Below are 112,914 nucleotides of genomic sequence, written 5' to 3'. Positions count from 1 at the left end.
ATTGGCCTATCTGAGCTCTTCCTGCCAGCCACCTTGGTTGCCGGCGCGGAGTCCGATGTCCTAAGGCTTATTATCGCCATGGTGTCAGTCTCCCAGGTATTCTTCTTCTCCTCTATGGTGCCTTCCGTGCTGGCCACGGACATTCCACTGAGCATTAAGAACATCATCATAATCTGGTTCGAGCGCGTCATATTGTCCACCGTCATCGCCGCACCGTTTGCCTACGGCATCGCTGCGCTGATGTAATTCCCCGCCTAACATCGATAACCATGAACACCGAAAAAGCTGAACTTTTCACCCCCGCCCCCGAATGGTCCGGTCGCTCCGATGGCCCGGGCCCAGAGCATGCCCGCTGGCATAGCGTTATCAATCAGTCCACCGACTCCCCCGCCCCGATAACCCTGGTGGGCTTTGCCTCCGATGAGGGCGTGCTGCGCAACGGCGGCCGCCAGGGTGCAGCCGCAGGCCCGGCCGCGCTGCGTTCCGCACTGGGTTCCTTGGCGGTGCACCATACGCATGCGCTTGCCGACGCCGGCACGATCACCACCCAAGCCGACGACCTCGACGGCGCCCACGATGCGCTCTCCGATAAGGTCCAGGAACTCGTCGAAGCCGGCACCCTCCCCATCATTCTGGGCGGCGGTCACGAGACCGCCTTTGGCTCCCACCGCGGCCTCTACCGTGCGGTAGGCGCCACTAAGATCATCAACTTGGACGCCCACTTCGATCTGCGCCGCGCCGATCAAGCCACCTCCGGCACCCCGTTCAAGCAGATTTCGGAGCTCACCGATGACTTCGACTACACCGTGCTGGGTATCTCCCGCCCCAATAACACGGCGGTGCTTTTCGACGAAGCCGAGTCCCTCGGCGTGGCCATCACCCTGGACGAAGAGCTGGTCAACCTCTCGCCGGCCGAGTGCGGCGAGCTTGCCGCCCGAGCCACCGAGGGAAAGGACAAGGTCCACCTGTCCATCGACCTCGACGTTTTGCCAGCCTCCACCGCGCCGGGCGTATCCGCACCGGCGTCCCTGGGCGTCAGTTATGAGCGCATCCGCGCCATGGCCGTGGCTATTGCGCGAACGGGCAAGCTGGCCCTGGTGGACGTCGTTGAGCTCAATCCCACCTTTGACATAGATAACCGCACCGCCAAGGCAGCGGCGCGGCTTATCGACGACATCGTAACGGCCCACCTCACTAGCTAAACCCCAACGGCGTTTGGTTTTACCTGGGCCGTGCAGTTTAACGGGTAGCTTTCTTACTCATCCAACGTTGGACTCCCCACCACATAGCGGGAGTAAAGGCGACGGCGATGAGCCAGTAGACAAGCCAGAAGCTACCCGCTAAGCCAGTCACCACATTTCCTATTAACAGCAAAAGCGCTGCGCCAACACTTGCGAGGACACACTGTGTGAAACTGCGCTGGTCATCTTTAGGCCCTGTGCGAGGGTTGGCGCCAGAAACTTTCTGGTCGACGAACCCAATAATGTCTTTGCCAAAGACAACTGAAAAGGCAATATAAAAAGCCGCGAAACCGTGCATAAACTGCGCCGTACCACCTTGGCTCAGGCTCACATAGAAAAATACTAAGAGCAGCAGGTCGATAATTGGGGTCGCGGCCATAAGTATCAAGCCGAGTTTGCGCAGATTAAACACATAGCGCAAGAGGCAGCCAGCCACTAAGCACAGCCAAAAAGCTACCTCAGCTGCGATAGTGGCTATAAGCATCATTTCCCTCCAGCGATATCGATCCTCTTACCCGTCTTGGGTTCAACTTATCAAAACAGCAGGTGTGCAATCGGGGTGGCGATAAGAATGGTCAGCGCCACGCGCTCAAACCAGATGATGACCAGATGGGTCAGCTTCACCGGGATCTTGGTGGCCAGAATGCACGGCACCAGCGCGGAGAAGAAAATGATGGCGGAGACTGCTACTACGCCGATGACGAACTTGAGCACCATGCTGTCGCTGCCTGCCACTGCGGTGGCGGGCAGGAACATCTCCGCAATACCCATGGCCGCGCCCTTGCCGGCCTGGACCGGCTCCGGCAGCTGCACTACCCACGCGAACGGGTAAAACAGGTAGCCGATCCACTCAAAGAGGGGCGTAAAGCGCGCCAGCAGCAGGCCAATAAGGCCCACCGACATAATGGACGGCACGATGGCCGCTGCCATGCGCACACCATCACGCAGGTTCTCCCAAATTGCTGCGGGCAGGGATGGCGCGCGCTGCAGAGCCAGCATCGCTTCGCGCCACGCGTTCTTGATGCGCGAGCCCTCTATCGACTTCTCTGGGTCAGGCTTTACACCCTCGCAATACTCATCAGGAATGGTGCGCAGCGGCGGAATACGCACCGTAATAGCCGTCACCAAGAAGGTCACTATCAGCGTGACCGCAAAGTAGGTACCCCAAATGTTCATCAGGTCTAGCTGCTTGGCGACGATCACCATAAAGGCCGCAGAGACCGTCGAAAACCCGGTGGCAATAATCGCTGCTTCCCTACCGGTATAGCCACCTTTTTGATAAACGCGGTCCGTGACCAAAATACCCAGCGAATACGAGCCCACGAACGAGGCCACCGCGTCAATGGCGGAGCGCCCCGGTGTCTTCCACACCGGCTGCATGATTGGCTGCATGAGCACACCGACAAATTCCAGCAGGCCAAAGCCAATCAAAAATGCCAAGAAAGCACCGCCAATCGGCACGATGAGGCCCACCGGAATCGCAATGGAGTTCCAGAGGAACGGCACCAGGTCTTCATCGCCCAGGACCCACGGCAGCGCATCGATGACCATAAGGAAGGAGACCACCGCACCCACAATGTTGAGCAACGCAAAGACCGCTTGCAGCGCGCTTTCCTTAAACGCCCCGGTGGTAAAGCTGCGCACCGTGCCGTAGACAGCAAGAGCAAAGATAATCCACGGCACCAGCGCCGGAATTCCTTCGCGCACCATGGTGACCATGTGATCCAAAGGAATGGAGCGCTTATCCTGGTACGTCACCGGCAGGAAGAATACGAACGCGCCGATGGCGCTATATAAAAAGAGTTTCCACCGTCCCCCAGGCTGCGGGATTTCCCCGTCATGGCTCTGGTGCGAGGTGTAGACAGATTCGGTAGAAGTCACAGTAAAACCGTCTCCTCAAGCTTGCATACAAAAATCAAGCCCGCGTGACAGCCTTACGCGAACATTGGGGATATGTTATCTAAGTAACAGCTCACTGTCTAGATGTTTTCGAGATCCAAGGCACAATGGAGTCATGTCTAACCCCATTCGCGTCGTTGGCGCCGTCTTCCACGACGGCGAGCGGTTCCTCGCCTGCCGCAAGAAACCAGGCAAGCCCCTGGAAGGCCATTGGGAATTTCCTGGTGGAAAGATCGAGCCTGGCGAATCTCCTGAGCAAGCTCTAGCGCGAGAAATTCGCGAGGAGCTCAACCTCATTGCCGAGGTCGGCCAGAAAGTGACGACAACAACCTACGAGTACGATTTTGCGACCATTGAGCTAACCACTTTCTACTGCACGCTTGTCGACGGCGACCTACGCCTGACCGATCACGACGCTACAAAATGGGTTACCTCCACAGAGGCCGCACACCTGGCGTGGGCTCCCGCAGATATCCCGGCAGTAGAAGCTATTGCTTCTAGTCACAGCTGAGAAAAGAAAGATTCTTCCTTTCGTATTTTCCTTCTGCCAGCATGCGGCGGATATCCTCCGCCAAACGCACTACCAATTGCGGATCGGATTCCGCCAACGCTGCGATTTCCTGCGTTGCCTTGCCTCCGTTTGTCGTTTGCCCTTCATAGGAGGGTCGCGCCGAGTAGAGATCAAAGTATTTTCGGCTCACGCCGTTGACATTCCTAAATTTAGGACCTGGCTGGAACTCGTCTCCATACATGACTCCCCTAGCCAGTAGTTTGGAAACCCGAGATATTTCCTCCTTAGGTCCTGTAGCTGGCCATCCTAAACGGATTCCGATTTCGGCGACCAACAGAATCTCATCTCGTAGCCATTTTGGACTTCTCAATCCAGTCTCCAATCAACAGGGATAAAAATTTAGACTGCGGGGATTGCTCTTCTTAATTGAGACCAAAGAACTCTAGTGAATGCCATGCCTCAAAATCACTGAAGGGCAACACCGCCTGGAGAAAAATTACTTCGCCAATCCTTGAATCAGCCAATTTGCATTTCGTAGCATTTAGAATTTGGTCATTATGAGTACTAACCCTGACTCTTCCCTACCTTTCGGCGTTTACGAGACCCCTATTACGGCCCGAATCCGTGAACGCATGAACGAAACGTTAAACCAACATCCTGCTGCAGGATTCGGTATTGGAAGAAGCTCCGATGAAGAAGCTCATGGCCGCTATACCTCGGCGGTTTCACAACACATTGGTTCACTTCTAGAGCGACGGCTATACGGTTTAAAGTCACCCGAAGACCGGGTTGCCCTAATCAACAACATCGCGCTTCTACTGGGTGAAGATGAAGAGATTGATTCCGAAGAACTCCTCTACGCCGTATACAACTCCGGATTGGCGGACCCTCCCCTGCTTCCGGATGTTTCACTCACCAAGAGTGCACTATTCACTAACGCCCAAGGAGAATCTAGTTTAACCAGCGAAATCGAGAGAGAAATCAAAACTGCTGATTCGGTTGATCTGCTCTGTGCGTTCATCAAGAACTCCGGCATCAGCGTTCTTGATAGACAACTCGAGTACCTTCGCGATAACGAGATCCCTTTCCGGCTACTCACTTCTACCTACTGCGGTGCATCCGACGCAGCAGCGCTCAAGCGATTGGTTGAGAAATATCAGGCCGAAGTAAAGATTTGCTATGAGCACAAATCCACTCGCCTTCATGCCAAAGCTTGGCTGTTCCGCCGAAAATCCGGGTTCGATACTGCCTTTATCGGCAGTTCCAACCTTTCCCGATCTGCTCTCGTCGATGGTTGGGAGTGGAATGTCCGCGGGTCCAATACCGCGACTCCTGAAGTAATCGATAAGTTCATCAAGACTTTCGATAGCTACTGGCACGACAGTCATTTCAAGACCTTCGACCCTAATCGCGACATGGAGAGACTCGAGCGGTCTCTTCGCGTCGCCAAGGGTGGCGAAAACTCCGGGGCGCTTCGCCAACTGGAGTTATCTGGCCTTGAGGTAACTCCTTACCCCTACCAAGAAGAGATGCTCGAGGCGCTACGCTCAGAGCGTGAGGTAAAAGATCGACATAGGAACCTCCTGGTTGCTGCTACAGGAACAGGAAAGACGGTAGTTGCCGCATTGGATTACCGGAACCTATGCGAACAATGGAAGCGACGCCCTCGGCTGCTTTTCGTTGCACACCGGAAAGAAATTCTTCAACAAGCCCGCCGGACATTCCAGGAAGTGCTTAAAGATGCGGACTTTGGCGAGCTGCTAGTCGACGGCGCTCAGCCTCGCCGCTGGGACTATGTGTTCGCCAGCGTGCAATCTCTCAGCGCTTCCCGTTTACAAAACCTAAGTAGCAACCATTTTGATGTCGTAATAATCGACGAGTTTCATCACGCACAAGCCCCCACTTATAAAGCACTTTTGGACCACCTCCAGCCACAAGAGCTCCTGGGTTTAACGGCAACACCAGAACGTGGTGATGGAGAAAACGTCCAGAAATACTTTGACTATCGCGTAGCTCATGAACTTCGTTTGTGGGATGCATTGCGTCTACAGCTTTTAGTCCCCATGCATTACTACGGGATTGCCGACGGAACGGACCTTTCCTCATTGACATGGAGCCGAGGCAAAAAGGACTACAACACCGAAGAGCTCTCCGAGTTCTACATCAAAGCGGGAGAAAAGCGCACCCGCTTCATTGTTAACGAGCTAAACCGACGCATCTTCGATCTCTCAGAGATGAAAGCTATCGGCTTTTGCGTCACGATTGCCCACGCAGAATATATGGCGCGGCAATTCCAGCAATTTGGAATCCCAGCGCGAGCTGTCACAAGCGATCTCACCGCCACCGAGCGTGCTCGGGCCATCAAAGATCTGGAGACTGGCGACGTCAAAGTCCTGTTCTCTGTAGATATATTTAATGAGGGCGTTGATATTCCTTCTGTTAACACCCTTCTTTTGCTCCGCCCGACACAAAGCCCTGTGGTCTTTCTACAACAACTGGGTCGTGGTCTTCGTCTATCTCCAGGCAAGGACTCCTGCGTCATTCTCGATTTCATTGGACAGCAGCACGTCGATTTTGATTTTGAGCGAAAATTCCATGCCTTAACCCGGAAGCGGGGCAAGCGCTTAGCTGAAGAAATTGAGCAGGGCTTCCCCACCACCCCACCGGGTTCGCATATCCAGTTCGACCAATCGACGACCGAGCAGGTTCTCCGAAACGTTAAGAAGGTCTCACGAAATTCCTTACGGAAAGTGCGTGCATTGCTCTCTGAAATTCGAACCACGAATCTCAAAGAGTTCCTTGAGGATTCTAACCTGCAACTAGAGGATATCTACCGCCCGTCGAAATATTCGTGGACACGGCTTCTTCGAGAAGAAGGCCTACTAGAGCAAAAGGCCGATGAGACCGAATCATTTCTACTTAACAGAATTCGAGTCTTCCTTCACGTCAACGATCCACACCGAATCGATGCCTATCTGCGCATCCTTTGCACCCCAAGTCTTCACTACGCCGACATGGAGCCGTCCGACCAGGCCTTCACCCGAATGCTCGTACTCGGATTCTGGGCAAACTCAAATTCTCCGCACCCTGGATCCTATGACGCGGCCTTGACGATTTTGCGCCAGCATCCACAAGTTGCTTGGGAATTGGAGCAGGTTATGCGACTGAGCAGTGACTCCTCACGCATCGTTCCACAACATAGCGATAGTTCAGTTTTGGAGACGCATGCGGATTACTCGTTGGCCGAGCTTATTGGTGCTTTAGAGTCGGGAAGCCTTCACCAGCTTGTAAACCTGCCACGCGAAGGTGTGAAATATTTTCCCGATATCAACACTGATCTTTTCTTGGTGACGTTTCAAAAGGACGAGCAAGTCAGTGCCTCCACGAATTACCGAGACTATCCAATAGCACCCGATCTGTTGCACTGGGAATCTCAATCGACAACGACTTTGAAATCAAAGGCGGCTAGGCGATATATCGGCCATCAGGAGCGAGATGGAAAAACTCTCATTGCCTCGCGCTTTACCAAGAAAAACAAAGTAGGGACAGCGAGCGCATATACCTACCTCGGTGCAGTGGATTATGTTTCCCACCATGGAGAAAAGCCAATTCAATTTGAGTGGAAGCTCCAGAGGTCAATGCCCAAGGCTCTCTATGCTGCGGGAAGAACGGTGGCTTAAATCTCCGCTCGAGGAATTGAATTCCTCGTTTTCCTGATACTAGACAGCACTCTCCCTATAGTGATTAGAAACACAATCAATCGAGAGGGTGCTATGAGCCAGACCAGCGAATCGAATTCCGCCCGGCCTGCAGGGGGCAAGCACGACACAGAATCAACCGACCAGACAAGAGTGAAATGGACCCTGGTCGGTCCGGGGCTAGTTGCGGCCGCAACAGGCGTCGGCGCAGCCGACCTAGTTGCCACCATGATTGCCGGTCAACGCTATGGCTACGCACTCCTTTGGGCGGTCATTATCGGAACAATTATGAAAATTGTGCTGGTCGAAGGCGTCGGTCGGTATAGCCTTGCTACCGGAAACACGATGTTCCATGGCTGGCGCGAGTTGGGACGGTGGACTTCCTGGTATTTTGCCCCTTATATCGTTATTTGGGGTCTTGTCTACGGTGCTGCATCGATGTCCGGCGCTGGTCTCGCTCTTAGCGCTCTTTTCCCAGGTACCAGCCTAGAAATGTGGGCAATTATTGCCGGAATATCCTGCTTTACTCTAACTTGGCTTGGGCGGTATCAGCTTTTCGAGAAGCTATCAGCCATCTTGGTCGGAATCATGTTTGTCACCGTGGTGGGTATCGCAGCCATTACGGCCCCGAACCTTCCCGAAGTTATCGGCGGTTTGGTACCGCAGATTCCGGATGGCTCCTTCGTCTACGTGTTGTCCATCGCCGGCGGAGTGGGCGGCACAATCACGCTTGCCGCTTATGGCTACTGGCTGCGAGAAAAGGAATGGTACACACCGAAATGGATGCAGGTCATGCGCATGGACAATGCGGTGGCATACGCAGTTACCGGAATTTTTGTGTTAGCCACACTCGCGCTGGGTGCTGAACTCCTCTACAGCGCCAACGTCGCGGTCTCCGATAATGATCAGGGTCTCGTTGATATGGCGGACGTACTAGAGGAACGCTACGGGACTTTCATGTCCAAATTGTTCATCGTCGGGTTCTTCTCCGCCGCGTTCTCTTCCTGCCTTGGTGTTTGGAACGGTGTATCCCTGATGTTTGCCGACTACATCGGTCACCTCAAAAAGATCCCGCAAGGCGATCCCCGGACCAGTACTGGTGGAAAGTATTACCGCGCTTACCTCATCTGGCTAACTTTCCCACCAATGCTGCTTTTGCTCCTTGGAAAGCCAACCGGACTCATCATCGCCTACGGCGTCCTGGGCGCATTGTTTATGCCGTTCTTAGGCCTTACCCTCTTGGTCCTGCTGAATACCAAACACACCCCGAAACAATGGAGAAACGGCTGGATCGTCAACACCTTGATGGCGGTAATCTCCGTTGCCTTCGTTTACCTTTGCGTTTCCCAATTGGCTGAAATTCTCTAGCCGAGAATAAGTGCCTACTTCTCCTGCGGAACTCGCTTCGGCTTGTTCCCCACCCCGGCGTGCGGGTCGCGGCTGAATGCCCAGGCAATGATGCCGATGAAGGCGATGGCACCGCAGACGGTGAAGGCGAGGGGGAAGCCGGAGGCGTCGGCAAGCAGGCCAATGAGCATGGGGCCCAAGATTTGGCCGAAGTCTCCGGCCATCTGGAAGGTGGATAGCACCTTGCCGCCGGAGCGGTCATTGCCCACGATGTCGCCCACCGCGGCCTGCTGGGAGGGGTTGATAAGCCCGGAAGAAGCGCCGGCGAAGGCAGAGACGAGCAGGAGGAACCACACGCTGGTGGCCATGCCCATGAGCACCATGAAGATGGCGGAGCCGACGAGGCCGATGAGGATAAGTGGTTTGCGGCCGTGGATATCGGACCACTTGCCGGAGAACTGCAACACGATGGCGTTGCCGGCTGCAAAGACTGCGAGCGCCAGGCCGGAGGCGGCCGCGCCATTGTGGAAGATGGAGGCGGCAAAAAGCGGCAGGACGGATACGCGCACTCCCATGTTGATCCAGCTATGGGCAAAGTTGGAGGTCAGCACCGCGCGGTAGGCGGTATCGCCCCAGGCCTCCTGCAGGCGCATGGGCGGCAGCTTATCCTGGCTGGCCTGCTTGTGGTTGACGCGAGGCATTTGCCACCAGACGACGAACGCGGCCAGTGCCACGCCCACGCCGTAGATGAAAAATGGCCATCGGAAACCCAGGAAGGACAGGCTGGCACCAAGAACCGGGCCGGCGACGTTACCGAGCAGGAAGGCCGTGGCGTAGGTGGCAGAGCACTTGCCGCGAATCGTCGGCGGAGACATGCGCACGATAAGCCCCATGGCGGAGACGGTGAACATGGTCGAGCCAATCCCGGCCAGGGCGCGCAGGGCCACGATGTGCCAGTAGCTTTGTGCAATGGAGACTAGACCCGTGGTCACCGCGACGGTCATGAGCCCGATAAGATAGACGCGGCGCGAGCCGACGCGATCCACAAGCGATCCGGACATGGGCGCGAAGATAAGGCGCGAGGCGGCGAAGATGGAGACCACTAGGCCCGCGGCAGCCATGGAGACATCGAAGCTCACCACGAACTGCGGAAGCAGCGGGGCGATAAGGCCATAGCCCAAAGCGATAATAAAGGCGGCCGTGACCATGACCCAGATTTCGCGCGGAATCTTGGGCGCTTCCTCGTGTTCTACTTCCCCACTGCGTGTATTCATCATATCGGCTGCAACTCTAATCCTTGGCGTCAGGGAAAGCCATTTGCGACTTATGTTCGAACATATGTTTGTTTTTGGTGGGGTTGTGTCCGCGTTGGGTTCTAGTGTGATGGCCATGCACAACGTACAAAAGAAGTTTCCCCAGCCCACCGCGATGAACCTGCCTCAGTCCGCTTCCGAGATTGCGGCGGACTTGCTCTACCACGAATATGACACCATCAATTCCATCGCCGCCATCATGCACCACCCGCGCTCCCTGGCGCGCCCTACTCCCACCTGGCGCCCACCGATAAAGCAACTGCCGACGCCCGCCGGTGGACCGGGCGGAGAGTATTGCATGAGCATTACCCGCCACCGCGTGGGTGCGCGCGTGAAGGCCCGCGTGCGTGGCTTTGGGCAAGACCGCATTCCGGCGTATCTGATTACCATCCGCATTACCGAGAACTTTGGTCAGCCGGTAGATCCAGCTGTGGCCGAGGGCTGGATACGCACGCTCGTGCCGGCAGAGATGGTGGGTGCAGTCCACGAGGTCTCCCGTGGCCCGAATGCCACTTATGTGTGGCTCGTGGATAGCTCCTATCAGCCGGTCCACTCCCCCGAGTCGCTCTTCGCCGGCTTCAGCCAAGCCGCCTAGGCGGTCGCTCGCTGTTGTGTTGACTGCGCAGATGCGTCTGACTCTGCATGCGGGTCAGGCGCGTGGAGCACCTTCTTCATCACCTCGTGGTTGAAGGTCACCGTATAGTGGCGGGCGATTGCCTTTGGCATAAAGCGCAGGACCAAGCAGGCGATGAGGACGGTAAAGACCTTATCCAGAATGTCCGAGGTAAGGCCCTGCAAGATGATGGCCAGGCGCTCGTCTTGGACGATCATCTCGTAGAACTTGGTGAGGTTTTGTGGCCCCTTGCGTGGGTGACCACTGAAGGAAAAGATGAGTACGTACACGCTCATCACGCCGGAGCCGATGCCTATTCCGAGGCCGGAGAAAATGATCCAGGACAGCTTGTTGAATACCCCGCGGCGAGCCAGCAGGCCTACTGCGGCACCGATAAAGATACCTACGGGCGCAAAGGCGAGATTATAGGCAAAGTACGCTCCGCCCAATACGGTGGTGGTAAGCCCCGTGGCCATGCCGAGCACGGGACCGGCGATGATGGCGACGATGGCGGTGCCGACAGCATCGAAGAACATCGGCACCTGCGTGCGCACCGTCAACGAGCCCAACAGCAGGTTGATGGAGGCGCCGAAGATCGGATACAGGAGGATGCAGTTAGGCACCAGCCCATGCTGCGAGGTATATAGCAGCACCGCGGCCGCTAGGAGGAGGACCCAGACGCTGGCGGTCAGGTAGGACTCGAAAGTCATATTTACCGTGGAGTACACCCCAAAGACGGTGCATAACCACGCGGCAAGCGAGAGTGCCACGGCTACTACAACAAAGACGTAGCGCCACGTGGTATCGCGGGTCATCGCCATGGTCTTCTCCTCCTCACAAGGCTAGGTTTAGGGCGGATTTCCAGCTGCAGGCTGGGGATGCCCTAAAGCCTAATTGGCGGCGCGCGAAAGTAGCAACACAAAAGGGCCCCTAAAACGGGAAAGGCCCAGCCTGGCCGCGGAAGGCGGCGGGGCTGGGCTATGGGGAGGCGGGGGCTATTTTTCGTCGGCTGCGGGGGCGGCGGATTCGTCGTCCAGGTCGGCATCGTCGCCGTCCAAGTAATACTCATCTTCGTCCTCGTCGTCTTCGCCGAAGATGTCGTAGACATCGGGCTCTTCGTAGTCTTCGTCATCGAAGGAAACGAGCTGTGCTTCCCAGTCCAGGGCCTGCTCGGAGACGAGGCCTAGGACATCAAAGAGGCGATCGAAGTCGGTGTAGGTGCCAAGCTCAAGGGCCTCGGCGGGAACCTCCACGATGGGAACGTCATCAAACTCGGCGTTATCAAAGAGAGCAAGGCGGTCAGCCTCGTCGAGGTCCTCATCCTCTTCGTCCACTTCCCAGGCGAGGGCGACTGCCTCATCCTCCATGTCATCGAGATCGTCTTCGTCGAAGTCAAAGGCGAGGAAGCGGACGATGGCGGACGGGACGCCGTCGATGGTTTCCACGAGCACGCGCAGCTCCGAGTCATTGGCCACTTCAGCCACGACGAGGTGCGGGTTGAGCTCATCTTGGGCAAATTCTAGTTCCGCGATGCGCTCATCGGTGCCCTCCAGCAGGTCACGCAGGACGGTGACCACCTGGTCGGTGGCGATGTGGCGGGACACCGCCTCCACGGCATCATCTACAGAGAAGGCGACGGAGACAAGGACTGCCTCAAATTCTTCATCGTCTTCATCAACATCCGCCGCGGCAATGTAGACGTTCGCGGCGGGGAGAAGCGGATCGATTTCAATAAATTGGATTTCCAGATCAGAGGTGATTGGAACGAACATGACGTCGTCGTTGACGCGGGACTCGATGCCCTCGGCATCCAATGCAGAAGCAATATCTTCGAAAAAGCTCATGGTGGTTTAAAATCCATCCTTCGGAAGCAGAGGTTCCCACGGTAGGCAAGCCGCCGCCCGCGGTCACTGTGGAGTCTACCGTTATTCCCACCCGGATGGTTGGAAGCCCAAAGATCTCACCAGCTCCGGGCGCCCACTTCCCCACTCCAACATGTGGTATCCCTCCCAGGCTTGTCGCTTGAGCTCATGCGGCGCATGCTCAATATAGGCCTCGGCATCGAAGATCATGGTGGCGCGCTGAGTGGACCCGTAGCGTGGCCAGCTCATCTCCGGGCGGCCGCCATGGATGAAGGCAGACCAGTGTTGCTGCATGGTGGCGGTAAGTTCTTCCATCTCCGCACGCGAGCCCCAATTGGTAAGGAAAGACGCGCGCGAGGAGTAAGGGTCACCGAAGACATTGCCCAGCTCCATCGAATGCATGGCTCCTAGGCCCAGCCACTTGAGCACGGCAGAGGCGAAGTCGAAGCGATACATCCACGTTGGTGCCGCCTGCGCATGCGCGGTGGCGATGCGGGTGGAGGGTGCCCAAAAGAGGGCGTCGGCAAGCAGGTGCGCAAAGTCCTCCCGGGCCACCGCGCCGTCATAGGCGGCCACGACCTCGGGGGCGTGCTGGGGATCGAAGGAAGCCAGAAGGCGCAAGGCGGCGCGCTCGCGGGAGCTTTGGCGCTGGAAGAGGAATTTGCCAAAACTAGCCTCGTCCGAGTTCGTGCCGATGAGCAGCGGAATCTGGTGCTGATGCCCGTTTTCAAAGGCGGCGATGGGGTGTTCCGGAATGAGCTCATCATCCACCGTGGGCGCGTAGCAGGAATTGAGGTGAATGAGCTCGCCGGCCCGCCACATCATGGATTGACCCGAGCGCACCAGATCGGCAAAGTTCTCCTGGCGCAGGTCCTCCACCGAGGTGCGCCGGGGCAAGGCCATGCGGTGGACCAGCTCGCGCGCCCACAAGGTGGACTGGGCGCGGGAATGGATCATCGCAATCGGCGGGGACTGGGCAATGGCGCGGTGGAATAGGCCCTTCGCGGGCGGGCTCGTCATAAGGGTGAGAACCGCCGCGCCGCCGGCCGATTCGCCCATGAGGGTGACGGAATCAGGATCGCCGCCAAAGGCCGCGATATTGTCGCGCACCCACTGCAGCGCCAGAATCTGATCGGCCACCGCCGGGTTAGCGCTGCAGTCGCCGCCCAGGCTGCGCAAATCCAAATAGCCCAGGGAGTTGAGGCGGAAGTTAATGGATACGTAGACCACGTCCATGCGAGTGGCGAGCTCAAAGCCGCGGAGCATGAGCATATGGGACGAGCCCATAATGAAGCTGCCTCCGTGCAGGTAGACCACCACGGGAAGCTTCTCTTCGGTGCGCGGGCGCACGATGTCGAGGTGCAGGCAGTTCTCGGAGCCGATAATACGGTCGGTCCAGGAATACGTGGGCTGCGGGGCCGGTGGTCCGAACTGGCTGCAATCACGCACGCCATCCCAAGCCGGTGCGGGCTGCGGGGCGCGGAAGCGGTTGTCCCCGGCGGTGGTATCGCCGAAGGGGATGCCGCGCCAAGTGAGCACCGGACCGGCGCTAATGGGGCGATCGGTGCGCAGGTCCTCCTCTATAACGCCGCGCACCCACCCGGAGGTAGTGCGGACGGTGAGCTCATCGGCCAGGGCGTTTTGGGCCTCTTCGTGCGCGCGGCGGGCGCGTTCGTGGGCCTGCTCCGCTTTCAGGCGCGCCGCCGCGGAAGACTCTTCCAGAGGGAAACCCCCGGAATCGCGGTTGTTCTCGTGCGGCGTAACCATACTCACTAGCTTAGGTTGCTTGCACGCCCTCGGCGATCTCAAAGCGGCGCGGCGGCGCATAAATAGAGCCTTTACTATGCTGGGCGCAGATAAGTTTTAGCAAAAGAGAAGGACACATGGGTTTCTTTACTAAAGACAAAAAGGACAACTCCGCCGAGGTCGACACCATCGATACCTATGACATCGATCCGGAAGATACCAACCGTTTTACCTCCGCGCTCCTCAATTCCTTGGACCGCGCAGTGGCCGTGCAGTCCGGCGTCATTATCAAGTACGTCGAGAACTTAAAGAAGCGCAATAAAGACGCGAGCCCGCAGCAGCTGCAGGAGCTCATTGACAAGCACTTCCTCAATATCACCTCCGGCACCGGTGCGGCCGCCGGTGCTTCCGCTGCCATCCCTGGTGTCGGTTTGGTAACCGGCACAGCTACCATCGCCGGCGAATCCGTGGTCTTCTTGGAGGCGGCCGCGTGGTACATCTTGGCTTCGGCCTACCTGCGTGGCGATGACATCAAGTCCCCCGAGCGCCGCCGCGCCCTTGTACTTGTGGTGCTGACCGGTTCGAAGGGCTCCGCTTTGGTGGATACCTTTGTGGGCGATCTCAATAGCGTGGCGGGCATGCGCTCGGCCGCTAGCCTCTCCCGCTTCTCCGGCCCGACGCTGTCTGGCATCAACGGCCGCTTGACCAAGCTTTTTACCAAGCAAATCACCAAGCGCCTGAAGTGGGCGTGGATCAGCAAGCTCATGCCCATGGGCATCGGCGCCGTGCTGGGCACCACCGCCAACCGCAAGTTGGCCAAGCAGGTCATCGAGCATGCCGGCGAGCAGCTTTCTCCCCTCACCCAAGCCTAGGGGTAGCCGGGAACCGTTAAGTGGGGCTATTGATACCCCTAACATAGTGAGTTTAGGGGTATGACCCGTATCATGTAGGCAGACTCTTTGGCGAGCGGCCTATGCGCTTGTCCAAAGGCCGCACTAAAGTCGAATAAACGACCATTTTAAAGCAGAGAAATGAGGCGAATACCTGCCGTGAGCACATCGAATATCTTCGGCCCCAACGCGTGGCTGATAGACGAGCAGTTCCAGCAGTACTCCAAGGACCCTAGCTCCGTAGATAAGGAGTGGCGCGACTACTTCGAGGCAAACGGCGCGCCTAAGTCTAAGGCCCCAGCCAAGGAGGCCGCGAAGAAGCCGTCTAAGCCTGCCGCAAAGAAGACTGAGGGTACTACTACCGCCCGCAAGCAGGAGGCCCGCGAGACTAACGTAGAAAAGTCCGTGACCAAGGCGCAGGAAAAGACCGCCAAGGCAAAGCAATCCGTAAAGAAGCCCGAGTCCCCGCTCGACCGCATTGCGGACTATAAGGGCGGCGAGGAGCGCCAGCTCAAGGGCATGTTCAAGGCCATTGCGAAGAACATGGAAGAATCCCTGGAGATTCCTACCGCTACCACCGTGCGCGATATGCCGGTCAAGCTCATGTGGGAAAACCGCTCCATGATCAATGACCACCTCAAGCGCACCCGCGGTGGCAAGATCTCCTTTACCCACATCATCGGCTACGCCATGGTTAAGGCCGTACAGCTGCACCCAGACATGAACGTGCGCTACGAGGAAAAGGATGGCAAGCCTTTTGTCATCCAGCCGGAGCACATTAACCTGGGCTTGGCAATTGACCTGCCGCAGAAGGATGGCTCCCGCGCGTTGGTCGTCGCCGCCATCAAGGAGTGCGAGACCAAGTCTTTCTCCGAGTTCGTTGAGGCCTACGAGGACATCGTTACCCGTTCTCGTAAGAACAAGCTCACCATGGATGACTTCTCTGGTGTGACCATTAACCTCACCAACCCAGGCGGCATCGGCACCCGCCACTCCATCGCCCGCCTGACTAAGGGCGCCGGCTCCATTATCGGCGTGGGCTCCATGGATTACCCGGCCGAGTTCGCCGGCGCTTCCGCGGACCGCTTGGCAGACTTGGGCGTCGGCCGCCTGGTTACCCTGACCTCCACCTATGACCACCGCGTCATCCAGGGTGCAGAGTCCGGCGAGTTCTTGCGCACCATTGGCCAGCTGCTTGTCGACGGCGCCTTTTGGGACGACCTCTTCTCCTCCATGGGCGTGCCTTATGAGCCGTTCCGTTGGGCACAGGACGTGCCGAACTCCGGCGTGGACAAGAACACCCGCGTCATGCAGCTCATCGAGTCCTACCGCTCCCGCGGCCACCTGCTGGCCGATACCAACCCGCTGGGCTGGATCCAGCCGGGCCTGCCTAACCCGGACCACCGCGACCTCGACATCGCAACCCACGGTCTGACCATCTGGGATCTGGACCGCACCTTCAATGTCGGTGGCTTTGGCGGCAAGGAGCAGATGACCCTGCGCGAGGTGCTCTCTCGCCTGCGCGCCGCCTACACCTTGAAGGTCGGCTCCGAATACACCCACATCCTCGACCGCGATGAGCGCGGCTGGCTGCAGGACCGCCTGGAGGCGGGCATGCCAAAGCCGACCAACGCGGAGCAGAAGTACATCCTGCAGAAGGTCAATGCCGCCGAAGCATTCGAGAACTTCCTGCAGACCAAGTACGTGGGCCAGAAGCGCTTCTCCCTCGAGGGCGCCGAGACCCTCATCCCGCTGCTGGATTCCATCATTGATACCGCCGCCGGCCAGGATCTGGATGAGGTCGTCATCGGCATGCCACACCGCGGCCGCCTAAACGTCCTGTTCAATATCGTGGGCAAGCCACTGGCCGATATCTTTGGCGAGTTTGACGGCAACTACAAGGGCGGCCAGCTCGGCGGCTCCGGTGACGTGAAGTACCACTTGGGCTCCGAGGGCCACCACCTGCAGATGTTTGGCGATGGCGAAATCAAGGTCACCCTTGCCGCCAACCCATCCCACCTCGAGGCCGTCGATCCGGTCATGGAGGGCATCGCCCGCGCTAAGCAGGACATCTTGGACAAGGGCCCAGAGGGCCACACCGTTGTTCCAGTCATGCTCCACGGCGATGCTTCCTTCACCGGCCTGGGCATTGTCCAAGAGACCATCAACCTGTCTCAGCTGCGCGGTTACACTAACGGCGGCACCGTCCACATCGTGGTTAACAACCAGGTGGGCTTCACCACCACCCCGGACTCCGGCCGCTCCACCCACTACGCCACCGACCTGGCCAAGGGCTTCGACTGCCCGGTCTTCCACGTCAACGGCGATGACCCAGAAGCAGTTGTCTGGGTTGGTCAGATGGCAGCCGAGTACCGCCGCCAGTTTGGCAAGGACGTCTTCATTGATCTCATGGTCTACCGCTTGCGCGGTCACAACGAGGCCGATGATCCGTCCATGACCCAGCCGGAGCTCTACTCGGTCATCGACGAGCACCAGGCAGTGCGCGAACACTACACCAACGACCTCATCGGCCGTGGTGACCTTTCCGCCGAGGACGCCGAGGCAGCCGCTCGCGACTTCCACGACCAGATGGAATCCGTCTTTGCTGAGCATAAGGAAGCCGGCAAGGCTCGCCCGAAGGAGCAGACCGGTATCACCTCCTCCCAGGAGCTCACCCGCGGCCTGGATACCTCGATTACCGCCGAGGAACTGGCTGAGCTGGGTGCCGCCTATGGCAACCCACCAGAGGACTTCGAGTACCACAAGCGCGTGGGCAAGGTAGCCAAGGAGCGCGAGAAGTCCTCCCGTAAGGGCGGCATCGACTGGGGCTGGGGCGAGCTCATCGCCTTCGGTTCCCTGGCTGGTGAGGGCAAGGTTGTCCGCCTGGCTGGTGAGGATTCCCGTCGCGGTACCTTCACCCAGCGCCACGCAGTCACCTTCGATCCACGCAACGGCAACGAGTACAACCCGTTGCACGCCGTCGCTACCTCCAAGGGCAACGGCGGCAAGTTCATGGTTTATAACTCCGCTCTGACCGAGTTCGCCGGCATGGGCTTCGAGTACGGCTACACCGTGGGCAACCCAGACGCTCTCGTGGCCTGGGAAGCACAGTTCGGTGACTTTGCCAACGGCGCCCAGACCATCATCGACGAATACATCTCCTCCGGTGAGGCGAAGTGGGGCCAGCTGTCCAGCCTGGTACTCCTCCTGCCACACGGCTACGAGGGACAAGGCCCGGACCACTCCTCCGCCCGCATCGAGCGCTACCTGCAGCTGTGCGCTGAGGGTTCCATGACCGTGGCTCAGCCTTCCACCCCGGCTAACCACTTCCACCTGCTGCGCCGCCAGGCACTCGGTGAGATGAAGCGCCCGCTGGTCGTCTTCACCCCGAAGTCCATGCTGCGCAACAAGGCAGCTACCTCCGCCGTGGAAGACTTCACCGAAGTCAAGCGCTTCCAGTCCGTTATCAATGACCCGAACTACGTCGACATCGACGGCAATAAGGTCGGCGATACCGACAAGGTCAAGACCATCATGCTGGTCTCCGGCAAGCTGTACTGGGATCTGGAAAAGAAGCGCGAGGCCGATGGCCGCGATGACATCGCCATCGTCCGCGTGGAAATGCTTCACCCGATTCCTTTCAACCGCCTGCGCGAGGCATTCGAGGCTTACCCGAACGCCACCCAGGTCCGCTTCGTTCAGGACGAGCCGGCCAACCAGGGCCCATGGCCGTTCTACAACGAGCACCTGCGCACCCTGATTCCGGATATGCCGGAGCTGGTACGCGTTTCCCGCCGTGCTCAGTCCTCGACTGCCACCGGTAACGCCAAGGTGCACCAGATTGAGCAGAAGAACCTGCTGGAAGAGGCCTTCGATATCTAGTCGCCTCTACCCCGTTTAAACCCCAGTGAGAACCTCCTCACTGGGGTTTATTCATGCCGACACCAGCATTAGTAAAGCTTCTGTTCTTGCTTCTGCCGGAGCACTCCCTCGGCGTTCTTGCCCTCTCACGTCTTTTCTCATCTCCGATTCCTTCGCGCTCACCAGCGGAACACTATTGTCTTGGCGGTCGCTTTCCCATGAGCGCCAAGGGAGCGGGTTAAGAATTAGCGCGCTTACTCGATATGTCCAATCGTGTCGCGGATGCTTGTCACTCAAACCCGGGAGCAATGAAAAGCACTAGCGTCGGAATTCACAAGCCCAGAATGGTTCCATATCGAGTCACACGTGTCCTTGATCCTGTGGAGGTGTTGGTCTGCCGGTTGCTAACCAGCGGGAGCTCCAAGTTGCCAACAAGCCCGGGAAACTCACACAAACCTGCCAATGGTCAAATATTAAGAACCAGTGAGATTCGACCCGCCGGAAGAATCGGAGTCGCCTTCTTCATGGGCAATGTCGACGCCGGAGGAATTCATCCAGGAGCGCACGACCTTCTCCGCGCTGGAGTCGTCGTTTTCTACCTCTTCGGCCATGTCAGAGAGATCTTTTTGGGTAAGGAACTTAGTCAGCGAGGCCACGGCCTGGCGCTCTTCGCGGTCGAAGAGATCGTCCTGATAGAGCACCACGAAATTCTCTGGCAACTCGGGCTCAGCCTCCTCGCAGCCGCTGGCACCGGAAGGCTCGACCGTGGTGGTATCCGTGGGCAAGCTCGACATGAGCGCAATGTGGGTCCGCGCCAGGTAGTCCTCCCCGCCGGGCTCAGAAGCTTTCTGTGCCTTCTTGTAATCCTTAGAAATCGCCCGCGCCTCACCGGGATTGAGGATATTAAGGAACGCGCCGGTGCAGCCCACATAGAAATTGCCGCCCGGGTTCATGGAACGCCCGCCCTTGGTCTCTTGGAAGATGTCTTCCTTCACAATGGACGCCTCGCGGCCCTGACCCATCAGCTCCTGGCGGTAGATCTCTGCAAGGACCAGCTGGTCGGTCTCATTGGTATCCACCAAGATGCCGATGGGCTCGCTCTGGGAGCTCTTAGCAAAGGGGTTGGTATCGAACTGGGAAGAGCAGCCGGTAAGCAGCGTTGCGGACAGCACCACACCGGCAATGGCGCGGGCGGGGCGGGCAAAGCTGCGCATAGCGATACTCTTCTCCTTTTAGTTAGCGGCACGTGAGCGTCTAGCTGATTCTACACCGAGGGTGTGTTTACCTCCTGTTGCGGCGTGACTAAGATGGCAAGGGTTATGTCTAGCGTTATTACTGAATCCGCCGTACGCGAGGCACTCTCCCGCGTCGAAGACCCCGAAATCGGCCGCCCCATCACCGAGCTCAACATGGTGAAGTCCGTTACCGTCACCGGTAATGACGTGGCCGTGGAAATTTACCTCACCATCGCTGGCTGCCCCATGAAGTCCACCATCGAGTCCAATACCCGCGCTGCGGTAGAGGATATCAAGGGCGTTGGAAACGTCACGGTGACGATGGAAGCCATGAGCGATGAGCAGCGTCGCGAGCTCAAGAAGAAGCTCCGCGGCGGCCAGGCCGAGCCGGAAATCCCATTTGCAAAGCCGGATTCCACCACTCGCGTTTTCGCGGTGGCCTCCGGTAAGGGCGGCGTGGGCAAGTCCTCCATGACCGTAAACCTTGCCGCAGCGCTGGTCCAGAAGGGCCTCAAGGTTGGCATTGTGGACGCCGATATTTACGGCCACTCCGTGCCTAACCTCTTGGGATGCACCGACGGTCCGACGGTGCTCGATGATGAGATGCTGCTGCCGCCGATTTCTCATGGCATTAAGCACATTTCCATCGGGCAGTTTGTGGAGGGCAATGCCCCAGTGGTCTGGCGCGGGCCCATGCTCCACCGCGCTCTGCAGCAATTCCTGGCTGACGTTTTTTGGGGCGACCTCGACGTCCTACTCTTGGATCTGCCACCGGGCACCGGCGACGTCGCCCTCTCCGTAGCCCAGCTCATTCCCAATGCAGAGCTACTCATTGTCACCACCCCGCAGGCCGCTGCGGCAGAGGTGGCAGAGCGCGCCGGATCCATCTCCCAGCAGACCCGCCAGCGCGTGGCCGGCGTAATTGAAAACATGGGAGCCATGGTGATGCCGGATGGCTCCACCATGGATGTCTTTGGTTCCGGCGGCGGACAGATTGTGGCCGATCGCCTAGGCGTCATCTTGGGCCACGAGGTGCCGCTGCTGGCATCCGTGCCGCTGGATCCCACTTTGCGCAGCGGTGGCGATGCCGGCACGCCGATTGTTCTCGATTCCCCCGAGTCCCCCGCCGCCCAACAGATTCAGGCGGTGGCCGATAAGCTGGCCATCCGCTCCGATTCCCTGGTGGGCAAAAACCTCAACCTAGGCGTGAACTAACCCCCCTAGGTTACATCGCCCCACAAGCCGCCGCCGGTGGATTCTTCCCCACTGCGTGGCGGCTTTTTCTCGGGCGCGGGCTGCTCCGTCGACTGGGAATCTTGGGGGCGTTGCTGGGGCTCTGGCTGCGGCTGCTCGGCATAGATCTGGGAGTAGTCGAAGCTCGGGCGCTGCTGCTGCGGTTGGGACTGCGGCTGTTGCTCCGGCTCCTGTGGCGCGGTAGCGGTCTTGACGTTTTCTGCCATTTTCTTGGGGTTGAAATCGTCCCAGGCGGAATCGTCGCCGTCGAAAAGCGCCTTAGTAATTGCACCCTTAGGGCCTAGGCGCGTCCACTGGGCAGCTTGGGTGAGCGGGCCGCGGATGTCATCGAATTCCGAGGTAATCGAGCCCATCTCGCCGTTGAGTTCCGCCTTGGCGTTATTGATAGCCTTGCGCGCCGCGTAGATGGCCGCGCGCACATCCTTAATCACCTCGGGCATGCGCTCCGGGCCGATGACGATGATGCCCAAGAGTACGATGACGAAAATCTCGGGCCAACCAATGGAAGAAAACACGGTTAAATACTAGTCCCTCACTCTTAGCCGCGCTGATTGTGCTTGATTGCGCGAACCACCATCTCCACCTTGTCCAAGAAATCCTGCTGCGGCCGGTACACAGGCGTTGCAGCATCCGGCCCGGGAGCAACCTCTTCGGTGGCAATGCCCGCGAGCTTTGCCAGCAGGGATTGCGGTGCCTTGACCTTCGCGGAATCCGCGCAGTGGCGAACCCACTCTGAGGCATGGCGCTGCTGGTGCACATCCGCGCGGCACTCGGCGCAGTGCACCAAATGGATGCGCACACGGTGCATGAATTTCGGTTCCATCTCCCCATCTACGAAGGCAACGACAGCCTCAGGGCCAAGGTGCCCGATGGTATCGCTGCGCCGAGCCTTGGCTTTCGCCTTATCGCGAGCCTTGGCCTGGGCAGTATCGAATCCGCCGCGCACGCCCAGCATGGACACGGGCCGGCGTCCTCGCAGCGAGTCCATCGACACCCTCCTCCACTAGTTGCTTGGCCTTCAGTGACACGGAAAGTCCCCGCCGGCAGCGGGGACTATGCAGTTTCTTTAAAGTTTAGCGCGCGGTGATTAAACGCGTGCGCAGCAGCATGCGGGTTTCCGCATTGGTTTGTGCTTCCTTTTCGAGTGCCGCACGCAGCTGCGAGCGACCACGGTGGATGCGAGAGCGCACCGTACCCATCTTGACGCCTAGGGTTTCTGCAATTTCGTCATAGCTCATGCCAACCACATCACACAGCACCACGGCCACGCGGAAATCGGGAGCCAGACCATCGAGCGCAGACTGCAGCGCCGGGTCCAAGTTGGCCACAGTATAGGCCTGCTCCGGGGTCATATCCGTGCCGGGCACGCGCTCATAATCCTCCGGCAGGGCCTCCATGCGGATCTTGGAGCGGTGGCGAACCATATCCAAGAAGAGGTTGGTGGTAATGCGGTGCAGCCAGCCTTCAAACGTACCGGCCTGGTATTTATCCAGGGAGCGGAAGACGCGCATGAAGGTTTCCTGGGTGAGATCCTCTGCATCGTGCTGATTACCAGAGAGTCGGTACGCCAAGCGATAAACGCCATCGGCGTGTTCGGCCACGAGATCACCCCAAGCGGGCATGTCGGCTTCGCCGGCATCGAACGCCGCGGTACCGGTCAACGCCGCCTCAGGGGTGGCGGGCTGAAGGGATTCGGCATCGCGCTTCGTTGTTGTCATGCATGTCATCTTTCTATACTTCAAAGTGAAACTCCAGCCACAGTGCTGATAATTTCCTGTGAGTCCGTCACATTATCCCCACCTACCACAACCTTGCTGGCTAGGCGCGTTTTTACCACATTTGCGAACACTTTTCCCTAAGGTTTATTACGTGACTACTACCGCATATGAAGCACTGCGTTCTTATATCGAGACCACCAGCGAGCCCTCCGCGGCCCTGCGTGGCGCGCGCGACCACGCCGATGAGTACGGTCTGCCCGTTCCAGATGAATCAACGGGCCAGCTGCTCACCACGCTGACGGCCGCCTCGTCCGGTTCTACCGAACGCCCCCAGTCCGTGGCGATCACCCCGGCCGCTAATGTAGTAGGCCTCTACCTGCTTGCCGGCATGCCCGATAATGGCATTTTGACCTGCATCGACCCCGAGGCTGAGCACCAGCGCAGCGCCAAGACCGCCTTCCGCGAGGCGGGCTATGCATCTTCACGCGGCCGCTTCCTGCCGTCTCGCCCACTCGAGGTCATGGGCCGCCTGGCTAATGATGCCTACCAGGTCATCTACGCCGACGTCGCCGCGCTCGAGCTCCCCGCCATCATCAAGGCCGCGTGGCCACTGCTGCACCAAGGCGGCACCCTGGTCTTGGCCAATTCTTTGCTCGATGGCACGCTTGCCGACGTCTCCCGGACCGACCGCGACACCGCCGCCGCGCGCGAAGCAGACGAGTACCTGCGCGAGCTCGAGGGCGCGAACGTCACCCGCTTGCCGTTGGGGTCCGGACTCACCCTCGTAACGAAGCTCTAGACCTTCTGGTTTTTGCCGACGACAACCACGCCGCCGTCAGAAACCTTGAAGCGCTCCTCATCGCGCTCGCGGTCCACGCCGATAATTGCGCCATCGCTGACGACGACGTTCTTATCGAGGATCGCGCGGCGCACCACCGCACCACGGCCGATGCGCACGCCCGGCAGGATGACCGATCCTTCGACCGTGGCGCCATCGGCCACGTGGACATCAGACGCCAGCACGGAATTGCGCACCGTGCCGCCAGAGACGATGCAGCCCGGCGCCACCATCGAAGACTGCGCGATGCCATTTTGCACGAACTTCGCCGGAGGGAAATTGGAGTCATCCGTGGAGTGAATCGGCCAATTCCGGTTATAGAGGTTAAAGATCGGATGCACCGAAATCATGTCCATGTGCGCTTCATAGAAAGAATCAATGGTTCCCACGTCGCGCCAGTAGCCGTGATCGCGCTCGGTAGACCCCGGCACCTCATTGGCCATGAAGTCATAAACATGCGCCTGCCCACGCTCCACAAAGTACGGGATAATATCGCCGCCCATATCGTGGGCCGAGTCCTCGTTCTTTTCGTCCTCCAAGAGGGCGTCAATAAGCGCCTGCGCCGTAAAGACATAGTTGCCCATCGAGGCATAGCTCATATTCGGATCATCCGGCGTAGCCGGTGGGTCCGCAGGCTTTTCCACGAACTCCGTGATGGTTCCCATGCCATCGGCCTGGATGCATCCGAACGCCGTTGCCTCCGAGCGCGGCACGCGAATGCCGGCCACCGAGCAATCCAGCCCCGTGGCAATGTGCTCTTCTACCATCTGCGCCGGATCCATGCGATAGACATGGTCTGCGCCGAAGACGATGACGTAGTCCGGATTCTCGTCATAGATGAGGTTAAGCGACTGCACAATGGCATCCGCGGAGCCGTTGTACCACCGCTTGCCGCGGCGCTGCTGGGCAGGCACCGAGGCAATGTACTGCGGCGTCGGCCCTGCTAAGTTCCACGCCTGGGAAATGTGGCGGTCCAGGGAGTGGGACTTGTACTGGGTCAGCACCGCAATCTTGAGGAAACCGGCGTTGACCAGATTGGACAGGACAAAGTCAATGAGGCGGTAGGAACCGCCAAAAGGCACGGCGGGTTTAGCGCGGTCTTCGGTCAGGGGAAAAAGACGCTTTCCCTCGCCGCCGGCGAGGACGATGGCTAGGACATTTGGCAGGCTTCTCACGTTTCCAAACCTAACCGCAAATCCCACATTTCGCAGCAGATATATGCACATTTCTACCCCCATCCCGTATTTCTGCACGCGGCACCAGAGATACGTATTCTGGGTGGGCATGAGAGCCGGAATCTTTTCCAAAGAATACCCGCCGGAAATCTACGGCGGGGCCGGAGTTCACGTAGCTGAACTCACCCGTTTTATGCGCGATATCATCGATGTCTCCGTGCACTGCATGGGCTCCCCGCGCGAAGAAGAAGACGTATTTGTCCACGGCGTGGACCCCGCACTTGAGGGTGCTAATGGCGCGCTTAAGACTTTGTCCACTGGGCTTCGCATGGCCGATGCCGCCTCCGATATCGACATCGCCCATTCCCACACGTGGTACACGGGTCTTGCCGGCCACCTCTCCGCCCAGCTCTACGATATTCCGCATGTGGTCACCGCCCACTCGCTGGAGCCGCACCGCCCGTGGAAGCGCGAGCAGCTCGGCGGCGGCTATGACGTTTCCTCGTGGTCCGAGAAGAACGCCATGGAATATGCCGACGCCGTCATCGCCGTCTCCGCCGGCATGAAGGACTCCATCCTTGATGCTTACCCACGGATCGACGCCTCCAAGGTCCACGTTGTCCTCAACGGCATCGACACCGAGCTGTGGCAGCCACGAGAGGGAGATGTGTTGGACAAGCTGGGCGTCGATAAGCAACGCCCCATCGTTGCCTTCGTCGGCCGCATTACCCGGCAAAAAGGCGTGAAGCACCTGTTGCAGGCGGCGCAGAAATTCGATCCGGATATCCAGCTGGTGCTGTGTGCCGGCGCGCCCGATACGCCCGAAATCGCGGCGGAGACCGAGGCGCTGGTGAATGAGCTGCGCGCCCAGCGCGATGGTATTTTCTGGGTCAAGGACATGCTCCCGCGCAACGAGGTCCAGCAGATTTACTCCGGTGCGGATGTGTTTGTTTGCCCGTCCATCTACGAGCCGCTCGGCATCGTCAACCTGGAAGCTATGGCCTGCGGCACGGCCGTTGTCGCCTCCAACGTAGGCGGCATTCCGGAGGTTGTGGTCGATGGCGAGACCGGTGTGCTGGTGCCATACGACGCCGCCGCTACCGCCGCCTTCGAAGCCGACCTCGCCGCCGCCGTCAATGACCTCGCCGTCGATAAAGAGCGCGCCGCCAATTTTGGCCGCGCCGGCCGCGAGCGCGCCATCCGCGATTTCTCTTGGGCTACCATTGCCGCCCAGACCGTCGATATCTACCGCAGCTTGATTTAAGGAAGGATAGCCGTGACAACTCACCGCCCCGAACTGCATTTTGTCCCCGAAGACGGCGTCCTCGACGCCCCCGCTGGTATCCTGCGCGACGGCGATACCTGGCACCTGTTCTACCAGTACCGCCCCACCGCGGACTCCCCTGCCCGCTGGGGACACACCTACTCCGAAGAGTCTCCCTTTGACTGGTTGGACTGCGACGATGTCCTCGCCCCCGTTGGCGGCGAGCTCTCCCTGCGCGCAGGTTCCGTAGCCCAAGGCCCGGACGATATCCACCTCTACTTCACCTCCGTGACCGCCGCCGGTATCGCCGTTCACCTCGCCCGCTACGCCGACGTGGACGAAATCTGCGAGGTCTCCGATGACCCCCAGGCCCTCGACCCCAATGTCGTTCGTTTTGGCGAGGTCGTAGGCAATACCCGCAACTTTGATCACTTCCGCTCGCCCTGCGTGGTGCCTGATTGGGCCTCCGAGGACCGCGATGCCGGCCACGATGGCTGGCTCATGCTAGCGCTCACCGGCCACTCCGACGCCCCGGTTCCCGTCATCCTCGAATCCGCCGATGGCGTGTCTTGGCACCTGCGCGGCGGCCTCAACTTCGACGGCGACCCTGGCTTCTTGGAAGGCGAGGTCCCCGCTACCTCGCCCATCCCACCGGTTGTCTCTCCTCGCTTGGTCCGCCTGCGCGATGAGGTAGACGGCAATATCTACGACGTCCTTTTCGTCACCCTAGAGCGCGGCGGCCGCGACGTCTCCGGCTACCTCGTCGGCCGGCTGGAGGGCACCACTTTTACCGTGGCCTCTGGCTTCCGCCGGGTGGACTTCGGCCATGATTTCTCCCGTCCGCGCAGTACCAACACCACCACCGGCACTCTCACCCCAGAGCAGCGCTACGAGCGCGCCGTCATCGTCGGCCTCCTCAACGGCAACGGCCGCGGCGACGACGCCACCGCGCACGCCTCCTGGGAGGCCGAAGGCTGGGCCAATGCCCTGTCCCTGCCTCGCCGGGTCACCCTCGAGGGCGGCGTCCTCTACCAAGCACCCGCCCGCGGCCTGCCCGATGCCGTCAAGCTGTCCGATTACGCCCGTTCCTGGACCGGCGTCATGGAGGTCCCTTCCGGTTCCTGCGTAACGGTCACGCTTCTCGACGGCGCCGGTGACCCCGCCGCCACCATCTGCCACTCCGGCGATGACATCAGCCTCGATCGCTCCATGAACAAGGCCTTCGACCACTGTTTCGCTGATTCCGAACCCGCCACCGCCACGCTTGCCGAAGGCGACTCCGATACCCTCACCATCATCCAAGACGGCTCCACCGTTGAGGTATTCGTCGACGGCGGCCTCATCGCGATGGCCTCTCGCGTCTACTTCGAAGGTGGCTGCTCCGGCCTGCGAGTCGAGACCTCCGGCGATGCCGTCATCGAGCAGGACTGGCAGCGCTCCGGTTCCAAGCTTTAACCCCAGCTCTCAGCGCCGCCTCACCCGGCCCGTCCCTCCCCACCCTTCGCGCTCACCAGCGCAGCCGCCCAGCGCGGTTACGCCTCTCCTGGTGAGCGGCAAGGGCGGGATTGCGCGTTTTCGGCCTCACTCCGCTAGGCCGCGTCTCCCCTCGCTCCCTCACACGCGCCCTTCGCGCTCACAGGGAAAAGCTGGGGCGTCGGCAAGCGTGTGCCGGTGAGCGGCAAGGGCGGAAACCTCCCCTCGCTCCCTCACACGCGCCCTTCGCGCTCACTGGGGAGACGAAAGAACCGCCCCACACGCTGCCGGTGAGCGCGAAGGGCGGTGAAGGTGGCTGCCGCAGGCCGGGGGCTTATACGGCGCGAAGGCGGTCCAGGCGGGCGCGGGCGGTGACCGTGAGCGTCGGGGGCAGTGCGGCCATGCGCTCGGCGAGTTCGCCGGCGCTGATGTGGCGCGCGGACGGGCTCATGCCGACCTGAGCGGCGACGGAGGCCTTATCAAGCTCGATGGGGAACGAGATATCGACCGGGTCCGCCGCCTGCTCGAGGAAGCCCTCGGCCTGCTCATACATGCGCTCGACCTTGCCCTCTTCAACGCCGAGGATGCCGAGCGGCTCGCGCAGCTCATCCAGGTGTCCGGCGCCCGGGGTCAAGACGATGACCTGGCCACCCGGGGCGAGCACGCGTTGGAACTCGGCGGGATTGCGCGGGGCGAAGACGACGGAGATTGCGTTGACGGACTCATCCCGGATGGGCAGGCGCTCCCACACATCGGCCACGACGGCACCGACGCGCGAGTGGCACTTAGCCAAGTGCTTCGCGGCGTGCGGGGAAATGTCGAGGCCGACGCCGCGGGCCTCCGCGATGGAGTCCAGAGTATGCGCCAGGTAGTAGCCGGTGCCGGCACCCACCTCGAGGAGGGAGGCGGGCGTGGACTCGGCCAAGGAGGCGGAATCCAGTGCGTCCTGGACGGCCCCGGTTACCGCCTCGACGAAGGGCGCGAAGTGGCCCATGGCCAAATAGGTCTCGCGGGCGTTGACCATATCCATGTCATCGCCCTTGTGCTTGAGCCCGGCGCCGGCGGCAAGGGTGACATAGCCCTGCTTGGCCACATCAAAAGAGTGGCCGGATTCCGAGACGAGTCGAGAGAAATCATCGGCACCAGAAAGCGCGGTGCCATCGTTGGGATCGGCCAGAATGTCGACGATATGAGAAAGCATGTACCTAGACTAGCTAGAAACCTCGGTCAACAGGGAACCGAGCTCGGCGGCCTCGTCCTTGCTCAGCTCGATGACGATGCGACCGCCGCCATCCGAGGGGATACGCATGACAATTTTGCGGGACTCCTCTACTGCTTCCATTTCTCCGCCCGTGGTGCGCGGCTTCATTGCTGCCATAGTGAGTCTCCTTTAGTTAACGTCTTTTCCTTCCAGCTTAGACCTTTTCTGCGCGGAAGATAGTTGTTCCTCCAGTTGCGCGAGGAGATCGTCCACCTGATCCTGGCGGTATCCACGGGGAACGACCTCAAATTTTACCTGGTCAAGGCGGCCTTCACGGAGGGCGGCGCGGTTATTTTCCTGCACCTTCTGCGGCTCGTCGAGCGGGTGCATGACCTCGCCGCGGCCAAAAATGGAGCCCCATACCCAGGTGCCGATGACGGTCAGGGCTATAAGGACGAGGAGGAGCATAATCCAAGACAGCATGGCTTAAACCTTACCTTTTAGCGGCGGGCGTTGAGCAACGGGCGCGATGACCCCGGCGCGGGCGAGCAGCGTGCGCGCGACTACCTCTGCCATCGGTGCCAGCTCGTGCAGCGGCCGGTTGCGGTGTACCCGCGTGCCCAGGTCTACCTGTGCGATTGTGCCCCGCTTGCCGACGTCCACCATTAGCCCCGCTTCCACCCCATAGCCCTCCACGAAGGGCAGTTCTAGGGCGGTGGCGCGGCGTAGGGCGTATTCGCCGCCGAGGGGCTGATCAATGTGGGCGAGCTCGGGAAAGAACTGCTTGATGAGCGGCTTGGCGGTCAGTTCGGTCACGCGGCCACCGCCGGTGGGCTGGCCGTTGAGGCTGCGGCGGTAGCGGGCTTTGACCATCTCCACCGCTGGGTCGGCGAAGGGCGCGACCAAGGCCGAGACCATGCCGGGTGCGGCGGATTCAAGGTCAGCGTCGACAAACACGACGATGTCTCCCTTCGCCGCGGCAACCCCGCGCCAGAGGGATTCGCCCTTCCCGGGGCGCGGTTCCTCTGGAAGGATATCGCGCCAATTGTGCACGTCCGCTCCGGCGGCGGCAGCGCGGGAGGCGGTGGCGTCGGTGGAGTCGGCGTCGATGACAAGCACCTCAAACGGTTCATCGGCGAGGCAGGCGCGCACGACGTCCGCGATGGTGCCCTCCTCGTTGAGCGCTGGAATGATTACAGAGACGCTCATGCAAGGCCTCGCGTGGTTGCTAGCGGGGCTACCTCGCCTTGGATGGCGGCGGTCATGCGTATGACATCGGCGGTCTCGGCCACCTCGTGCACGCGAAAGGCGGCCACGCCGCGGGCCGCGGACCACGCGGTGGCGGCCAGGGTGCCGGCCACGCGCTCTCCTACCCCGCGGTCGAGTGTCTCGCCCACGAAGTCTTTATTGGATAGCGCCATGAGCACCGGCCAACCGGTGGCCACGACCTCGTCGATACGCCGCAGGAGCTCGAGCCCGTGAAAGGTGTTCTTGCCAAAGTCATGCGTCGGATCGATGAAGGTCAGGTCCTCCGGGCAGCCGAGGGAGGCGGCGCGCTCGGCCAGTTGGGTGGTTTCCGCGATGACATCGGCCACCACGTCGTCGAAGTGGACGCGATGCGGCCGGGTGCGCGGGGTGATGCCGCCGGTGTGCGAACACACGTATCCCACGCGGTGGTGGCCGGCGACCTCGATGAGCTCGGGGTCCCAACCGGCCCAGGTGTCATTGACCAGGCCGGCGCCGGCTGCGATGGCGGCCTCAGCCACCTCGCTGCGCCAGGTATCGACGGAGATGAGTACATCCGGGTGGCGCTCGTGCACCTTCTCGATGGTCGGCACCACGCGGTCGATTTCCTCCGCCGCGTCCACGGCCTTGCCGGGGCCAGCCTTCACGCCGCCAATATCGACGATCGACGCACCGGCCGCGATCACCTCATCACAACGGCGCAGCGCCGGGTCAAGGTCAAAGGTTGCGCCCTTGTCATAGAAGGAATCCGGGGTGCGATTGACAATCGCCATCACACGCGCGAGGCTCAACGCGGCTCCCTGATGCGCTTATCGCTCATGACTTGGTGGCGCTGGATGATGTGGGAGAGGGCCTCATCGGGGTCGTCGGTAAGCAGGAAAAGCTCCCGGTCGCCCTCGTTGATATAGCCGCTGGCTGCGAGCGTATTGTCCATCCACTCCAGCAGGCCGGACCAGTATTCGGTGCCCATGAGCACGATGGGGTAATTGGTCACCTTGCCGGTCTGCACCATGCACATGACCTCGAAGAACTCATCCATCGTGCCCATGCCACCAGGCAGGCAAATGAAGGCCTGCGAGTACTTCAAGAACATGGTCTTGCGGGCAAAGAAGTAGCGGAAATTCAGGCCCAGGTCCACATACTCATTAAGCCCCTGCTCGTGGGGAAGCTCGATGCCCAAGCCCACGGAGAGCCCGCCGGCCTCGTGGGCGCCGCGGTTAGCTGCCTCCATGATGCCGGGGCCGCCACCGGTGATGACGGCATAGGAGTGCTCGGCGAGCTTGCGGCCGACCTCGACGCCCAACTGGTAGCTCGCATCCTCCGGCGTGGTGCGTGCGGAGCCGAAGACGGTAACGGCCTTCGGCAGCTTGGAGAGCGCATCGAAGCCAGCGACGAACTCGCCTTGGATGCGCAGGACTCGCCAGGGATCGGCATGCTGCCACTCATGGTCCGCGCCGGACTCCAAGAGCCGTTGGTCAAAGGTGGAGGCCTGTTCGCCTTCGGTGCGCAGCAACATCGGGCCGCGCAGGGTGCGCATCTGCTCAGGGGTCATGGTCTATCCCTTCAGGTAGTTCAAGAGGGCGGTGGATACTTCAGTGATCTGCGCGGTGGGGACCTGCTCGTCCTTCTTATGCGCGAACCCAGGGTCGCCGGCGCCGAAGTTTACGGCCGGGGTGCCCATTTCGGAGAAGCGGGCGACGTCGGTCCAGCCGTACTTGGCGCGGACGTTGCCCCCGACGGCGTCGATAAGAGCCTTGGCCGCTGGCTGGCCCAAACCGGGCTGGGCGGCGGGGGCGATGTCATCGATTTCGATGGTGACATCTTCTTCCTCGCCGATGATGGACTTCATGTACTCCAGCGCCTCGTCGCTCGTGCGGTCCGGCGCGAAGCGGAAGTTCACAAACATCCATGCCTCATCCGGCAGCGTATTGGTGGCCACGCCCGACTCGAGGTGGACGATGTTGAGGCCCTCGCGGTAGGTGCAGCCATCGATGGTGACATCGCGGGACTCATAGGCGGCGATACGGGTCATGATGGGCGCAAGCTTGTGCGCAGCGTTGGATCCGAGCCAGGCGCGGGCCGAGTGCGCGCGGGTGCCGTGGGCGGTAACGCGCAGGCGGATGGAGCCCTGACAGCCGGCCTCCACCATGGCACCGGAGGGCTCGCCCAGCAGCGCGAAGTCGCCCTCGAGCCACTCCGGGTGGTCTTTTTGCAGGTGGCCCAAACCATTAAATTCAGTGGCTACTTCTTCGCCCTCGTAGGCGATGACGGTGAGGTCATGCTTGAGCTCGTCCGCTTCGTGCAGCTGGGCAAAGGCATTGAGGTAGACGGCCATGCCGGACTTCATGTCCACAGTGCCGCAGCCCCACATAATCTCTACCCCGTCTTCAGAGGTTTCCATGTGATGCGGTACATTTTCTGCCAACGGAACGGTATCGATGTGGCCGGCGAGCACCACGCGGGAATCTAGTCCGCGGTTCGTGCGGGCGCACACGGTATTTCCGTAGCGGGCAACCTCGACGTCCAATCCGCGCAGCGCTTCTTCGATGGCGTCTGCGATGGCCTCCTCATGGTGGGAGGGGCTCGGAATATCCACGAGCGCCTTGGTTAGTTCGATGGGGTCTGCATATAGATCTAAAGTCACAAAGCGCCATGCTAGCGCTCCGCGCAGCTCACCGCATTGTGTAAAGTTCACTTCACTGCAAATAATTCGTCCTCCCTAAGGTGATAACAATGGCCGAAGCCACTCAATTGAAATCCCGTCATCTCACGATGATGGGCCTTGGCTCTGCCGTAGGCGCCGGTCTCTTCCTCGGCGTGGGCCTCGGCATCCAGATTTCCGGCACCTCCGTGCTCATCTCCTATGCCGTGGCCGGCGCGCTCATCGCACTGGTGATGTGGATGCTTGGTGAGATGGCCGCCGCCCGCCCCTCTTTGGGGTCATTTTCTACCTACGCCGGCCAGGCCTTCGGTCACTGGGCGCGCTTTACCATGGGGTGGATTTACTGGTTCATGCTGATCATGGTCATGGGTGCCGAAATCACCGGCGCGGCCGCCATCATTTCCAACTGGTTCGATATTGCCCCGTGGATTCCAGCGTTTATTGCTGTGGCCTTCTTCGCGGTGGTCAACTTCGCGGCCGTGGGCGGTTTTGGTGAGTTCGAGTTCTGGTTCGCCATCATCAAGGTCGGAGTCATCGTCGCCTTCCTCGTCATCGGCGCACTTATGGCGCTGGGCATCCTGCCGGGCATGGATGTCTCCTTGGCCGGTAGCAACTTCACCGATAATTTCCTGCCCAATGGCATGCCTGGATTCGCCGCCGGATTGCTGGCCGTCGCCTTTGCCTTTGGCGGCATCGAGCTGGTGACCATCGCGGCGGCCGAGTCCGAGGATCCGGCACACAACGTCGCCACCGCGGTGCGCGCCATCATCGTACGCATCATGATTTTCTACATCGGCTCCATTGTGGTGATCACCATGGCGCTGCCGTTTAGCTCCATCCAGGACGCCGATGTCGCGGCCGATTCCCCCTTCACCCTGGTGCTCGCGGCCGCCAAGATTCCCTTCGCGGCCGGCTTCATGGAAGCGATTATCGCCCTAGCACTGCTGTCTGCCTTCAACGCGCAGATTTACGCCACCTCCCGCTTGGTCTTTGATATGGCCAAGGACCACTGCGCCCCGGGATTCTTCCTCAAGCAAAACCGCGCCGGCTCCCCCATCAACGCAGTCATGTTGTCCATGGTCTTCGCCTTCGCTTCGGTGGGTCTACAGTTCTGGAACCCGCCGGGACTCCTGGCATTCCTCTTCAACGCGGTCGGAGGGTGCTTGCTAGTCATCTGGGCCTTCATCGTCGCGTCCTTTATCAAGTTGCACCCCGTGCTACGAAAGAACGGCGAGCTGACCGAGATCCACGTACCCGGCTTCCCCTGGCTACCCTGGATCACGGCCGCCGCCCTGGGCGGACTAACCCTGCTGATGCTCTTTGATCCGGCCGCGCGCAACCAGGTCATCTCGGTGCTCATCCTGGCCGCGGTGCTCGTCATCTTGTCTTTCGTGCTTCCCACCGGCCAGCGCGCGGAGGCGCGGAAGTAGTTGCTAAGCTAGCGGGCATGACTTCTGCATCCGCACGCGGCCTAGCAACCATTACCCATGACGGCACCGTCTTGGACGTATGGTTCCCGGCCGTATACACCGATAAGAACGTAGAGACCACCGAGACCAAGCGCTTGGAGGAGGTCCCCCAGCAGTTCTCCGCACTGGCAGGCCCGGACGAGGAGCGCGGCGTGGCCCGCGTTGCCGTTGAGACCTCCATCAAGGATCTCGATGACGCCCCCGTCGATACCTACGATGCTTACCTGCGCCTGCACCTCCTGTCTCACCGCGCCGTCAAGCCGCACGGCCTGAATATGGATGGCATCTTCGGCCACCTCAATAATGTGGTCTGGACCAACTACGGTCCGTGCGCTGTGTCCGATTTCCAGATGGTGCGCGGCCGCCTGGCCTCCCGCGGCCCGGTCGTTGTCTACTCCGTGGACAAGTTCCCCCGCATGGTGGACTACGTTGTGCCGTCCGGCGTCCGCATTGGTGACGCAGACCGAGTGCGCCTGGGCGCCCACTTGGCTGAGGGCACTACCGTTATGCACGAGGGCTTCGTCAACTTCAACGCCGGCACCCTGGGTGCCTCCATGGTGGAGGGCCGCATCTCCGCGGGCGTTGTCGTGGGCGATGGCTCCGATATCGGCGGCGGCGCGTCCATCATGGGCACCCTATCCGGCGGCGGCAAGGAGGTCATCTCCATCGGCGAGCGCTGCCTCCTCGGCGCCAACTCCGGCATCGGCATTTCGCTTGGCGACGACGCCGTGGTCGAAGCCGGCCTCTACGTCACCGCCGGCACCAAGGTAACCGTCTTTGGCAAGGTCGCGGAAGCACTGGGCGTCGACAATGGCGAGAACGTCAAGGGTTCTCAGCTCTCCGGCGCCTCCGGCATGCTGCTGCGCCGCAACTCCGTCTCCGGTGCGGTTGAGGCCGTGGAGTGGAAGGCCGAGGCCGTCGCGCTTAACGACGAGCTGCACAAGAATTAACACCCCCGATTCCTATCGCCCAATCGGGCAAAATAAGATGGAGGGGTGACTGATAACTCCTCCACCCTCGGTTCTGGCCTGAAGGTCCGCCACCTGACCATGATGGGGCTAGGCTCCACCATCGGTGCCGGACTTTTCTTGGGCACCGGCGTCGGCATTTCCGCCGCCGGCCCCGCCGTGCTCCTTGCCTACGTCATCGCTGGCTTTCTGGCCATTTTGGTGATGCAGATGCTGGGCGAGATGGGCACCGTTATCCCCGCCTCCGGCTCCTTTTCCGAATACGCCGAACACGGCATCGGCCGCTGGGCGGGCTTTACCCAGGGCTGGATCTATTGGCTAGCCACCGTCGCCGTGCTCGGCGCCGAAATCACCGGCGCGGCCGGCTTCATTGGCTCTTGGTTCAACGTCTCGCCGTGGATCCCCGCCGCCATGTGCGTGGTCCTCTTCGGCGTCGTCAACCTGCTGCGCGTGCGCAGCTTCGGCGAATTCGAGTACTGGTTCGCCCTCATCAAGGTCGTTGTCATCGTGGCCTTCCTCATCATCGGCGCGCTGCTCATCCTGGGTCTCCTGCCCGGCCATTCCTTCATCGGCACCTCCGTCTTCCTAGAGGACGGCTTTATGCCCAACGGTCTCGGCGGCGTCGCGGCCGGCCTGCTCGCAGTAGCCTTCGCCTTCGGCGGCATCGAGGTGGTTGCCATCGCTTCTGCCGAATCCGAGGACCCAGAGAAGTCCCTGGTCAACGCCGTGCGCTCCACCATCTTGCGCATCTCCGTGTTCTACTTGGGCTCCGTCCTCGTCATCACGTTCCTCTTGCCCTATTCCATCCTGGGCGGTGCCTCCACGGCCGCGGAATCCCCCTTCACCATGGTTCTCGAACGCGCCGGCATCCCGGGCGCGGCCGGCATCATGGAAGTTGTCATCGTCCTCGCGTTACTCTCCGCCTTCAACTCGCAGATTTACGCCTCTTCCCGCATGATGCATTCGCTTGCCTCCCGCGGCGAGGCCCCGCGCATCTTCACCACCACTAATAAGGACGGCGTGCCCACCACCGCCATCGCCCTCTCCGTCCTCCTCTCAGCCGTCATGGTCGTGCTCAACTACGCCGATACCGGCTGGCTCCTTACTTTCATGCTCAACGCCGCCGGCGCCTCCCTGCTCATCGTCTGGGTTTTCATCGCCGTCAGCCAGCTGCGCCTGCGCCGCCAACTCGAGGCCCTCCATCCCCTCCCCATCCGCATGTGGGGCTTCCCCTACCTCACCTGGTTCGCCCTCGCCCTCTTTGCAGCCATCGCGGTGCTCATGCTTACCGACGCCACCGCCCGCACCCAACTCCTCTCCGCCGCCGCCATGTTCGCGGTGCTCGCCATCGCCGGCGTCATCAATTCCAAGGTTCGCGGCATCAACCCAACCTCGACGCTGCCCCTCACCTAGCCCCTCGGCCACTCCCCGCCCTTCGCGCTCACCGGCACGAGGCTGGGTCTCTCTTTTCGCCCCCTCGTGAGCGCCAAGGGCGAGCTTTCCCACGCCCCTTCCGCCGCGCTCACGGGGAGCACAAATCAGGGCAGCCCGGGGCCGCCGGTGAGCGCGAAGGGCAGTTATCCACAGCCATCCGGACCACGCAGCGGAAAATCGCCCCCGAACCCCGGGTTATCCACAGGATGCTGCGACGCGCATAGCTACAGCTCAACACGACCGCATAGTTTAAGCCCCATGGGGGAATGGACTACCGCAGAACTACGCGGGCAAGGCTTGAGCAAGGATGCAATTCGTCGCAAGGTGCGCGAGGGGAAGCTCTTTCGCGTGCATCGGGGGATTTATACCGATGAATGGACGCCCTGGGCGGTGGCGCGGGCGCTGGCGCATGGGCTCAGCCGCATCCATTTCACGGGAAAGACGGCGCAGGAGATTTACCTCGGCCGGCAGCTGTCGTTTCCTCTGGAAGCGGAGGGACCGCGCACTTTGAAGGGGAAGAACTTTCGCGTTTCACACTCGCGGCTTCGGGCTACACACAAGGTCAACGGCCTTCCGGTGGTGCAACCGTTGTGGGCCGCGCGTAGGATTTCGCGTGCGTGCAGGCCTCTTTTGGAAGAACATTACCGAGGAAAGCACGGACCCGGCCGTCTAGAAAAGGACCGTCGGCGAATGCGGCGCGTCCCGAGGTCCCTAAAGGAGACGATTCGGCACGCTGCGATTGGAGCGGATAGCCCACCGGAGCGCACTTTAAGCAGAAAGCTGCGCACTGAAGGAATTCTCCCAGAACACAATGCTCTCATTGCGGGGTACCGCTTTGATCTCAGGATTGGAAGGCTCCTTGTAGAAGTCGATGGCTGGGAATACCACAAGCACAGCGTGGCCTTTCAAGCCGACCGGTCCAAACAAAACGCGGCCGTCGCCCACGGATATACGGTCTTGCGCTTTACTGCCGACGACATCAACTACCACCTCAGCGAAGCCATCCTGCTCATCAAAGCCACTCTTGAGGTGCTCAAAGGCCGCAACCCTGAGCTTCCGACCTCAGCAACCCAGCCTTATTGGAAGTGGCATCTATGCGTGAGACATTTGCCCCAATGACAACTTTCCTTTACATTAGGACATGTAAGCAAAACACACAGTAAAGGAGACCAGATGGCCGACCACCCCAACATGGTCCGCAAATGGCGCCGCTGGCTCGAATTATCACAAGCCGAACTCGCTGAAAAAGCCGGCGTCTCCCGCCAGACCATCGCCAATATCGAACGAGGCAATTACTCCCCTTCCGTGCACCTCGCGCTGGACATTTGCCACGAACTAGGAAAAACCGTCGAAGAAATCTTTGGAGCCGAACAACATGATTAACGCCATTGCCAACTACTCCCTCAATGAAATCGAGCGCGCCACTCGCGATGAATTCGAACGCGACACGCTCTATAAAGCCTGCGCAATTGGCATCACTCTCATCCCATTCCTCGAGCTCGTCGTCGCCGCAATCCTCGCCTGGGTCCTCCCCGGCCGAATGAGCATGCTGTGCTTCCTCGCGCTCGTACCATCCATCCTCGGCAATTCCATCGGCACCGCGTGGATGCGCCAACGCGTCGCCACCCCACCAGTGGGCCGAAATTGGACCGCAATGGCCGTCTACTTCATCCCGCTCATTGCCATGTTCGCCGGCATTGCCTATAACGCCTACGCGCCTGCCGACGGCCACAGCCCCGCCTCTTACCTCCTCGGCACCGCCGTCGGTGTTATCGCCGTCCTCATCCTCACCCCCTTCATTCGTCGCCGCCAGCACCGTCGCGACCAGGCTCGCCTCGATGCCGAGCTCGAAGACTAATCCCCCTCCCGCCCCTACCCTTCACCCGCCCTTCGCGCTCACCGCGGACGGCGGGTCCTCTCGTTTTCACCCCCGCCGTGAGCGCGACGGTAGGTTCCTCCCCTTTGCCGCTCACCGAGAGCAAGAAAAAGCCCCACCACCGTGCGCTGGTGAGCGCGAGGGGCGATGGGGTGGGGCGAAGCTTGACAGAGGGCCAGGCTAGGCAGGCTCGGTTTCGTGAATTACCTGCGGCGTCTTCGGCTTCGAGCGGAAGGTCCACAGCTTATTCAAAATGAAATTGATCGGCATGGCAACAATGATGGAAATTGCCGATGCCCAGTACACCTTTGTACGCAGACCGGTTGAATCATCCAGAATGTCTGAAGGCAAATGCAACGGCGAAGTCGGGTTCATCAACAATGTCGCCACGACTTGGCTTACGAAGAAAGCTCCAACGCCAGCGAGCAGGAATGGGAAGAAGCCACGCAGCCAGGACACTTTCGTGACTGAGCGGAAGGTCCACATTCGGTTGAGTTGGTAGTTCCAAGTGTTCGCGACCAAGAAGGCGATAGTCAGGAACACGTGATACCAGCGGATATGAAAAACAGAACCAAAGAGGTTGATAAATGGATCGTCCGCATCAATGCCGCCGGACCACCAAGTAATCTTTCTGCACAAGTAAACTACGAAAAGATTGACAACGGTTCCGGAACCGCCGACGATGCCGAATTTGAGAAACTGCCCAAAATTGGACACAAAGCGCGCGACGCTGAGGTCTGCCATGGGCCGCCTTTCTAGCCAGTGATTTAATAACTACTCGATTGTAGTTCTTAAGGCCTGGGAACTGAAAAATTGACGCTCGGAATGTGATAGAGGATCTATAAAAGTTATAGCCTCGTGGAGCAGGGCGAGCGGGGTTCGGAAGTCATAGAGGTCGAGCTTGCGCGGGGTGGGATAGGTATCGTCGCCGAGCAGCGGGTGGCCGAGGTGATTGAGCAGCACCCGCAGCTGGTGGGTATGGCCGGTGCGCGGCCACATGGTCACCTTCCGGCCGGCGGCGCGCACATACGTGGAGGTGGGCGCGCCTTCGGGGGCCACGAGCACTTGGCGCGACCCGCGGGGCTTGTGCATGCGCAGGTCAATTTCTCGGTCCACGAAAAGCGGCTGCTTGACGATGCCCCGATACCTCTTCACCGCACTCCCCTCCAGGAAGATGCGCTGATAGGCGGCGCGGGTTTCGGGATTGCGGGAGCAGATAACGAGGCCAGCGGTCAGGCGGTCTAGGCGGTGCAGGGGCACGATGTCGTCCTCGCCAAAGTCCACGCGCAGGCGGGTTTGCAGCGTTTCGCGCTGGAGGCGGCCGTTGGTGGTCGTGGGCAGGAAGTGCGGCTTATCGGCCACGATGAGGTCGCGGTCGACGTGGACCACGGAGTAGTCGAAAGGAATCGGGCGCTCCGGAGGAACGGAGGGGTGGTACCAAGCGGGCACGGGGTGCGGGAGCGCGGCGCCGGACGGCAGCACGGTGCCGGGCGAAAAGGGAGAGTCGCCGGCACGGGCGGCAAAGTACTCCCCTTCTTCCGGAACGCGGCCGCGCAGGACCGTTTTGCGCGGCGAAATGCCCGCGCGGCTGGGAGGCCTGCCGGAATTAGGCACCGGCGAGGCGGTCGACGGCGGCATCGATGCGCTCATCGGTGCCATTGAGGCCGATGCGCACGTGCTTCTCGCCCGCTGGGCCGTAAAAGTCACCCGGAGCCGCGAGGATGCCCCGCTCAGCAAGCCAGTCGATGGTATCGCGGCAATTCTCGCCGCGGGTGGCCCACAGGTACATGCCGGCATCGGAGTGATCGATGGTAAAGCCGGCGTCGACAAGCGCGTGCATGAGCACCGCACGGCGGGAAGCGTAGCGGTTGCGCTGGAGCGCCTCGGTGTCGTCATCGTTTAGCGCGGCGACCATGGCGGCCTGGATGGGACCTGGAACGATGAGGCCGGCGTGCTTGCGCAGCTGGAGCAGCTCAGCGATGAGCTCGTTATCGCCCGCGAAGAAGCCGGCGCGGTAGGAGGCCATATTCGCGGTCTTAGACAACGAATGCATGGCGATGAGCCCAGTGTTATCTCCATCGGTCACGCGCGGATCGAGGATGGATACCGGCGGATTATCGTCGTTCCAGCCCAGGCTCATATAGCACTCATCGGAGGCGATGATGGCGCCGGTCTCCCGCGCCCACGCCACGATGCGGCGCAGTTCCTCCACGCCGAGGACGCGGCCGGTGGGATTGGACGGCGAGTTCAAAAAGACCAGGGAGGCATCCTGGAAATCGGAATCCGCGCGCAGCGGCGTGGCGCCGGCGAGCAGGGCGCCCACCTCATAGGTGGGATAGGCCACCGAGGGGAAAGCGACGGTCTCACCGCGCATGCCCAGAAGCGTGGGCAGCCAGGCGATGGCCTCCTTGGTGCCGACCACCGGCAGGACGCGGTCAACCTGCATATTATAGCGGCGGGTGAGCGCGGCGGCGATGGCCTCGCGCAGCTCTGGGGTGCCGGCGGTCTGCGGGTAACCAGGGTTCTGCGCGGCTGCGGTCAACGCGAGCTGCACGCCTGGGGACACAGGGTCAACGGGGTTGCCCACCGAGAGGTCAACGATTCCACCCCGGTAGGCCTGGGCTTTCTTCTTGGCGCCAGCCAGCGAATCCCAGGGGAAGTCTGGAAGCGTCTTTCCTAGCGGTGTGCGTGCCATGTCTTACTCCTGATTCTGTGGCGGAAGCGCGGCAATCATCGGGACGTCAAAGTCCTGTGGGCCGAGGGCCGCCGCGCCGCCTGGGGAGCCCAGGTCATCGAAGAAGGCTGCGTTGGCGTCGTTGTAGTCCAGCCACTCATCGGGAACGTCATCCTCGTAGAAGATGGCCTCGACCGGGCAAGCTGGCTCGCAGGCGCCGCAGTCCACGCACTCATCTGGGTGGATGTAGAGCATGCGCTTGCCCTCGTAGATGCAGTCAACAGGGCATTCCTCAACGCAGCCGCGGTCCATTACGTCAACGCAAGGCTGTGCGATCGTATAAGTCATGGAGATTCCTTGAAGCTTCCTGATTTCTCGGATTTGGGATGTTTAACAGTATGTCACTTCTGCTTGAAAAATGGCCAAACGCCCCCGCCTATCCCGGCCAAAAGCAGGAGCAGGCTGAGAATATTATTGGCCAAGAGCATGTCTCCTGTCATCGGCACGAGGAGCATGAAGGCGAAAAAGCCCAGGCACCAGACGATGAGCGGGATGGCGCCGACCGCCGGCGCGGGACTCCATAGCCGGGCAGTGCGGGTAAGCACGGAATTAAACCACCACGCAAGCAGGATGGTGATGGGAAAGGCCACGCTCGCCCCATTGGATAGCGGAATTCGCGCGGTGAGGTAGATGACCTCGAGGAAGACCGATAGCAACGCGCCGATGGCCAGCCACACTAGGCCGGTGACCTGCTCGCCGCGACTAAAATCCGTGCGCATTACAGGCCGCCCAGCAGGTCATCGGCCGGCTCACCCTGTCCCAGCTGGAAGTACTCGGCGCGCAGCAGGGGCATGACCAGCAGATTGGATAGTCCATAGGCCCCGGGCACCTGCTCGGGTTCGTGCAGCGCGGCCACGGCGGCCTCGGGGTTGGTGCGGGTGGTGGAGCCATCGGCCACCCAGATTTGGGAGGCGTGGGCGCGCATGGCGCAGCGCTTGGCGTCAAGGGCGGCGTCGGAAAGAGCGACGGTGACATCGGCGCCCTCGTTGGTGAAATTGTCTAGGTACTCCTGGCTGGGCTTGGTCCACCCGGCCGGCGCATCCAGGGTGTCCAAGCCGGCATAGTTGGCGGCGCGTTCAAAAATGCCGTACCAAATGCGCGTGCTTGGCGCAGCCGCCTTCATCACCGCCTCATGCACCGCAATGTGGTCCGGGTGCCCGTAGCCGCCATCGGGCCCGTAGGTGAGGATGGCGTGGGGCTGGATGGCTTCGAGCTCGTCGCTGAGAAACTCGGCGGCCTCCTCGATGCGATTGACCAACGCACGGGGGTTATCGTGCGAGGGAGAACCCGCCATGCCAGAGTCGCGGAAATGCCCGAATCCGCCCAATTGAACTCCCTTGACGCCCAGCGCATCGAGGGCATTGGCCAATTCGCGGGCGCGGAAACCGCCGAGCTGATCATGATCGGCCAGGCCTTGGTAAGGCTCGCCGATGACCTCGCCATCCTCGCCCAAGGTAAACGTAATGACGGAAACTTCGGCGCCGCGTGCGGCTAGAGTGGCCAGGGTGCCACCCATAAAGAGGGTTTCATCATCCGGGTGGGCGTGCACTGCCACCACGCGGTAGCCGGTTAAGTCCTTAGTCTTCATCTATCCTCCAGCGGGGCGCGGTGATAAGACCCTCGTCCCAATCATCAATGCTCTGGCCGGGGCCTACAATACCCTGCCCGAGCGCGTGGATACGCGTCTCATCCACCAAAGGCACGTAGAGGGCCTCCTTAGAGTTCACATCTCGAATGCGTCCGAGCGCTTCCTTCGGGCTCATGGCGCCGGACAAAATCTCCTCGCGAATCTCATCCGCGTTCTCCGGACAGATTCCGGACAGGTCGCCGGCGAGCGGCTGTTTGTCATCGCAGCTGAAGATATTCGCCGCGGACACCGAGTTCAGGGAGATATCCTCCCAGGTCACTACCGCATCCACCTCGCCTTCGGGCAGGAGCTTGGAGGTGATCGTGGTCAGGCGCTCGGACACCACCTCGGCGGTGATCCCGTGGGCTTCGAGGACGTCATAAAGCGTATTGGCCGCTGCCAAGGCGGTGGGGCTGGTGGGGTCTACCGCAAAGCGAATCGGCTTCTTACTAGCGCGGGTGCGCAGCGCAGTGAGATCCGTGTCCTTACTTATAGGGTTATTCCCCGGTTCAAGGTTGGATGCGCGGCCGGTGGCCAAGCGCGCGACCTGGTCCGTATCAATCAGCGAGGCCAATCCGCGGCGCGCTGCCCTTTCTTCTAATGCTCCAACCGCGGTGGACATATGCAGGCGCAGTTGGCGCGGGCGGGTCAGTGCTTTATCGGACACATGCCCTAAAAGGCTCAGTGCCTCCTGTGAGGTTTGATCCGGGGTAAAGTCCGCGAAACCAATCTGCCCGGAGCGCAGCATATTGAGCGCCTGGGTGCTATCGCGTACCTCGCGCAGCTGAATGACGTCCACCTGGGCCGGATTAGCGCCCCAGAAGCGGTCGTTTCGGTTCAAGGTAATAACTCCGCGGCTGCGGTCCACGCTATCGACGAGGAAGCGCCCGGCCGATGCCGGAATCTTATCGGCTAAAGCAGAGCCAAAGTTATCGTCCTGCAGCAGGTGGGAAGGCAACAAATTGTGGAAAAGCAAGTGCCAATCTTTCACCTTCTGGGAAAAGTCCACGGTTACTACGCGGCCGCCATCGGAGGTATTGACGGCCGATATGGCGTGGTAGCCGGCGGGATCGCGCACACCAGCGGTGGTGGTCATCTGCTTCCACAGGTAGCTAAAGTCCGCGCCGGAAATGGGTGTGCCATCGGACCATTGCGCGGGCGAGGCAATGACGTAGCGCACTCGCTGCGCCACGCCCTTAGGCGCGGTGACCTCAGAGGCGGATTCGAGGATATCGGCGTCCCTTCGCCCGTTGTGGAACGCCGAGGGAAGAACTAGTTCTGCAATCTGGTCGACCAGCTCGGAGTTATTGGCCACCAAGTGCGGGTTCAATCCCGCACGCAGAGGGTCCACACCCACCGAGATGGTGGGGCGCTTGGCGGAGTCGGCATCCTGCGGCTGCTCTTCTTCCGGGGTAGCCGTGGTCGTGGTCTGCTCTTCTTGCAGCGCGGAGGCATTGTCCTCCACCACCGGTGGTGGGCCGGGGTTAGCCGCGCAGGCGCTAAGTATTGCAATACTGGCGGTGCTGAGTACCGCTGCGATTGCCGACGCCGCGCGCCTTGGTGAAGCCGGATTCTTTTTCATCGCGGACTACTTTAGTCCCTCTACCCCGCCGAAACGAAGATTTTTGGCGCTAGACTTGGCCACAGACCGCAACTATTAAGGAGACCCCAATGCTCATCTGCCAAGAAATGTTTCTTCTACTGACCAAGGACAACGGCAAGAAGGAAGACTGGGTGTCCAATAATGAGGCCGCTCTGCGCGCCACCGTACTCGCGGACCTGCTACTGGGCGGGCTCGTAGAGCTCGGTGAGAAAAAGAAGGTAGAGACTACTCCACAGCGCCCGGAGCACCCCGTCTTGGCATGGGCTTGGGAAGAGCTGCAGCAGCACAAGGCCACCAGCATGCAGAGCCTCTTGGAGGCTTCGTGGTTTACCCCGCGGGAAATCATCGCCTTGGATTTCCACGCGAATGGACAGCTCGATGTGGAAAAGGCCAAGTGGTGGCAGATTAGCGGCGACCGCTACATCATGACGGACCTGGAGCTGGAAAAGGAACTGCGCGAACGGTTGGTTGCAGTCCTGGAGGCGCAGCGACCAGCCACGGTCAATGACGTCATCATCCTGGATATCCTCCGCGAGGTCAGCGGCGCCTATACCCTGCTGAAAAACGACGCGGAGGGAATGAAGCGCCGCGAGATGCGGGCACGCATTCAGGAGATCAAAGAAGAGGTCGAGTACGACAAAACCGCCTCCTCTGCGGTCAAGGCCGTAGTTGAGGAGGCGGCAGCGGTTGCGGCGATGGTGGCCACGACAGCGGCAATCACCACCACCTAGGGTGCGGCTTTTTACTTATTCATCTGCTTCTTGCGAGCAGCAGCACGCTTGCGGTCGGTAGCGGAAAGCTCCACCTTGCGCACGCGAAGGACGTCCGGGGCAACCTCGACGCACTCGTCGTTGCCACAGAATTCCAGCGCCTCTTCCAGGGAGAGGGTGTGTGCCTTAGCAAGGGTGACAGTGGCATCCGCGGTGGCGGAGCGCATATTGGTTAGCTTCTTTTCCTTGGTGATGTTGATGTCAATATCCTCATCGCGGTTATTTGCACCAACGACCATGCCCTCATAAGCCTCAGCGCCTGGCTCGACGAAGAAGTTACCGCGGTCAGCCAGCTGCATCAGCGCGTACTGGGTGATCTGGCCGGTGCGGTCAGCCACCAGGGAACCGGTTGGGCGGGACTTGATCTCGCCGGCCCAGACATCCAGGCCGTCAGAAATGGAGTTTGCGATGCCGGCACCGCGGGTCTCCGTCATGAACTGGGTGCGGAAGCCGATGAGGCCGCGGGCAGGAACACGGAAGATCATGCGTACCCAGTCGCCCTCGCGCACGTCCATGGCCTGCATCTGGCCCTTGCGGGAGGCCAGCAGCTGGGTGATAGCACCCTGGTGCTCGGACGGGGCGTCAATGGTGAGGATCTCGTATGGCTCGTAGGTCTTGCCGTCGATTTCCTTGGTCACAACCTGCGGCTTGCCGATGGTCAGCTCAAAGCCCTCGCGGCGCATGGACTCGATGAGCACGGACAGTGCCATCTCGCCACGGCCCTGGACCTCCCAAGCATCGGGACGCTCGGTAGGCAGCACGCGCAGGGACACGTTACCGATAAGTTCCTGCTCCAGACGGGCCTTGACCATACGTGCGGTGAGCTTATCGCCGCCGCCCTGGCCTGCCATCGGGGAGGTATTAACGCCGATGGTCATGGAGATGGCCGGTTCATCCACGGTGATGCGCGGCAGGGCCTCTGGGTGCTCCGGATCGGCGATGGTGTCACCAATCATGACGTCAGAAATGCCGGAGATCGCCACGATGTCACCGGCGATGGCTTCCTCGGCCGGCTGACGCTCGAAGCCGACGGTGCGCAGCAGCTCGGCGACCTTTACGGTCTTGGTGTGCTGGTTGCCATCCTGGTCGTAGTGGATCCAGGCCACCTGCTGGCCCTTCTTGATGCGGCCGGCGTAGATACGCAGCAGCGCGATACGGCCCAGGAAGTCGGAGGCGTCCAGGTTGGTCACGTGCGCCTGCAGCGGGGCGTCGACGGTAGCGGAAGGCTCTGGGAGGACGTTGTAGATGACGTCGAAAAGCGGCTGCAGATCCTCGCCCTCAGGGACGTTGCCATCGCCTGGGTTCTCGGTGGAGGCAACGCCGGCGCGGCCGGAAGCGTAGAGAACCGGAAGGTCCAGCAGCTCCTCGGCGGCGGCCGCAGCTTCCTCGTCCTCCAGGCCGGCGGCGATTTCCAGCAGCAGGTCCTGAGACTCGGAGACAACTTCGTCAATGCGGGCATCCGGGCGGTCAGTCTTGTTCACGCAGATGATAACCGGCAGCTTGGCTTCCAGTGCCTTGGTAAGCACGAAGCGGGTCTGCGGCAGCGGGCCCTCGGAGGCATCGACGAGCAAGACAACGCCATCCACCATGGAAATACCGCGCTCAACCTCGCCACCGAAGTCGGCGTGGCCCGGGGTGTCGATGACGTTAATGATCAGGTCCTGGCCGTCCTTACCCAGGCCCTTGCGGTGAATGGCCGTGTTCTTGGCCAGAATGGTAATGCCGCGCTCGCGCTCCTGATCATTGGAGTCCATGACGCGGTCCGTGTGTTCACCGTGGTCACCAAAGGCGCCGGACTGCTCCAGCATGCCGTTGACCAGGGTGGTCTTGCCATGGTCAACGTGCGCGACGATGGCAACATTACGGAACTCGGTATTACTCACTAGTGGGTTTCTCCTTCGGAGGATCTACGGCGCTTGCGCGCGCGAAATTGATCTTGAACGAGCTCCCACGATACCCCCTTAAAGGGCCAAGTGCAGCATTGGGGATGGCTTTACCCCGTAACGCACCGTATAGAACGGGCGAAAAATCTTATAGATTGCGAATGCACTTGACACTCCCATAAGCATCACTATCGTTACTGTAGGTAATATTGTTACAAATGTGACTAATGGGGCTTGAACGCCCATCCCGAGACCGCACCCAAGGAATTGATAACGTGAGCCACGCCCGCACCACCTGGCGCCTGTCCAGCCGCACCGGTTATATCGCCGCTGCCACGGCCGCGCTCATCGGCCTCGCCTCTCCCCTCGTCGCCCCAGCGCAGGCTTCCGCACCGGATCTTTCTTCCTTGGTGCAGCAGGCATCCTCCCATAGCCCGCTGGACGAGCTCGGCCGCCCCAATCAGGAAACCCAGGACCGCATCCGCGCTTTTGCGGCACAACCTTGGATTCCCGAGGATGTTCGCAACGCCATCTTGTCGGGCCTCGCATTCTTCGCCGGCGGCGGCAATGGCAAGGGCGGCGTAGCCATGCCAGAGGGCAATAACCCGAACTTCCGCCAGTTCTACTGGCCCACAGTTTCCGCACACTGCATTGGCGGCACCAGCGATGCCATGGGCTCGGCCATCGCCGTTCCTGGCCCCACCGAAATGCCGGCACCGGGCGCAAAGCCTGGCGAAACCGTCTTCCTCTTCACCGCCCTCGGCACCCCACCGGCCGCACGCGAACAAGGCGGGATGAACGTGCAGTGGTTCAACCTTGACACCCTGCGCAGCGGCGTCACCCCACTGAATAACAACGGCATCAATCAAGACGGCCCTACCACCTTGTCCGGCACCGCCCAGACTGGCAAGGGCACCGTCATCGCACTGCTTTCTGGCGGCGTAAACACCCAGGAATCCCGCTGCAATTTCGCCCCAACCGCCGCCTTCCTTGAGGTGAAGTAGATGCCGGCGGATCTCCATCCGGTCAAGCGCGAGACCTTTAATACCGCCGAGTACACCAATACCGACCCCAAGGGTTTCCTGCGCGAGGTCGACACGTACACCGAGACGGATTTCGGCCTCTACATGGCTCGCGGCGCCGATCACCCGCGCTTTGGCTACCTGGAATCGTGGCTGCTGCCCGATCTCAACCTGCGTGCCAATATCTTCCATTTCCGCCCTGGTGTAGACGTCCACCAGGACTTCTATATTGATGTGGCCGAAATCCAACGCGATGGCGCGGTGTGGACCACCCGCGATCTTTATGTGGATCTTGTTGCCACGCGCGGCGAGCCCATTTCCGTGCTCGATATTGATGAACTCTCTGCCGCAACCTCCGCCGGTTTGATTTCCGCCGAGGACGCCGAGAAGGCGATCGACACCACACTTGCCGCGGTCGAGGGCATTACTCGCAGCGGTGATGATGCGATGGCTTGGCTGGCGCATCAGGGGATACACTTAACGTGGTCCGATAACATCACCTTAACCCCAGAAGGATAATTTATGGCCGGTGGCCTTTTTGCCCTGCTTGACGACGTCGCCCTGATCGCCCGCTCCGCTGCCTCTAGCGTTGACGATGTGGCCGCCCTTGCGGGCAAGACCTCCGTGAAGGCCGCAGGTGTGGTAGTCGATGATGCTGCCGTAACCCCACAATACGTGGAGGGAATTAAGCCCCAGCGCGAGTTGCCGATGATCTGGCGCATTACCAAGGGCTCGCTCATCAATAAGCTCGTAATCATCTTGCCCATCGCCATGATCCTCTCTTGGATCGCGCCGTGGGCGCTCACGCCCATCTTGATGTGCGGCGGTACCTATCTATGCTTTGAAGGCGCGGAAAAAATCCTGCATCACCTTCTTCCCCACCGAGAGAAGGAAACTGAATCAGTCCAGGAAAAGGGCGCAGACGCCGAAGATAGCTTGGTCAAGTCCGCTATCACCACGGATCTCATTTTGTCTGCCGAGATCATGGTCATTTCCTTGAATGAGGTCATCGACCAGCCATTCTGGATGCGCCTGGGTGCCCTCATCTTCGTCGGCATCTTGCTGACCCTGGGTGTCTACGGCGCCGTAGGCCTCTTGGTCAAGATGGACGATATTGGCATGGCCCTCAATAAGCGCCACAATGGCAACTCCACCATCGGCACCGCTCTGGTCAAGGGCATGCCGGTCGTACTCGATATCATCGGCGTCATCGGTACCGCCGCCATGCTGTGGGTAGGCGGCCACATCGTAGTCAAAGGCCTGCACGAATTCGGAATGGATCAGCCACACGAGTTCATTGCCTCCGTGACCGAAAATATTTCCAACGGAGCCCTGGCGTGGCTGGCAGATACCGGTATGTCCATGGTCTGCGGCCTGGTGCTTGGCACAGTGGTTGCCACCATCGTGATGGCGGTCAAGGCCTCCTTTGGCAAGACCTCGGCCACCTCCGCCCAGCCGGCGGAGGCTTAAAACGCCGTAGCCCGGCTGCATAGCCGGCTACATAAATAGCATCAGCGAAACCGCCATCACGGCCATGCCGGCAATCAAGCCGTAGATAGCGTGATGGTGCTCGCCGGTTTCCTCAGCAGTGGGTAATAGCTCATCCAGCGAGATGAAGACCATAATGCCGGCGATGGCGGCGAAGCTAATGCCCATCGTCGCCGGCCCAATAACCGGCAAGAGAAGGCCGAAGCCGATGAGCGCGCCGAGCGGCTCGGCCAGGCCAGACAAGGTGGCCCACCAAAAGGCCTTCTTGCGGGAGCCAGTGGCCTCGCGCAGCGGAACAGCCACCGCAATGCCTTCCGGGATATTGTGAATGGCGATGGCCACCGCCACCGGCACCGCAACTTCCTTAGAATCCAGGCCGGAAAGGAAGGTGGCAAACCCCTCGGGGAAATTGTGCAGGCCCAGCGCGCAGGCGGTAAATACGCCAGTTTTCATTAGCTTCTTGCGGCGGGCTTCTTCGGCCGTGGTGGCCGGCTCATGGGGATTAATCTCCTCCGGCACGAGCCGGTCAATGATGGCGATGACGGCGATGCCAGCAAAGAACGCCCCGACGGCGGCCCAGGTGCCGGTGGTTTCCTCGCCGAGGGCGTCGGAAAGCTGCGCAATGCCTTCCGGCAGGATCTCCATAAAGGAGACATACAGCATCACGCCGGCCGAAAGCCCCAGTGCAGCGGCCATAAAAGCCGGCCCCGGCTGGCGCCTTCCCACCGCCAAAGCGCCGCCAATCGAGGTCGATAGACCCGACAGCAGCACCAAGGCGAAGGCAAAGGCAAAGGTACTAAAAGTCATAGCTGGCACCCTACCAGCCAATAATTGTCAAGTATTAATTTTCTTCCTTATCTTCCGGTACCGGAGAGATGAACTCGCCATTCTTGATAGATGGATCGTTGTCCACATACTCGCCTGCCTCATAGTCATAGCCCACGGCGCGGCCCTCTTCGTCCGTGCGCGCGTACCAATCGGTCACCTCTGCTGCAGTGGAGTTAAAGTGCGCGCCCGTTGCGTAGTCGCCGTCTGTCGGCTCAATGGACAGGGCAAAGTTATCGCCATAATCGCGCACGCCCCGCACGATCGCATTAGAGACCGCTTCGTCCTCGTAGAAATGGCGGATGGAGGCAGGATCATGACGCAGCTCGCGCACCAACGCGATGCACATGAGCACGATGATGACCGCGAAAGGCAGGGCCGTCACCGTAATAAGGTTCTGCAGGCCCTGCAGCGCATTGCGGCCGCCGGCGAGCAAAATAACCACGGCAATGCCGGCCATGCATACCACCCAAAAGACCGTAACCACCGGGTTTGGCTTGGGGTTGCCGCGCTGGGTGAGCTGCGAGTTCACAATGGATGCGGAGTCAGCCGTGGTAATGAAGAAGACCACCAGCATGACGATGACGATGGGCGCCATCCACTCCGCTCCTGGGAAGTGATCCAAGACCTTGAAAAAGATGTCTTCTGCCGCCGGCATGGAATCAATGGTGCCATCTGGGGCGATATCGCCATCGCGGCGCTGCAGCCAAATGGTGGTGCCGCCCAGGATGGTAAAAGCGGCAACAATGATAGCCGAGGGAATAAGCAACACACCGAGCACGAACTGGCGGATGGTTCGCCCGCGGGAAATCTTGGCTACGAAGACGCCCACGAATGGCGACCAGGATACCCACCAAGCCCAGTAGAAGGTGGTCCAGGAGGACAGGAAGGCCACCATGTCTTCCCCCTCGCCCATGTTGGCCGAGAGCATCTGTGGCATTTCATCGAGATATTCAATCACTACGGCCGGCAGCATATTGGCCAAGAAGGCGGTCGGCCCCACGACGAAGAAGAACAAGGCCAGCGCCATGGCCAGCACCAGGTTGATATTGGAGAGCCACCGAATGCCCTTGGCCACGCCGGAGACAGCCGAGAAGATCGTTCCGATGGACAGCACTACGATGATTACCAGCGCCGCAGCATTGCCGGTGGTAGACCAACCGCTGACCAATTCCACGCCGCGACCGATCTGTAGCGCACCGATGCCCAGCGTGGCAGCGGTGCCAAAGAGCGTAGCAATAATAGCTAGGCCATCGATGATGCGCGCAGGCAGGGAATCAGAGGAGCGATTGCCAAAGAGCGGCATCAGGATGGAGCTCATCAGCGGCACACGGCCGCGGCGGAAGGACACGTAGGCCACGCATAGACCCACGATGGCATAAATCGCCCAGGCATTAAAGCCCCAGTGCATGGCGGCCTGCGCCATGGCCCCCAGCACCGCTTCATCGCTCGCGGCCTCATAGGCACCAGGGCGCGGCGAAAGGTAGTAGCTCAGCGGCTCGAAGGGGCCGAAGAAAATAATGCCGATGCCAATGCCGGCACCAAAGAGCATCGCCGCCCAGCTCACCGTGGAAAATTCCGGCTTCTCTCCATCTAGCCCGAGAGGGATTTTGCCGTACTTCGAAAATGCCAAGATGATGAGCAAAAACATCAGGAACGTCGCCAAGGCGGTAAAGATCCAGCCCAAGTTACGCATCACCCAATCGAGCGCTGTCGAAGAAGCATCGAAGACCTGCTCGGGTGCAATCACACCCCAGATTACGAAGGCGACGACCAGTCCGCCGACCACAAAGAGGATCGGTTTATCCACGCCGTACTTGACCTTCTGGTCCTCAATGGAGACGCCCGGTACCAGCGCGGGGTGGATATTATGCGGGTACATAATGTCCTTTAAGATGCGCTTGGCGTTGCGGGTGCGCTTTTTGCTTTCCTCCGAATTATTCACCCCACGCACAGGGCGGGGTGAGGAAGACGGTGAAGAAGAGATGGTTCTACTCCTATTCTGTTTTCCGGGTTTCACTTTTAAGAGAGCTGTCTACACATTAATAAAAACTCGCAGGATATAAAGCTGGCGTCAGCCCTATCCCCCATATGCGTAAAATGAGCTACGCATTGTTTACCGGCCTTTAACCTTGGGAGTGACTTTCTATGGCGCTTTACCCGCTCGCGACTAGTTACTTCGGTGTGGAGCATGTTGCAGTCCTCGAGCACCCAGTGCTGGGCACCGCATTGAGTATCCCCGGCGTGGCGAAGCACGCTGCGCTTGTCGACGTCTCCCTAGAGCCCGATACCTATACCAACGGCTGGCGCGTTCGCTCGGACTTCGGTTTCTTAGGGTTCCTGGACGAGGTCGAGGCGGCGGAGTATCCCGCCTTGGAGCGCTTGAAGGCCTCCTCCGCCCAGCCGCAGACGATCGCCACCGTGGAGGTAGTTGACGGCCAGGTCGAGGTTGCCGTGTCACTGGGCCTGTGGCCGTGGATGGTGCCGGTCAACGACCAACCGCAAGGAACCGCGCTGCTCTCCGGTGGGCAAGGCGTGCTCATCGATGCCGCCGCCGGCGACCTATCGCCCGCCCAGCTGGAGAGCATGGGCACGCAGCAATTCTTCGTCACACTGGAAGACCTTGCCGGCACCGCAGTGGCCACCTGCGACGATATGGTGCTCGGCCCCATCGGTGACAGTGCCGCGCTTCCTGGACTGCGCGCCGCATTCGCCGCGGCCAGCGGCTCTGGAGCGGGGCTTTCCGCCCGCGCCTATGCGAGCCACGGCATGCTTGCCGTCGATATCCCCGCCAATGAGGCCATCCCCGCGGAGCTCTTCTCCCCCGCTGTTCCACCGCTGCGCGTGCCCGCGCCACAACCTGCGATTCCCACTGCTGCGCCCGCAGCCACACCGGCTCAACCCGAGGTCTGGGAGCACACGCTTGCCGGCGAGGCCATCGTGACGGCGCTGCCCACCGGCTCACGCCGCCCGAAAGGGCCACAGGTCCAGCCGGCTGTACCCGCTGAGCCAGATGCGCCAACTCAGCAGCACAATGAGCGAGCACAACAACCGCAGGCCAGCGCCAAGCTGGCGGAGTTGGTCTCCTCCATCCCGGGCGATCAGAATTTCAGCTGGCGTGCGCTGCCGGTAGCCGAAGAACCGGGCCGCTTTTCCTCCGAATCCGCGCGCGTGCGGGCCCGGCGCGTAGCCCGCGACACGTCCCGCCACCGCGGGGGCAATCACCGCAAGTAGGTGCGACGACCGGCCACAGGGGCCTCGTTAGCGCAGGGTGCGTTGGCCCCCGTCGCCGCGGCGAGTAATCCGCTGGGCGTCGAGGTATTCCAGCAGCGGGATGGCTACCCGCCGCGTGGTACCTAGCGCCTGGCGGGCAGCCGAGAGAGTAAAGGGTTGTTCCAGTCCGGCAAGGCGCCGGCGCGCCTCCTCAGGAGCTGAGGGCAAGAGCACGATTCCCTGCTTAAGGCGCAGGAGGCGCCCGGCGCGCTCGGCGGCGGCAAGTTCCTTGGGGCCCAAGCCTAGCTCCGTGAGGTCATCTGCTTCGGGTGCCACAAAAGGTTCTGCCTTAAGCCTTTCCTCGATGGCAGCAATCCCGCGCTCCGCCGCACCGAGGTCCGCCCGCTGCCCGGGAAGGCGTAACACTCCCTCACTGCTTTCCGCCTTCGCAGCGGCGATGGCTAGGCCCAGCAAGCCTTCTTCTTGCAGGCCGAGGGCGTCCATGGCTGCTTTGCGGGGCATTCCCGGCGCCAGGGGATGGGCGGCGGTGTGGGCATGCAGGGCGTCGGTAAGCGTGTGCTTCCACCGCGTAACTTGGGAAGCGGCAATCCACCAGTCGCGGAAGGCGATAATGCCTTGCGGCGGCGCTGCGGTAGTAAAGCCATCGCGGGCTAGGTCATCCACCCGGGCGAAGCCGACGCGGCGCAGGTAAGACGCAGGATCACGGAACGAGTTCTGGGCACTGAGCTCTTCTGCGCGGCGGCGGGCGTCACCGCGCCGGTTAAGCTCCGGCGGGCGCAGATCGACTGCCTCTACCCCAGTGACGACGTGCCGGCCACCAGGGCTGCGCACTACGAAGCGATCAAGGAGCTGCAGCGGCAGCGGGTGCGCCAGGCTGATGCGCGCGAAATCGGCAGACAGGGGACGCAGGTGGGCCTCTACCCCGGCGGTACCGGTGTGCACGACGAGGTTATCGGGCAGCCCGTCGAGCTCCGCGCCAAAGGTGCGGCGGACATCGAGGTGGTCCACTAAGCGCCACGCACTCGGGGTAAGCAGCACGTCACCGCGGTGGATATCGGCGGCATCCGCCCCACGCAAGTTGACGGCCGCGCGAGTGACGGGGCCGAGTGAATCCTGCGCGCGATTTTCACTATGCAGGCCACGGACTTCCACGTCCCTTTCCCCACTAGCCGTGGCTACCTTGAGGCTATCGCCTACGCGCAGAGTGCCCGCGGCGAGCGTTCCGGTAACCACGGTGCCCGCGCCTTTCACGCTAAAGGCGCGGTCCACCCACAGGCGCACGGGTGCCTGTGCATCGGGAACGGGCACAGCGGCCAGGACCTCATCGAGCGCCTGCCGCAGCGCCGCAATGCCGTCGCCGGTAGGAGCGGATACGGGAATAATGGGGGCGTCGGCAAGCGGGGTGCCGGCCAGCTGCGTTCGGATTTCTGCGGTGCGGTCCACGGTGGCGCGATCGCTGCGAGTGAGCGCAATAATGCCGTGCTCTACTCCCAGCGCACGCAAGGCATCGCGGTGGTCGGTGGACTGGGCCTGCCATCCCTCATCGGCCGCAACCACAAAGAGGACCACCGGGGCTGGGCCCACGCCAGCGAGCATATTGCCTAAGAATTTTTCATGGCCGGGCACATCTACGAAAGCCACATCCGCGCCAGAAGGCAGCGTAGTCCAGGCAAATCCCAAATCAATGGTCAGCCCGCGGCGCTTTTCTTCCTCCCACCGGTCCGGGTCCATCTCCGTAAGTGCACGCACCAGGGTGGACTTGCCGTGGTCCACATGGCCGGCAGTAGCGACGACGTACACCTAGCTCACCGCCTTAATAGCGGCAATAACTGCGGCGTCGTGGTCGGCAGGGACGCAGCGAATATCCACCAAGCAGCGGCCCTGATGCACGCGACCTACTACGGGCGGGTCCTGGCGGCGCAGCGCGTCCGCATAGCGCTCGGGCAGGCTCACCGCGAAGCCGGGCAGCGGGTATTCGGGCGCCCCGCCACCGCCCACGCGGCCATCATGAGACACGACTTCCGCCCCGACTGCCTGTGCAATGGCTTCCGTGCGCTCGCGGTGTGTCTGGGGATCGAGGTGGAGGGCGTCCTGCACCGCATTCGAGGGCGTCGAAATGGCCGCCTCCAACGCGTTGAGACGCAGCTTATCTATGCGCACCGCACGCGCCAGCGGGTGCTTCTTCACCGCAGCAATCGCCTCCTTGGTACCGAGTAAGATTCCTGCCTGCGGACCGCCAAGCAGCTTATCGCCGGAGGCTATGACGATATCGGCGCCGGCGCGCAGCTGGGCCTGGATATCTGGTTCTTCTGGCAGCGCCGGGTCATGGGTGAGCAGGCCGGAGCCCAAGTCCACGATGAGTCGCGTATCGTGCTCCACCGCTAAGCTGTGCAGTTCCTCTACCCCGACTGCGGAGGTAAAGCCCTCGATGCGGAAATTGGAAGGATGCACCTTCAAAATAGCGCCAGTGTTGACGCCCAGCGCGCGCTCGTAGTCGGCCAGGTGCGTGCGGTTAGTCGCCCCTATTTCTTTGAGGCGCGTGGCCGTGGACTCGATGAGCTCGGGCAGGCGAAAGCCAGCTCCGATCTCGATGAGCTCGCCGCGCGAGATGATGACCTCTTTGCCGGGAGCGAGCGCGGCGGTGGCCAGGAGCAAGGCGCTGGCGCCGTTATTGACCACGAGGGCATCTTCTGCACCGGGGCAGGCTGCGAGCAGCGCGGCCGTGGCTCCGGCGCCGCGATTTCTGGATCGCTTGCCCGAGCCCAAGTCCATTTCTACATCTGTATAGGAGGCAGCGGCGTGCAGGGCCTCTACCGCGGCGCTGGGAAGCGGGGCACGCCCTAAGTTCGTATGAATGATGACGCCGGTGGCGTTAATGACTGGGTGCAGGGAATGCGCATTCTTTTGTTCCAGGCGCTGCGCAATCTCTGCGGGTATCTCGCTAACAGGCAGCTGACCGCGGCGCGCTCGGGCGACTGCGCCCTGGAGTATCGCGCGGATGGTGTGCTCGGCTAGGCGCTGGCGCGCGGATTCTACTTCCGGCAGCTGGAGCAGCTCGTCCATGCGGGGAATATTCCTGCGGGGATCCGGGCTGGCAGCAGGCGTGGGCGTGGGCACTGTGGCATTCCTCCTTGCGCGCGAGTGGCGGAGACGGACAGGAATCGAACCTGCCAGACCGAGATGCTCGGCCTCACCGGTTTTGAAGACCGGGGCGCCCACCAGGACACGTACGCCTCCGTGTGCTCACCTTACACGGGCATTCCCCGGTGCCGGCACACCTGTCACGCAATACCTCCACCATGCCGCTCCGAGGTGGAAACCTCGGCGCCCTATGTCCTATCGCGCCACACACAGGTTCCCTACCTTGCTGTGCAGCCAAATAGTTCCTCGGGATGAGTAAAATGGCGATATGACCGAAGATATTAAACTCACCTCTTTTGCCGCCGGCGGCGGCTGCGCCTGCAAGATTCCCGCTGGCCAACTTGAGTCTGCCGTCGAGGGCCTGATAGGCAAGGCCGACCCTAACGTGCTGGTTGGCCTAGATGATGGCGATGATGCCGCAGCCGTAAAGATTCAAGATGGCCTGGCGGTTATCTCCACCGCGGACTTTTTTACGCCCATGCTCAATGACCCCTACGATTGGGGGCGAGTGGCTGCGGCCAATGCGCTCTCTGACGTCTATGCCATGGGTGGCACCCCGGTTACCGCCATTAACCTGGTGGGCTGGCCCAATGAGAAGCTTGGCCTGGACGTGCTGCGCGAGGTCCTGCGCGGCGGCATGGACATAGCCACCAAGGCCGGCATCTCCGTTACCGGTGGCCATTCCATCACCGCGCCCGAACCGCTGTACGGCATGGCAGCTACCGGCATCGTGGCCCCCGACAAGCTCATGCGCAATGACGCCGCCGAGCCCGGCCTGCCCATCACCCTGACCAAGCCCATTGGCGTGGGCATCCTCAACAACAAGCACAAGGCCACCGGCGAAGTCTCCCAGGCCGCGGTCGATTCCATGACCACCTTGAACCGTGAGGCCGCCCGCGCCGCGGTGGAGGCGGGCGTGCGTGCCGCCACGGACGTCACCGGCTTCGGGTTGCTCGGCCACCTGTACAAGATGTGCCGGGCCTCCGGCATCGCCGCGGAGCTCGACTTTTCCGCCGTGCCCACCATCGAAGGCGCAAAGGAAGCGCTGGCGGAGGGCTTCATCCCCGGCGGCTCTCGCCGCAACCTCGACTGGGTGCACCCGCACCTCGATACCTCCTTGAGGGAGGAAGAGCTAGTGCTGCTTGCCGACGCCCAAACTTCCGGCGGCCTCCTCCTCATCGGCGAGGTTCCTGGCTACCCCGTCATCGGCCATACCACCGAGCGCACCGGCGATGCCTATATCAAGGCCTAAGATGCAGCGACAGATCCCTTTTCTCCTCGCCCTTTCCTCCACCACCCTTGCCGCAGCAGGGTTGGTGGGGTGCTCGTCCGAAGGGGCATCGCCAAGCGGCTGCTCCCCCGTTGGTATTGCCGCGGTGCGCGAGGCCCTGCCGGATTCGCTCGCTAAAACGAAGCTCGACCCACACTCCACCGACGAGGATGAGCACTCCTTCTCAGTGCTCTACCGTGCAGAGGATAAGGAGCAGGTCAGCCTGCTGGGGACGAAGTATGAGGCCGAAGGCGCACCCGTGTGCCCCGATGACCCCGATGAGGCGGCGCAGCGCTACTTAGAGCTGCTACACGACGACCTCGATGCCCAAAACGCCGCGCAACAGCGCCCCGCCAATGAGTACTCCCCCTTCGAGTTCACCGCCGCTGACAGGCGCTTTTACTGCTCTGCCTGGCCGGTCGAAGAGTCAGTGTCTACCACCTGCGTCACCACCGTGGGCGATGTGGCGCTGAACTACTACCTCCACCGTGATGGTCGCGACTCCGCAGCCGAGCAACAACGCATGGAAGACATCGGCTCGGAGCTCGCCCCCGCCCTGCAGGACCTGGACTAGTCCGGGCTCACCACATCGTGGTCGAGGCCCTGCTCGCGCCGGCGCCTTTCCGCCCGGCGCTTCTGCGGCCCGATGGTGGTCTCCGGATTCTTCACCGCTTCCAGCCCGGCATTGAGCACGCCAAAGCGCGTGCACGCCGAGCCTGCCAAGAGCGATAGCCCAGCAGCCACCGAGACTGCCCGCGACTTCGTCACCGCAGCCACTGCACTACCGACACCGCCAGCCGCGATGAAGTATTCCGAGGCCTTCATCAACGCGCCCGGCCTGCCCTCGTGCAGCGCCTCGCGCGGCTCCGGCTCCATGCCTTCCTCCAGCACCTTGGTCGCCACCAGATCGCTGGCTGCCGCGGCCATACCCAACACGCGGGCCGGTCCCGCGTGCTCGACCGGAGTGGTCACCATAGCCAGGCCTGACGACGCCGCACCCGCCGAGGAAACGAAGACATACGGCAGGTGCTTTTTCATGTCATTCCACACCGGGTTCGAGGTATTGGACAGCAATACCGCGGTATAGCCCGCGAGCGGACCACCGAGCACGCCCGCGACCGCGCCCGCCGGCCCGGCCGATTTCTTCAGCGCCGTACGCACAAACTTCGGCAGCGGCAGCTTGTGACCGGTCGCCGCATCCACTTCCGCGGCGGCCGGCAGCGCAGCTGCGCTGGCAAAGCCCGACAAAATCCACGAGCCCATCGACATTGGCGAGGTCACCTTGAAGACGCGGAACATGTTCAATGCGCGCTCCGGGCGGCCCAAGTCCAGAATCAAAAAGACCGATCCCACGGCCGCCGCGCCAAAGGCAGAGATACGGGTGGTGCGCCGCAGCGGTGCATTGCCCGCGGCCTGTGCACCAGCGGCTAAGAGACCTGAACCGCCGCTCACGCCGCCCAAGAAAAAGTAGGCGCCGATGGGCCATTCCCACGGCGGAGCCTTCACCACAGGTCGGCCATAGTAAGACGAGAACTCGAAGTCCTGCGCCATGCGCTCCTCTTTGGAGCCGTCCTGCGCGCCCGCGCCTGGACGCTTCCGCTTCTTCTTCGGCTTCGTACCGTCGAACTTCCGGTAGCGATTGCGGCGCTCTGGCTGCGGTGGGCGGTACTCATCAAAGTTGCTCATTTGCGTCCCCCAATCAGGAAGGAACCAGCCACGGCCAGCGCCATGCCGCCGATAGCCTTGGCTGCGGTCTTATACATCTGCGGTAAATCGGCCGTCGGCACGCGCGGGTCCGGCGGCAAACCGTAGACCTCAGGTGAATCCAAAAGCAGGAAGATGGAGCCAGTTCCGCCCACGCCATCGTCCTGGTTGGCACCGTAAAGGCGGGCCTCGGTAAGGCCTTGCTCGTGCAGTACGCGCACGCGTTCCTTGGCTGCGGCCAGCATCTCCTCGTACGGGCCGAACTGGATGGAATCAGTAGGACAGGTCTTAGAACATGCTGGCTGTTCGCCCTGCTTCAGGCGGTCGTAGCACATGGTGCACTTTTGGGCCACGCCCAAGTTCTTAATCGGCATCGACTCGCCTGGCGTGTGGTCCGGCCCTTGTGGGGCGAGCTGCTTGAGCTTTTTCAGCACGTTCACGCCGGCATGGGAATTATCCACGTAGTCCACCGTGGCTGTCTTGTCGTACTTCAGCGCCACACCGCCGTCATCGCGGCGCTCGATGACGCCAAACGGGCAGCCGGCCACGCAGGTGCCGCAGCCATTGCACACATCATCCTGGACCACAACGGTGCCAAACTCGGTGCGGAACAGCGCGCCGGTAGGACACACGTCCAAGCAGCCCGCATGCGTGCAGTGCTTACACACGTCCGAGGACATGAGCCACCGGAACGTATCCGTATCCGGCGGGGTGGTATCAACCTCTGGGTCCTGCGCCCCTACCGAAGGCATGCCCAAGGAAATGAGATTCTTTCCCTCCTCGCGGGCCTGCTCGATGCGGTCATTGTTTTGCTCCACAAAGGCCACGTGCCGCCAGGTATTTGCACCCAGTGCGCCGGTGTTGTCATAGGAATCACCCGTGACGTCATAGCCTTCTACCGGGTTGCGGTTCCACTCCTTGCACGCCACCTCGCAGGCCTTACACCCGATACACACGGAAGTGTCGGTGAAAAAGGCCATGCGGCGGTACTTGTCGTAGCCATGCCGGCTCGCGTTTTCGGTCAGCAGATTTGTCATTTACTTACCTTCTTCGCTTTCCTCGCCCTTTTTACCGTGCTCATCCGCATCCGCGGGCTGCTGCGGCTCTGGGTTATAGGTGAAGGAATCATCCACGGTGAGCAGATCATTGCCGGAATCCAGGTTCAGGTGCGCGCGCTTCTGATACTCCTTGAGCATCTCCACACGGGCCTCGCCGCGCGGGCGACGGCCCGGTTGGATATCGCAGGCGCCGATCTTGGAATTCTGGATGAATACGTTCGGCTCCAACGTAAGGCCCAGCAGATCATTGGCGCCATCGCCTGCAACTGCCGTGGAATCGGACTCGCCATAGTGATACGGCAAGCCGATCTGGTGGAACTCCTCACCATTGATCTTCATCATCTGCATGCGATCAGTGACCAAGACCTGTGCCTCAATCACGCCGCGCGGCGAGACGATGGTGGCCCACTTACCGTTTTCCAAGCCGCGCTTTTCTGCCAAGGCCTTATCAACCTCGCAGAAAAGGCCCGGCTGCAACTCCGCCAGGTACGGCAGGCGGCGCGACATCGCACCCGAGGTATACATCTCGGTGAGGCGATAGGTGGAAAAGACGAACGGGAACACCTCCGAGCCCGGCTCGCCTGGCTCTGGGCGCGACAAGTTGTCTGGGCGCTTAATGGTCAGGCGCGTCGGCGATTGCTGTTGCTTGTACAGCACATTGTGCACCGGGGACTCGTGCGGCTCATAGTGGGTGGGCAATGGGCCGTCGGAAAGCCCGGTCGGCGCAAAGAGCCAACCGCGGCCATCCGCCTGCATGATGAAGGCATCGGTGCCGTCGAGGGCGTCCGGGCCCACGGCGTCGACCGGAGCCTTGTAGTCCGGGGCCTTGGTAGCCGGGAAGTCCGGCACGTCATCGCCAACCCATTTACCCTGGTCGGCGTCCCACCACACATACTTCTTGCGCTCCGACCACGGAGTGCCGTCCGGCTTCGCCGAAGCACGGTTGTAGAGCAGGCGGCGGTTGGCCGGCCATACCCAACCCCACTCCGGAGCTACCTCGTTTTGCTCCGAACCCGGAACCTTGCGCGCGGACTGATTAATGCCGTCCTTAAACACGCCGGTATAGATCCAGCAGCCACCCGAGGTACTGCCATCGTTTTTCATCTCCACGAAGGCAGGCAAAAGCTCGCCCTTCTTCGGCCCCTCTAGGTAGTAGCCGTTGATCTCCTTGAGGATATCCTCAGAATTCGGCTCGCCTTCCTCGGTTTCCACATAGTCCCACGTGACCTTCTGCAGAGGAATATCTCGCGGATCAGTGGAATCGTGCAGGCGCTCCTTGATCTTCTTGCCTAGTTGGTAGAAGAACCACAGGTCACTCTTGGCCTCGCCCGGCGGCGGCGCTGCTTGGAAGCGCCACTGCAGCATGCGCTGCGTCTGAGTAAAGGTGCCCGCCTTTTCCACGTGGGTTGCCGCTGGCATCAAGAAAACCTCGGTGCCGATGTCTTCGGTCTTGAGCTCGCCGTTTTTAATCTCCGGCGAATCCTTCCAGAAGGAGGCGGTCTCAATCTCCTGGAAATCGCGTACGACCAGCCACTTCAGCGCGGCCAAACCGCGGCGCTGCATTCCGCCGTTGGACTGCGCCACGGCCGGATTCTGGCCGAAGACAAAATAGCCTTCCACCTGCTCATCCAGCATTGCCATAAGCGTTTCATAGGTCGAATGCGCGCCAGAGATGCGCGGCATGAGGTCATAGCCCCAACCATTGTCCTTGGTTGCCGCATCGCCCCAATAGGACTTCATCAGCGAGACTGCATAGTTCTCACCAATCTGCCAAAAGCCCTTTTGCGACTCATTACGGATTCCATCGACAAACTCTGGCCAGCTTTGCTTATCGACGCTCGGCATGGGCAAATACCCCGGCAACGAGTGGAACAACGTCGGGATATCGGTAGATCCCTGAATCGAGGCGTGACCGCGCAGCGCCATAATGCCCGATCCAGGACGGCCCACATTACCGGTCAGCAGCTGCAAAATAGCTGCGGTACGGATGAACTGCGCACCCAAGGTGTGCTGGGTAAAGCCCAACGCATAAGCAAAGCAGGTAGTGCGCTCCGGCGTAGAGTTCTGCGCTATCGACTCGGCTAGATAGAAGAAATCCTCCTGCGCAATACCGCAGGTCTCCTCCACTACCTCAGGCGTATAGCGCGCGTAATGCCGCTTGAGAATCTGGAAGACGGAATTCGGATGCTCCAGCGATTCATCGCGTTCTACATTCCACGACGCACCCTCCGGCTTTTGCACGTACTGCCACGAATCCGTGACGTACTTTCCAGTTTCCGGATCATAGCCGGAGAACAAACCATCCAAGTCCTCGGTGTCCTGATAGTCCTCCGAGATGATCATCGGTGCATTGGTATACGCCACCACATAATCATGGAAATACAGCTCATTTTCCAGCAGGTAATTAATAACCGCACCCAAAAGCACCACGTCCGTGCCGCCGCGAATGCCAATGTGGCGATTCGCAAAGGCAGACGTGCGCGTATAACGCGGATCCACGTGAATGATGCGTGCACCACGCTTCTTGGCTTCCACCACCCACTGGAATCCCACTGGGTGGCACTCGGCCATATTAGAACCCTCAATGACGATGCAGTCCGCATTCGCCATATCCTGCAGCGGTTGGGTTGCGCCGCCGCGGCCAAACGAAGTTCCTAGACTAGGAACAGTGGCGGAGTGTCATATGCGTGCCTGGTTCTCGAGCTGAATCGCACCAGCGGCGGTAAACAGCTTCTTAATGAGGTAATTTTCCTCATTATCCAAGGTCGCACCGCCCAAACCGGCGATACCCATCGTGCGGTTGAGCGCACGACCTTCATCGTCCACATCCTGCCAACCGTTCCGGCGGGCTTCCAAGAAACGATCCGCAATCATCTCCATCGCGGTATCTTCATCAAGATCCTGCCACTCCGTCGAGTGCGGCGCACGATACTTAATCTTGGTAAGGCGCGTAGCGGAGTTAATCAACTGCTCCGACGCAGATCCCTTCGGGCACAGGCGCCCACGAGAAATGGGCGAATCCGGATCGCCCTCCACCTGGATGACGCGGTCATCTTTGACATACACGCGCTGCGAACAACCGACCGCACAGTACGGGCACACCGACTGCACCACGCGGTCTGCTTCCACGGTGCGCCCATGCTTATCTTTGCTCTTTTGAGACTGCGTATTGACGTCCCTTCCGAAGGGATCGCCGCTGCGCAGCTGGCGCACAACCGGCCAGTTGAGAGGGCTAAAGCGAGACATATCCCTAAATCTATATTTAGCTGAGCCAAAAAGCTACAAAGGCTACCCTAACTAGCTTGCACCGCCCAGAGTGCCCGCTTAACCCCCTCGACGATGTCCGCTAGCTCCATCATGGGCTTATCCGTTTTCTCCTGCTCTGTTATATACGGCACGTGGACAAATCCCGCGCTCACCCTCGTCCCCTCGAAGTGATGCAGGAGGCCATAGAGCAGCTGGTTACATACGAAAGTCCCGGCCGTATTCGACAATCGCGCCGGACTATCCCCCACCGCCGCGACCATTTCCTTTACCGGCAGCGTAGAGAAATATGCCGCCGGGCCACCTTCCACAACCGGTACATCCACCGGCTGATAACCCGCATTATCAGGAATATCGGCATCCATAACGTTAATCGCGACCCGCTCTGGGGTGATATGCGCTCGCCCACCGGCCTGGCCCAAACATACAATTGCATCGACCGCCGAGCCCTCCGCCGCCTCAAACGCCCGACGCAGCGATTCCCCGAACTTCGTCGGGATCACCAGCTTGATGAGCTCCGCGTCTCCAATGCGATCCGGTAGTTGCTGAAGAGCTCGTTCCGTGGGGTTTATGCTCTCTCCGCCGAAGGCGTCGAATGCGGTTACGAGGATTTTCATGCTGCCAGTATTCCAGATATCCCCGGGCCCTCCCACCCTTCGCGCTCACCGGGAGCCATGCTCTAAGCACTCAGGGTCATGCCCGTGAGCGCGAAGGGCGGGCTGCCTAACCGATCTGCTGCTTCGTAGTGCAGTCGATCTTCGCGTATGAACGTCCATTCTTATCTACTGACGTCATGGCATAGTTTCCGCCATAAGCTCGGCACCCGGTGTAGTTATCGACCACCGGCACCGGCTGAGGTGCGGGCTGCTGCTCGGGGGCTTGATAGCCAGCCACCTCGTCAAGCGTTGGCTGCTCCGCTACCTCTACTTCAGGCGCGTCGTGCTCCTGCTGGCGAATCTCTTCCTGCCGCTGCTCTGCACGACGGCGTTCTTCTTCCTGGCGCTCCTTCTCGCGCTTCTCTTCCTCCCGTTCTTTCTCCTCCAATTTCTCGAGCTCTTCGCGGGCTTGCTTCTCCTTCCCTTCAAGCTCGCGTTCCTTCTTCGAGGCAATCTCCTTGGGAGCATCCGGATATGCCGCCTTCTGGAAGGTGCTTCGAGCATCTTTGCGGTGAGTCAGAGCCGCTAATCCGGCCTTCGCTGCTGCTGACTTGTCCAGTACATCCTCGTAGCCTGCACTATCAGCTTCCCCGGAAGCTACAAATGCTGCCGCCGCAGCTTCTGCGCTGCTAAGCGCCTCGGCCATGTCCTCATCGCTGGAAACCTTGCACTCGTCCGAGACCCCAAAGATCCCTTCGCCAGCGTCTTTAGGGCCGCGTTCGGCATTGTGCACTTCGTCGTAAAACTTGTCGTTTCCGCCAAATACAACCGCCGTGGCTAGCCCTTCGGCCGCGACATCCGCGTTAATGAAGTCATCGTCAATAAAGACACCGGCAAGAGTGCGGCCGTACTTGTCGGTCCGCTCGGAGTCATATTCCAACCGAACCTCCGTCCCCTTTGGCAACCGTCCTTCCAAGTACCGCTTGGCTTCCTCCGCGAGGCACTCACTCGGTTCGCCGTTATGGCCGATTTCAGGCGTATCAATATTAAGTAGACGGACGCGGGTATTTTCGCCGTCGAGGTCGACGTCAATGGTGTCACCATCGATCACTCGATTGACCACCACAGTATCTTCATCACCACCGCCTAAAGCTACGGAAGCCACTGCGCCAACTGCAAAAATGCCAACGAGGGGTTTAACCCAGCCCATAAATGTTCCTCCTGAGAAAGATAGAGAGAATAGCTACTTAAAGTTAGCAATGGGAGACATGTGACAGCTCAAGCTCCCCTCCCTTCGCGCTCACCAGCGCCCTAAAACCAGCGCAAAAACACCTTTCCGTGAGCGCGAAAGGTGAGGTTTCGGCCACGGCAGATAACTCGCACTTTGTACCTACAGACGTAGAAGGAATAAGCTGAGCGATGTTGAAGTTGAACAGGACAGTATCTGAAAAATAGTCCGATCTGTCCATTTTTATTTTCAAAGGAATCTTTATGTCTCAACAAGAATCTTCGCGCTCCAAGCTTCCCGGCTGGGCCACGGGATTCGGTGCTCAGGTCATCGCGGGCCTCATCATCGGCCTTATCCTGGGCTTCATTGCTTCCGGCATGGATACCGACCCAGACAACCCGGGCTGGTTGACTACCCTGCTCACGGGAGTCGGCAACGCCTACGTCCAGCTGCTCAAGGTGATGATCCCGCCACTCATCTTCGCTGCAGTTGTTACCTCCGTCGCTAATCTGCGCAAGGTAGCCAACGCCGCTTCCCTGGCAGTTTCCACGCTTGTATGGTTTGGCATTACCGCATTCTTCTCCGTCTTGACGGGCATCATCGTCGCCGTCGTCATGAAGCCGGGCATCGGCACAAGCATCGATGCTGCCACCGCGCAGGATCCTTCCCACGTCGGTTCATGGACCGCGTTCTTTGAGCAGCTTCTGCCCCAGAACTTCGTAGGCCTTTCTGCCTCGCTTTCCGACGGCGAAGTATCCCTCAGCTTTGGCGCCCTCCAGCTCCTTGTCATCTCGCTGGCCATTGGTATCGCCGCTGTCAAGACCGGCAAGTCTGCTGAGCCTTTCCTGCGTTTTACCGAATCCTTCCTGAAGGTCATTCAGGTCATCCTTTGGTGGATTATCCGCCTTGCCCCGATTGGCACCGCGGCCCTCATCGGTAAGGCCGTAGCTACCTACGGCTGGGATGCACTGGGCTCGCTGGGCAAGTTCGTCTTGGCCATGTACGTCGGCATGGGCCTGGTATTTGCCGTGGTCTACCCGGCAGTACTGAAATTCAACAAGATCCCGGTCATCGGCTTCTTCAAGCGCGTGTGGCCGGTGACCTCCCTGGGCTTTGTCACCCGTTCTTCGATGGGCGTCATGCCAGCTACCGAGCGATTCAGTGAAAAGGCTATGGGCGTTCCATCCGAGTACGCTTCCTTTGCCATTCCGCTAGGAGCAACCACCAAGATGGATGGCTGCGCTTCCGTATACCCAGCCATCGCCGCCATCTTCGTCTCCCAGTTCTACGGCATTGACCTTGACTTCACCCAGTACCTGCTCATCATCTTTGTGTCCGTTATCGGTTCCGCCGCTACCGCAGGCACCACCGGCGCAACGGTGATGCTCACCCTGACGCTTTCTACGCTCGGCCTGCCACTGGCCGGTGTTGGTCTCCTGCTTGCCATCGAGCCAATCATTGACATGGGCCGTACCGCACTCAACGTCACCGGACAGGTGCTGTGCGCCACCATCGTGGCTAAGCGCGCCGGCATCCAGGACAAAGCAACCTGGGATGCTGCCGAGAACGGCGTCAAGCACATTATGGATTCTGACTCGGCCGAGACCATCGGAGTCAAGGCTTAAACCAGTCTCCTAAAAGGCAAAAAGAAACGCCCGCAAGGTAATCCTTGCGGGCGTTTAGCTATGCGCTTTTACTTCTTGAGGCCGTCAACACCATCGGTGTCGATCTGCTCCTTGCGCAGCTCCTCAGTGTGAGTCTCGGTGTCGCGAACGGTGTCCTTCTTCAGGTTGATCTTCTCAACCGGAACGGTCTCCTTGTTCACGTCTACGCGCTCCTCATGCAGGGTGACGGAAGCTTCCTCGGAGTCACCGGAGATAGCGCCGTTGTAGTTCTTTGCATCCTCAGCGTTGATCGGAGTGCGCTCGACGCGAACCTCTTCGCGCTCAACCGGAACCTCGACGGTCTCGGTGTCGGTCACAACGTACTTGCGCAGGCGAGCCTCACCGGTAGCCACGCGCTCCTTGTTGACGTTGAGCTGCTCCTCGGAACGGATGAGCTCGCCATCGTTGTTGGTGCGTGCAGCCGCAGCGTTGTCAGCTACGCCAGCCTTTCGCTCGGTAGCAGCGGCGTCGGTGGTGTGGGTGGCTGCCTTCTTCTCGTCAGCGTGTGCACCGGCAACGCCTGCACCTGCAACACCTGCGCCAGCACCAGCAGCGCCAGCACCTGCGGTCAGGTTGTGATCCTTGTCAGCGCCAGCCTGAACGTCGCGCTTGGAGTCAAGGTTGGAATCCTTGTAGTCGGTTACGTCGTGTGCGCTTTCCAGACCGTAGTGCTTGAAGATATCGGACTGTGCCTCAGGGGTCAGCGGCTTATCGGAGTCGAACTCCGGAGCATCCTTGATACGGTCCTTGGAGAAGCCCAGCTTCAGGTCATCGCCGGAGAAGTCGTGCCCACGCAGCGGAACCAGGCTGGAGTTCATACCGAACAGGCCGTGGTTAACCTCAACGAAGGTAGGCTGGCCGGACTGGTCATCAACGAATACCTCGTTAACATCGCCCAGCTTCTCGCCGTTATTGTCGTATGCGGTTGCGTTAAAGAGGTCCTTAATGTTCTTACCCATTGTCAGTAAATCCTTTCTGCTATTGGTATAGCTATCTTCAAGCAAACAAAAGGACATTTTCTAACCCCAACACGTGGAGTGTGGGGGTGAAAATCTCCAATTGATTGCTGTGACAACCACCATACGGAGAATTCAAAATTTTTCGACCGGCAGAGAAAATTTTTCTGAATTTTGTTCACCGAAATCCGTCTTAATGCAGCTCAGAACAGTTGGTAACGGTTCTATAACATTGGAAACCCTGCACCATAAGCACCCGAACCACGAAAACCGAGTGTCGATTCTCTCGCCCGCAGCGCTTTACATGCACCCCTTCACGATCTCCAAATCGTCCACTGTTCACCACACCCCCAAAATGCGGTGACAGCTACCCCACAGGATTCTCTAAAGAGGGGGTACTTTTTCTCCGAGTATCCACAGGCGGTATACAGGCCCGTACACCCGAACGGGCCTACACACATATTGGTCTAGTGCGCTTTCGCCACAGTGGTCAGCAGAAAACTAAGGAGACTAAGTCTTAGCGGAATAGGTACGGACGCCGATTTTCCAGGCCGGCTGGTTCCACATGGATGAACGCACTGCAGCCTGGGTAAAGCTCGTCGAGGGCAATTTCCACTGCGTCTGCAACCTCGTGGGAGTGCATGACGCTCCACTCCCCTGGCACCTCCATGGTCAGGTACACCAACCGCTGGCGGCCAGACGCAACGGTGCGGCGATCCGTGAAGGTTACTGAGTGTTCCCTCTCCAGCCGAACTAGGAGTTGCCGAATGTGCTGGCGCTCGTCGTCGGGAAGCGCCTCAGAAAGCAGGCTACTCACCGAATCGCGCAGGAGGCTATAGCCCGTCCATAAGATATTGATGCCCACTGCAAGCGCCACTACAGGATCCAGCCACCACCAGCCAGTAAGGAATACGGCGGCGATGCCGACAAGGACGCCGACGGAAGTCCAGACGTCGGTAAGCAAATGGTGCCCATCCGCCTCCAAGGTGGCGGAACGGTAGCGCTTACCTGCATGTATGAGCGCAATACCTACCACGCAATTGAGAACGGAAGAAAGCGTCGACAACGCCAAGCCCCAGCCCGGCTCTTCAATCGGCTGCGGAACAAAGAAGCGTTGGATCGCCGTGTACACGATCATGCCGGCCGCAATAAAAATCATTGCGCCCTCTACCAAGGCGGAGACATACTCGGCTTTGCCGTGGCCAAACTGGTGGTTATCGTCGGCCGGCTTAGAGGCAATCCGGAGGGCATAAAAGCCGGCGACGGCCGCGACGAGATTCACGAGGGATTCGAAGGCATCAGAGAGGAAGCCCACCGAGCCGGTAAACCACGCGGCCAAGGCCTTGAGGATGATGGTAGCCACAGCGGCGGCGATGGATAGCTGCATGAAGCGCTCAAGAATGCGCTGCTCTGAGCCTATGGAGGACATAGTCACTTCTCCCTTCGGTTCGGTTGCGGACCGAAGGTCTCGTTCACGGCCGCGGGCACTGCGGGCGCTGGCTGGCCGGGCTAAACGCCAGTATGTCGACCAGTCATCTCGGAATTAACCGAGGGAACTACTCCCCTTCTGGAAATCCTAACTTTATAGGGCATGTGACACCGGCGCAAGATCGAAAAAAGCCACGGGAAACTCCCGTGGCTTAAATTCGTGAAGCTTTAGTGCTGGCCCTCTGCAAACTCTTCTACCAGCTTGGCGTTAAAGGCTGGCAGGTCATCTGGAGTGCGGGACGAGACCAAGCCCTGGTCGCAGTGGACTTCCTCATCTACCCAGGTGGCACCTGCATTGCGCAGGTCGGTCTGCAGGGACGGGAAGGACGTCAGGGTGCGGCCCTTGAGGGCTTCAGCATCAGCCAGGATCCAAGCACCGTGGCAGATGGCGCCGAGCGGCAGATCCTTGCTCATGTGGTTGCGCACGATTTCCACCGCAGCCTTATCCAAGCGGATGAGGTCAGCATTATCGGTACCGCCAGGCAGAATGATGCCATCGAAAGACTCGCTAGTGGAGTCAGCGGTAGCGGCGTCAACGGAAATCTCCGTGCCCTTCTTGCCGGTAATGGTGCCGGCCTCTGGGGCGAGGACACGCACGATAGCGCCTGCGTTCTTCACGGCCTCCAACGGGGAGGTCAGCTCAGAGTCTTCGAAGCCATCGGTAGCGATGATGGCAATGGTCTTGTTATCTAGTTCAGCCATGTTGCAACCTCCTTTGTTCGGGTGCGCCGCCCACAGTAACGCGGAAGTTTCGTCTTCGCTACCTTCTCTTGCGCGCGAGTGGGTTGCGCCTTCCCCCTCTAACAAAGGGCCATTTCAGAGCGGTGTGGAATTAGCCGCCGATCTTAAAATCGCATACATCGCCGTCCTGCATGATGTAGTCCTTGCCCTCTTGGCGGACCTTGCCATGCGCACGAGCCTCAGCCATGGAGCCGGCGTCTACCAGGTCATCGAAGGAAACGATCTCGGCCTTAATGAACTTCTTCTCAAAGTCGGTGTGGATGACTCCAGCTGCCTGCGGTGCGGCAGAGCCCTGTTTAATGGTCCACGCACGGGCCTCCTTCTCACCGGCGGTGAGGTAGGTCTGCAGACCCAAGGTGGCAAAACCTGCCTTAGCCAGGGTAGCTAAGCCCGGCTCATCTTGGCCTACGGCCTCGAGCAGTTCGCGGGCTTCGTCTTCTTCTAGCTCGAGCAGCTCGGTTTCGGTCTGCGCATCGAGGAATACGGCCTCGGCTGGGGCGACGAGCTGGCGGAGTTCGTCCTTCTTAGCGGCGTCGGTAAGCACGGCCTCATCCGAGTTAAAGACATAGAGGAAGGGCTTAGCCGTCATCAGGTGCAAATCGCGCACGAGGGAGAGGTCAATCTCTCCTTCCTTCGCGGCGGCAAAGAGGGTGCGATCATCTTCCAGAATCTCCTGGGCCTTCTTGGTTGCTTCCACTTCGGCGGCCAAGTCCTTATTCTTGCGCGCATCCTTTTCCAGGCGCGGCAGGGCCTTTTCGATGGTCTGGAGGTCCGCGAGAATGAGCTCGGTATTAATAACGGAGATATCGTTGCGCGGGTCCACCTTGCCATCAACGTGAATGACATTGTCGTCAGAGAAGGCGCGCACCACCTGGCAAATAGCGTCTGCCTCGCGGATATTGGCTAGGAACGCGTTGCCCATACCTTCACCCTGGGAAGCGCCGGAGACGATGCCGGCGATGTCCACGAAAGACACGGTGGCAGGAAGGATGCGCTCAGAGTTAAACATCTCCGCCAGTTGGGTCAAGCGGGAATCCGGCAGCTCCACCAGGCCCACATTGGGCTCGATGGTGGCAAACGGGTAGTTCGCCGCCAGGATCTCGGAACGGGTCAGGGCATTAAACAAAGTGGACTTGCCCACATTGGGCAGGCCGACGATTCCTAGTGTAAGACTCACGGGGCCAATCCTAACGCACCCGCCTTCTTTTAAGGCAAGATGGTGGGGTGAATTCTGATAACCAACCGCTGCCCGATGACCCCCAGGCGGGCTTGGGCGATAAGTTTGATGAAAGCTTTGACACCAGCAAGCTGGAGGATGTATCCCCACATCCACCAGGCGATCAGGTTGACCGCTCGGTCATCGCCGGCGAGGTGATTAAGTCCGCATCCCTATGGGCCGTTCGGCTGCTCATCATCTGCGTTTTCCTCTACGCCCTCTACCGTTTACTGGGCAACTTCTGGCAGGGGCTTTTGCCGGTACTTTTGGCCCTTATTATTTGCACCGTTCTGGCACCAGTAGCGAAGAAACTGCGCGATATTGGCCTTCCCGCTGCGTTGGCAGCCGCCGTAACCATATTGGTTTCCTTCACGGCTGTCGGCGGCCTCATCGCGTTTGTTGCCCCAGATTTCATGCGGCAATCCCGGTCACTGTATTTGCAGACGGTCTCCGGCATCCAAAGCCTGCAACTCTGGGCCCAGGGCCCACCGCTTAACCTCGATAGCGATGACATGAGTAGCTACATTGACGAGGCGGCGTCCTGGCTGCAGCAACGTGCCGGCGCCATCGCAGGCTCGGTCTTTACCGGCATCGGCACGGCCACATCGATCCTGGTCACCCTCTTTATTGTGCTGGTGCTGACCTTCTTCTTCCTGAAGGACGGCACTAAGTTCCTTCCCTGGCTGCGCGATGCCACGGGCAAGCGCGCCGGCTGGCACCTTACTGAGCTACTTACCCGCGCGTGGGCGACACTGGGCGGCTTCATTCGCGCGCAGGCAGTTGTCTCGCTTGTCGACGCCGTCTTTATCGGCGTCGGCCTCGCCCTTATCGGCGTTCCGCTGGCCATGGCTTTGGCGATCATCACCTTTATCGCGGGCTTCATCCCCTTCGTCGGCGCGATCGTGGCCGGCGCCCTCTCCGTCACCATCGCGTTGGTCTCCCTTGGCGTAACCAAGGCTCTGCTCGTCCTCGGCCTGGTGTTGCTGGTCCAGCAGTTGGAAGGCAATGTTCTCTCGCCTTGGCTGCAGTCCAAGGCTATGGACCTGCACCCGGTTATCGTCCTAGTTTCCGTAACGGTAGGCTCAGCTCTCTTTGGCCTGATAGGTGGCTTCCTCGCGGTTCCGACGGCCGCTATGTTTGCGGTGGTCTACCGCTACGGCCAAGACATGATGAAGCTGCAGTCGGGTGAAAAGTCCGCCGCGGATCTGGACTTTTCTACCGTTGCTGGTTATCTCATCGGCCGTTACACCGAAGACCAAGGGCGTTATAAGCGCGAAGCATGGCTCAAGATGCCGGACTATGCAGCCCCAGAAGGCGCGTTTGCCGACGTCTCTGCGGACGGCGATTCCTATTCCCTCGACGCCGCCCTCAACGTGGAGTCCACTCCCAAAGAACATGAAAAGCCCGGCATGCGCGCAAACCTGCGCCGCGCCCGCGACGCCTTCGAAGGCCTTTTGAACGGAGATTCGAAAAAATAGTGGGCCGTGTCGGCAACGCGTGCCATGCTGGAAGCCATGACTTCCACTTTGCCCGTGCTGCTACTTTTTATCGGCCTCATCCTCGGCGCGGTAATGGGCTGGTTAGCCCATTCTTACTCCGCTACGCGCTCCGCGCCGAGCGCCGAGCACCGCGCGCTGCAAGACTCGCAGCGCCGCCAAGCCGAACTCCAACCGCTAGAAAAGGCCATGGACCGCTTGGGATTTCAGCTCCAAGAAATTGAGGAAGACCGCACCGCGCTGCTCGCCTCCCTCTCCAGCCAGGTGCAGGCGGTGACCCGCACCTCTTCCCGCCTGACCGAACGCACCGACAAACTAGTGACCGCTTTGCGCTCACCCAATGTGCGTGGCCGTTGGGGCGAGGTGCAATTGGAGCGCGTGGTTGAGCTCGGCGGTATGACCAAACATGTGGACTTTGATTGCCAGGTCTCCGCCCCATTGGGCGGGCGCATCGTACGCCCTGACATGCTCATCCATTTGGCCGGTGGCCGCCACATCATCGTCGATGCCAAGGTTCCTTTTACCTCTTACCTTGACGCCCTGGAAACCGATGACCCGGAAGAGCACGCCGGCTTCCTCCGCCGCCACGCGCATTTAATGCGCGGCCACGTCCAAGCACTATCGCAGAAGGACTATATTGAGGCGTTTCAACCAACGCCCGAGGTCGTTATCCTCTTTGTTCCCGCAGACCCCTTCCTTGATGCCGCATTATCGGTAGACCCGGAACTTATCGAGTACGCCTTTGAACGCAATGTAGTGATCGCCACCCCCAGCTCGCTTTTTGCCCTCCTGCGCACGGTGGCCATGGGGTGGCACCAGGAAGACATTTCCACCAAGGCTAAGGAGGTCCAGCGCTTGGGGCGCGAACTGTATACACGCCTGAATACGCTTTCTGATCACTACGGCAAGGTGGGCCATAACCTGGAGAAAGCAGTCGAGGCTTATAACGCCACGCTTTCCTCGCTCGATTCCCGCGTGGGCGTCACCGCCCGCAAACTGCATGAGATGGATATCCCGGGCCGCACGGATCGCACCCCGCGGGAGCCCTTGCCTATTGATACCTGGCCGCGCGGGAATTCGGAACTATAAATCCGCCGCTTTCGTGCGTGGAAATAGCCATGGGCCGGCGGCAACCGGTAGGATCTTCCGACGTGTCACAAGCCAAGCAAAGAAAGTCCTCCGCCGCCCAAAGCTCCGGCCTCCCCAGCATCTCGCTGGGCAAGGGTCTTGGGCTGCTCGCGGCAATCTTGCTCACGGGCGCGTTGATTTCCATCCTCATGGGTACCATCGGGTGGGCTTACCTCGCGTTCCTCGTCATCGGCTCACTGCTGGTGGCGCTCATCGTAGAAGAACGGGGGCTCTTCCTCACCGTGGCTTCTATCCCCATTGTGTATGCCGTAACGGTGGTCCTGGCCGGTTTCTTTATCACCAAGGCCAACTTGCCAGAGGGCGCATCGGCGTTTTCCAAGACGGCGATCGTCACCGCGGCTTTCCCCCTTGTCCAGAGGTTCCTGTGGCTCCTCATTGCCCTGGTGGGCGCGGCAATCATCGCCTGGCTGCGCTGGGCACGCTACCGCAAGACGGCCAAGCGCACCGCCGAAATGGAAACCGCTTCCCGCCGAGCCGACGCCGACCAAGACCGACGCAACCGCGAGGAGCGCCTATCGGTTGCAGACTTGATGGCGCGCGATAAACCGGCAAAGAACTCCAAGCAGTCTCAAGTCGCTCCGCAGCGCGCCCGCGCCTCGCACACGTTGAAGAAATCACGCCCCGCGCCCAAGGATCGCCTACGTGGTCGCGACCGTGAAGAGCGTCGCCGAATACAACAAGAGGAACGCAACAATCCACTGCGCCCGGATCCTGCCCGGCGCGCTGGCGATTCGGTTCCGGCGTCTCAGAAAGAGAAGGAACAGCCCAAGCAAGGTTGGGACGATAACCTCTACGACGAGGATTAAAGCACAAAGAAAGGCCCGTTTCCGGGCCTTTCTTTAGTTTTAACTGCCGTATAGGCCAAGGCTACTTAGGTGCGTGCTGGGCGCAGGTCGCGCGGTAGGGCGAAGGTAATCGTCTCGGTAGAAGTCGTTACCTGCTCTACGTCGCTATAACCACGCTCGTCCAGGAACTCCAGTACTTCGCGTACCAGCAACTCAGGTACCGAAGCACCACACGTTACGCCGACCGTCTGGACGCCTTCCAGCCAGGCTTCGTCGATTTCCTTGGCAAAATCCACGAGGTGGGAAGTTTTGGCGCCTGCCTCGAGCGCCACCTCAACCAAGCGCACCGAGTTGGAGGAGTTCTTAGAGCCCACCACAATCATCAGATCGCACTGTGGGGCGATGGCTTTGACGGATTCTTGGCGGTTTTGGGTGGCGTAGCAAATATCGTCTGAAGGCGGGTTCTCCAGGTGCGGGAAGCGCTCGCGCAGCTTATTGACGATGGTGATGGTCTCATCCACCGATAGCGTGGTCTGGGACAGCCAAATAAGCTTCTCATCCTGCAGGAACTCTGGCAGCTTGGCGACGCCCTCGACGCCATCCACGAGGTGGGTGACCTCAGGAGCTTCGCCGGCGGTGCCTTCCACTTCTTCGTGGCCTTCGTGGCCAACCAAGAGGATGTGGTAGCCATCGCGCTGGAAGCGCTGGGCTTCCTTGTGCACCTTGGTTACCAATGGGCAGGTGGCGTCCAAAGTAAGCTGCTTGCGCTGCGTTGCCTCTGCGCGCACGGCTGGGGAAATGCCGTGGGCGGAGAAGACTAGGTGGGCGCCTTCTGGAGCCTCAGAGGCCTCGTCGACGAAGATGACGCCGCGTTCTGCCAGAGACTCTACGACGTAACGGTTGTGCACGATTTGTTTGCGTACATAAATGGGCGCGCCGTACTTTTCCAGCGCCTTTTCTACGGTCTCGACCGCGCGGTCCACGCCCGCGCAGTATCCGCGCGGGGCCGCGAGAAGTACATTTTTACCATCAGTCATGGCTCCCAGAGTATCGAAACACTACGCAAAACAATAGCGGGGCCTAACGTCACCTTTCTGGCCACCCCGAGCGGGACAATCAACTGCGCTGGCCCCTAAACTAGACGGAAGAACACGGCAGACTGAAGAAAGGGAGGCTGTGTGAATCAACCGGCAAATACACCGGATACTCCCTGGCCCGTTGGCAAGGTCAATGACCAAGTCAAGGGCTGGATCGAGCGCCTGGGCTACCTGTGGGTAGAGGGTCAGTTGACCCAAATCAACTTTAAGCCCACCTGGAAACTGTCCTACCTCACGCTGCGTGACGTACAGCAGGAAAAGTCCGTGCAATTGACTTGCCCATCATCGATGCTGCAGTCATTATCGGCGCCGCTGAAAGACGGCGACCGCGTCATTGTTTACGGTAAGCCTGCCTTTTACGCGGGACGCGGATCCTTTTCGCTATGGACCACCGAAATTCGCCATGTGGGCATTGGCGATCTGCTTGCTCGCATTGAAAAGCTGCGCCAACAGCTATCTGCTGAAGGCCTTTTCGATCCCGCACGCAAGCGACCGCTCCCCTACCTGCCACACAAAATTGGGCTGATTACCGGCCGTGGTTCTGCTGCAGAGCGGGATGTGATGGCGGTAGCTCATGACCGCTGGCCAGCAGTGCAGTTCCGCGTCCTCAATACTGCGGTTCAGGGTGCGAATACGGTACCTGAGGTTATCGATGCGCTCCAGCAACTTGATGCGGATCCTGAAGTCGACGTCATCATCATCGCCCGTGGCGGCGGCTCCGTGGAAGATCTGCTGCCCTTCTCGGAAGAAGCACTGCAACGCGCAGTGGCTGCGGCAGGCACCCCAGTAGTCTCTGCCATTGGTCACGAGCCGGATAGCCCAGTGCTCGATAACGTCGCCGACCTGCGCGCTGCTACGCCTACCGACGCCGCAAAGCGCGTCGTACCCTCTGTGGCAGAGGAGCGCGCCATCGTCGCAGAGGCTCGCTCTCGCATGGCGGCCGCGCTGCGCGGCTGGGTGGAAAGGGAACGGCGCGGCCTCGACAACATTCGTTCCCGGCCTGTCATGGCAGACCCGATGACCCCTATCCGTGCGCGCCGCGAAGAGGTGGAGCGTACCCGCGCTACCATGCGGCGAGAAATTGAAATCATGGTGGAGCGAGAAACCCGCCACGTGGAATCGCTGCGCGCCCGCGTATCAGCATTGGGACCGTCGGCGACTCTCGCCCGCGGGTACTCCATTGTCCAGGTAGTACCCAAGGACGGTTCCGGGCCCGAGGTCGTCACCTCTTATAAGCAATCCCCGCCTGGCGCTCAACTGCGCATTCGGGTGGGCGATGGATCTATTACCGCAGTTTCTATGGCCTCCCAGGCCGCCGATTAATCACGAGACGAGGAGAAAATCATGTCCGATGACACCATTGGTACCGGCCAGCCAGGCCAGGATGCTTTTACCCCAGTAGAAGAATTGAGCTATGAGCAAGCTCGCGATGAGCTCATTGAAACCGTCAAGATTCTCGAGCTTGGGCAGATGGGCTTGGATGAGTCGCTAAAGTATTGGGAACGCGGCGAGGCCCTTGCCCGTGCGTGCGAGGCGCACCTCGACGGCGCGGCGAAGCGTGTGGAAGACGCGCTCGATAAGGCCGAGGACGCAGACGCTGAAGGAGACGAGTAGTGCAGATTTATGGGTATCCAGGCGAGCGCGTGGACTTTGTATCGAAATCCGCGGCCGCCGGTTCCATCATGGCGGGAGATTCCCGAGAATTCGTAGAAGAATTCTTCGGTCCTGCACACACCCGCGACGATAATGAGGTGAGCTACTTCTCCCAATCCGTGGTGCTGCGCTTTACGGACGACAAAGTACGCGAGATTGCCATTTATCCGCAGCGCTCGCAGCGTGAGCACATCGATGTCTTTGCAGGAAAAACACGCCTCAGCGGCCTGGATTCGCAGGCCCTAGCTGAAGTTATTGCCCAGTCCGGCGACGGTCTTAGCGCCACCGCCGCGGAAGAAGGCTTAGGCGAGGTTATTTTCCGGCTATAGGTGCGGCGTCGATAAACGCAGCGGTAGCCGCCTCAAAGTCACTGTCGTTCGCGGCGCCGGAGATGATGAGGCGGGCATCGCCCAAATCCGTAACCCACAGGCGGCGCACGGAATCATCGTCGCTTTCTAGCACCCGCACTTGGTGCCCCTTGACCTCGCGGGCGGATTCAATGCCGCGGTAGTTGGCGTCGTAGGCCTCGCCCGCTTTATCGGCCGCGACCTGCGTCTGCGTAGATTCCACAAACCCTTGGTCAGCGGTCACCCAGCTGACCACGGTGGCGTTCTCGCCGCCCATATCTACGCGGCGGGCAGCATTGGCCTCCCAGCCCTCTGGCATTTCGGGATTGCGAATTGCACCGACCCCTGCGCGGGCTTGGGTGTCTAGGAAGGTTTGTTCATCCACTTCCTGCACCGCGCCCTGCTGGGTTTCGGAGTTAATTGAGCACAGGCCGGTCGCTCCCACGGCGAGCAGCATCATAATCACCACGACTGCGAGGGACAGGGAGATGTCCTTCGCGCCTTCAAAAATCTTTGGTCTTTCTTCTGCAGCCACGCGCCTTAGTATCGCACGGCCTGCTTTCAAAAAGCCACACGGCCCCTTTTGCCCCGAAAGATCTGTCAATCCCCCACAAATGGGGCGCAAAATCGAACCCATTAGAGCAAAAAAGTGCGAGAATGGAAAGGTAGAGCATCAAGGGGAACACCCCTCGATGAGAAAACTATGGAAGGCAACCACTACACATGTCCGAAAATACGTCTTATCTTCCTGACCGCAACCTGGCAATGGAACTGGTTCGTGTCACCGAGGCAGCAGCACTCGCTTCCGGCCGTTGGGTAGGCCGCGGCCAGAAGAATGAGGGCGATGGCGCGGCGGTCGACGCCATGCGCAAGCTCATCAATTCCGTAGCGATGAACGGCGTCGTTGTCATTGGTGAGGGCGAAAAGGATGAGGCCCCCATGCTCTTTAACGGCGAAGAGGTAGGCACCGGCGAGGGTGCCGCCATGGATATCGCCGTAGACCCGGTCGACGGTACCCGTTTGATGGCAGAAGGCCGTCCCAACGCTATCTCCGTCATTGCGGCTGCCGAACGCGGGACCATGTATGACCCTTCCGCAGTCTTCTACATGGAAAAAATTGCCGTTGGCCCCGAGGCAGTTGGCGCTATCGACATCAACGAGTCCGTGGAATGGAATATCCAGTCCGTGGCAAAGGCAAAGAATATTCGCCCCTCCGATCTGACCGTGGTGGTCCTTGACCGTCCTCGTCACGAACAGCTCATCTCTGAAATTCGCGCCGCAGGCGCCAAGGTGCGCCTCATCATGGATGGTGACGTAGCCGGCGCCATCGCCACCTGCCAGGATTCGAACTCCATCGACATGATGATGGGCATCGGCGGCACCCCGGAGGGCATCATCACCGCCTGCGCGATGCGCTGCATGGGCGGCGAGATCCAGGGCAAGCTGTGGCCGAAGGATGAAGAGGAAGCAGAAAAGGCCCGCGCCGCCGGCCATGATTTGGACCGCGTCCTCAAGACCAATGATCTAGTCTCCTCTGAAAACTGCTACTTCGCCGCCACCGGCGTGACCAATGGTGACATGCTGCGCGGCGTTTCCTACCGCAATTCCGGCGCTACTACCCGCTCGTTGGTCATGCGCTCCAAGTCCGGCACCATCCGCTATATCGACTCCATCCACAAGCTGTCCAAGCTGCAGGAGTATTCCGTCGTGGACTACGACACGCCAACCAAGAAGTAGGGTTCACCCCCGAAGGCGGCCCTTCTTTTGGTTCTCCGCCATACTGGAAAGCACACACTACCCAATTAACTGAGGTGATCTTCACATGACTGAATACCGCATCGAACATGACACCATGGGCGAAGTTAAGGTTCCTGCAGATGCCCTGTGGCGTGCACAGACCCAGCGCGCAGTGGACAACTTCCCTATCTCTGGCCGTGGCCTGGAAAATGCGCAGATTCGGGCCCTTGGCCTGCTTAAGGCAGCCTGCGCCCAGGTAAATAAGGATTCCGGCAAGCTGGACGCGGACAAGGCCGATGCCATCATTGCTGCCGCCACCGAAATCGCCGAGGGCAAGCATAACGACGCCTTCCCAATCGACGTATTCCAGACCGGTTCCGGTACCTCGTCCAATATGAATACCAATGAGGTTATTGCCTCCTTGGCGCATAACAATGGCGTGGAAATTCACCCAAATGACCACGTGAATATGGGCCAGTCCTCTAATGACACCTTCCCCACCGCCACGCACGTAGCTGCTACGGAAGCTGCCGTCAATGACCTCATCCCGGGCCTGAAGGTCCTCCACGAATCCTTGACCAAGAAAGCCAAGGAATTCGCCGACGTGGTCAAGGCCGGCCGCACCCACCTGATGGATGCCACCCCGGTTACCCTGGGCCAGGAATTCGGCGGCTACGCCCGCCAGATCGAGCTGGGCATCGAACGCATTGAGGCCACCCTGCCGCGCTTGGGTGAGCTGGCCATCGGCGGCACCGCCACAGGTACCGGCCTGAATACCTCCGCTGACTTCGGCGCGAAGGTCACCGAGGAGCTAAAGAAGCTCACCGGCGTGAAGGAACTGAAGGAAGCAGAAAACCACTTCGAGGCACAGGCTGCCCGCGATGGCTTGGTGGAATTCTCCGGCGCCATGCGCTCGATTGCTGTATCCCTCAATAAGATTGCCAATGACTTGCGCATGATGGGTTCCGGCCCGCTGACTGGTCTGGCCGAGATTCACCTGAAGGATCTGCAGCCGGGTTCCTCCATCATGCCGGGTAAGGTCAACCCGGTTATCCCAGAGGCCGTCACCATGGTGGCGGGCCAGGTGGTTGGCAACGACGCAGCCGTAGCCTTCGGCGGTGCTCAGGGCCACTTCGAGCTCAACGTCTTCATCCCGATGATGGCGCGCAACGTACTCGAGTCCGCTCGCCTGCTGGCTAATGCTTCCCGCGTCTTCGCCGATAAGTGCATCGATCACATCGAGGCCAACGAGGAGCGCATGAAGCACTTTGCGGAGTCGTCCACTTCCATCGTGACCCCGCTCAACTCCGCCATTGGCTACGAAAACGCAGCTAAGGCAGCAAAGCACGCCCTGCACGAGAAGATCACCGTCCGCCAGGCCGTTATTGACTTGGGCTTCGTCGACGGCGAAAACCTCACCGAGGAAGAGCTGGATAAGCGCCTCGACGTGCTGAGCATGACTAACCGCGACCGCGATAACTTCTAAGTAGTCGCCGCACCGCTTCCCCGCCCGGGCAGGACTCGGGCGGGGTTTTGCATGTCTGGGGTAAGGGGGGGGCGTCGGCAAGCGCTATGGCATAGCACACATTAGAGGAAACGCACCTCTAAAATCACCACTTTTGCACTTGGTGCAAGTTTGCACCGAGTGTAAAGTTGCCTGGCGTGCAAGAAGAATTATCACTACGCGAGCAGAAGCGCCTCGAGACTCGCCTGCGCATTGAGGATGCCGCCACGAAGCTGGTGGATGAACAATCCTTTAGCGCGGTCACGATTGAGAGGATCTGCGAAGTAGCCGGTATTTCTCGGCGCACTTTCTTCAATTATTTCGATTCCAAAGAATCCGCCGTACTGGGCGCCCCGAGCACCGAGTTTACGGAGGAGATGCGGGAATTCTTCCTCACTGAGCCAACAACCAGCATGGTAGGACTCGTCCTCCAGTTGGTCAGGCAGCATATGGAAGGCCACCACATCAACCCGACCATCCGGGACCGCCGCAAGCGCATCTCTAATGATCCTGATGCGGCCGCGGCGGCAATAAGCCGGAAACGGGCAAAATCCATTGAGCTTATCGATCTCATTGAAGAACGCCTCACCACAGAACCGGCACTTCGCGTCCTCGATAACTGCTCCGCAAGTACCGAGGCGATGCTCATCGCCGGCCTCGTCCGCGAGGCACTGTGGCTCGCGATGGCATCCCCCGATGCAGATTGCAGCGAAGAGCTCGACGCGCGACTCGATACTTCCCTCACGCTAATAACAGATTTTATGAAAGGAATGCGATGGTAGATACGGCCGCAAAGGCCCCTTCGCAGGGTCAGTCCCGAGCCGATAACCTCGGGCTCATTTTCTCGGCTTTGATGCTCACCATGCTGATGAGCTCTTTGGGCCAAATGATCTTCTCTTCTGCTCTTCCAACCATCGTTGGTGAGCTGGGCGGCGTCGACCACATGAGCTGGGTCATCTCCGCCTTCCTTGTCACCATGACCATCGCCATGCCCATTTCCGGCAAGCTGGGTGACATGCTGGGCCGCAAGTGGCTCTACATCGGCGGTATCGCCATCTTCGTCGTGGGCTCTACCCTCGGCGGCTTTGCTAACTCCATGACGCTGCTGATCATCGCCCGCGCTGTGCAGGGCTTTGGCGCAGGTTTTATGATGATTTCCTCCCAGTCCATCATCGCCGAGGTCACCTCCTCCCGTGAGCGCGGCAAGTTCATGGGCATCATGGGCGGCGTCTTCGGCCTGTCCTCGGTTCTCGGACCCGTCCTCGGCGGCTGGTTCACCGACGGCCCGGGCTGGCGCTGGGGCATGTGGATGAACATCCCGCTGGGTATCCTCGCCATTATCGTGTGCACCCTCGTGCTGCACCTGCGCGTGGGTGATGCCGATATGAAGCGCTTTGACTGGCTTGGTGCTACCTTCATCGCCATCACCACCGCCTCCCTTATCCTCATGACCACCTGGGGCGGCACCGAGTACGAGTGGGGCTCTTCCATGATCCTCACCTTGGGTGCCATCACCATCATCGGCGCCATCATCACCGTCTTTGTGGAGCTGCGCGCCAAGGAACCGCTCATCCCGGTTCGCCTATTCAAGAACCGCAACATGGCCCTGACCACCCTCTCCGGCGTGGTACTTGGCCTGGCAATGTTCGGTGTTCTGGGCTACATGCCAACCTACCTGCAGATGGTGCACACCCTGACCCCAACCAAGGCGGGTCTCATGATGATTCCGATGATGGTGGGCCTTATCGGTACCTCCACTGGCGTGGGCTTTATCATCGCCCGCACCGGTCACTACAAGGTCTACCCCATCATCGGCCTGGCGATTACCGCCGGCGCCCTGTTCTGGATGTCCCACCTCTCCGTGGAGACTTCTCTGACGCAGCTAGGCTGCGAATTCCTGGTCTTCGGCATCGGTCTGGGCATGGTTATCCAGGTCCTCGTGCTCATCGTCCAGAACTCCTTCCCCCTGTCCCAGGTGGGTACGGCTACCGCGGCGAATAACTTCTTCCGCCAGATCGGTTCCGCACTGGGTGCGTCCCTGGTCGGCTCCATGTTCATCCACAATATGAAGGATGAGATGGCCACCCGCATGCCTGAAGCTTTCCAGAAGATGGGACCGGAGGGTGCCGCCTACGCGGAGAAGTTTGGCGATGCCAATGGCGGTGCCAATAGCCTCACCCCGGATTTGGTTGCCTCCTTCCCTCAGCCCATCGAGGAAGCAATCCTCAACTCCTATAATGATGGCCTGACCCCGGTCATCGCCCTGATGGTTCCGCTGGTTATCGTCGCCCTCATCCTCCTCCTGCCACTGCGCGAGGAGCGTTTGAAGGAAACGATTGACTAGTGTCACTTTCACCTGCAGAAGTACAGGCCACAAGCCGAGAGCTGCACGCCTTGCGCGATGCACTCCCGCTTGCCGACGCCCCCATTGAGTCCGCCCTCGGCTATGCCCCCGGCGGCCTTCACGCGGCGTTGGAAATCCAGTCCGGTCCCATCGAGGCGTGGCGCAAGCCCGCGCGCACTGTACCCCGATCCCGCGCTTTAGCCGCTTGAGCGAGGAAATGCGCTCACAAGCTCAGCGTTGGTTTGGCACCTGGGACGTTCCTGCAGTGTAGCGTTTCCCTCGTTCTAAGGCCCCAGCAAAAAGCCCCTGCCATCGTTACCACGAGTGTGGTTCGAGCAGGGGCTTGTATGCGCTGGGGAAGCTACCGCTTCTTTTCCTCCGGCTTGGGCAAAAGCAGCTCATATACGTCGGTATCGCGCCACTGGCCCGCAAGCTCGCCGTAGGTCATCTTCGCCATATGCGAGTAGGTGCCTACTTTCACGAAGCCACGCGACTTATGCAGCCCCGCAGAACCTTCATTTTCAGGGAAAATCCATGAGTGGATGGCCCACTTGTGCAAGTCCTGGCACACCTCGATCAGGCGGTCTAGAAGTGCGCCGCCAATGCCGCGTCCTTGTGCCTCGGCTCCTAGGTAGATGGAGTCCTCCACTACTCCGTGGAAGACGGTGCGGGTAGATACCGGTGCCGCGGAAACCCACCCCAAGACCTTAGAATCATCATCTGCTTCAACGGCCACATGCACCGAAGGCATGATCTTGCCAGCTTTAAATTCTTCAAAGGTCAGGGATCGGGTCTCATAGGTAGCGTGCCCAGTATTGAGCCCCTGTTCATAAATCTCTCGCATCTGCGGGTAGTCCGCCGCGGTAAAGGGGCGGATGCGGAAATCTTTCTTCTTGTCGTCCGAAGACGTCTGCTTAGCGTTCTCGCTCATATACAACATTATTACTGGGCTAGGCCCAGCTTCGCCACGCTGTACACATAAAGATCGCCAAACGCGAACGAACTCGAACTAGTTGCCACCTTCCAATAGGTCAGTGACGAGCTCCGCAATGGCAGAGCGCTCAGAACGCTGCAGCGTAATATGCGCAAAAAGCTCATGTCCCTTGAGCTTTTCAATCACTGCTTGGACTCCGTCGTGCCGGCCCACACGAAGGTTATCGCGCTGCGCCACATCGTGAGTAAGAACTACTCGCGAGCCCTTCCCCAACCGAGAAAGCACGGTAAGCAAGACGTTTCGCTCCAAGGACTGCGCCTCATCCACGATGACAAAAGCATCATGCAGCGAACGACCGCGAATATGCGTCAGGGGCAAGACCTCGATGAGGCCGCGCTCGTGCACTTCTTCCATGACGTTGTCAGACACCAAGCCCTCCAAGGTGTCATAGACCGCCTGCGCCCACGGGTTCATCTTGTCCGATTCAGTGCCCGGTAAGTATCCCAGCGACTGCCCGCCAACCGCATACATCGGGCGAAAGACCACAATGCGCCGGTGCTCCCCGCGCTCGAGCACCGCCTCCAAACCGGCGCAAAGCGCAAGTGCCGACTTGCCGGTGCCGGCGCGGCCACCGATAGAGACAATTCCTACGTTTGGGTCCATCAGCAAATCCAAAGCGATACGCTGCTCCGCGGAGCGTCCCTGAAGGCCAAAGGCATTGATATCACCACGTACGAGCTCGACCACGCCATCAGCGCTCATGCGACCCAGCGCGGATTGCGCACCCGCCGCCAAGGTCAAGCCGCAGTGCACCGGCAGATCCTCCACGGCGGTACCCTTGTCAGTTTCGACGCCGTCTAGCATGACTTCCCCATCACGATAGAGGGCATCGATGACATCCGAGCTGGTTTGCACCGTCGCCAGTCCGGTATAGCCGGTCAAGACTACGTCCTGGGCGTGATACTCATCCGCTTGCACGCCTACCGCACCGGCCTTTACACGCAGCGGCACGTCCTTCGTGACCAGCACGGTGTCCTTCCCTTCGTGCGCAAGGTTGAGAGCGCACGCCAAGATGCGGTGGTCGCCTTCTGGCCCGCGGAACGCGGTAGGCAGCAAGGATTGGTCTTGATGGTTCAATTCCACGCGCAGGGTGCCGCCATCCACGTTGACGGGAACCGGCTGGTCTAAGGCCTCATAGGTAGCGCGCAGCTCCTCCAAAAAGCGAAGAGCTTGGCGGGCGAACCAGCCAAGCTCCGGGTGATGACGTTTTCCTTCTAGTTCAGAAATAACTACAACGGGAAGGACCACATCGTGTTCTGCAAATTTGCGCAGGGCCCAAGGGTCAGACAGCAAGACCGAAGTATCCACTACATAGGTCTTGGTAGCGACGGTGTTAGCAGTAGCGGCAAGCGGAGTAGAAAGTACAGAGGGACGAGACATGATGGCAGGGTTCTCCCTTAGTGTGCGGTAGATCAGACTTCTTCCGAATCACCCCGAATCCCCGGGGTTGCCACCCAAAGTAGGCACCGAAGGTTGAAATTACATGGGTGCAAGATGAACATTAAGAAAACGAAAAATCCCTCCGCAGCACATGCTGCAGAGGGAGGAGCTCTAAAGGACCTTTTTACTTCTCTACGGAAGAGGTGAACTTGCCGCTCTCGTCCTGGATCCAGGAGATTACGCCATCGTCGAACTGCTGGGTCCAGCCCTTGCCCTGAGCAGCCTTTTCCTCAGCAGCCTTAGGCAGGCCTACCTCAGAGTCCAGGCCGCCCTGCTCCTTCCAGGTTTCAGCAATCTTGCCGACGATAGGCTGAGCGCCCTCATCGTCGTCGAAGGTCAGCAGGTTGCCGTTATCGAAGTTAGCGAGGAACTCATCATCGTCACCCTGCTCGATGCTCTTTACGTCGCCCCACTCAGCCTTCTTCTCTTCAATAGCGGAAGCGAAATCAGCCGGAACGTCTACGTCACCGTTAGCGGTAGCGATGGACTTGGTAGCGCCGTCCTTGTCGTCGGCGTCATCCTTGTCGTCGGCGTCGTCGGAAGCGTCCGCATCGTCGGCGTCATCCTTGTCGTCCGCGTCATCATTGGAAGTAGCCTCAGCAGCAGCGGAGCCAGCAGCGTCGGTAGCGTCTGCTGCTACGGAGCCGGCGGAATCCTTAGCATCGTTAGCTGCGTCCTCGGCATCGGAGCACGCTACGAGAGCAACGGACAGGGTTGCGGCTGCAAAACCACCTGCGATGCGACGGGTCATCTTCTGCATTACTGCATCATCCTTTCATCAAGAAAGTAAGTTAATTCTAAATTTATTGTTAAATCGCCCTTCATGACGAACGACGCCCACCGTAACGACGACTCCCAGCTGGTGCCACCCACCCGGACAGGAAGTAGACAGCAAACAGTAAAGGGCTACTTACGTTTGCGCTGCTTAGGGGCCTTCTTTTTCTTTTGTAACGAATTGTTAACGTTTCTCCTCGCCTGCTTCGCCTTCGCCTTTTCCCTGGCGCTGCGCCTCGGCTTCTCTTGGCGGGAGGAACGCGCCGTGCGGCCCTTAGCGACGCCCACGAAGTCCTGAATTGCCTCCCCGTCATCGTCCTTGCGCCACACCAATGCAATCTCCGTCACCGGCACGGACTCGTCCTTAAGGCTCAACGGCACCACCTGCTTTTTGCTCAGGACCTTCAACAGGGGCCGCGGCGCAATCGCGATACCCACATTGGCCGCCACTACCTGCAGAGCGTCGCGGACTGCGGGGACATCGACAAGCCCGGAATCGGCGAGGCGGTAGTTGAGGTGTTCATCGGCGACGTCGGCAAGCGCAAGCTCCTCGCCCACCTCCGCATAGACTGAGTCTTTGGGAACGGCAATGCCAGGAGCCTCTTTATAAAGTCGCACCACATGAAAGGTTTCATCCACCCGCGCATCCGGCAAGCGCGCAAGGGCTAGGTCCACCTCGCCGGCTACCAGCGGGGCTAGCGCATCGTCCGCATCAACGGTGTACAAGCCACCATGAGCAGTATTTTCCTCGAATCGGCGGAACCACTTTCCAGGTTCTGTACCGGTGGCAAAAGCTAAGCGCAGCATAGAGGACAGTCTACTGAAAGTGCTACGGTAAAAGCGTGACTGAAGAACAAAAGCAACCATCCGGCACCGCCATGCGTGCCCAAACCGCGGCGAAGAAGCTAGGCATCTACCTGCCCGCCGCGCCGGACGAGTTCCAAAATAGTGCCATTAGCCACGAAGAGCTGCGCGAATTGCAGCATAACCCACCCGAGTGGCTACAAACCTTGCGCCGCGAAGGCCCCCATCCCCGCCCCGAGGTTGCCCATAAGCTGGGCATCTCTGTTACCGCGCTCAAGAAGAACGATATGGATAAGCCGCTGACCACAGCGGAAATCAATCAGCTCCTCCAAGAGCAGCCGGAATGGCTCCAGCAGGCCCGCGCCACCATGGCGCAGGCCCGTGGCCATGAGGTGAAGGACTAGACCAGCTTCCAGTCCTCGAGGCCCTCATACAGCGGGTAGTGCTGGGCAATCTTGTCCACACGAGCACGCAGGGCCTCTACATCGGCATTCTTGCCCTGCACCAGAGCAGTACCGATAATATCTGCAACCTCGGTGAAAGCTTCGGCATCGAGGCCGCGGGTTGCTAGCGCAGAAGTACCAATGCGCAGGCCGGAGGTGACCATCGGCGGACGCGGGTCATTCGGTACGGCATTGCGGTTAACGGTAATGCCTACCTCGTGCAGCAGATCCTCTGCCTGCTGTCCATCCAATTCGGAATTGCGCAGGTCTGCCAAGACCAAGTGCACATCGGTGCCGCCGGTCAGCACGTCCACGCCAGCCGCCTTGGCATCTTCTGCGGTAAGGCGCTCTGCCAGAATGCGAGCACCCTCCAAGGTGCGCTCCTGGCGCTCCTTGAATTCCTCGGTAGCGGCAATCTTCATAGCAATGGCCTTGGCAGCGACCACGTGCATCAGCGGTCCGCCCTGCTGGCCCGGGAAGACGTTGGAATTGATCTTCTTGGCATAATCCTGCTTGGCCAAAATCATGCCGGAGCGCGGACCACCCAGGGTCTTATGCACGGTGGTAGACACGATATCCGCGTGAGGCACTGGGCTCGGGTGCAGGCCAGCAGCAACGAGGCCAGCAAAGTGGGCCATATCTACCCACAGGTAAGCGCCGACCTCATCAGCAATTTCACGGAAGGCCGCGAAATCCATGGTTCGCGGGTAGGCAGACCAGCCGCCGATAATGACCTTCGGCTTTTCCTTCAGCGCCTGCTCGCGCAGCTTATCCATGTCCACACGCATGGTCTCTGGATCCACCTCGTAGGCGGCGACATCATAAAGCTTGCCAGAGAAGTTCAACTTCATGCCGTGGGTAAGGTGGCCGCCGTGAGCCAGGGACAGGCCCAAAATCTTGTCGCCAGGCTCAGCAATGGTGGAAAGCACCGCGGCGTTCGCCTGCGCACCCGAGTGCGGCTGAACGTTGGCGAATTCCGCACCAAAGAGTTCCTTAGCGCGGTTGCGGGCTAGGTCCTCCACGACGTCGACATGCTCGCAGCCGCCGTAGTAGCGGCGACCCGGGTAGCCCTCGGCGTACTTGTTAGTGAGCACGGAGCCCTGTGCCTGGAGCACGGCGCGAGGCACAAAGTTCTCAGAAGCGATCATTTCCAGGGTTTCGCGCTGGCGGGAAATCTCTCCCTGAATTGCGCCGAATACATCCGGATCGAGGTCGCGGAGGTCAGAGGTAAAAGAAGCCATAAAGGTGTGGTCCCCTTCTCAAAATCATGCGGTATGGGCTGCTGCATATCTTATCGTGCCATGCACCCTTAGGGGGCATACTTTTACCCACGGATTATGCAAGTGCGACAATAGAGCCATGGCGCGCACATTGGATTCGAGTCCCTACCTAGATTTTGACCGCGAGACCTGGCGTGAACTGCGTAAATCCATGCCTCAGGTGCTCACGGAAACCGAGGTGGAGAAACTTCGCGGCCTAGGAGACCGCATCGACCTAGACGAGGTAGCTGATGTCTACCTCCCCCTCTCCCGTCTCATCCATATGCAAGTCATGGCACGCCAGCAGCTCACCACGGCTACCGAATCCTTCTTAGGCAATCCTCCGACGCACGTTCCCTTTGTCATCGGTGTGGCCGGTTCTGTGGCAGTGGGAAAATCCACCACCGCCCGTCTCCTTCAGGTGCTGCTGCAACGCTGGGAATCCCACCCCAAGGTGGCCCTCGTTACTACCGACGGCTTCCTCTTCCCCACCAAGACTCTCAAGGAACGCGGCCTCATGCAGCGCAAGGGATTTCCGGAATCCTATGACCGGCGCGCACTCCTCCGCTTTGTCACGGACGTAAAATCAGGAAAGCCATTTGTCAAGGCACCGCTTTATTCCCACATCACCTATGACATTGTGGACGGTGAGTACCAAGAAGTTCACCAGCCCGACATCCTCATCCTGGAAGGGCTCAACGTGCTACAAACGAGCCCCACGTTGACCGTGGCGGATCTCTTTGATTTCTCGGTCTATGTTGATGCCCGCACCGACGATATCGAGCAGTGGTATATCGACCGCTTCCTTACTCTGCGCCACACCGCTTTCCGGGAGCCCAACGCCCACTTCTCTGCCTTTGCAGACATGAACGATGAGGAAGCCCGCGCCCAAGCCCGCGAAATTTGGCAGTCCATTAACCTGCCGAACTTGGTGGAGAATATCCTGCCCACCCGTGTGCGAGCCTCTCTCGTGCTCAAAAAAGGCTCGCATCACCTGGTAGAACAGGTGCGAATGCGCAAGCTCTAGAGCCTATTTGCCAAAGCGGCGCGAACGTTGGGAATAATCCCGCAAGGCGCGAAGGAAGTCCACCTTGCGGAATGCTGGCCAGTAAGTATCCGTGAACCAGATTTCGGAGTACGCGGCCTGCCACAGGAGAAAGCCCGACAGGCGTTGTTCGCCAGAGGTACGGATCACCAAATCCGGGTCCGGAAGTCCCTTGGTATACAGGTGCTCCCCAATGGATTCTGCGGTGACGCGGTCCGCCATCTCCGCTGCGGTAGTTCCCTTCTCTGCTTCCGCACGCACCAAGTTCTGCACGGCGTCCACAATTTCTTGGCGCCCGCCATAGCCCACCGCCACATTGACGATGACACCCGTATTGTCCTCGGTTTCCGCCGCCGCCGTCACCATGCGCTGGCGAACATCATCCGGGAGTAGATCGAGGTGGCCGACCAAGCGCACCTGGCAGCCGACGTCGTTATGGGATAGGTGCGTGACCACGTCCGAGATGATGTCAAAGAGCAGCTCTACTTCGTGCTCGCTGCGTTTCAGGTTCTCCGTGGACAGCAAATAAATGGTGACCACTTCGATATCGGTATCGCGGCACCACGAAATCATCTCTCCGATTTTCTTCGCGCCTTGGCGGTGACCATGACTGATATCGGTAAACCCAGCCTCACGCGCCCACCGGCGATTGCCATCGGCCATGATGGCGATGTGCTTAGGCTGCGGCTTGCCCTTGATCAGGTGCGCCAGACGCGCTTCATAAGCTGGGTAGGCCAGCTGCTTGAGAGAACTCACGCTCATCAGTCTATCCGCCTAGAAAATGGACTTCTTGCGGTTATCGTAAATGCCGGCTTCCTTCATCGCCTCATCCACGGCTTCCTCATCGAACGGATCGATTCCGTGGTCCTCCGCAAACATCATGCGGCGGCGAAAGCGTGAGTAACGGCGATGGAAATTCCAGCCTGCAAACAGCACCGCAACTCCCATAAGCGCCAAGATCAGTAGACCGATGGGCGAAGCTTTGCCAAATTCAGGGCCCATTGGGCCGCCTTCGGCGCCCTCGGTTCCTTGGGCGAGTACAAATACGTCATGTGCGGCAAGCACGAAAGAGCCATACATGCTCATGTCTTAGGCCTCCTCTTCCTCTTTGATGTCGGCAAAAAGGTCATTTTCTGGCAGGGAGGTAGAAACGCGAGTCTTCGCCAGCTCAAACTCCTCGGTGGGCCAAAGGCGCTGCTGTACCTCCACCGACGTCGCCAAGAAGGCACCCGCCGGGTCGATCTGCGTAGCGTGCGCCCGCAAAGCCTCCTCGCGATTGCTGAAGTAATCCGCGCATTCCACCTGGGTGGTTACACGCGCCATGATATCGCCAAAAGTGGTATCCCAGCGCGCCAGCATCGGCCCATAGGGGCTGGTATTCCCCTCTTCTAACAGCAAATCATGGAACATCTTCATGCGCTGGTAGACGAAGCCGTGCGAGTAGTAGAGCTTCAGCGGCTCCCACGGCTTACCTAGCTCTGGGTGGTACTCGGCATCGCCCGCCTTCTCCCACGCGATCATGGAAGCCCGGTGCACCATTAGGTGGTCTGGGTGTGGGTAGCCACCATTTTCGTCATAGGTAACAATGACGTGTGGACGAAATTCGCGGATAACCTGGACGTATTCCTGCGCAACGGTGTCATCCCCCAGCAACGCAAAACAGCCCTCCGGCAGCAATTCCTCCATAGTCTTGCCTTCAACCGGGTCCGGCAATCCGGAATCAACGTGGCCCAGCCAGCGATGTTGTACGCCCAGCGCCCGCGCAGCGTTAGCCATCTCTTCCCGGCGCACCTCGCCCATCTTTTCCTTGATTCCCGGGCGATCCATGGCGGGGTTAATCACATCGCCGCGCTCGCCGCCGGTACAAGTCAGCACCAAAACCTCATTGCCTTCTGCGGCATAGCGCGCGGTGGTTGCAGCACCCTTAGATGATTCATCGTCTGGGTGCGCGTGGATAGCTAGTAGGCGAAAATCGCTCACTGAAAATCCATCCCCTTATTAATCTAGGTTCTTTGAACAGATGATTATCCTAGTAGATAATTGGAAAACAGTGGTCCTCGGCTAGAGTGGAAGCTATGACTTCCGCCGGAAAATCTCGCTCAGCCGCTCGCTACGGCTCCCGCGGCTCCTCTGAAAAGAACTCTGGTAGCTGGACTAATAGGGCGCTGGTGCTCATCTTTGTCGCCATTTTTATCGCGCTTATTTTCTTCGGATTCCGGTACTTCCAGGAAAAGGAGCGCGTGAACGCACAGGTGTCCATCGTGACCCAGGAGGTTTTGAGCGATGATTCCACCCGCGTCTGGGTCGATGTCACCCGCAATCACACCGATGAAGATGCTTATTGCATTGTCCAGGCATTTGACTACTCCAAGTCCGAAGTGGGCCGCCGCGAATTCCCTGTTCCCGCGGGCGGAAACGAAACCCAGCGCATCGCTGTCGACGTTCCGACCAACGCTCGTGCCGTAGCCGGCGGGGCCTATGGTTGTTCCGGCAATATCCCCGAATACTTAGATATGGATAACCCTGACTACGCGGAAAGCCGCTAGCCGCGTGTGCTAGGATTTGTAGCGCCTAGAACTGGGCATATGCCCGGTTCCATTTTTACTTATAGCCCCAGGGATTAGCAGGGGCTTTGACCACAATTCCTATCTACGGAAGGTTGCAGAATGGCTGAGCAGCAAAAGCAGTACATCACCCCAGAGACCAAGGCAAAGCTCGAGGCCGAGCTGCAGGAGCTCATCGACCACCGCCCAGTAGTCGCGGCTGAGATCAACGAGCGCCGTGAGGAAGGCGACCTCAAAGAGAACGCCGGTTACGACGCCGCTCGTGAGATGCAGGACCAGGAAGAGGCCCGCATTAAGCAGATTTCTGAGGTTCTTGCGAATGCCACCACCGAGCGCGGTGCTGTTCAGGAGGGCGTCGCCCACACCGGTTCCGTAGTTCACGTTTACTACAATGGTGACAAGGACGATAAGGAGACCTTCCTCATCGGTACCCGCGCCGCTGCTTCCGATAACAAGGACCTAGAAACCTATTCCGAGCAGTCCCCGCTGGGCGCTGCCATCCTTGGCGCACAAGAGGGCGAGACCCGCGAGTACACCGCTCCGAATGGCAAGACCATTTCGGTCACCATCGAATCCGCAGCGCCGTATGATTCTGCTAAGGCCGCTGCTCCACGCGAGTCCTAAACTTTTAACCACATACCACTCTGGAGAAAGAGCACATCCCCATGAAGAAGTTCTCCCGTTTCGCCGCCGCTGGCCTGGTCTTCACCGCTGGCCTCTCCCTCGCTGCTTGCCACCCACCTAACCAGCAGGATTCTGATTCCAAGGTAGAAAATGGCTCCACCTTCACCGGTGAGGCCCCGATGCAGAAGGATGCTGAGACCAGCTCTTCCGCACCCGAGACCGTCATTGAAGAGGAAGCACCTGTAGTCGAGTCCGGTGTTCCAGAAGAGCCAGCACAGCCTCACTTGAACGGCACCGCCACCGAACTGCCACAGCAGTAATATGGCTTGAAGGGCCGAGGGATTTCCTCGGCCCCTTTTTTATGCTATTTTTCTGGGTCCACTTCCCGCACCCAATCTCCGATGACACCGGGTACGACAGCGGGCGGCTCCCCCAGCAGGTCGCGCTTATTCGGGTCCCTTTCGACCTGCGTGGTCACGGACTTTACGCGCTTTTTCTCACTGTCTTTGCCTCCGCGCATCCCCATCATTGGACCATAGGCTCGCGCCCCGCCGGTTGAGCGGCCTGTATTGCCACCGCGCGCTGCCACAGCACTTTCACTGCCGCCTGTTCCAAGACCAAGGCCGCCACCCACGCCGGGCCGCATGCCCGCACCAGCACCGCTGCCAAGACCAGCGCGCATGCCCGAACCGCCACCGATTGCATTGCTATGGCCAGCGCGCACGCCCGAACCGACACCGGCGTAGGGCGCTCCAGCTCCTCGCCCAAAGTTCTGGCCCGACTGCGCTCCTCTTCCGGCACGCGCAATATCGGCGTTGCCACTTACATTTCCTGCAGCGGATCCAATTCCGCCTCGTAGCGACTGACCGCCAAGTACGCCGCGGCCTGCGTCCCCGGGACGTCCGGCTGCCATCATCGGCGCCATCCCAGTATTGGGGGACTGCACTGTAGCTGTCGGCGCCATCGCACCGCTGTTATTAAGCGCGCCTGAATGTGTTCCTGTGGCAACCGGGTGCGCTGTACCACCAGGAACCTGCCCCATCGCCCCGTTCGACGCAGTTACTCCCGGCATGGATGCACCTTGGGTGGACACTTCATTTCCGCCGATGGCTACCTGGTCTCCCAGGCCAAGCTTTTCCAGCGCATTCCTGCCGCTAGTATGCATCTGCTGGTGAAAATCATTAATTTCTTGTGGGCTCATCCCCACCGCTTCTAGCCCGTCCACATTGCGATTGACGACGTCGAAGTTCCCCGGCCCCAAATCACCTCGCGCTATCGCTTCCGTAATCTTCTTTGGCCATACCACGGCATCGGTGGTGTAGCGCTGCCCATCACCGTCAACTCCGGAAAGGCCCGCGTCGACACCGCCGCCTCCCGACGCCGGCGATTGTTCCATCAAAGCGTGCTGGTACGGCATTGCCTCTACCGCGAAGCGCTGCAGGTCAGGTTGCAATGCGGCCAATGCGGCCTTTTCCGCAATTTCGCGCTCCACCGGTTCTGGAATGGCCATCACTTCCATCGCCATGGCCATCGCAGTCGGCTGCATGCCCATCAGCTTGGCGTGGAATCCAGTCAGTTTCTCCCCCATGACCTTAGCATTTGCTACAAAGTGGCTTCCCGACGCCGCCACTTCCCTAATCTTGGCCGCCGCCCTCGACGTTGCTTCGCTGTCGTTCTCGCCTTCCAAAGACCCAGCTGCTTCCTGCAACCCGCTAACGATATCGTCGACTTCCGACGCCAACGAGCTCCACCGCGCATTCGCCTCCGACACATTCCAAATCTGCGTCGACATCAGGTCCGTAGCCAGCTTCACAATGTCCGTACCGACATTCACCACCGGCATAGAAAACCCAAATGGGCTGTACCCCGGCTCCGGCTGGTTCATTATCGGCATCGACTCAATGCCAATATCCCCACCCGCATCCGCGATCTCCATTCCCCGACTATTCGCGTCCTCCTGCGCCTGAAATCCTCGAGCCTCCTGCCCCAAAGAATCAGAAAGCCACTCCAACTGTTTTACAAAGCTCGAAATGGAGTTTCGGGCTGATCCTGGATCCGAACTCAAAACTCGCTCGTGAATTGCACCAACATGATCAATGCCAGTCACCGCAGAGAAGCTACCTGTAAGCGGACTTACGGCAGCCATATTGTTCCCGGCAATATTCTGGTTCATGCGCTCAATTTGGTTTATATTTCTTCCTACATTAGCAACGTTTATTTTCATTTAATCCCCCGATAATCATTTAAATTAGGTCTTTGGTCAATCTACTTGCCTTTTCACAGGCACTATTCTTGGCGTCACCAAAGCTATTCGCCGAGACCGTTACCACGCCTCGCACAGTTGAAATCGTTGCGGTGCAAGCCATCTCCGGGAAAACTTCCCCTCGCTGAATTAGAACTCCTTCCAATTCGCTGTCGGCGGATTTGACCACCAGGTCTGGCCTTACATTTGAACTGTCAAATGGCTTGAATGTTGAACTAATAGAAAGAACTGTATCTTCGGAAACACTTTTGTAGCTACACCCTTTTTGACCTGCCTCTATAATGTCTGGGTTACCATAACGCTCCAGTCCAAGATCCTGCAGTTGGTCTTGCGAAATCTCTGTACAAGGATCGAATACTTGGAACCCCGGCTGAGCCGGATCGAACTCCCCCAGTGGCGGTAGGACGCCGGAAGTGTCTTCCGACCCCGTGGCGCCGGCCTCCCCCGGTTGGCCGGCGCCGTCCGCATTCTTCCCGCCAGTAGTGTCTGCCGACTCCCCCTGATTGCCTTCCGCGTCATCCCCCGGGTCTCCGTTGGTTCCCCCTGCACCGTCGGCCGAACTAATGCCGCCAGCCTCGTCCACCTTGGTGGTCTCCTCTGACGCGCTCCTCGTGCCGATATCCGCAACGCAGCTACTCAGCAAAACGGTACTGACCATCAACGTTGCTACGGTGACCTGACGCTTCACAACAATCCTTCGCGCACTCACTTCCTGACGAGAGGAACAGGAAGAGTGAAACAGAGAACTTTTCACTTCGTATTTCCCGTTCCGGTACACAGCATGCATGAGACTCCAAGAATTTTCTACGCAACTGCAAAGGTTAACGGCAATTTAACAAATTTATTTGTCCCATACGTCACATCCATCACGTCTAAAGGGCGAAATTTCCTGCTCATGAGCTGTATCACCTCTGGGAGTGGTTTTGTAGACCAAATGAAGGTTAAACCCGCACTTTATCCCCCAGAATTACCCCAGAAATTACACGTTTGTAAGCGATTCTCGGCAACAAAAAGGCCCGCACCGAAGTGCGGGCCAATACAACAGAGTCAATTAGTCTCGCTGGAAATAGCTCAGCAGACGGAGAATCTCAGTGTAGAGCCAGACCAAGGTAACTGCGAGGCCGAGAGCCACGCCCCAAGCGTTCTTAGAGGGAGCACCGGCGCGGATCATGCGGTCAGCCTGATCAAAGTCAGTCAGGAAGGACAGAGCACCAAGAACGATGCAGACGAGCGAGAAGATGATGGCAATCGGGCCGCCATCACGCAGTGGATTGAAGTCAAAGAAAATCGCGCCCAAGAAGTTAACAAGAGCCATGACAGCAACGCCAGCAATCAAGCCGAAAAGGATCTTGGTGAACTTCGGAGTCACCTTCACTGCGCCAGTCTTGTACACAATCAGCATGCCAATGAATACACCAATCGTGCCGACAATCGCTTGGCCAATGATGGCCATGCCGCCTTCGCCCTGGAAGTTGACGTTGGCGAACATCAAGGAGAATCCACCGACAAATAGGCCTTCAAATACGGCATAAATCAGGGTGACTGCAGCAGAACCCCACTTCTTGCCAAAAGAGGCAACGAGCACGGTAATGAAGCCACCGATACCACCGACCAGGGTCAAGGCCATGGCGATACCTGGGCTTACTAGCATTCCCAGGGCGAAGTTGATGACTGCGGCGACGATGATAACGCCGAGGGTAATGCCCGTCTTGGTCACTACGTCATCCACGGTCATGGGACGGGTAGATACGTCCGCGTAACCAGAATTTTGGCGGCTACTATTTTCGGTCAGAGAACTCATTACCGGATTGCTTGAACGCACGGTTGTCCTTTCTAAGAGAGGTGCAAATTAGCTATCTCACCCCATTCAACGAGACACCACCCCATAAAGTTCCATATTCTTTCCATTTAGCTAGAAGTTTTGTGGGTAGCTTCCGCAAAAAGTCTGTGGAGACCTGTTGACGAGAAAAGTCTCGAGACACCTTCCAAAAAGATGTCTCGAGACTTCACATGGTGCCCCCAGTGGGACTCGAACCCACACTGAATCGATTTTAAGTCGACTGCCTCTGCCGATTGGGCTATGGGGGCAAGGGCAAGGAATATTTTAGGCCACCTCACCCTGCGAGAGTTAACGAGGGGTACCCTCCGCAGCCAGACCAGCGATAATACCGTCGAGAATGTCCTTTTCACTGATGAAAAAGCTGCGCGCATCGCAATTTCGCTCGATAAGCTGCATGATGCCTTCGACGGCTACCGCCCCACCGCCAATGACGTCGGCACGGCCGGGGTGAATGACGGGGTTGAGGGCGCGGACGTCGGAAGGCAGGCTAATAAGCTGCTGCAAAAGCACGCGCAGGGCATCGAAGCGGAGTTCAGACCCGTGAATGGCATCGGCGTCGTAGCGCTCAAGGCCCTGAGCCAATGCAGAAAGAGTGGTGAAAGTGCCTGCGCAGCCGACGATGGTACGGGCCTTAGAAATAGGTACTATCTTCTCCACTTCTGCCGTGCGCTCGCCGACGTACTCGGAAGCGATCTCAATCTCCGACTCGGTAGGCGGATCTGTTCGCATAATGCGCTCGGTTAGCCTGACGCACCCCATGCGAGCCGAGTGGGTGCCCAAGATATCGCCATCGGCCGTGCCTACGACGAACTCGGTCGAACCGCCGCCCAGATCGATGACACAGAACGGTCCGCGGTCTGGCTCCACATCGGCCACGGCGCCATTAAAGGACAACAGAGCCTCTTCCTCGCCCGAGACAACCTCGGCCTGTGCGCCAGCCTGAATTTGGCCGAGCAACTCAGCGGTCATGTCGAAGAATTCCTGTTGATTCTTGGCATCGCGAGTAGCGGAGGTAGCGACCATCCGCACGCGGGTGACCTTCTCAAACTTCATCTGGCGTACGTAGCCTTCCAAGGCCACGCGGGCGCGGTCTAGGGCCGCAGGGGCGATTTCGCCAGTGGCATCGACTCCTTCTCCCAGGCGGATGATTTCCATGGTGCGGGTAATATCGCGAACTTTGCCGTCATCCTGAATTTCAGAGATAAGCAAGCGAATCGAATTGGTACCGCAATCAATCGCAGCAACGCGAGTCATAGCAGCCCTCCTATTCCGCATTAGAGAAATCGAATTGGGCCAGGTCAATCCCCAGTTCCTCTACGCTGGGCCAATCTTGCGGGATGGCAGAGCCTCGAAGCTTGCCGTGGTCAGCGGCCATGGCCACCGCTTCAGTTCCCAATCGGAAATGCTGTGAGCCTTCAGCAAGCGCGTACGCGATGAGCACATGCAGGCACTTGACTCGATCGGGCATGCCACCACCGGAGAAATCGGTGCCAAGGTCTTCAATATCATTGCGCTTGGCCAAGAAATATTCGTGGGCGCGCTGATAGTCGGCAGCCAATTCCTCGTCCTCACCTAAGCGGGCTTCCATCCACTTCATCACGTGGGCGACCTCCAAGCGTGAAGCTTCGGCCGTAAGCCGTGGGTCGGTGAGGTAGTAGAGGGTGGGGAATGGGGTGCCGTCGGCAAGCTTGGGTGCCGTCTTAATTACCGCGGGCTGCCCATCCGGCGTGCGATAAGAAACCTCTAGGACCCCGCGTGGAGTGCGGCCCAATTGCTCAGTTACTACAGCGATATCTGCATCAGTGACGGTCATGCGGACAATTATCGCACATCTGGATTCTCTTCCGGCGCCGGCTCAATCGGAAGGTGATTTACTTGCTCGGACGGAGTTTCTTCCTCGGGCGGCTCGGCTACAGAATCCCACAGAACTTCGTACCATTCGCGGGAATCTTCTTCCTTCTGACCATCTGTAGTGAGCTGGTCATCCGGCTTTATCTGCGGGTCAATGATGCGGTAGGCGGTCTCGCCCTCATCGACGACCCCGAATCGGCGCCGCGCCTCCTGCTTGATGTACTCATCGGACTTATATTTATCAATCTTCTCCAGCAAAGCAGCTTTCTCATCCTGCTTGGCGGCGATTGACTCATTGAGGCGGGCAATTTCAGACCGGCCGTGGTAGTAATTACGCAGCGGAATGGCGATAGCAAACAAAACAACGAGCACTATAGCTACGATTACGCCTACTCCGGCAATACTCATCCGGTCCGGCTTCTGTTTCTGCTTCAGCTGTGCACGCTGAGCTTTACGGATATCCGCAGCACGCGAGGCTACCGGAACCCTAGTACGGCTCCGGTTTCGCTGCGTCTTCTTTTCGCGTGCCATAGGTCTTTAATCCTAGCGCCGTCACTTCTGTAACAGGGACGTGGCACGCGCAATTTGGATACACTAAAGGAAATTCTCCCGCCCAGGAAGGAAGTTTCATGACCCTCAAACGCCTCCTGCTCGTTCTCACCGCAACCCTATTTCTCGCCAGCTGCAGCCCCTCCGCCCAAGACGGTGAATATCCCGTCTACGGTGACGGCTACGACCTGAACACTAAAGACGGCATGGCCGACTACCTCAAGGAGTATAAGACCCTGCCGGACGATTACATCAACCATGATGCTGACCAGCTCGAGGGAGACGATCAGCCCGAGACCTTTGAAACCAACGCGGACTCCGTCAAGAAGGCCGGCGAAGCTACCTGCGAGAATGATGAATTGCTCGACATCTCAAAGGAGTATTTCCGAGGCAACACCGACAAATTTGGGGAAGCAGTAATGTCGTCGGTCGACGGCTCTGATGGTAAATACAGTGATGTTTTTGAAGCACTGAACATCCCCGATGACGCACCAGACAATGACAAGATCATGGCTGCAGCGATGTCCCCACTCGGTGCCGTGATGTCTTGCGGCGATGAATTCAGCGATGAGGAACTGGAAGAGGTCGCTGAGGCCATCCATTCCAGCTAGAACCTCGAATCATATTCCCCACTTAAGGAATAGCTATGCCCCTCAAGCGTCTCCTCCTTCTAGCCGCCGTAGGCACCCTACTTACCGGGTGCAGCTCGACCGACCACAAAGAAGAAGCCACCAGCGAAGCGGAATCCGCCACTAGCGAAATCCCTACCAGCAGCGAAACCCCCAGCACCACAAGCAGAAAACACGACCTCAATACCAAAAGCGGCTTCATTTACCATATAAAAGAACACGGCACTATCCCGGACTTTTACCTAGACGTGTTCGGCGCTGGGGCTTCCGAAGAGGACGACGGCCCTACAAGCTACGAGGTCAATGCCACGACGCTGAAAAGGCTGGAGCTGTTGCCTGCGAGAATGAGCAAATCCTGGACGACGCCAAGTATTTGCTAACCCATGGCGACAGCGCATTTGAAGAACTCGTCCCTAACCTTGAGGAGTTTGACAGGAAATACGCTCCCGTCTACGAAAAGCTTGAGATATCAGCGGCTTCTCCCCTTCCAGATAAGCTTTTTACCATGTACATGGCTGGCGTGGGTTCCCTCGCCACCTGCGGTGACAAGTATGACGATAAGGAACTCGAAGCAGTGGCTGACAAAATTTTCAGCTACTAAACCTCTCCCGGAGTTTCGCACAATTTTTCGTTTCGGGGCTTGCGCAAGCCAGCAGGGCGGCTTATACTAAGGGCAGAAATTCGATTGGGTGTGCGATTTATTCCAGAGGGGGAACTTTCCGTGACAGCCAGCGACGCACCACCAAAGAAAGCTTATTTTTCTACCAATAACCTCGACGATACGGTTTGCGTTTTGGGCATGCTCCAACGCATTCAATCCTGGCAGCTATACCAATCCGTACTTCCGGGATTAGAAGACGATGTCGAATGCACTACCGCTGCTTTAGCTAAGCGGGTGGGCTTGAGCTACTGGCGCGTTTTATCCGCACTACGCTCTCACCTGCGCATGCGTGAGTTGCCGTTAACCACGGCGGTGCAGACCGAACATTGGATTCTTGACCTCCCGCGTCTGCACGTTATTGATGCCGAGCTTTCCCCGCTTGGCGACGACGCCGAGGGCATCCAACTAGTCGATGCCGCCCTTGCAGACTTTCTCACCCCGAAGGAACCTGCTCAGCATGTACCCACGGAATCTGAAATCCGTAGATTCTTGCGCGACTACATCGATGGCATTCTCAAGCCAGATATTGAAAAGGAAATCGAGCGCTCCGTTTCCATTTCTTATTCCAAAGGCCAAGCCACCATCACTCTGAAGACGGATAAAGCAACCGCCAGTGCTATTTCACGGCACATCGATAAGGCAGCGCGAAAGAAGAACATCACTAAGTCAGAGGCTTTGGAGGCGCTGATCTTTAATCGCACCCAGACAAAAGTAGTAATCAATACCTATGCAGCGGGTGACGATGCTTCTCGGGTATATATTCCGTCGGCGGGATGGTGCGTCCTTACCGAACACTTAAGCACTTACTCGATGACTCGCGAGCTGTGCCCAGAAGAAACATCATCCTACGTCCCCACCGAACAAATTAGGGCATGGGTCCACGGTCGCGATGCCACGTGCCGCTGGCCGGGGTGTTCCATGCCGGCGCATTTCTGCCAGCTTGATCATCGGGTGGAGTATGCCGACGGCGGGCCGACGAGCGTCGATAATCTCGTAACTCTCTGTCAGCACCACCACAATGTGAAGACCGATGGCAGGGCACGCTACATCATGGATCCCATCACTGGGGACGTTGCCTGGCTCTTTTCGGACGGCACCTTCGAAATTGACCGAGCGGAGGGTCCTTTGGCACCGCGAACCATGAATTGGAAGCAAACCTGGCAACAATACCTAGACATGCGAAAGCGCCCCCGCGGCAATGCAAGGGCGCTACGAAAGGAGGCAATTAAGCCTTAAAGCGCGGGAAAGCGGAGCGGCCGGCGTAGACTGCGCCGTCGCCAAGCTCCTGCTCGATGCGCAGCAGCTGGTTGTACTTAGCTACGCGCTCGGAACGAGCCGGTGCACCGGTCTTGATCTGGCCGCAGTTCAGAGCGACGGCCAAGTCTGCAATGGTGGTGTCCTCGGTCTCACCAGAGCGGTGAGACATCATGGTGCGGTAACCATTGCGGTGAGCCAGCTCGACAGCATCGAAGGTCTCGGTCAGGGTACCGATCTGGTTGACCTTAACCAGCAGGGCGTTGGCAGCCTTCTTCTCAATGCCCTCCTGCAGACGAGCAGGGTTGGTGACGAAGAAGTCATCGCCAACGATCTGCACCTTCTCGCCAATTGCGGCGGTCAGGGCGGTGTAGCCATCCCAGTCATCTTCCTGCAGCGGATCCTCGATGGAGACGATCGGGTACTCGTCGATGAGGCCCTCATAGACCTTGGACATTTCTTCAGCGGTGTGCTCGCCGCCCTCGAAGTGGTACTTGCCGTCCTTGAAGAACTCGGAGGAAGCAACGTCGAGTGCGAGTGCTACGTCCTTGCCTGGCTCGAAGCCGGCCTTCTTGATGGCGTCCACGATGACGTCGAGAGCAGCCTTGGTGGAGTCAACGGACGGAGCGAAGCCGCCCTCGTCGCCCAGACCGGTGGACAGGCCCTTGTCCTTCAGCACTGCCTTCAATGCGTGGTAGACCTCGGCGCCCATGCGAAGAGCCTCGGCGAAGGACTCCGCACCAATCGGAGCGATCATGAATTCCTGGACGTCAACGCCGGAGTCAGCGTGTGCGCCGCCGTTGAGGATGTTCATCATCGGCACTGGCAGTACGTGAGCATTCGGGCCGCCGATGTAGCGGTACAGAGGCAGTGCAGCGGACTCTGCAGCGGCCTTGGCTGCGGCGATGGAAACGCCCAAGATAGCGTTAGCGCCGAGCTCGGACTTGTTATCGGTACCGTCCAGCTTAATCAGTGCCTGGTCAATGAGGCGCTGGTCGTCAGCTTCGAAGCCAGCAATTTCGTCGGCAATCTTCTCGTTGATGTTCTCAACAGCCTTCAGAACACCCTTACCCTGGTAGCGCTCGCCACCGTCGCGCAGCTCGTGAGCCTCGTGCACACCGGTAGAAGCACCGGAAGGAACGCCGGCAACACCGCGGGCGCCGTCATCAAGGAAGACCTCGGCCTCAATGGTTGGGTTGCCACGGGAATCAAGAATTTCGCGGGCGAAAGTGTGAATGATATCGGCCATGCTGTTTTTCACTCCTCGTAAATAAATTCGCTCTGGACCAGCCGGCCCAGCTACGTTCTCAATTGTTGCAGAAAACTCTGCTGTGTGACACTACTTGGCACTTTGCGGAACCGAGTAGGCATTGGCGGCACGTGCAACTTTATGCAAATACTCGCTGGACTGGTTGTAATTTAGGACTGCTTCCTCCCACTGTTCTGGGTTAGAGAGATCTCTATCACCAAAGCATAGAAGTCCGGCGGCGCCGACTGCGGCGTCGTCAATTTGATTGGGATCTGCCTTCCCATCGCCGTTAGCATCAGCGCCCACCGATTCCCATGTGGTCGGGATAAATTGCATTGGGCCAACGGCACGGTCATATTCAGAATCCCCATCGATTTTGCCGTTATCGGTATCTGGGGTGTGCGCCGTATTGTTTAGTCCATCGAGGGCGATGCCGTTGATGGGTGGCTGGGGGTAGCCGGCGTCGTCAAGCTTGGAGGGCTTAAACCAATTGCCGTTGTAGGTGCCATGGCGGGTTTCCACGTAGCCCAAGCCGGCAAGGGTATTCCAGCGCAGATGGCAATTCGGCCATTTTTGTTGAGCGATGAGTTCGGCGTTGCCATAAGCGCGCAAGGCGGCCGGTGGGATACCGGTCTGCTCAGCTAGGTCAGAGGCCCAGTAGGTGAGCTTATCCGCGGTGCGGCCGGGGGCGTTGACGTCAATGTGCGCGACCTCTTTGCCTTCAACGGGCGGAATGTTTTCCGGTACGGGCTCTTGGGAAGTGCCGTGCCCCGTCAACAGCCAGGCCACCAGCGCGATGATCACGGCTACGGCCACCCCGCAGCCCCCGAATATCTGCAGCAGCCTCTTCATGAGAAGCCATCCTACATTCCCTTGCCTTCGCGCCACAGCCTCTCTTGCGTGTCAACGTCGACAATCTCCGTGGTGCCATCAAAGAGGTATGGGGCGCGGGCGCGCATTTTGGTGAGGAAGCTCTGGGCGACGTCGTCAAGCGAAAAGGTAGAGATTTCCGCATGGAAGAGTACTTGGAGGAAGACATCGCCCAATTCCTTCAGCATCTCGCTTTCCGGTTCGCGGTTACGCACGGCCGCGGCGAATTCGGCGGACTCCTCCTCAAGATAGGGCAAGAGCGAGGTATGGGTTTGCTCGCGCTCCCACTCCCCAATGCGCCGCGCCATGGCCATGGTCTGGCGCGCCTGCATGATGGGATCCGCAAGGGATTCGGCGCGAATGACGGACTCGCCGCTAGCAAGGCGGGCGCGAGTTTCCGGATCGTGTTCGTCGGTGCTTACCAAGGTGCCGGTGGCGTCCTCGCCTACCAGCAGATCGGAAAAATTCCACCGCACGGACACGGGTACCTCACCCGTGAAGTGGACAGGGCCACGCAGCTTCCCGTGCGCCTGCATGGGGATCATGGTGGGCCAGCGTTCATCGAGCAACAGCACAGTCATGTGCACAAAGTCTAGCCCGAGTTCCCATAATGGGGCTATTCAAGGTATTTTAGGCCAATGACCTCCAGCCAGAATAGATCCCACTCCGTGACGTTGTGGACCCTCGTCGCGCTGATTATCGGTTCCACCGTGGGCGCGGGCATTTTCTCGCTGCCCCAAAACATTGCCTCCGTTGCCGGCCCAGGCGCGATGCTTATTGGCTGGCTGGTAGCGGGCATCGGCATGCTGTCTGTGGCGTTTGTTTTTCAAATTCTGGCCCGCCGCAAGCCGCACCTTGATTCTGGCGTTTATTCCTACGTGCGTGCCGGCCTCGGCGATTTTATTGGTTTTACCTCCGGCTGGGGCTATTGGCTGGGCTCCGTTATGGCACAGGTGGGCTATGCCACCCTCTTTTTCAATACCTTGGGCCATTACCTGCCGCTTTTCGACGCCGACCATTACTGGACCTCCGCCATCGCCGTCTCCCTCCTATCCTGGGGCATTTTTGCGGTTCTTGCTCGCGGTATCAAGCAGGCCGCGTTCATGAACCTCATCACCACGATTGCCAAGATTGTGCCCATTCTGGCCTTTGTGGTGCTCATTGCGTTCCTCGGGTTCAGCTGGGATAAATTCACCTTGGATTTCTGGGGACGCGCTTCTGAGGCCAGCGTCTTTGAGCAGGTTCAGGGAATCATGCTCTTTACCGTGTGGGTATTCATTGGCGTGGAGGGCGCATCCGTTTATTCCAAGCAGGCTTCTAAGCGCACCGACGTCGGCCGCGCGACCGTCATCGGCTTCTTCTCCGTGCTGGCGCTTCTGGTTTCCGTGTCTACCCTGAGCTTTGGCGTGATGAGCAAAGAAGAACTGGCCGCGCTGCCAGATAATTCCATGGCATCCGTGCTCACCGAGGTCATCGGACCTTGGGGCGGCGCACTGGTGTCTATTGGACTGTGCTTGTCGGTTTTGGGTGCCTACGTCTCCTGGCAGATGTTGTGCGCCGAGCCCATCGTAATGATGGCCATCGACGGCCTCATTCCCCGCCGCATTGGCACCATTAACGTGGCGGGTGCGCCGTGGGTAGCGCAGCTGATTTCCACGATGGCTATCCAGCTGTTCATCATCGTCTTTTACCTCAACGAGGCGTCTTATAACGCCATGGTGCAGCTGGCAACCATCATGTACTTGCTGCCCTATATCTTCTCTTCCCTGTACCTCTTGCTCTTGGCGCTGCGGGGCAAGGGGCTGTCTCACCCGCAGGCGGGTATCAAGTTCGACCTTTCCGGACCAGAGGTGAGCCGCAAGGAAAATCGCAAGCACTTGGTCATTTCTTTGCTCGCGTTTATCTACTCCCTGTGGCTGATTTATGCGGCCGACCTCGTCTACGTCCTACTCGGCGCATTGGCCGTAGTGCCGGGACTTATTCCGTATGTCGGCACCCGGCTGTGGAAGAAGGAACGCATCTTCAATACCTTCGAGTGGTGCGTGGTGGCCATTGTCCTGGCCGGTGCCGCCACCGCCATTTGGGGCTTGAGCACCGGCTGGCTCACCCTCTAGCTACTCCCCTACGCTGACCACGTTCGAGGTGGGCTGGGCGCCGCTGACGTTGATGGAGTCGACGTCGAAAAGCGCGCTCAAGAAGTCCGCCGCCCACTGAATAAGCTCGGTATCGCGCAGCTTCGGCGAGGTGACATTGCGGCCTGCCTTGGGGAACGGCACGTTGATTGCCTTCGCCGCCGCACGGAAGCTGGAGCCCGGGTATAGACGCTTGAGACGCACCTGCTTGGAATCCGGCAGCTCGACGGGGTGGAACTTGATGCGGGTGCCCTGCACGGTGATATCGGAAATACCGGCGCGGCGCGCCTGGTGGCGCAGGCGAGCAACGGACAGCAGGCGCAACACCTCCTGTGGCAGTGGGCCGAAGCGGTCTTCCATTTCCTCGATGACGGCCTTGAGATCATCGTCATTCTGCGAAGCCGCAAGCTTGCGATAGACCTCCAGGCGCAGGCGCTCGGATTCGATATAGCCTTCCGGAATATGCGCGTCCACGGGGAGATCGATGCGGATTTCCTTCGGGCCCTCATCGGTAACGGTGGGAGCCTCGCCGCGGGCGAGCGATTTGAAGGTCTCGACCGCCTCGCCAACGAGGCGCACGTAAAGATCGAAGCCCACACCGGCAATGTGGCCGGACTGTTGGGCGCCAAGGACGTTGCCGGCACCGCGCATCTCCAAGTCCTTCATGGCTACGGCCATGCCGGCACCAAGGTCATTGTTCTGAGCGATAGTTGCCAGGCGGTCATAGGAGGTTTCCGTGAGCGTAGCTCCCTTGGGGTACAGGAAGTAGGCATAGCCGCGCTCGCGGGAGCGTCCCACGCGCCCGCGCAGCTGGTGCAGCTGGGACAAGCCCATATGGTGGGCGTTTTCCACAATGAGGGTATTCGCGTTAGCGATATCCAGGCCAGTCTCCACGATGGTGGTACATACTAAAACGTCATACTCGCGATCCCAGAACCCTTGGACGGTCTGTTCGAGCACCTCCTCGTTCATCTGTCCGTGCGCGACGACGACGCGGGCCTCCGGTACCAGGTCACGCAGCTCGCGGGCCTTCTTTTCGATATCAGAGACTTTGTTGTGGATGAAAAAGGTTTGACCATCGCGCAGCAGCTCGCGGCGGATGGCCGCGGCTACCTGCTTGTCCTCATAAGCGCCGACGTAGGTCAGCACTGGGTGGCGGTCTTCCGGCGGAGTCAAGATGGTGGACATCTCGCGGATGCCAGCCATGGACATCTCCAAGGTGCGCGGGATAGGTGTTGCGGACATGGTGAGCACATCCACGCTGGCCTTAAGCGCCTTGATGTGTTCCTTGTGCTCCACGCCGAAGCGCTGCTCCTCGTCCACGACGATGAGGCCGAGGTTCTTCCAGTGCACACCGGTCTGGAGGAGGCGGTGGGTGCCGACGACGATATCGACGCTGCCATCGGCCAGGCCCTTGAAGATGTTCTTGGCTTCCTTCTTTGAGGTAAAGCGCGAAAGCACCTCAATCTTGACGGGGAAGCCGGTCATGCGCTCGCTGAAGGTATCAAAGTGCTGCTGCGCCAGCAGCGTGGTGGGAACGAGGACGGCAACCTGCATACCGTCTTGCACGGCCTTGAAGGCGGCGCGGATGGCCACCTCGGTCTTGCCGTAGCCCACATCGCCGACGACCACGCGGTCCATCGGCACCGTGGACTCCATATCGTGCTTGACGGCATCGATAGCCAGCATCTGGTCTTCGGTTTCGACGAAGGGGAAATTATCCTCCATCTCCGCCTGCCACGGATTATCTGGGGAGAACTGGTGCCCCGGCGCAGCCTGGCGTTTGGCGTAGAGCTCGACGAGCTCGCCGGCGATTTCGCGCACGGCGGCGCGCGCCTTCTTCTTGGTGTTCTTCCAGTCGGAACCGCCCATCTTGGACAGGTGAGGCGATTCGCCACCGGTGTACTTGCTGAGGAGATCCAGCGAGTCCATGGGGACCCAGAGCTGATCGGCGGGCTGACCACGCTTGGAGGGCGCGTACTCGAGCACGATGTATTCGCGGCGGCTGGTTTCATCGCCGGACTGGATGGTGCGCTCGGCCATCTTGAGGAACTTGCCGATGCCGTGGGTCTCGTGCACCACAAAATCGCCCTGTTTGAGGGCAAGTGGGTCAACCTTATTGCGGCGCTTGGCGGGCCGACGCTTCGCCTCGGCGATATCTCCTACACGGTTACCGGTCAGATCCGTCTCGGTCACAACGACCAGTGGGAGTGCCTCGGCATCCTTAGGCTTTTTCACCTTGGGGAAAACCAGGCCGGCGTGGCTTAGTGCTTGGTAGAGGGTGACTTCACCGGCGGTGGGCTCCCAGCCGGGGTTAGCCACCTTGGTGCGGATGCCCTTTTCTGCGAAGCGATCCACCATGCGCTTGATGGCACCTTGCGCCGGCGCGATGAAGGCCGCCCGGCCGCCGGCGTTGGTGTGCGCGAGGAGCTGGGCCATCATGGCATCGATTTCTTCGATGTTGCCGCGCGGGGTGGGCCCTGGTTCGAATTCGAGCGGGAGGGTCTCCTCTTCCGGGGCGGCGAGCATTCCCGGTGGGGAGAAAGTCCACAGGGGCAGGCCGGCCTCGCTTATGGAGACCTCGAGCGACTCATAGGAGCGGTAGCTGGATGCCTCGGTATCGAGCCCTTCGGTAGCCAGCGGGCCATCGGCCCCCATGGCCGCGGCCTCCCAACCGGCGGCGAGGAATTCCGCATCGGTCTTTTCTAGATCTGCCACGCGGCGGCGAATCTTTTCCGGACCGACCATCACCACGTGGGTGGTGGGGCGCAGGAATTCGGGAAGGGTGATCATGGGGGCGTCGGAAAGCGCGGGCAGCAGCGCCTCCATTCCTTCGGCAGGGATGTGCTCGCTTACCTTGGTCAGCAGCTCCACCAAGGCGGGATTGCCGGGGTGCTTAACGGCGAGATCGGCCGCGCGCTTGGCAATGGCTTCCGTAATAGGCAGCTCCCGGGCAGGGAAAATGTCTACACGGCCCACCTCGATTTCCGGGATGGTGCGCTGGTCAGCTACGGAGAATTGGCGGATATCGGTAATTTCATCGCCCCAAAACTCCACGCGGACCGGATAATCCAGCGTGGTGGGGAAAATATCGATGATGCCGCCGCGCGTAGCGTACTCGCCGCGCTTAGCCACCATGTCTACGTGCTTATAGGCGCGGAACTCGAGCTCGCGGACTACCTCATCAAAGTCATATTCATGATCTTCTTCAAGGTGGACGGGAGCTCGGCCTTCTACCTCTTTGAGGATGGGTTGGGATAAGCCGCGGGCGGCGGTGACGATGACCTGCAGGCTATCGAGGTTGTGCAAAACCTCGGCGCGGCGGCCAATGATGTCTACGCCGGGGCTTAGGCGCTCGTGCGGCAGGGTCTCCCAGGCGGGGAACATGGCTACCTTCTCCCCCAGCATCGCCGTAAGCTCCGCCGTGAGGTCCTCAGCCTCGCGGCTCGTAGCGGTTACCACGAGCACTGGGGCATGATGAGCCAAGGTACCCAAGGCCCACGGCCGGGACTGATCCAAGCCTGTGATGTGGAGGTCTTCGCCCACATGAGAAATCATGCCCTTGAGCTTGGGATCTGAGGCCGCTACCTTAAGCAGGCCGGCCAGCATTGGGGTCGCCATCTATTTGCCTCCTAGCTTGGGCTTTACTTCCATACCGGACAAACCATTCCAGCATAGATTGACAATATGCGTGGCGACGACTTCCTTGTCCGGGGTGCGCTCATCCAGCCACCATTGCGCAGTGGTCGATACCATTCCCACCAGCGCTTGGCCGTAAATATCCGCCAAATCTGGGTCAATGCCACGGTGCTCGAATGCTTCTCGCAGGATATAGGAAACCTGACCCACCGCGGAATTCAACAGCGTGGAGAAGCTGCGTTCATCGCCGGGCTTGGCATCGCGCACCAGGATGAGAAAGCCATCAGTTTCTTCCTCGACATAGGTCAAAATGGCCATGACGGCCTGCTCGATGCGCTCGCGCCAGCTTCCAGTCTCCAAGGAATCAGTAATGACTTTTTCCAGTGCCAGCATCTCACGGTCCACGACCACCGCGTAGAGGCCTTCTTTACCCCCGAAGTGCTCATAGACTACAGGTTTGGACACCCCAGCGCGTGCCGCAATTTCTTCGACGCTAGTTCCTTCAAACCCTAGTTCAGCGAATGCGGCGCGTCCGATGGAAATGAGTTGTTCGCGGCGTTCCCGGCCGGTCATCCTTTGTCGAGCCATGCCCTCTACCCTATCCTTTGCCCCGCAATTTGTGATTTACCCGGGGGCGTCAGGTACGCTATGCCTACAGCTTTTGCTGTGGTTCCCCATGGTGTAATCGGCAACACTACGGTTTTTGGTACCGTCATTCTAGGTTCGAGTCCTGGTGGGGAAGCTTTTTAGTTTTTCTTCCTGCCGCGTCGAAAGCCTTTGAGCTCGGCTTTCTTCGCAATCGCCGCCACTTGGGCGGCGGTGTAGTTAACGGGGGCTACACCGGCGCGGGGCAGGACCCAGCCGCGCCAATAGGACAAAATCGCCATGCCACTGCCGACGATCGGCGCGACCACCATGCCGAGTGCAAACTGTCCGTAATCGGCAAAGGTAACCATGACGATGCCGGTGAGGATAGAGGGCACGGCATACAGGGGGCTGCCGCCAAAGATGGACGGGATTTCCCCGGAGGCAATATCGCGGACCATTCCGCCGCCCACTGCGGTGAGCACGCCAAGGAAGACACAGGGAATAAGTGGCATGCCGTGGGTGAGCGCCTTGACACAGCCGGTGGTGGACCACACGCCGAGGATGATCGCATCGCCGTGTTCACGGAATAGCTCCCACGCCTTGCCCTTGAGATCGATGAGAAATGCAATGAGTGCACCACAGCAAGCAAGGCCGAGATACCACGGGTCTGAGATCGCTGCCGCTGCTCCATCCCCGATGAGCATGTCACGGATCATGCCACCGGCCAACCCAGAAAAGAGGGCGAGGAACACGAAGCCCACAATGTCGAATTCACGGCGGCGGGCAAGGGTGCCGCCAATGATGCCATTCAAAACCACGCCGAGAAGATCGAAGGCTTGGTACAGCGAATTGATGAGGGGATCGACATCGTGCATGATTCTTAGGCCTCCTGCCGCGCGGGTAGAATTTCGGCGTGACTGCGGCCGTGTTTTACTCTCCGGCGTGTCAGCATAGCTCTTATTTAACCAACTCGTTTCTCTGAAAGATCGCATTTCTCATGTCTAAATCCAATGCCCGGTATTTCA

General features: G+C 59.6%; 110 protein-coding genes and 2 tRNA genes (2 of these 112 running past the window's edge). 48 read left to right on the top strand and 64 right to left on the bottom strand.

Annotated elements, in window-relative coordinates; translation table 11 throughout:
- Both MHY22_RS02455 and hutG read left to right on the top strand, forming a co-directional pair.
- Positions 1–246, top strand: the 3' end of a protein-coding gene (locus MHY22_RS02455; protein WP_239277916.1) for a YjiH family protein. The gene continues 1,095 nt to the left of window position 1, outside the view; 246 of the gene's 1,341 nt are visible here — the last part of the coding sequence; its start codon lies beyond the left edge, outside the window; it ends in the stop codon at positions 244–246.
- A 23-nt stretch (positions 247–269) separates the two neighbouring features.
- Positions 270–1,202: a formimidoylglutamase gene (hutG, locus tag MHY22_RS02450; protein ID WP_239277915.1), complete on the top strand. Its 933-nt coding sequence runs from the start codon at positions 270–272 to the stop codon at positions 1,200–1,202.
- 37 nt (positions 1,203–1,239) lie between these two features.
- Here the strand turns inward: hutG and MHY22_RS02445 are convergent, their stop codons facing one another.
- Together MHY22_RS02445 and MHY22_RS02440 are read right to left on the bottom strand one after the other, a co-directional pair.
- Positions 1,240–1,677: a hypothetical protein gene (locus MHY22_RS02445; RefSeq protein WP_239277914.1), complete on the bottom strand. Its 438-nt coding sequence runs from the start codon at positions 1,675–1,677 to the stop codon at positions 1,240–1,242.
- Positions 1,678–1,775: 98 nt separating this feature from the next.
- Positions 1,776–3,122: a YjiH family protein gene (locus tag MHY22_RS02440; RefSeq protein WP_239277913.1), complete on the bottom strand. Its 1,347-nt coding sequence runs from the start codon at positions 3,120–3,122 to the stop codon at positions 1,776–1,778.
- A gap of 133 nt (positions 3,123–3,255) precedes the next feature.
- On the opposite strand from MHY22_RS02440, the gene MHY22_RS02435 reads away from it, so the two are divergent.
- Positions 3,256–3,651, top strand: a complete 396-nt coding sequence (locus MHY22_RS02435) for a (deoxy)nucleoside triphosphate pyrophosphohydrolase (RefSeq protein ID WP_239277912.1) — start codon at positions 3,256–3,258, stop codon at positions 3,649–3,651.
- On the opposite strand, the gene MHY22_RS02430 is transcribed toward MHY22_RS02435, so the two are convergent.
- Entirely contained in the window at positions 3,638–3,841 is a 204-nt protein-coding gene (locus MHY22_RS02430; RefSeq protein ID WP_239191599.1) for a hypothetical protein, read from the bottom strand. The genes MHY22_RS02435 and MHY22_RS02430 overlap by 14 nt on opposite strands.
- A gap of 367 nt (positions 3,842–4,208) precedes the next feature.
- Between MHY22_RS02430 and MHY22_RS02425 the strand changes: the two genes are divergently transcribed.
- Positions 4,209–7,331 carry a DEAD/DEAH box helicase gene (locus MHY22_RS02425; protein WP_239277911.1) on the top strand — a complete coding sequence of 1,041 codons (3,123 nt, stop codon included), beginning with the start codon at positions 4,209–4,211 and terminating at the stop codon, positions 7,329–7,331.
- 93 nt (positions 7,332–7,424) lie between these two features.
- Positions 7,425–8,717, top strand: a complete 1,293-nt coding sequence (locus MHY22_RS02420) for an Nramp family divalent metal transporter (protein ID WP_239277909.1) — start codon at positions 7,425–7,427, stop codon at positions 8,715–8,717.
- 14 nt (positions 8,718–8,731) lie between these two features.
- Here the strand turns inward: MHY22_RS02420 and MHY22_RS02415 are convergent, their stop codons facing one another.
- Positions 8,732–9,973 carry an MFS transporter gene (locus MHY22_RS02415; RefSeq protein WP_239277908.1) on the bottom strand — a complete coding sequence of 414 codons (1,242 nt, stop codon included), beginning with the start codon at positions 9,971–9,973 and terminating at the stop codon, positions 8,732–8,734.
- Positions 9,974–10,085: 112 nt separating this feature from the next.
- On the opposite strand from MHY22_RS02415, the gene MHY22_RS02410 reads away from it, so the two are divergent.
- Positions 10,086–10,604, top strand: coding sequence for a hypothetical protein (locus MHY22_RS02410; RefSeq protein ID WP_236587076.1), 519 nt, complete (start codon positions 10,086–10,088; stop codon positions 10,602–10,604).
- Here the strand turns inward: MHY22_RS02410 and MHY22_RS02405 are convergent.
- From MHY22_RS02405 to MHY22_RS02395, 3 genes are all read right to left on the bottom strand, one after another.
- Complete coding sequence (locus tag MHY22_RS02405; protein WP_005327533.1) at positions 10,601–11,443, bottom strand: hypothetical protein; 843 nt, start codon at positions 11,441–11,443, stop codon at positions 10,601–10,603. The two genes, MHY22_RS02410 and MHY22_RS02405, sit on opposite strands and share 4 nt — an antisense overlap.
- Before the next feature lie 174 nt (positions 11,444–11,617).
- Positions 11,618–12,466: a DNA primase gene (locus MHY22_RS02400; RefSeq protein WP_239277907.1), complete on the bottom strand. Its 849-nt coding sequence runs from the start codon at positions 12,464–12,466 to the stop codon at positions 11,618–11,620.
- An 81-nt stretch (positions 12,467–12,547) separates the two neighbouring features.
- A complete protein-coding gene (locus tag MHY22_RS02395) occupies positions 12,548–14,251 on the bottom strand; it encodes a carboxylesterase/lipase family protein (protein WP_239277906.1) in 1,704 nt (567 codons plus the stop codon).
- A 116-nt stretch (positions 14,252–14,367) separates the two neighbouring features.
- Here MHY22_RS02395 and MHY22_RS02390 point away from each other — a divergent pair, with 116 nt between their 5' ends.
- Both MHY22_RS02390 and MHY22_RS02385 read left to right on the top strand, forming a co-directional pair.
- Positions 14,368–15,102 (top strand): hypothetical protein, encoded by a 735-nt coding sequence (locus tag MHY22_RS02390; RefSeq protein ID WP_239277905.1) that lies wholly within the window; start codon positions 14,368–14,370, stop codon positions 15,100–15,102.
- Positions 15,103–15,261: 159 nt separating this feature from the next.
- Complete coding sequence (locus tag MHY22_RS02385) at positions 15,262–19,002, top strand: multifunctional oxoglutarate decarboxylase/oxoglutarate dehydrogenase thiamine pyrophosphate-binding subunit/dihydrolipoyllysine-residue succinyltransferase subunit (RefSeq protein WP_239277904.1); 3,741 nt, start codon at positions 15,262–15,264, stop codon at positions 19,000–19,002.
- Between the two features lie 452 nt (positions 19,003–19,454).
- Here MHY22_RS02385 and MHY22_RS02380 read toward each other — a convergent pair whose 3' ends face one another.
- Positions 19,455–20,195 carry a hypothetical protein gene (locus tag MHY22_RS02380; RefSeq protein WP_239277903.1) on the bottom strand — a complete coding sequence of 247 codons (741 nt, stop codon included), beginning with the start codon at positions 20,193–20,195 and terminating at the stop codon, positions 19,455–19,457.
- A 105-nt stretch (positions 20,196–20,300) separates the two neighbouring features.
- Here MHY22_RS02380 and MHY22_RS02375 point away from each other — a divergent pair, with 105 nt between their 5' ends.
- Positions 20,301–21,431, top strand: a complete 1,131-nt coding sequence (locus MHY22_RS02375; RefSeq protein WP_239277902.1) for an Mrp/NBP35 family ATP-binding protein — start codon at positions 20,301–20,303, stop codon at positions 21,429–21,431.
- Positions 21,432–21,436: 5 nt separating this feature from the next.
- Here the strand turns inward: MHY22_RS02375 and MHY22_RS02370 are convergent, their stop codons facing one another.
- From MHY22_RS02370 to sigE, 3 genes are all read right to left on the bottom strand, one after another.
- Positions 21,437–21,985: a twin-arginine translocase TatA/TatE family subunit gene (locus MHY22_RS02370; protein WP_239277901.1), complete on the bottom strand. Its 549-nt coding sequence runs from the start codon at positions 21,983–21,985 to the stop codon at positions 21,437–21,439.
- Positions 21,986–22,008: 23 nt separating this feature from the next.
- Positions 22,009–22,458: an anti-sigma factor gene (locus tag MHY22_RS02365; protein WP_239277899.1), complete on the bottom strand. Its 450-nt coding sequence runs from the start codon at positions 22,456–22,458 to the stop codon at positions 22,009–22,011.
- An 85-nt stretch (positions 22,459–22,543) separates the two neighbouring features.
- Complete coding sequence (sigE, locus tag MHY22_RS02360; RefSeq protein ID WP_239277897.1) at positions 22,544–23,188, bottom strand: RNA polymerase sigma factor SigE; 645 nt, start codon at positions 23,186–23,188, stop codon at positions 22,544–22,546.
- Positions 23,189–23,339: 151 nt separating this feature from the next.
- Here sigE and MHY22_RS02355 point away from each other — a divergent pair, with 151 nt between their 5' ends.
- Positions 23,340–23,987, top strand: coding sequence for an O-methyltransferase (locus MHY22_RS02355; protein ID WP_239277896.1), 648 nt, complete (start codon positions 23,340–23,342; stop codon positions 23,985–23,987).
- Here MHY22_RS02355 and glgC read toward each other — a convergent pair.
- Positions 23,984–25,201 carry a glucose-1-phosphate adenylyltransferase gene (glgC, locus tag MHY22_RS02350; protein WP_239277895.1) on the bottom strand — a complete coding sequence of 406 codons (1,218 nt, stop codon included), beginning with the start codon at positions 25,199–25,201 and terminating at the stop codon, positions 23,984–23,986. The two genes, MHY22_RS02355 and glgC, sit on opposite strands and share 4 nt — an antisense overlap.
- A gap of 109 nt (positions 25,202–25,310) precedes the next feature.
- Between glgC and glgA the strand changes: the two genes are divergently transcribed.
- Positions 25,311–26,465: a glycogen synthase gene (glgA, locus tag MHY22_RS02345; protein WP_239277894.1), complete on the top strand. Its 1,155-nt coding sequence runs from the start codon at positions 25,311–25,313 to the stop codon at positions 26,463–26,465.
- A 12-nt stretch (positions 26,466–26,477) separates the two neighbouring features.
- The gene (locus MHY22_RS02340) at positions 26,478–27,920 is read left to right on the top strand and encodes a GH32 C-terminal domain-containing protein (RefSeq protein ID WP_239277893.1); all 1,443 of its coding nucleotides are present in this window, start codon (positions 26,478–26,480) and stop codon (positions 27,918–27,920) included.
- Between the two features lie 352 nt (positions 27,921–28,272).
- Here the strand turns inward: MHY22_RS02340 and MHY22_RS02335 are convergent, their stop codons facing one another.
- The 7 genes from MHY22_RS02335 to dapE are packed head-to-tail and all read right to left on the bottom strand — an operon-like array spanning position 28,273 to position 33,028.
- Entirely contained in the window at positions 28,273–29,139 is an 867-nt protein-coding gene (locus MHY22_RS02335) for a methyltransferase domain-containing protein (RefSeq protein WP_239277892.1), read from the bottom strand.
- Between the two features lie 9 nt (positions 29,140–29,148).
- Positions 29,149–29,316, bottom strand: coding sequence for a DUF3117 domain-containing protein (locus tag MHY22_RS02330; RefSeq protein ID WP_005323535.1), 168 nt, complete (start codon positions 29,314–29,316; stop codon positions 29,149–29,151).
- Between the two features lie 12 nt (positions 29,317–29,328).
- Positions 29,329–29,622, bottom strand: coding sequence for a DivIVA domain-containing protein (locus MHY22_RS02325; RefSeq protein ID WP_239277891.1), 294 nt, complete (start codon positions 29,620–29,622; stop codon positions 29,329–29,331).
- Between the two features lie 3 nt (positions 29,623–29,625).
- The gene (locus MHY22_RS02320; protein ID WP_239277890.1) at positions 29,626–30,348 is read right to left on the bottom strand and encodes a glucosyl-3-phosphoglycerate synthase; all 723 of its coding nucleotides are present in this window, start codon (positions 30,346–30,348) and stop codon (positions 29,626–29,628) included.
- Positions 30,345–31,157 (bottom strand): dihydropteroate synthase, encoded by an 813-nt coding sequence (gene folP, locus MHY22_RS02315; protein WP_200435252.1) that lies wholly within the window; start codon positions 31,155–31,157, stop codon positions 30,345–30,347. The genes MHY22_RS02320 and folP overlap by 4 nt, the downstream gene beginning before the upstream one ends.
- A gap of 14 nt (positions 31,158–31,171) precedes the next feature.
- Positions 31,172–31,936, bottom strand: a complete 765-nt coding sequence (locus MHY22_RS02310) for a TIGR00730 family Rossman fold protein (RefSeq protein ID WP_198492838.1) — start codon at positions 31,934–31,936, stop codon at positions 31,172–31,174.
- Between the two features lie 3 nt (positions 31,937–31,939).
- On the bottom strand, positions 31,940–33,028 hold the full coding sequence (gene dapE, locus MHY22_RS02305; protein ID WP_239277889.1) for a succinyl-diaminopimelate desuccinylase: 1,089 nt from the start codon (positions 33,026–33,028) through the stop codon (positions 31,940–31,942).
- A gap of 89 nt (positions 33,029–33,117) precedes the next feature.
- Between dapE and MHY22_RS02300 the strand changes: the two genes are divergently transcribed.
- The 6 genes from MHY22_RS02300 (at position 33,118) to MHY22_RS02275 (ending at position 38,775) form a co-directional block, all read left to right on the top strand.
- Positions 33,118–34,476 (top strand): amino acid permease, encoded by a 1,359-nt coding sequence (locus MHY22_RS02300; RefSeq protein WP_239277888.1) that lies wholly within the window; start codon positions 33,118–33,120, stop codon positions 34,474–34,476.
- A gap of 17 nt (positions 34,477–34,493) precedes the next feature.
- Entirely contained in the window at positions 34,494–35,465 is a 972-nt protein-coding gene (dapD, locus tag MHY22_RS02295) for a 2,3,4,5-tetrahydropyridine-2,6-dicarboxylate N-succinyltransferase (RefSeq protein ID WP_239277886.1), read from the top strand.
- 99 nt (positions 35,466–35,564) lie between these two features.
- Positions 35,565–36,896 (top strand): amino acid permease, encoded by a 1,332-nt coding sequence (locus MHY22_RS02290; RefSeq protein WP_239278030.1) that lies wholly within the window; start codon positions 35,565–35,567, stop codon positions 36,894–36,896.
- 279 nt (positions 36,897–37,175) lie between these two features.
- Positions 37,176–38,036, top strand: a complete 861-nt coding sequence (locus MHY22_RS02285; RefSeq protein WP_370658825.1) for a type IV toxin-antitoxin system AbiEi family antitoxin domain-containing protein — start codon at positions 37,176–37,178, stop codon at positions 38,034–38,036.
- Positions 38,037–38,090: 54 nt separating this feature from the next.
- Entirely contained in the window at positions 38,091–38,300 is a 210-nt protein-coding gene (locus MHY22_RS02280; RefSeq protein WP_225747157.1) for a helix-turn-helix transcriptional regulator, read from the top strand.
- Positions 38,293–38,775: a transcriptional regulator gene (locus MHY22_RS02275; protein WP_150851695.1), complete on the top strand. Its 483-nt coding sequence runs from the start codon at positions 38,293–38,295 to the stop codon at positions 38,773–38,775. Before MHY22_RS02280 ends, MHY22_RS02275 begins: the two co-directional genes overlap by 8 nt.
- 198 nt (positions 38,776–38,973) lie before the next feature.
- Here the strand turns inward: MHY22_RS02275 and MHY22_RS02270 are convergent, their stop codons facing one another.
- From MHY22_RS02270 to MHY22_RS02240, 7 genes are read right to left on the bottom strand one after another with little or no spacing between them, the layout of a single operon-like run.
- Positions 38,974–39,537: a GtrA family protein gene (locus MHY22_RS02270; RefSeq protein ID WP_239277884.1), complete on the bottom strand. Its 564-nt coding sequence runs from the start codon at positions 39,535–39,537 to the stop codon at positions 38,974–38,976.
- Between the two features lie 30 nt (positions 39,538–39,567).
- Complete coding sequence (locus MHY22_RS02265; RefSeq protein ID WP_239277883.1) at positions 39,568–40,443, bottom strand: pseudouridine synthase; 876 nt, start codon at positions 40,441–40,443, stop codon at positions 39,568–39,570.
- Positions 40,400–41,488, bottom strand: a complete 1,089-nt coding sequence (gene dapC / locus MHY22_RS02260) for a succinyldiaminopimelate transaminase (RefSeq protein WP_239277882.1) — start codon at positions 41,486–41,488, stop codon at positions 40,400–40,402. The genes MHY22_RS02265 and dapC overlap by 44 nt, the downstream gene beginning before the upstream one ends.
- Before the next feature lie 3 nt (positions 41,489–41,491).
- On the bottom strand, positions 41,492–41,815 hold the full coding sequence (gene fdxA, locus MHY22_RS02255) for a ferredoxin (RefSeq protein WP_005327491.1): 324 nt from the start codon (positions 41,813–41,815) through the stop codon (positions 41,492–41,494).
- A 53-nt stretch (positions 41,816–41,868) separates the two neighbouring features.
- Complete coding sequence (locus tag MHY22_RS02250; RefSeq protein WP_225747161.1) at positions 41,869–42,246, bottom strand: hypothetical protein; 378 nt, start codon at positions 42,244–42,246, stop codon at positions 41,869–41,871.
- Positions 42,246–43,115, bottom strand: a complete 870-nt coding sequence (locus tag MHY22_RS02245) for a PIG-L family deacetylase (RefSeq protein ID WP_239277881.1) — start codon at positions 43,113–43,115, stop codon at positions 42,246–42,248. Before MHY22_RS02245 ends, MHY22_RS02250 begins: the two co-directional genes overlap by 1 nt.
- Entirely contained in the window at positions 43,105–44,736 is a 1,632-nt protein-coding gene (locus tag MHY22_RS02240) for an ABC transporter family substrate-binding protein (protein WP_239277880.1), read from the bottom strand. The genes MHY22_RS02245 and MHY22_RS02240 overlap by 11 nt, the downstream gene beginning before the upstream one ends.
- Positions 44,737–44,825: 89 nt before the next feature.
- Here MHY22_RS02240 and MHY22_RS02235 point away from each other — a divergent pair, with 89 nt between their 5' ends.
- On the top strand, positions 44,826–45,488 hold the full coding sequence (locus tag MHY22_RS02235; RefSeq protein WP_239277879.1) for a GPP34 family phosphoprotein: 663 nt from the start codon (positions 44,826–44,828) through the stop codon (positions 45,486–45,488).
- An 11-nt stretch (positions 45,489–45,499) separates the two neighbouring features.
- Here the strand turns inward: MHY22_RS02235 and typA are convergent, their stop codons facing one another.
- The gene (gene typA, locus MHY22_RS02230; RefSeq protein ID WP_239277877.1) at positions 45,500–47,410 is read right to left on the bottom strand and encodes a translational GTPase TypA; all 1,911 of its coding nucleotides are present in this window, start codon (positions 47,408–47,410) and stop codon (positions 45,500–45,502) included.
- A 227-nt stretch (positions 47,411–47,637) separates the two neighbouring features.
- On the opposite strand from typA, the gene MHY22_RS02225 reads away from it, so the two are divergent.
- Genes MHY22_RS02225 through MHY22_RS02215 form a run of 3 tightly spaced genes read left to right on the top strand, consistent with a single transcriptional unit; the run spans position 47,638 to position 49,902 of the window.
- Positions 47,638–48,414: a hypothetical protein gene (locus MHY22_RS02225; RefSeq protein WP_005323559.1), complete on the top strand. Its 777-nt coding sequence runs from the start codon at positions 47,638–47,640 to the stop codon at positions 48,412–48,414.
- Entirely contained in the window at positions 48,415–48,951 is a 537-nt protein-coding gene (locus MHY22_RS02220) for a DUF402 domain-containing protein (RefSeq protein WP_005323560.1), read from the top strand.
- A 3-nt stretch (positions 48,952–48,954) separates the two neighbouring features.
- Positions 48,955–49,902 carry a DUF808 domain-containing protein gene (locus MHY22_RS02215; protein WP_005327478.1) on the top strand — a complete coding sequence of 316 codons (948 nt, stop codon included), beginning with the start codon at positions 48,955–48,957 and terminating at the stop codon, positions 49,900–49,902.
- Positions 49,903–49,929: 27 nt separating this feature from the next.
- On the opposite strand, the gene zupT is transcribed toward MHY22_RS02215, so the two are convergent.
- Both zupT and MHY22_RS02205 read right to left on the bottom strand, forming a co-directional pair.
- The gene (zupT, locus tag MHY22_RS02210) at positions 49,930–50,727 is read right to left on the bottom strand and encodes a zinc transporter ZupT (protein WP_049377962.1); all 798 of its coding nucleotides are present in this window, start codon (positions 50,725–50,727) and stop codon (positions 49,930–49,932) included.
- 34 nt (positions 50,728–50,761) lie between these two features.
- Complete coding sequence (locus MHY22_RS02205; protein WP_239277875.1) at positions 50,762–52,627, bottom strand: BCCT family transporter; 1,866 nt, start codon at positions 52,625–52,627, stop codon at positions 50,762–50,764.
- Positions 52,628–52,893: 266 nt separating this feature from the next.
- On the opposite strand from MHY22_RS02205, the gene MHY22_RS02200 reads away from it, so the two are divergent.
- Positions 52,894–53,979, top strand: a complete 1,086-nt coding sequence (locus tag MHY22_RS02200) for a hypothetical protein (protein WP_239277873.1) — start codon at positions 52,894–52,896, stop codon at positions 53,977–53,979.
- 27 nt (positions 53,980–54,006) lie between these two features.
- Here the strand turns inward: MHY22_RS02200 and selB are convergent, their stop codons facing one another.
- From selB to MHY22_RS02185, 3 genes are all read right to left on the bottom strand, one after another.
- Positions 54,007–55,779, bottom strand: coding sequence for a selenocysteine-specific translation elongation factor (selB, locus tag MHY22_RS02195; RefSeq protein ID WP_239277872.1), 1,773 nt, complete (start codon positions 55,777–55,779; stop codon positions 54,007–54,009).
- On the bottom strand, positions 55,780–57,096 hold the full coding sequence (gene selA, locus MHY22_RS02190; RefSeq protein WP_370658824.1) for an L-seryl-tRNA(Sec) selenium transferase: 1,317 nt from the start codon (positions 57,094–57,096) through the stop codon (positions 55,780–55,782).
- Between the two features lie 25 nt (positions 57,097–57,121).
- Positions 57,122–57,216, bottom strand: a tRNA-Sec gene (locus tag MHY22_RS02185).
- A gap of 172 nt (positions 57,217–57,388) precedes the next feature.
- Between MHY22_RS02185 and selD the strand changes: the two genes are divergently transcribed.
- Both selD and MHY22_RS02175 read left to right on the top strand, forming a co-directional pair.
- Positions 57,389–58,372: a selenide, water dikinase SelD gene (selD, locus tag MHY22_RS02180; protein WP_239277871.1), complete on the top strand. Its 984-nt coding sequence runs from the start codon at positions 57,389–57,391 to the stop codon at positions 58,370–58,372.
- Position 58,373: 1 nt separating this feature from the next.
- Entirely contained in the window at positions 58,374–58,964 is a 591-nt protein-coding gene (locus MHY22_RS02175; protein WP_239277870.1) for a hypothetical protein, read from the top strand.
- Here the strand turns inward: MHY22_RS02175 and nrfD are convergent.
- The 5 genes from nrfD to MHY22_RS02150 all read right to left on the bottom strand — a co-directional run bounded on the left by nrfD (position 58,961) and on the right by MHY22_RS02150 (position 66,222).
- On the bottom strand, positions 58,961–60,076 hold the full coding sequence (nrfD, locus tag MHY22_RS02170; RefSeq protein ID WP_239277869.1) for an NrfD/PsrC family molybdoenzyme membrane anchor subunit: 1,116 nt from the start codon (positions 60,074–60,076) through the stop codon (positions 58,961–58,963). The two genes, MHY22_RS02175 and nrfD, sit on opposite strands and share 4 nt — an antisense overlap.
- The gene (locus MHY22_RS02165) at positions 60,073–61,131 is read right to left on the bottom strand and encodes a 4Fe-4S dicluster domain-containing protein (protein ID WP_239277868.1); all 1,059 of its coding nucleotides are present in this window, start codon (positions 61,129–61,131) and stop codon (positions 60,073–60,075) included. Before MHY22_RS02165 ends, nrfD begins: the two co-directional genes overlap by 4 nt.
- Positions 61,132–64,398, bottom strand: coding sequence for a formate dehydrogenase-N subunit alpha (gene fdnG / locus MHY22_RS02160; RefSeq protein ID WP_239277867.1), 3,267 nt, complete (start codon positions 64,396–64,398; stop codon positions 61,132–61,134).
- 47 nt (positions 64,399–64,445) lie between these two features.
- Positions 64,446–65,033: a pyroglutamyl-peptidase I gene (locus MHY22_RS02155; protein ID WP_239277866.1), complete on the bottom strand. Its 588-nt coding sequence runs from the start codon at positions 65,031–65,033 to the stop codon at positions 64,446–64,448.
- Between the two features lie 106 nt (positions 65,034–65,139).
- A complete protein-coding gene (locus MHY22_RS02150) occupies positions 65,140–66,222 on the bottom strand; it encodes a thermonuclease family protein (RefSeq protein WP_239277865.1) in 1,083 nt (360 codons plus the stop codon).
- A 281-nt stretch (positions 66,223–66,503) separates the two neighbouring features.
- Between MHY22_RS02150 and MHY22_RS02145 the strand changes: the two genes are divergently transcribed.
- Positions 66,504–67,865: a dicarboxylate/amino acid:cation symporter gene (locus tag MHY22_RS02145; protein WP_239277864.1), complete on the top strand. Its 1,362-nt coding sequence runs from the start codon at positions 66,504–66,506 to the stop codon at positions 67,863–67,865.
- Between the two features lie 68 nt (positions 67,866–67,933).
- On the opposite strand, the gene MHY22_RS02140 is transcribed toward MHY22_RS02145, so the two are convergent.
- The 4 genes from MHY22_RS02140 to ychF form a co-directional block, all read right to left on the bottom strand.
- Positions 67,934–68,863: a PRC and DUF2382 domain-containing protein gene (locus tag MHY22_RS02140; RefSeq protein WP_239277863.1), complete on the bottom strand. Its 930-nt coding sequence runs from the start codon at positions 68,861–68,863 to the stop codon at positions 67,934–67,936.
- Between the two features lie 514 nt (positions 68,864–69,377).
- On the bottom strand, positions 69,378–70,289 hold the full coding sequence (locus tag MHY22_RS02135; RefSeq protein ID WP_239277862.1) for a cation diffusion facilitator family transporter: 912 nt from the start codon (positions 70,287–70,289) through the stop codon (positions 69,378–69,380).
- 227 nt (positions 70,290–70,516) lie between these two features.
- Entirely contained in the window at positions 70,517–71,050 is a 534-nt protein-coding gene (locus tag MHY22_RS02130; RefSeq protein ID WP_225747178.1) for a type 1 glutamine amidotransferase domain-containing protein, read from the bottom strand.
- 130 nt (positions 71,051–71,180) lie between these two features.
- On the bottom strand, positions 71,181–72,266 hold the full coding sequence (gene ychF, locus MHY22_RS02125; RefSeq protein ID WP_239277861.1) for a redox-regulated ATPase YchF: 1,086 nt from the start codon (positions 72,264–72,266) through the stop codon (positions 71,181–71,183).
- 47 nt (positions 72,267–72,313) lie between these two features.
- Here ychF and MHY22_RS02120 point away from each other — a divergent pair, with 47 nt between their 5' ends.
- The 3 genes from MHY22_RS02120 to MHY22_RS02110 all read left to right on the top strand — a co-directional run bounded on the left by MHY22_RS02120 (position 72,314) and on the right by MHY22_RS02110 (position 75,756).
- On the top strand, positions 72,314–73,783 hold the full coding sequence (locus MHY22_RS02120) for an AI-2E family transporter (protein WP_239277860.1): 1,470 nt from the start codon (positions 72,314–72,316) through the stop codon (positions 73,781–73,783).
- A gap of 36 nt (positions 73,784–73,819) precedes the next feature.
- A complete protein-coding gene (locus MHY22_RS02115; RefSeq protein WP_239277859.1) occupies positions 73,820–74,890 on the top strand; it encodes a DNA recombination protein RmuC in 1,071 nt (356 codons plus the stop codon).
- A gap of 62 nt (positions 74,891–74,952) precedes the next feature.
- Positions 74,953–75,756 (top strand): Yip1 family protein, encoded by an 804-nt coding sequence (locus MHY22_RS02110; protein ID WP_239277858.1) that lies wholly within the window; start codon positions 74,953–74,955, stop codon positions 75,754–75,756.
- A 65-nt stretch (positions 75,757–75,821) separates the two neighbouring features.
- Here MHY22_RS02110 and MHY22_RS02105 read toward each other — a convergent pair whose 3' ends face one another.
- The gene (locus tag MHY22_RS02105) at positions 75,822–76,772 is read right to left on the bottom strand and encodes a 4-hydroxy-3-methylbut-2-enyl diphosphate reductase (protein WP_239277857.1); all 951 of its coding nucleotides are present in this window, start codon (positions 76,770–76,772) and stop codon (positions 75,822–75,824) included.
- Between the two features lie 141 nt (positions 76,773–76,913).
- Here MHY22_RS02105 and xseA point away from each other — a divergent pair, with 141 nt between their 5' ends.
- The 3 genes from xseA to MHY22_RS02090 are packed head-to-tail and all read left to right on the top strand — an operon-like array spanning position 76,914 to position 78,814.
- Entirely contained in the window at positions 76,914–78,155 is a 1,242-nt protein-coding gene (gene xseA, locus MHY22_RS02100; protein WP_239277856.1) for an exodeoxyribonuclease VII large subunit, read from the top strand.
- A 21-nt stretch (positions 78,156–78,176) separates the two neighbouring features.
- A complete protein-coding gene (locus MHY22_RS02095) occupies positions 78,177–78,446 on the top strand; it encodes an exodeoxyribonuclease VII small subunit (RefSeq protein ID WP_005327444.1) in 270 nt (89 codons plus the stop codon).
- Positions 78,446–78,814 carry a hypothetical protein gene (locus MHY22_RS02090; protein ID WP_239277854.1) on the top strand — a complete coding sequence of 123 codons (369 nt, stop codon included), beginning with the start codon at positions 78,446–78,448 and terminating at the stop codon, positions 78,812–78,814. Before MHY22_RS02095 ends, MHY22_RS02090 begins: the two co-directional genes overlap by 1 nt.
- On the opposite strand, the gene MHY22_RS02085 is transcribed toward MHY22_RS02090, so the two are convergent.
- Positions 78,798–79,367 carry a DUF4245 domain-containing protein gene (locus MHY22_RS02085; RefSeq protein ID WP_239277853.1) on the bottom strand — a complete coding sequence of 190 codons (570 nt, stop codon included), beginning with the start codon at positions 79,365–79,367 and terminating at the stop codon, positions 78,798–78,800. The two genes, MHY22_RS02090 and MHY22_RS02085, sit on opposite strands and share 17 nt — an antisense overlap.
- A gap of 188 nt (positions 79,368–79,555) precedes the next feature.
- Between MHY22_RS02085 and glpX the strand changes: the two genes are divergently transcribed.
- The 5 genes from glpX (at position 79,556) to MHY22_RS02060 (ending at position 84,626) form a co-directional block, all read left to right on the top strand.
- The gene (gene glpX, locus MHY22_RS02080) at positions 79,556–80,569 is read left to right on the top strand and encodes a class II fructose-bisphosphatase (protein ID WP_239277852.1); all 1,014 of its coding nucleotides are present in this window, start codon (positions 79,556–79,558) and stop codon (positions 80,567–80,569) included.
- An 85-nt stretch (positions 80,570–80,654) separates the two neighbouring features.
- Positions 80,655–82,055 (top strand): class II fumarate hydratase, encoded by a 1,401-nt coding sequence (locus MHY22_RS02075; RefSeq protein ID WP_239277851.1) that lies wholly within the window; start codon positions 80,655–80,657, stop codon positions 82,053–82,055.
- A 176-nt stretch (positions 82,056–82,231) separates the two neighbouring features.
- Positions 82,232–82,855, top strand: coding sequence for a TetR/AcrR family transcriptional regulator (locus tag MHY22_RS02070; protein WP_239277850.1), 624 nt, complete (start codon positions 82,232–82,234; stop codon positions 82,853–82,855).
- A complete protein-coding gene (locus MHY22_RS02065; protein ID WP_239277849.1) occupies positions 82,849–84,417 on the top strand; it encodes an MDR family MFS transporter in 1,569 nt (522 codons plus the stop codon). Before MHY22_RS02070 ends, MHY22_RS02065 begins: the two co-directional genes overlap by 7 nt.
- On the top strand, positions 84,417–84,626 hold the full coding sequence (locus tag MHY22_RS02060; RefSeq protein WP_225747192.1) for a hypothetical protein: 210 nt from the start codon (positions 84,417–84,419) through the stop codon (positions 84,624–84,626). Before MHY22_RS02065 ends, MHY22_RS02060 begins: the two co-directional genes overlap by 1 nt.
- Before the next feature lie 152 nt (positions 84,627–84,778).
- On the opposite strand, the gene MHY22_RS02055 is transcribed toward MHY22_RS02060, so the two are convergent.
- The 4 genes from MHY22_RS02055 to MHY22_RS02040 all read right to left on the bottom strand — a co-directional run bounded on the left by MHY22_RS02055 (position 84,779) and on the right by MHY22_RS02040 (position 88,432).
- On the bottom strand, positions 84,779–85,348 hold the full coding sequence (locus MHY22_RS02055; protein WP_239277848.1) for a GNAT family N-acetyltransferase: 570 nt from the start codon (positions 85,346–85,348) through the stop codon (positions 84,779–84,781).
- Positions 85,349–85,426: 78 nt separating this feature from the next.
- The gene (locus MHY22_RS02050; protein ID WP_225747193.1) at positions 85,427–86,791 is read right to left on the bottom strand and encodes a PhoH family protein; all 1,365 of its coding nucleotides are present in this window, start codon (positions 86,789–86,791) and stop codon (positions 85,427–85,429) included.
- 184 nt (positions 86,792–86,975) lie between these two features.
- On the bottom strand, positions 86,976–87,611 hold the full coding sequence (locus tag MHY22_RS02045) for an LGFP repeat-containing protein (protein ID WP_239277847.1): 636 nt from the start codon (positions 87,609–87,611) through the stop codon (positions 86,976–86,978).
- 146 nt (positions 87,612–87,757) lie between these two features.
- Positions 87,758–88,432: a LysR family transcriptional regulator substrate-binding protein gene (locus MHY22_RS02040; RefSeq protein WP_239277846.1), complete on the bottom strand. Its 675-nt coding sequence runs from the start codon at positions 88,430–88,432 to the stop codon at positions 87,758–87,760.
- Between the two features lie 71 nt (positions 88,433–88,503).
- Here MHY22_RS02040 and MHY22_RS02035 point away from each other — a divergent pair, with 71 nt between their 5' ends.
- Positions 88,504–88,833, top strand: a complete 330-nt coding sequence (locus MHY22_RS02035; protein ID WP_023021891.1) for a DUF5997 family protein — start codon at positions 88,504–88,506, stop codon at positions 88,831–88,833.
- On the opposite strand, the gene glyA is transcribed toward MHY22_RS02035, so the two are convergent.
- Positions 88,830–90,113 carry a serine hydroxymethyltransferase gene (gene glyA / locus MHY22_RS02030; protein WP_236882514.1) on the bottom strand — a complete coding sequence of 428 codons (1,284 nt, stop codon included), beginning with the start codon at positions 90,111–90,113 and terminating at the stop codon, positions 88,830–88,832. The two genes, MHY22_RS02035 and glyA, sit on opposite strands and share 4 nt — an antisense overlap.
- A 118-nt stretch (positions 90,114–90,231) precedes the next feature.
- Between glyA and coaA the strand changes: the two genes are divergently transcribed.
- Complete coding sequence (gene coaA, locus MHY22_RS02025; protein WP_239277844.1) at positions 90,232–91,158, top strand: type I pantothenate kinase; 927 nt, start codon at positions 90,232–90,234, stop codon at positions 91,156–91,158.
- A 3-nt stretch (positions 91,159–91,161) separates the two neighbouring features.
- Here the strand turns inward: coaA and MHY22_RS02020 are convergent, their stop codons facing one another.
- The 3 genes from MHY22_RS02020 to mca are packed head-to-tail and all read right to left on the bottom strand — an operon-like array spanning position 91,162 to position 93,156.
- Positions 91,162–91,938, bottom strand: a complete 777-nt coding sequence (locus MHY22_RS02020) for an isoprenyl transferase (RefSeq protein ID WP_239277843.1) — start codon at positions 91,936–91,938, stop codon at positions 91,162–91,164.
- 12 nt (positions 91,939–91,950) lie between these two features.
- Positions 91,951–92,262: a hypothetical protein gene (locus MHY22_RS02015; RefSeq protein ID WP_204609642.1), complete on the bottom strand. Its 312-nt coding sequence runs from the start codon at positions 92,260–92,262 to the stop codon at positions 91,951–91,953.
- A 3-nt stretch (positions 92,263–92,265) separates the two neighbouring features.
- Positions 92,266–93,156, bottom strand: a complete 891-nt coding sequence (gene mca / locus MHY22_RS02010; RefSeq protein ID WP_239277842.1) for a mycothiol conjugate amidase Mca — start codon at positions 93,154–93,156, stop codon at positions 92,266–92,268.
- 95 nt (positions 93,157–93,251) lie between these two features.
- Between mca and MHY22_RS02005 the strand changes: the two genes are divergently transcribed.
- The 3 genes from MHY22_RS02005 to MHY22_RS01995 all read left to right on the top strand — a co-directional run bounded on the left by MHY22_RS02005 (position 93,252) and on the right by MHY22_RS01995 (position 94,684).
- Positions 93,252–93,722, top strand: coding sequence for a DUF4307 domain-containing protein (locus tag MHY22_RS02005; protein ID WP_239277841.1), 471 nt, complete (start codon positions 93,252–93,254; stop codon positions 93,720–93,722).
- A 120-nt stretch (positions 93,723–93,842) separates the two neighbouring features.
- On the top strand, positions 93,843–94,364 hold the full coding sequence (greA, locus tag MHY22_RS02000) for a transcription elongation factor GreA (RefSeq protein WP_005323614.1): 522 nt from the start codon (positions 93,843–93,845) through the stop codon (positions 94,362–94,364).
- A 41-nt stretch (positions 94,365–94,405) separates the two neighbouring features.
- On the top strand, positions 94,406–94,684 hold the full coding sequence (locus tag MHY22_RS01995; protein WP_239277840.1) for a thiamine biosynthesis protein X: 279 nt from the start codon (positions 94,406–94,408) through the stop codon (positions 94,682–94,684).
- A gap of 44 nt (positions 94,685–94,728) precedes the next feature.
- On the opposite strand, the gene MHY22_RS01990 is transcribed toward MHY22_RS01995, so the two are convergent.
- The 7 genes from MHY22_RS01990 to MHY22_RS01960 all read right to left on the bottom strand — a co-directional run bounded on the left by MHY22_RS01990 (position 94,729) and on the right by MHY22_RS01960 (position 100,849).
- The gene (locus MHY22_RS01990; protein ID WP_239277839.1) at positions 94,729–96,300 is read right to left on the bottom strand and encodes a hypothetical protein; all 1,572 of its coding nucleotides are present in this window, start codon (positions 96,298–96,300) and stop codon (positions 94,729–94,731) included.
- 307 nt (positions 96,301–96,607) lie between these two features.
- Positions 96,608–97,315, bottom strand: coding sequence for a DUF3558 family protein (locus tag MHY22_RS01985; protein WP_239277838.1), 708 nt, complete (start codon positions 97,313–97,315; stop codon positions 96,608–96,610).
- A 363-nt stretch (positions 97,316–97,678) separates the two neighbouring features.
- On the bottom strand, positions 97,679–98,428 hold the full coding sequence (locus MHY22_RS01980; RefSeq protein WP_255717949.1) for a Bax inhibitor-1/YccA family protein: 750 nt from the start codon (positions 98,426–98,428) through the stop codon (positions 97,679–97,681).
- A 210-nt stretch (positions 98,429–98,638) separates the two neighbouring features.
- Positions 98,639–98,715: transfer RNA gene (locus MHY22_RS01975), tRNA-Leu, on the bottom strand.
- Between the two features lie 40 nt (positions 98,716–98,755).
- Complete coding sequence (locus MHY22_RS01970) at positions 98,756–99,721, bottom strand: Ppx/GppA phosphatase family protein (protein ID WP_239277836.1); 966 nt, start codon at positions 99,719–99,721, stop codon at positions 98,756–98,758.
- Positions 99,722–99,731: 10 nt separating this feature from the next.
- Positions 99,732–100,280 carry a DUF501 domain-containing protein gene (locus MHY22_RS01965; RefSeq protein ID WP_239277835.1) on the bottom strand — a complete coding sequence of 183 codons (549 nt, stop codon included), beginning with the start codon at positions 100,278–100,280 and terminating at the stop codon, positions 99,732–99,734.
- A gap of 8 nt (positions 100,281–100,288) precedes the next feature.
- Positions 100,289–100,849 (bottom strand): septum formation initiator family protein, encoded by a 561-nt coding sequence (locus MHY22_RS01960; RefSeq protein ID WP_239277834.1) that lies wholly within the window; start codon positions 100,847–100,849, stop codon positions 100,289–100,291.
- Positions 100,850–100,947: 98 nt separating this feature from the next.
- Between MHY22_RS01960 and MHY22_RS01955 the strand changes: the two genes are divergently transcribed.
- From MHY22_RS01955 to MHY22_RS01940, 4 genes are all read left to right on the top strand, one after another.
- Positions 100,948–101,478 carry a ribonuclease gene (locus MHY22_RS01955; RefSeq protein WP_239277833.1) on the top strand — a complete coding sequence of 177 codons (531 nt, stop codon included), beginning with the start codon at positions 100,948–100,950 and terminating at the stop codon, positions 101,476–101,478.
- Between the two features lie 35 nt (positions 101,479–101,513).
- On the top strand, positions 101,514–101,876 hold the full coding sequence (locus MHY22_RS01950; protein WP_239277832.1) for a hypothetical protein: 363 nt from the start codon (positions 101,514–101,516) through the stop codon (positions 101,874–101,876).
- Positions 101,870–102,097 (top strand): hypothetical protein, encoded by a 228-nt coding sequence (locus tag MHY22_RS01945; protein ID WP_239277831.1) that lies wholly within the window; start codon positions 101,870–101,872, stop codon positions 102,095–102,097. Before MHY22_RS01950 ends, MHY22_RS01945 begins: the two co-directional genes overlap by 7 nt.
- Positions 102,098–102,217: 120 nt before the next feature.
- Positions 102,218–103,393, top strand: coding sequence for an HNH endonuclease signature motif containing protein (locus MHY22_RS01940; protein ID WP_239277830.1), 1,176 nt, complete (start codon positions 102,218–102,220; stop codon positions 103,391–103,393).
- On the opposite strand, the gene eno is transcribed toward MHY22_RS01940, so the two are convergent.
- From eno to MHY22_RS01925, 3 genes are all read right to left on the bottom strand, one after another.
- Positions 103,383–104,660, bottom strand: coding sequence for a phosphopyruvate hydratase (eno, locus tag MHY22_RS01935; RefSeq protein ID WP_239277829.1), 1,278 nt, complete (start codon positions 104,658–104,660; stop codon positions 103,383–103,385). The two genes, MHY22_RS01940 and eno, sit on opposite strands and share 11 nt — an antisense overlap.
- 90 nt (positions 104,661–104,750) lie before the next feature.
- Positions 104,751–105,512, bottom strand: a complete 762-nt coding sequence (locus tag MHY22_RS01930) for a lytic transglycosylase domain-containing protein (protein ID WP_239277828.1) — start codon at positions 105,510–105,512, stop codon at positions 104,751–104,753.
- A gap of 11 nt (positions 105,513–105,523) precedes the next feature.
- Positions 105,524–106,111, bottom strand: a complete 588-nt coding sequence (locus tag MHY22_RS01925; RefSeq protein ID WP_239277826.1) for a MazG nucleotide pyrophosphohydrolase domain-containing protein — start codon at positions 106,109–106,111, stop codon at positions 105,524–105,526.
- A 57-nt stretch (positions 106,112–106,168) separates the two neighbouring features.
- On the opposite strand from MHY22_RS01925, the gene MHY22_RS01920 reads away from it, so the two are divergent.
- A complete protein-coding gene (locus MHY22_RS01920; protein ID WP_239277825.1) occupies positions 106,169–107,644 on the top strand; it encodes an amino acid permease in 1,476 nt (491 codons plus the stop codon).
- On the opposite strand, the gene mfd is transcribed toward MHY22_RS01920, so the two are convergent.
- From mfd to MHY22_RS01905, 3 genes are all read right to left on the bottom strand, one after another.
- Positions 107,645–111,283 carry a transcription-repair coupling factor gene (gene mfd, locus MHY22_RS01915; RefSeq protein ID WP_239277824.1) on the bottom strand — a complete coding sequence of 1,213 codons (3,639 nt, stop codon included), beginning with the start codon at positions 111,281–111,283 and terminating at the stop codon, positions 107,645–107,647.
- Positions 111,284–111,889, bottom strand: a complete 606-nt coding sequence (locus MHY22_RS01910) for a TetR/AcrR family transcriptional regulator (RefSeq protein WP_239277823.1) — start codon at positions 111,887–111,889, stop codon at positions 111,284–111,286.
- A 158-nt stretch (positions 111,890–112,047) separates the two neighbouring features.
- Entirely contained in the window at positions 112,048–112,764 is a 717-nt protein-coding gene (locus MHY22_RS01905) for a trimeric intracellular cation channel family protein (protein ID WP_198492784.1), read from the bottom strand.
- A 122-nt stretch (positions 112,765–112,886) separates the two neighbouring features.
- Here MHY22_RS01905 and MHY22_RS01900 point away from each other — a divergent pair, with 122 nt between their 5' ends.
- Positions 112,887–112,914, top strand: the 5' portion of a protein-coding gene (locus MHY22_RS01900) for an MFS transporter (RefSeq protein WP_239277822.1). The gene runs 1,169 nt beyond the window's last position; only the first 28 of its 1,197 coding nucleotides appear in the window; its start codon is at positions 112,887–112,889; its stop codon lies off the right edge, out of view.

Origin of the sequence: Corynebacterium sp. ACRPO, from assembly GCF_022347205.1 — a bacterium.
Lineage (GTDB): Bacteria > Actinomycetota > Actinomycetes > Mycobacteriales > Mycobacteriaceae > Corynebacterium.
This window is presented reverse-complemented; position numbering and strand designations above follow the sequence as displayed.

What these genes read in the sequence shown, in the direction of transcription:
- hutG (WP_239277915.1), top strand. Translation starts at nt 270, where the DNA reads ATGAACACCGAAAAAGCTGAACTTTTCACCCCCGCCCCCGAATGGTCC.
- MHY22_RS02435 (WP_239277912.1), top strand. Translation starts at nt 3,256, where the DNA reads ATGTCTAACCCCATTCGCGTCGTTGGCGCCGTCTTCCACGACGGCGAG.
- MHY22_RS02425 (WP_239277911.1), top strand. Translation starts at nt 4,209, where the DNA reads ATGAGTACTAACCCTGACTCTTCCCTACCTTTCGGCGTTTACGAGACC.
- MHY22_RS02420 (WP_239277909.1), top strand. Translation starts at nt 7,425, where the DNA reads ATGAGCCAGACCAGCGAATCGAATTCCGCCCGGCCTGCAGGGGGCAAG.
- MHY22_RS02415 (WP_239277908.1), bottom strand. Translation starts at nt 9,973, where the DNA reads ATGATGAATACACGCAGTGGGGAAGTAGAACACGAGGAAGCGCCCAAG.
- MHY22_RS02410 (WP_236587076.1), top strand. Translation starts at nt 10,086, where the DNA reads ATGCACAACGTACAAAAGAAGTTTCCCCAGCCCACCGCGATGAACCTG.
- MHY22_RS02405 (WP_005327533.1), bottom strand. Translation starts at nt 11,443, where the DNA reads ATGGCGATGACCCGCGATACCACGTGGCGCTACGTCTTTGTTGTAGTA.
- MHY22_RS02400 (WP_239277907.1), bottom strand. Translation starts at nt 12,466, where the DNA reads ATGAGCTTTTTCGAAGATATTGCTTCTGCATTGGATGCCGAGGGCATC.
- MHY22_RS02395 (WP_239277906.1), bottom strand. Translation starts at nt 14,251, where the DNA reads ATGGTTACGCCGCACGAGAACAACCGCGATTCCGGGGGTTTCCCTCTG.
- MHY22_RS02390 (WP_239277905.1), top strand. Translation starts at nt 14,368, where the DNA reads ATGGGTTTCTTTACTAAAGACAAAAAGGACAACTCCGCCGAGGTCGAC.
- MHY22_RS02385 (WP_239277904.1), top strand. Translation starts at nt 15,262, where the DNA reads ATGAGGCGAATACCTGCCGTGAGCACATCGAATATCTTCGGCCCCAAC.
- MHY22_RS02380 (WP_239277903.1), bottom strand. Translation starts at nt 20,195, where the DNA reads ATGCGCAGCTTTGCCCGCCCCGCCCGCGCCATTGCCGGTGTGGTGCTG.
- MHY22_RS02375 (WP_239277902.1), top strand. Translation starts at nt 20,301, where the DNA reads ATGTCTAGCGTTATTACTGAATCCGCCGTACGCGAGGCACTCTCCCGC.
- MHY22_RS02365 (WP_239277899.1), bottom strand. Translation starts at nt 22,458, where the DNA reads ATGGACTCGCTGCGAGGACGCCGGCCCGTGTCCATGCTGGGCGTGCGC.
- sigE (WP_239277897.1), bottom strand. Translation starts at nt 23,188, where the DNA reads ATGACAACAACGAAGCGCGATGCCGAATCCCTTCAGCCCGCCACCCCT.
- glgA (WP_239277894.1), top strand. Translation starts at nt 25,311, where the DNA reads ATGAGAGCCGGAATCTTTTCCAAAGAATACCCGCCGGAAATCTACGGC.
- MHY22_RS02335 (WP_239277892.1), bottom strand. Translation starts at nt 29,139, where the DNA reads ATGCTTTCTCATATCGTCGACATTCTGGCCGATCCCAACGATGGCACC.
- MHY22_RS02330 (WP_005323535.1), bottom strand. Translation starts at nt 29,316, where the DNA reads ATGGCAGCAATGAAGCCGCGCACCACGGGCGGAGAAATGGAAGCAGTA.
- MHY22_RS02325 (WP_239277891.1), bottom strand. Translation starts at nt 29,622, where the DNA reads ATGCTGTCTTGGATTATGCTCCTCCTCGTCCTTATAGCCCTGACCGTC.
- MHY22_RS02320 (WP_239277890.1), bottom strand. Translation starts at nt 30,348, where the DNA reads ATGAGCGTCTCTGTAATCATTCCAGCGCTCAACGAGGAGGGCACCATC.
- folP (WP_200435252.1), bottom strand. Translation starts at nt 31,157, where the DNA reads ATGGCGATTGTCAATCGCACCCCGGATTCCTTCTATGACAAGGGCGCA.
- MHY22_RS02310 (WP_198492838.1), bottom strand. Translation starts at nt 31,936, where the DNA reads ATGACCCCTGAGCAGATGCGCACCCTGCGCGGCCCGATGTTGCTGCGC.
- MHY22_RS02300 (WP_239277888.1), top strand. Translation starts at nt 33,118, where the DNA reads ATGGCCGAAGCCACTCAATTGAAATCCCGTCATCTCACGATGATGGGC.
- dapD (WP_239277886.1), top strand. Translation starts at nt 34,494, where the DNA reads ATGACTTCTGCATCCGCACGCGGCCTAGCAACCATTACCCATGACGGC.
- MHY22_RS02290 (WP_239278030.1), top strand. Translation starts at nt 35,565, where the DNA reads ATGATGGGGCTAGGCTCCACCATCGGTGCCGGACTTTTCTTGGGCACC.
- MHY22_RS02285 (WP_370658825.1), top strand. Translation starts at nt 37,176, where the DNA reads ATGGGGGAATGGACTACCGCAGAACTACGCGGGCAAGGCTTGAGCAAG.
- MHY22_RS02280 (WP_225747157.1), top strand. Translation starts at nt 38,091, where the DNA reads ATGGCCGACCACCCCAACATGGTCCGCAAATGGCGCCGCTGGCTCGAA.
- MHY22_RS02275 (WP_150851695.1), top strand. Translation starts at nt 38,293, where the DNA reads ATGATTAACGCCATTGCCAACTACTCCCTCAATGAAATCGAGCGCGCC.
- MHY22_RS02270 (WP_239277884.1), bottom strand. Translation starts at nt 39,537, where the DNA reads ATGGCAGACCTCAGCGTCGCGCGCTTTGTGTCCAATTTTGGGCAGTTT.
- MHY22_RS02265 (WP_239277883.1), bottom strand. Translation starts at nt 40,443, where the DNA reads ATGAGCGCATCGATGCCGCCGTCGACCGCCTCGCCGGTGCCTAATTCC.
- dapC (WP_239277882.1), bottom strand. Translation starts at nt 41,488, where the DNA reads ATGGCACGCACACCGCTAGGAAAGACGCTTCCAGACTTCCCCTGGGAT.
- fdxA (WP_005327491.1), bottom strand. Translation starts at nt 41,815, where the DNA reads ATGACTTATACGATCGCACAGCCTTGCGTTGACGTAATGGACCGCGGC.
- MHY22_RS02250 (WP_225747161.1), bottom strand. Translation starts at nt 42,246, where the DNA reads ATGCGCACGGATTTTAGTCGCGGCGAGCAGGTCACCGGCCTAGTGTGG.
- MHY22_RS02245 (WP_239277881.1), bottom strand. Translation starts at nt 43,115, where the DNA reads ATGAAGACTAAGGACTTAACCGGCTACCGCGTGGTGGCAGTGCACGCC.
- MHY22_RS02240 (WP_239277880.1), bottom strand. Translation starts at nt 44,736, where the DNA reads ATGAAAAAGAATCCGGCTTCACCAAGGCGCGCGGCGTCGGCAATCGCA.
- MHY22_RS02235 (WP_239277879.1), top strand. Translation starts at nt 44,826, where the DNA reads ATGCTCATCTGCCAAGAAATGTTTCTTCTACTGACCAAGGACAACGGC.
- MHY22_RS02225 (WP_005323559.1), top strand. Translation starts at nt 47,638, where the DNA reads ATGGGGCTTGAACGCCCATCCCGAGACCGCACCCAAGGAATTGATAAC.
- MHY22_RS02220 (WP_005323560.1), top strand. Translation starts at nt 48,415, where the DNA reads ATGCCGGCGGATCTCCATCCGGTCAAGCGCGAGACCTTTAATACCGCC.
- MHY22_RS02215 (WP_005327478.1), top strand. Translation starts at nt 48,955, where the DNA reads ATGGCCGGTGGCCTTTTTGCCCTGCTTGACGACGTCGCCCTGATCGCC.
- zupT (WP_049377962.1), bottom strand. Translation starts at nt 50,727, where the DNA reads ATGACTTTTAGTACCTTTGCCTTTGCCTTCGCCTTGGTGCTGCTGTCG.
- MHY22_RS02205 (WP_239277875.1), bottom strand. Translation starts at nt 52,627, where the DNA reads ATGTACCCGCATAATATCCACCCCGCGCTGGTACCGGGCGTCTCCATT.
- MHY22_RS02200 (WP_239277873.1), top strand. Translation starts at nt 52,894, where the DNA reads ATGGCGCTTTACCCGCTCGCGACTAGTTACTTCGGTGTGGAGCATGTT.
- selD (WP_239277871.1), top strand. Translation starts at nt 57,389, where the DNA reads ATGACCGAAGATATTAAACTCACCTCTTTTGCCGCCGGCGGCGGCTGC.
- MHY22_RS02175 (WP_239277870.1), top strand. Translation starts at nt 58,374, where the DNA reads ATGCAGCGACAGATCCCTTTTCTCCTCGCCCTTTCCTCCACCACCCTT.
- nrfD (WP_239277869.1), bottom strand. Translation starts at nt 60,076, where the DNA reads ATGAGCAACTTTGATGAGTACCGCCCACCGCAGCCAGAGCGCCGCAAT.
- MHY22_RS02165 (WP_239277868.1), bottom strand. Translation starts at nt 61,131, where the DNA reads ATGACAAATCTGCTGACCGAAAACGCGAGCCGGCATGGCTACGACAAG.
- MHY22_RS02155 (WP_239277866.1), bottom strand. Translation starts at nt 65,033, where the DNA reads ATGAAAATCCTCGTAACCGCATTCGACGCCTTCGGCGGAGAGAGCATA.
- MHY22_RS02150 (WP_239277865.1), bottom strand. Translation starts at nt 66,222, where the DNA reads ATGGGCTGGGTTAAACCCCTCGTTGGCATTTTTGCAGTTGGCGCAGTG.
- MHY22_RS02145 (WP_239277864.1), top strand. Translation starts at nt 66,504, where the DNA reads ATGTCTCAACAAGAATCTTCGCGCTCCAAGCTTCCCGGCTGGGCCACG.
- MHY22_RS02140 (WP_239277863.1), bottom strand. Translation starts at nt 68,863, where the DNA reads ATGGGTAAGAACATTAAGGACCTCTTTAACGCAACCGCATACGACAAT.
- MHY22_RS02135 (WP_239277862.1), bottom strand. Translation starts at nt 70,289, where the DNA reads ATGTCCTCCATAGGCTCAGAGCAGCGCATTCTTGAGCGCTTCATGCAG.
- MHY22_RS02130 (WP_225747178.1), bottom strand. Translation starts at nt 71,050, where the DNA reads ATGGCTGAACTAGATAACAAGACCATTGCCATCATCGCTACCGATGGC.
- MHY22_RS02115 (WP_239277859.1), top strand. Translation starts at nt 73,820, where the DNA reads ATGACTTCCACTTTGCCCGTGCTGCTACTTTTTATCGGCCTCATCCTC.
- MHY22_RS02105 (WP_239277857.1), bottom strand. Translation starts at nt 76,772, where the DNA reads ATGACTGATGGTAAAAATGTACTTCTCGCGGCCCCGCGCGGATACTGC.
- MHY22_RS02095 (WP_005327444.1), top strand. Translation starts at nt 78,177, where the DNA reads ATGTCCGATGACACCATTGGTACCGGCCAGCCAGGCCAGGATGCTTTT.
- glpX (WP_239277852.1), top strand. Translation starts at nt 79,556, where the DNA reads ATGTCCGAAAATACGTCTTATCTTCCTGACCGCAACCTGGCAATGGAA.
- MHY22_RS02075 (WP_239277851.1), top strand. Translation starts at nt 80,655, where the DNA reads ATGACTGAATACCGCATCGAACATGACACCATGGGCGAAGTTAAGGTT.
- MHY22_RS02065 (WP_239277849.1), top strand. Translation starts at nt 82,849, where the DNA reads ATGGTAGATACGGCCGCAAAGGCCCCTTCGCAGGGTCAGTCCCGAGCC.
- MHY22_RS02055 (WP_239277848.1), bottom strand. Translation starts at nt 85,348, where the DNA reads ATGAGCGAGAACGCTAAGCAGACGTCTTCGGACGACAAGAAGAAAGAT.
- MHY22_RS02050 (WP_225747193.1), bottom strand. Translation starts at nt 86,791, where the DNA reads ATGTCTCGTCCCTCTGTACTTTCTACTCCGCTTGCCGCTACTGCTAAC.
- MHY22_RS02045 (WP_239277847.1), bottom strand. Translation starts at nt 87,611, where the DNA reads ATGCAGAAGATGACCCGTCGCATCGCAGGTGGTTTTGCAGCCGCAACC.
- MHY22_RS02040 (WP_239277846.1), bottom strand. Translation starts at nt 88,432, where the DNA reads ATGCTGCGCTTAGCTTTTGCCACCGGTACAGAACCTGGAAAGTGGTTC.
- MHY22_RS02035 (WP_023021891.1), top strand. Translation starts at nt 88,504, where the DNA reads ATGCGTGCCCAAACCGCGGCGAAGAAGCTAGGCATCTACCTGCCCGCC.
- glyA (WP_236882514.1), bottom strand. Translation starts at nt 90,113, where the DNA reads ATGGCTTCTTTTACCTCTGACCTCCGCGACCTCGATCCGGATGTATTC.
- coaA (WP_239277844.1), top strand. Translation starts at nt 90,232, where the DNA reads ATGGCGCGCACATTGGATTCGAGTCCCTACCTAGATTTTGACCGCGAG.
- MHY22_RS02020 (WP_239277843.1), bottom strand. Translation starts at nt 91,938, where the DNA reads ATGAGCGTGAGTTCTCTCAAGCAGCTGGCCTACCCAGCTTATGAAGCG.
- MHY22_RS02015 (WP_204609642.1), bottom strand. Translation starts at nt 92,262, where the DNA reads ATGAGCATGTATGGCTCTTTCGTGCTTGCCGCACATGACGTATTTGTA.
- MHY22_RS02005 (WP_239277841.1), top strand. Translation starts at nt 93,252, where the DNA reads ATGACTTCCGCCGGAAAATCTCGCTCAGCCGCTCGCTACGGCTCCCGC.
- greA (WP_005323614.1), top strand. Translation starts at nt 93,843, where the DNA reads ATGGCTGAGCAGCAAAAGCAGTACATCACCCCAGAGACCAAGGCAAAG.
- MHY22_RS01995 (WP_239277840.1), top strand. Translation starts at nt 94,406, where the DNA reads ATGAAGAAGTTCTCCCGTTTCGCCGCCGCTGGCCTGGTCTTCACCGCT.
- MHY22_RS01990 (WP_239277839.1), bottom strand. Translation starts at nt 96,300, where the DNA reads ATGGAGATCGCGGATGCGGGTGGGGATATTGGCATTGAGTCGATGCCG.
- MHY22_RS01980 (WP_255717949.1), bottom strand. Translation starts at nt 98,428, where the DNA reads ATGAGTTCTCTGACCGAAAATAGTAGCCGCCAAAATTCTGGTTACGCG.
- MHY22_RS01970 (WP_239277836.1), bottom strand. Translation starts at nt 99,721, where the DNA reads ATGACTCGCGTTGCTGCGATTGATTGCGGTACCAATTCGATTCGCTTG.
- MHY22_RS01965 (WP_239277835.1), bottom strand. Translation starts at nt 100,280, where the DNA reads ATGACCGTCACTGATGCAGATATCGCTGTAGTAACTGAGCAATTGGGC.
- MHY22_RS01960 (WP_239277834.1), bottom strand. Translation starts at nt 100,849, where the DNA reads ATGGCACGCGAAAAGAAGACGCAGCGAAACCGGAGCCGTACTAGGGTT.
- MHY22_RS01955 (WP_239277833.1), top strand. Translation starts at nt 100,948, where the DNA reads ATGACCCTCAAACGCCTCCTGCTCGTTCTCACCGCAACCCTATTTCTC.
- MHY22_RS01950 (WP_239277832.1), top strand. Translation starts at nt 101,514, where the DNA reads ATGCCCCTCAAGCGTCTCCTCCTTCTAGCCGCCGTAGGCACCCTACTT.
- eno (WP_239277829.1), bottom strand. Translation starts at nt 104,660, where the DNA reads ATGGCCGATATCATTCACACTTTCGCCCGCGAAATTCTTGATTCCCGT.
- MHY22_RS01930 (WP_239277828.1), bottom strand. Translation starts at nt 105,512, where the DNA reads ATGAAGAGGCTGCTGCAGATATTCGGGGGCTGCGGGGTGGCCGTAGCC.
- MHY22_RS01925 (WP_239277826.1), bottom strand. Translation starts at nt 106,111, where the DNA reads ATGACTGTGCTGTTGCTCGATGAACGCTGGCCCACCATGATCCCCATG.
- MHY22_RS01920 (WP_239277825.1), top strand. Translation starts at nt 106,169, where the DNA reads ATGACCTCCAGCCAGAATAGATCCCACTCCGTGACGTTGTGGACCCTC.
- mfd (WP_239277824.1), bottom strand. Translation starts at nt 111,283, where the DNA reads ATGGCGACCCCAATGCTGGCCGGCCTGCTTAAGGTAGCGGCCTCAGAT.
- MHY22_RS01910 (WP_239277823.1), bottom strand. Translation starts at nt 111,889, where the DNA reads ATGGCTCGACAAAGGATGACCGGCCGGGAACGCCGCGAACAACTCATT.
- MHY22_RS01905 (WP_198492784.1), bottom strand. Translation starts at nt 112,764, where the DNA reads ATGCACGATGTCGATCCCCTCATCAATTCGCTGTACCAAGCCTTCGAT.